This window comes from Actinoallomurus sp. CA-142502 (assembly GCF_050936355.1).
In the GTDB taxonomy this organism is placed as follows: Bacteria; Actinomycetota; Actinomycetes; order Streptosporangiales; family Streptosporangiaceae; genus Actinoallomurus; species Actinoallomurus iriomotensis.
The window spans coordinates 7,506,068-7,618,974 of the sequence record NZ_JBNJMY010000001.1 but is presented as its reverse complement, the minus strand read 5'-3'; the positions used below and the strand labels follow the sequence as shown (position 1 = coordinate 7,618,974).

General features: G+C 71.8%; 105 protein-coding genes, 1 pseudogene and 2 riboswitches (2 of these 108 running past the window's edge). Of the genes and pseudogenes, 57 read left to right on the top strand and 49 right to left on the bottom strand.

The window, feature by feature from the left end:
• Both ACQEV1_RS35710 and ACQEV1_RS35705 read left to right on the top strand, forming a co-directional pair.
• On the top strand, window positions 1-113 hold the end of the coding sequence (locus ACQEV1_RS35710) for a COG4315 family predicted lipoprotein (protein WP_285576702.1). 472 nt of this gene lie to the left of the window's left edge; 113 of the gene's 585 nt are visible here — the last part of the coding sequence; its start codon lies off the left edge, out of view; the stop codon is at window positions 111-113.
• Window positions 114-228: 115 nt separating this feature from the next.
• Window positions 229-843: a hypothetical protein gene (locus ACQEV1_RS35705; protein ID WP_433400016.1), complete on the top strand. Its 615-nt coding sequence runs from the start codon at window positions 229-231 to the stop codon at window positions 841-843.
• 4 nt (window positions 844-847) lie between these two features.
• Here ACQEV1_RS35705 and ACQEV1_RS35700 read toward each other — a convergent pair whose 3' ends face one another.
• Entirely contained in the window at window positions 848-1,585 is a 738-nt protein-coding gene (locus tag ACQEV1_RS35700) for a M50 family metallopeptidase (RefSeq protein ID WP_285632714.1), read from the bottom strand.
• Between the two features lie 100 nt (window positions 1,586-1,685).
• On the opposite strand from ACQEV1_RS35700, the gene ACQEV1_RS35695 reads away from it, so the two are divergent.
• On the top strand, window positions 1,686-2,810 hold the full coding sequence (locus ACQEV1_RS35695) for a DegT/DnrJ/EryC1/StrS family aminotransferase (RefSeq protein ID WP_285576706.1): 1,125 nt from the start codon (window positions 1,686-1,688) through the stop codon (window positions 2,808-2,810).
• 15 nt (window positions 2,811-2,825) lie between these two features.
• Here ACQEV1_RS35695 and ACQEV1_RS35690 read toward each other — a convergent pair whose 3' ends face one another.
• The 4 genes and pseudogenes from ACQEV1_RS35690 to ACQEV1_RS35675 all read right to left on the bottom strand — a co-directional run.
• Window positions 2,826-3,785 carry a hypothetical protein gene (locus ACQEV1_RS35690; RefSeq protein ID WP_433400012.1) on the bottom strand — a complete coding sequence of 320 codons (960 nt, stop codon included), beginning with the start codon at window positions 3,783-3,785 and terminating at the stop codon, window positions 2,826-2,828.
• A gap of 223 nt (window positions 3,786-4,008) precedes the next feature.
• The gene (locus ACQEV1_RS35685; RefSeq protein WP_285576709.1) at window positions 4,009-5,337 is read right to left on the bottom strand and encodes a tetratricopeptide repeat protein; all 1,329 of its coding nucleotides are present in this window, start codon (window positions 5,335-5,337) and stop codon (window positions 4,009-4,011) included.
• Between the two features lie 125 nt (window positions 5,338-5,462).
• A complete protein-coding gene (locus ACQEV1_RS35680) occupies window positions 5,463-5,774 on the bottom strand; it encodes a pyridoxine 5'-phosphate oxidase C-terminal domain-containing protein (protein ID WP_433406031.1) in 312 nt (103 codons plus the stop codon).
• Window positions 5,766-5,930: pseudogene (locus ACQEV1_RS35675) on the bottom strand (pyridoxamine 5'-phosphate oxidase family protein); the annotation flags it as partial. The gene ACQEV1_RS35680 and the pseudogene ACQEV1_RS35675, both read right to left, overlap by 9 nt.
• 211 nt (window positions 5,931-6,141) lie before the next feature.
• On the opposite strand from ACQEV1_RS35675, the gene ACQEV1_RS35670 reads away from it, so the two are divergent.
• Window positions 6,142-7,473, top strand: a complete 1,332-nt coding sequence (locus tag ACQEV1_RS35670) for a class II 3-deoxy-7-phosphoheptulonate synthase (protein ID WP_432705653.1) — start codon at window positions 6,142-6,144, stop codon at window positions 7,471-7,473.
• A 31-nt stretch (window positions 7,474-7,504) separates the two neighbouring features.
• Here the strand turns inward: ACQEV1_RS35670 and ACQEV1_RS35665 are convergent, their stop codons facing one another.
• The 14 genes from ACQEV1_RS35665 to ACQEV1_RS35600 all read right to left on the bottom strand — a co-directional run bounded on the left by ACQEV1_RS35665 (window position 7,505) and on the right by ACQEV1_RS35600 (window position 27,120).
• A complete protein-coding gene (locus tag ACQEV1_RS35665) occupies window positions 7,505-8,506 on the bottom strand; it encodes a C40 family peptidase (protein WP_285632720.1) in 1,002 nt (333 codons plus the stop codon).
• An 11-nt stretch (window positions 8,507-8,517) separates the two neighbouring features.
• Window positions 8,518-8,679: riboswitch (cyclic di-AMP (ydaO/yuaA leader) on the bottom strand.
• Window positions 8,680-9,138: 459 nt separating this feature from the next.
• Window positions 9,139-9,273 carry a hypothetical protein gene (locus ACQEV1_RS35660; RefSeq protein WP_285632723.1) on the bottom strand — a complete coding sequence of 45 codons (135 nt, stop codon included), beginning with the start codon at window positions 9,271-9,273 and terminating at the stop codon, window positions 9,139-9,141.
• A gap of 181 nt (window positions 9,274-9,454) precedes the next feature.
• Window positions 9,455-10,417, bottom strand: coding sequence for a CHAP domain-containing protein (locus ACQEV1_RS35655; protein ID WP_285632726.1), 963 nt, complete (start codon window positions 10,415-10,417; stop codon window positions 9,455-9,457).
• Window positions 10,416-10,564: riboswitch (cyclic di-AMP (ydaO/yuaA leader) on the bottom strand. Its footprint overlaps the gene before it by 2 nt.
• A gap of 587 nt (window positions 10,565-11,151) precedes the next feature.
• Window positions 11,152-12,081, bottom strand: a complete 930-nt coding sequence (locus ACQEV1_RS35650) for an NADP-dependent oxidoreductase (protein ID WP_285632728.1) — start codon at window positions 12,079-12,081, stop codon at window positions 11,152-11,154.
• Window positions 12,082-12,125: 44 nt separating this feature from the next.
• On the bottom strand, window positions 12,126-13,829 hold the full coding sequence (locus ACQEV1_RS35645) for a TRAFAC clade GTPase domain-containing protein (RefSeq protein ID WP_433400006.1): 1,704 nt from the start codon (window positions 13,827-13,829) through the stop codon (window positions 12,126-12,128).
• A 4-nt stretch (window positions 13,830-13,833) separates the two neighbouring features.
• Window positions 13,834-16,110, bottom strand: coding sequence for a hypothetical protein (locus ACQEV1_RS35640; protein ID WP_433400003.1), 2,277 nt, complete (start codon window positions 16,108-16,110; stop codon window positions 13,834-13,836).
• A complete protein-coding gene (locus ACQEV1_RS35635; protein WP_433400000.1) occupies window positions 16,110-17,258 on the bottom strand; it encodes a TRAFAC clade GTPase domain-containing protein in 1,149 nt (382 codons plus the stop codon). The genes ACQEV1_RS35640 and ACQEV1_RS35635 overlap by 1 nt, the downstream gene beginning before the upstream one ends.
• Before the next feature lie 67 nt (window positions 17,259-17,325).
• Window positions 17,326-19,992 carry a hypothetical protein gene (locus tag ACQEV1_RS35630; protein WP_433399997.1) on the bottom strand — a complete coding sequence of 889 codons (2,667 nt, stop codon included), beginning with the start codon at window positions 19,990-19,992 and terminating at the stop codon, window positions 17,326-17,328.
• Between the two features lie 264 nt (window positions 19,993-20,256).
• Complete coding sequence (locus ACQEV1_RS35625; protein ID WP_285576732.1) at window positions 20,257-21,840, bottom strand: Hsp70 family protein; 1,584 nt, start codon at window positions 21,838-21,840, stop codon at window positions 20,257-20,259.
• Window position 21,841: 1 nt separating this feature from the next.
• Window positions 21,842-22,408 (bottom strand): nucleotide exchange factor GrpE, encoded by a 567-nt coding sequence (locus ACQEV1_RS35620; protein ID WP_433399994.1) that lies wholly within the window; start codon window positions 22,406-22,408, stop codon window positions 21,842-21,844.
• A 380-nt stretch (window positions 22,409-22,788) separates the two neighbouring features.
• Entirely contained in the window at window positions 22,789-23,403 is a 615-nt protein-coding gene (locus ACQEV1_RS35615; RefSeq protein WP_285632744.1) for a GTP-binding protein, read from the bottom strand.
• Window positions 23,384-23,746 (bottom strand): DUF742 domain-containing protein, encoded by a 363-nt coding sequence (locus tag ACQEV1_RS35610; protein ID WP_285632747.1) that lies wholly within the window; start codon window positions 23,744-23,746, stop codon window positions 23,384-23,386. Before ACQEV1_RS35610 ends, ACQEV1_RS35615 begins: the two co-directional genes overlap by 20 nt.
• A 147-nt stretch (window positions 23,747-23,893) precedes the next feature.
• Entirely contained in the window at window positions 23,894-24,298 is a 405-nt protein-coding gene (locus tag ACQEV1_RS35605) for a roadblock/LC7 domain-containing protein (RefSeq protein WP_285632749.1), read from the bottom strand.
• Window positions 24,298-27,120, bottom strand: a complete 2,823-nt coding sequence (locus ACQEV1_RS35600; protein ID WP_433399989.1) for a nitrate- and nitrite sensing domain-containing protein — start codon at window positions 27,118-27,120, stop codon at window positions 24,298-24,300. The genes ACQEV1_RS35605 and ACQEV1_RS35600 overlap by 1 nt, the downstream gene beginning before the upstream one ends.
• 412 nt (window positions 27,121-27,532) lie before the next feature.
• Here ACQEV1_RS35600 and ACQEV1_RS35595 point away from each other — a divergent pair, with 412 nt between their 5' ends.
• From ACQEV1_RS35595 to ACQEV1_RS35565, 7 genes are all read left to right on the top strand, one after another.
• Window positions 27,533-28,363 carry a sirohydrochlorin chelatase gene (locus tag ACQEV1_RS35595; protein WP_285632754.1) on the top strand — a complete coding sequence of 277 codons (831 nt, stop codon included), beginning with the start codon at window positions 27,533-27,535 and terminating at the stop codon, window positions 28,361-28,363.
• Window positions 28,360-29,532, top strand: a complete 1,173-nt coding sequence (locus ACQEV1_RS35590) for an ABC transporter substrate-binding protein (RefSeq protein WP_285632757.1) — start codon at window positions 28,360-28,362, stop codon at window positions 29,530-29,532. Before ACQEV1_RS35595 ends, ACQEV1_RS35590 begins: the two co-directional genes overlap by 4 nt.
• 8 nt (window positions 29,533-29,540) lie before the next feature.
• Entirely contained in the window at window positions 29,541-30,599 is a 1,059-nt protein-coding gene (locus ACQEV1_RS35585) for an ABC transporter ATP-binding protein (protein ID WP_433399984.1), read from the top strand.
• Window positions 30,600-30,700: 101 nt separating this feature from the next.
• Window positions 30,701-31,903, top strand: a complete 1,203-nt coding sequence (locus ACQEV1_RS35580) for an ABC transporter substrate-binding protein (protein WP_285632760.1) — start codon at window positions 30,701-30,703, stop codon at window positions 31,901-31,903.
• Window positions 31,904-31,912: 9 nt separating this feature from the next.
• Window positions 31,913-32,803: an ABC transporter permease gene (locus ACQEV1_RS35575; protein WP_433399982.1), complete on the top strand. Its 891-nt coding sequence runs from the start codon at window positions 31,913-31,915 to the stop codon at window positions 32,801-32,803.
• A gap of 55 nt (window positions 32,804-32,858) precedes the next feature.
• Window positions 32,859-33,665, top strand: a complete 807-nt coding sequence (locus ACQEV1_RS35570) for an ABC transporter permease (RefSeq protein WP_285632766.1) — start codon at window positions 32,859-32,861, stop codon at window positions 33,663-33,665.
• A gap of 51 nt (window positions 33,666-33,716) precedes the next feature.
• Window positions 33,717-35,147 (top strand): gamma-aminobutyraldehyde dehydrogenase, encoded by a 1,431-nt coding sequence (locus ACQEV1_RS35565; protein WP_433399978.1) that lies wholly within the window; start codon window positions 33,717-33,719, stop codon window positions 35,145-35,147.
• 9 nt (window positions 35,148-35,156) lie between these two features.
• Here the strand turns inward: ACQEV1_RS35565 and ACQEV1_RS35560 are convergent, their stop codons facing one another.
• Window positions 35,157-35,741, bottom strand: a complete 585-nt coding sequence (locus tag ACQEV1_RS35560; RefSeq protein WP_433399975.1) for a GNAT family N-acetyltransferase — start codon at window positions 35,739-35,741, stop codon at window positions 35,157-35,159.
• Window positions 35,742-35,821: 80 nt separating this feature from the next.
• Window positions 35,822-36,220 (bottom strand): pyridoxamine 5'-phosphate oxidase family protein, encoded by a 399-nt coding sequence (locus ACQEV1_RS35555; RefSeq protein WP_285632772.1) that lies wholly within the window; start codon window positions 36,218-36,220, stop codon window positions 35,822-35,824.
• Between the two features lie 130 nt (window positions 36,221-36,350).
• On the opposite strand from ACQEV1_RS35555, the gene ACQEV1_RS35550 reads away from it, so the two are divergent.
• The 3 genes from ACQEV1_RS35550 (at window position 36,351) to ACQEV1_RS35540 (ending at window position 39,612) form a co-directional block, all read left to right on the top strand.
• Window positions 36,351-37,070 carry a hypothetical protein gene (locus ACQEV1_RS35550; protein WP_285576765.1) on the top strand — a complete coding sequence of 240 codons (720 nt, stop codon included), beginning with the start codon at window positions 36,351-36,353 and terminating at the stop codon, window positions 37,068-37,070.
• Between the two features lie 44 nt (window positions 37,071-37,114).
• Window positions 37,115-38,251 carry a helix-turn-helix domain-containing protein gene (locus ACQEV1_RS35545; protein WP_433399971.1) on the top strand — a complete coding sequence of 379 codons (1,137 nt, stop codon included), beginning with the start codon at window positions 37,115-37,117 and terminating at the stop codon, window positions 38,249-38,251.
• Between the two features lie 347 nt (window positions 38,252-38,598).
• Complete coding sequence (locus ACQEV1_RS35540) at window positions 38,599-39,612, top strand: bacteriocin fulvocin C-related protein (RefSeq protein ID WP_433399969.1); 1,014 nt, start codon at window positions 38,599-38,601, stop codon at window positions 39,610-39,612.
• 102 nt (window positions 39,613-39,714) lie between these two features.
• Here the strand turns inward: ACQEV1_RS35540 and ACQEV1_RS35535 are convergent, their stop codons facing one another.
• The 6 genes from ACQEV1_RS35535 to ACQEV1_RS35510 form a co-directional block, all read right to left on the bottom strand.
• Complete coding sequence (locus ACQEV1_RS35535) at window positions 39,715-40,062, bottom strand: hypothetical protein (protein WP_433399966.1); 348 nt, start codon at window positions 40,060-40,062, stop codon at window positions 39,715-39,717.
• 46 nt (window positions 40,063-40,108) lie between these two features.
• Window positions 40,109-40,996, bottom strand: coding sequence for an IS5 family transposase (locus tag ACQEV1_RS35530; RefSeq protein WP_433399963.1), 888 nt, complete (start codon window positions 40,994-40,996; stop codon window positions 40,109-40,111).
• A 227-nt stretch (window positions 40,997-41,223) separates the two neighbouring features.
• On the bottom strand, window positions 41,224-42,801 hold the full coding sequence (locus ACQEV1_RS35525; RefSeq protein ID WP_433399960.1) for a serine/threonine-protein kinase: 1,578 nt from the start codon (window positions 42,799-42,801) through the stop codon (window positions 41,224-41,226).
• A 29-nt stretch (window positions 42,802-42,830) separates the two neighbouring features.
• Complete coding sequence (locus ACQEV1_RS35520) at window positions 42,831-44,348, bottom strand: hypothetical protein (RefSeq protein WP_433399957.1); 1,518 nt, start codon at window positions 44,346-44,348, stop codon at window positions 42,831-42,833.
• 114 nt (window positions 44,349-44,462) lie between these two features.
• Window positions 44,463-45,584 (bottom strand): 5-methyltetrahydropteroyltriglutamate--homocysteine S-methyltransferase, encoded by a 1,122-nt coding sequence (locus ACQEV1_RS35515; protein WP_285632793.1) that lies wholly within the window; start codon window positions 45,582-45,584, stop codon window positions 44,463-44,465.
• Between the two features lie 60 nt (window positions 45,585-45,644).
• On the bottom strand, window positions 45,645-46,364 hold the full coding sequence (locus tag ACQEV1_RS35510; RefSeq protein WP_285632796.1) for a Clp protease N-terminal domain-containing protein: 720 nt from the start codon (window positions 46,362-46,364) through the stop codon (window positions 45,645-45,647).
• A gap of 72 nt (window positions 46,365-46,436) precedes the next feature.
• Between ACQEV1_RS35510 and ACQEV1_RS35505 the strand changes: the two genes are divergently transcribed.
• From ACQEV1_RS35505 to ACQEV1_RS35485, 5 genes are all read left to right on the top strand, one after another.
• On the top strand, window positions 46,437-48,254 hold the full coding sequence (locus tag ACQEV1_RS35505) for a serine/threonine-protein kinase (protein WP_433399953.1): 1,818 nt from the start codon (window positions 46,437-46,439) through the stop codon (window positions 48,252-48,254).
• Between the two features lie 96 nt (window positions 48,255-48,350).
• Entirely contained in the window at window positions 48,351-49,211 is an 861-nt protein-coding gene (locus ACQEV1_RS35500) for an AAA family ATPase (protein WP_433399950.1), read from the top strand.
• The gene (locus ACQEV1_RS35495; RefSeq protein WP_433399947.1) at window positions 49,195-50,541 is read left to right on the top strand and encodes a vWA domain-containing protein; all 1,347 of its coding nucleotides are present in this window, start codon (window positions 49,195-49,197) and stop codon (window positions 50,539-50,541) included. Before ACQEV1_RS35500 ends, ACQEV1_RS35495 begins: the two co-directional genes overlap by 17 nt.
• Before the next feature lie 33 nt (window positions 50,542-50,574).
• Window positions 50,575-51,672 carry a hypothetical protein gene (locus ACQEV1_RS35490; RefSeq protein WP_285632808.1) on the top strand — a complete coding sequence of 366 codons (1,098 nt, stop codon included), beginning with the start codon at window positions 50,575-50,577 and terminating at the stop codon, window positions 51,670-51,672.
• Window positions 51,669-51,845 (top strand): DUF3099 domain-containing protein, encoded by a 177-nt coding sequence (locus tag ACQEV1_RS35485; protein ID WP_433399943.1) that lies wholly within the window; start codon window positions 51,669-51,671, stop codon window positions 51,843-51,845. The genes ACQEV1_RS35490 and ACQEV1_RS35485 overlap by 4 nt, the downstream gene beginning before the upstream one ends.
• Window positions 51,846-51,892: 47 nt before the next feature.
• Here the strand turns inward: ACQEV1_RS35485 and ACQEV1_RS35480 are convergent, their stop codons facing one another.
• Window positions 51,893-52,981, bottom strand: coding sequence for a Vms1/Ankzf1 family peptidyl-tRNA hydrolase (locus ACQEV1_RS35480; RefSeq protein ID WP_433399940.1), 1,089 nt, complete (start codon window positions 52,979-52,981; stop codon window positions 51,893-51,895).
• A 109-nt stretch (window positions 52,982-53,090) separates the two neighbouring features.
• On the opposite strand from ACQEV1_RS35480, the gene ACQEV1_RS35475 reads away from it, so the two are divergent.
• The 6 genes from ACQEV1_RS35475 (at window position 53,091) to ACQEV1_RS35450 (ending at window position 57,879) form a co-directional block, all read left to right on the top strand.
• Window positions 53,091-53,753, top strand: coding sequence for an HAD family hydrolase (locus ACQEV1_RS35475; RefSeq protein WP_433399937.1), 663 nt, complete (start codon window positions 53,091-53,093; stop codon window positions 53,751-53,753).
• A gap of 112 nt (window positions 53,754-53,865) precedes the next feature.
• The gene (locus tag ACQEV1_RS35470) at window positions 53,866-54,081 is read left to right on the top strand and encodes a hypothetical protein (protein ID WP_433399934.1); all 216 of its coding nucleotides are present in this window, start codon (window positions 53,866-53,868) and stop codon (window positions 54,079-54,081) included.
• Window positions 54,074-54,703 (top strand): sigma-70 family RNA polymerase sigma factor, encoded by a 630-nt coding sequence (locus ACQEV1_RS35465; protein WP_285632817.1) that lies wholly within the window; start codon window positions 54,074-54,076, stop codon window positions 54,701-54,703. The genes ACQEV1_RS35470 and ACQEV1_RS35465 overlap by 8 nt, the downstream gene beginning before the upstream one ends.
• Complete coding sequence (locus ACQEV1_RS35460; protein ID WP_433399931.1) at window positions 54,700-55,596, top strand: hypothetical protein; 897 nt, start codon at window positions 54,700-54,702, stop codon at window positions 55,594-55,596. Before ACQEV1_RS35465 ends, ACQEV1_RS35460 begins: the two co-directional genes overlap by 4 nt.
• A gap of 122 nt (window positions 55,597-55,718) precedes the next feature.
• The gene (locus ACQEV1_RS35455) at window positions 55,719-56,999 is read left to right on the top strand and encodes an alkaline phosphatase family protein (protein ID WP_433399928.1); all 1,281 of its coding nucleotides are present in this window, start codon (window positions 55,719-55,721) and stop codon (window positions 56,997-56,999) included.
• Window positions 57,000-57,072: 73 nt separating this feature from the next.
• A complete protein-coding gene (locus ACQEV1_RS35450) occupies window positions 57,073-57,879 on the top strand; it encodes a DeoR/GlpR family DNA-binding transcription regulator (protein ID WP_285576812.1) in 807 nt (268 codons plus the stop codon).
• A 43-nt stretch (window positions 57,880-57,922) separates the two neighbouring features.
• Here the strand turns inward: ACQEV1_RS35450 and ACQEV1_RS35445 are convergent, their stop codons facing one another.
• Complete coding sequence (locus ACQEV1_RS35445) at window positions 57,923-58,420, bottom strand: MarR family winged helix-turn-helix transcriptional regulator (protein WP_285576813.1); 498 nt, start codon at window positions 58,418-58,420, stop codon at window positions 57,923-57,925.
• Between the two features lie 119 nt (window positions 58,421-58,539).
• Here ACQEV1_RS35445 and ACQEV1_RS35440 point away from each other — a divergent pair, with 119 nt between their 5' ends.
• Entirely contained in the window at window positions 58,540-59,484 is a 945-nt protein-coding gene (locus tag ACQEV1_RS35440; RefSeq protein WP_433399924.1) for an NADP-dependent oxidoreductase, read from the top strand.
• On the opposite strand, the gene ACQEV1_RS35435 is transcribed toward ACQEV1_RS35440, so the two are convergent.
• On the bottom strand, window positions 59,459-60,421 hold the full coding sequence (locus ACQEV1_RS35435) for a hypothetical protein (protein WP_433399921.1): 963 nt from the start codon (window positions 60,419-60,421) through the stop codon (window positions 59,459-59,461). The two genes, ACQEV1_RS35440 and ACQEV1_RS35435, sit on opposite strands and share 26 nt — an antisense overlap.
• Window positions 60,422-60,631: 210 nt before the next feature.
• On the opposite strand from ACQEV1_RS35435, the gene ACQEV1_RS35430 reads away from it, so the two are divergent.
• Window positions 60,632-62,152, top strand: a complete 1,521-nt coding sequence (locus ACQEV1_RS35430) for a sugar ABC transporter ATP-binding protein (RefSeq protein ID WP_433399918.1) — start codon at window positions 60,632-60,634, stop codon at window positions 62,150-62,152.
• Between the two features lie 40 nt (window positions 62,153-62,192).
• On the opposite strand, the gene ACQEV1_RS35425 is transcribed toward ACQEV1_RS35430, so the two are convergent.
• Window positions 62,193-62,765, bottom strand: a complete 573-nt coding sequence (locus ACQEV1_RS35425) for a TetR family transcriptional regulator (protein ID WP_433399916.1) — start codon at window positions 62,763-62,765, stop codon at window positions 62,193-62,195.
• A 94-nt stretch (window positions 62,766-62,859) separates the two neighbouring features.
• On the opposite strand from ACQEV1_RS35425, the gene ACQEV1_RS35420 reads away from it, so the two are divergent.
• Window positions 62,860-63,873 carry an NAD(P)-dependent alcohol dehydrogenase gene (locus ACQEV1_RS35420; protein ID WP_433399913.1) on the top strand — a complete coding sequence of 338 codons (1,014 nt, stop codon included), beginning with the start codon at window positions 62,860-62,862 and terminating at the stop codon, window positions 63,871-63,873.
• A gap of 12 nt (window positions 63,874-63,885) precedes the next feature.
• Here the strand turns inward: ACQEV1_RS35420 and ACQEV1_RS35415 are convergent, their stop codons facing one another.
• On the bottom strand, window positions 63,886-64,803 hold the full coding sequence (locus ACQEV1_RS35415) for an RNA polymerase sigma-70 factor (protein ID WP_433399910.1): 918 nt from the start codon (window positions 64,801-64,803) through the stop codon (window positions 63,886-63,888).
• Between the two features lie 167 nt (window positions 64,804-64,970).
• On the opposite strand from ACQEV1_RS35415, the gene ACQEV1_RS35410 reads away from it, so the two are divergent.
• Window positions 64,971-65,453, top strand: coding sequence for a carboxymuconolactone decarboxylase family protein (locus ACQEV1_RS35410; protein ID WP_433399907.1), 483 nt, complete (start codon window positions 64,971-64,973; stop codon window positions 65,451-65,453).
• 48 nt (window positions 65,454-65,501) lie between these two features.
• Window positions 65,502-65,987: a carboxymuconolactone decarboxylase family protein gene (locus ACQEV1_RS35405; protein ID WP_433399904.1), complete on the top strand. Its 486-nt coding sequence runs from the start codon at window positions 65,502-65,504 to the stop codon at window positions 65,985-65,987.
• Window positions 65,988-66,004: 17 nt separating this feature from the next.
• On the opposite strand, the gene ACQEV1_RS35400 is transcribed toward ACQEV1_RS35405, so the two are convergent.
• From ACQEV1_RS35400 to ACQEV1_RS35385, 4 genes are all read right to left on the bottom strand, one after another.
• Entirely contained in the window at window positions 66,005-66,598 is a 594-nt protein-coding gene (locus ACQEV1_RS35400) for a TetR/AcrR family transcriptional regulator (RefSeq protein WP_433399901.1), read from the bottom strand.
• Window positions 66,599-66,641: 43 nt separating this feature from the next.
• Entirely contained in the window at window positions 66,642-67,589 is a 948-nt protein-coding gene (locus tag ACQEV1_RS35395; protein ID WP_433399898.1) for a quinone oxidoreductase family protein, read from the bottom strand.
• 58 nt (window positions 67,590-67,647) lie between these two features.
• Window positions 67,648-70,095, bottom strand: a complete 2,448-nt coding sequence (locus tag ACQEV1_RS35390; protein ID WP_433399896.1) for a beta-L-arabinofuranosidase domain-containing protein — start codon at window positions 70,093-70,095, stop codon at window positions 67,648-67,650.
• 61 nt (window positions 70,096-70,156) lie between these two features.
• Entirely contained in the window at window positions 70,157-72,667 is a 2,511-nt protein-coding gene (locus ACQEV1_RS35385; RefSeq protein WP_433399893.1) for a LamG-like jellyroll fold domain-containing protein, read from the bottom strand.
• Between the two features lie 189 nt (window positions 72,668-72,856).
• On the opposite strand from ACQEV1_RS35385, the gene ACQEV1_RS35380 reads away from it, so the two are divergent.
• From ACQEV1_RS35380 to ACQEV1_RS35360, 5 genes are read left to right on the top strand one after another with little or no spacing between them, the layout of a single operon-like run.
• Window positions 72,857-73,921 (top strand): ABC transporter substrate-binding protein, encoded by a 1,065-nt coding sequence (locus tag ACQEV1_RS35380; protein WP_433399890.1) that lies wholly within the window; start codon window positions 72,857-72,859, stop codon window positions 73,919-73,921.
• Window positions 73,922-73,924: 3 nt separating this feature from the next.
• Window positions 73,925-75,466, top strand: a complete 1,542-nt coding sequence (locus ACQEV1_RS35375; RefSeq protein WP_433399887.1) for a sugar ABC transporter ATP-binding protein — start codon at window positions 73,925-73,927, stop codon at window positions 75,464-75,466.
• Window positions 75,463-76,434 carry an ABC transporter permease gene (locus tag ACQEV1_RS35370; RefSeq protein WP_433399884.1) on the top strand — a complete coding sequence of 324 codons (972 nt, stop codon included), beginning with the start codon at window positions 75,463-75,465 and terminating at the stop codon, window positions 76,432-76,434. Before ACQEV1_RS35375 ends, ACQEV1_RS35370 begins: the two co-directional genes overlap by 4 nt.
• The gene (locus tag ACQEV1_RS35365) at window positions 76,431-77,441 is read left to right on the top strand and encodes an ABC transporter permease (protein ID WP_433399881.1); all 1,011 of its coding nucleotides are present in this window, start codon (window positions 76,431-76,433) and stop codon (window positions 77,439-77,441) included. The genes ACQEV1_RS35370 and ACQEV1_RS35365 overlap by 4 nt, the downstream gene beginning before the upstream one ends.
• 35 nt (window positions 77,442-77,476) lie before the next feature.
• Window positions 77,477-77,983 (top strand): N-acetyltransferase family protein, encoded by a 507-nt coding sequence (locus ACQEV1_RS35360; protein WP_433399878.1) that lies wholly within the window; start codon window positions 77,477-77,479, stop codon window positions 77,981-77,983.
• Window positions 77,984-77,995: 12 nt separating this feature from the next.
• On the opposite strand, the gene ACQEV1_RS35355 is transcribed toward ACQEV1_RS35360, so the two are convergent.
• A complete protein-coding gene (locus tag ACQEV1_RS35355) occupies window positions 77,996-78,859 on the bottom strand; it encodes a helix-turn-helix transcriptional regulator (RefSeq protein ID WP_433399875.1) in 864 nt (287 codons plus the stop codon).
• A 149-nt stretch (window positions 78,860-79,008) separates the two neighbouring features.
• On the opposite strand from ACQEV1_RS35355, the gene ACQEV1_RS35350 reads away from it, so the two are divergent.
• Complete coding sequence (locus ACQEV1_RS35350) at window positions 79,009-79,932, top strand: NADP-dependent oxidoreductase (RefSeq protein WP_433399872.1); 924 nt, start codon at window positions 79,009-79,011, stop codon at window positions 79,930-79,932.
• 7 nt (window positions 79,933-79,939) lie between these two features.
• Here the strand turns inward: ACQEV1_RS35350 and ACQEV1_RS35345 are convergent, their stop codons facing one another.
• Complete coding sequence (locus ACQEV1_RS35345; RefSeq protein WP_433399869.1) at window positions 79,940-80,926, bottom strand: phosphotransferase; 987 nt, start codon at window positions 80,924-80,926, stop codon at window positions 79,940-79,942.
• A 90-nt stretch (window positions 80,927-81,016) separates the two neighbouring features.
• Between ACQEV1_RS35345 and ACQEV1_RS35340 the strand changes: the two genes are divergently transcribed.
• Window positions 81,017-82,474, top strand: coding sequence for an MFS transporter (locus tag ACQEV1_RS35340; protein WP_433399866.1), 1,458 nt, complete (start codon window positions 81,017-81,019; stop codon window positions 82,472-82,474).
• Here ACQEV1_RS35340 and ACQEV1_RS35335 read toward each other — a convergent pair.
• From ACQEV1_RS35335 to ACQEV1_RS35315, 5 genes are all read right to left on the bottom strand, one after another.
• A complete protein-coding gene (locus tag ACQEV1_RS35335) occupies window positions 82,437-83,567 on the bottom strand; it encodes a helix-turn-helix domain-containing protein (protein ID WP_433399863.1) in 1,131 nt (376 codons plus the stop codon). The two genes, ACQEV1_RS35340 and ACQEV1_RS35335, sit on opposite strands and share 38 nt — an antisense overlap.
• A 69-nt stretch (window positions 83,568-83,636) precedes the next feature.
• Complete coding sequence (locus tag ACQEV1_RS35330) at window positions 83,637-85,925, bottom strand: hypothetical protein (RefSeq protein ID WP_433399859.1); 2,289 nt, start codon at window positions 85,923-85,925, stop codon at window positions 83,637-83,639.
• A 50-nt stretch (window positions 85,926-85,975) separates the two neighbouring features.
• Window positions 85,976-86,359: a hypothetical protein gene (locus tag ACQEV1_RS35325; RefSeq protein WP_285632889.1), complete on the bottom strand. Its 384-nt coding sequence runs from the start codon at window positions 86,357-86,359 to the stop codon at window positions 85,976-85,978.
• A gap of 3 nt (window positions 86,360-86,362) precedes the next feature.
• A complete protein-coding gene (locus ACQEV1_RS35320) occupies window positions 86,363-86,602 on the bottom strand; it encodes a hypothetical protein (RefSeq protein WP_285632892.1) in 240 nt (79 codons plus the stop codon).
• Window positions 86,603-86,649: 47 nt separating this feature from the next.
• Window positions 86,650-87,819, bottom strand: a complete 1,170-nt coding sequence (locus ACQEV1_RS35315) for a winged helix DNA-binding domain-containing protein (protein WP_433399855.1) — start codon at window positions 87,817-87,819, stop codon at window positions 86,650-86,652.
• Between the two features lie 65 nt (window positions 87,820-87,884).
• On the opposite strand from ACQEV1_RS35315, the gene ACQEV1_RS35310 reads away from it, so the two are divergent.
• The 4 genes from ACQEV1_RS35310 (at window position 87,885) to ACQEV1_RS35295 (ending at window position 91,516) form a co-directional block, all read left to right on the top strand.
• Window positions 87,885-89,234, top strand: a complete 1,350-nt coding sequence (locus ACQEV1_RS35310; RefSeq protein ID WP_433399852.1) for a cytochrome ubiquinol oxidase subunit I — start codon at window positions 87,885-87,887, stop codon at window positions 89,232-89,234.
• Window positions 89,231-90,229, top strand: a complete 999-nt coding sequence (locus tag ACQEV1_RS35305; RefSeq protein ID WP_433399849.1) for a cytochrome d ubiquinol oxidase subunit II — start codon at window positions 89,231-89,233, stop codon at window positions 90,227-90,229. Before ACQEV1_RS35310 ends, ACQEV1_RS35305 begins: the two co-directional genes overlap by 4 nt.
• 106 nt (window positions 90,230-90,335) lie before the next feature.
• Complete coding sequence (locus ACQEV1_RS35300; protein WP_433399846.1) at window positions 90,336-90,842, top strand: DinB family protein; 507 nt, start codon at window positions 90,336-90,338, stop codon at window positions 90,840-90,842.
• Window positions 90,843-90,904: 62 nt separating this feature from the next.
• Window positions 90,905-91,516 carry a TrmH family RNA methyltransferase gene (locus ACQEV1_RS35295; RefSeq protein ID WP_285576872.1) on the top strand — a complete coding sequence of 204 codons (612 nt, stop codon included), beginning with the start codon at window positions 90,905-90,907 and terminating at the stop codon, window positions 91,514-91,516.
• Between the two features lie 25 nt (window positions 91,517-91,541).
• On the opposite strand, the gene ACQEV1_RS35290 is transcribed toward ACQEV1_RS35295, so the two are convergent.
• Window positions 91,542-92,186 carry a TetR family transcriptional regulator gene (locus tag ACQEV1_RS35290; protein WP_433399842.1) on the bottom strand — a complete coding sequence of 215 codons (645 nt, stop codon included), beginning with the start codon at window positions 92,184-92,186 and terminating at the stop codon, window positions 91,542-91,544.
• 85 nt (window positions 92,187-92,271) lie between these two features.
• On the opposite strand from ACQEV1_RS35290, the gene ACQEV1_RS35285 reads away from it, so the two are divergent.
• The 3 genes from ACQEV1_RS35285 to ACQEV1_RS35275 are packed head-to-tail and all read left to right on the top strand — an operon-like array spanning window position 92,272 to window position 94,736.
• Window positions 92,272-93,807 (top strand): FAD-dependent monooxygenase, encoded by a 1,536-nt coding sequence (locus ACQEV1_RS35285; protein WP_433399839.1) that lies wholly within the window; start codon window positions 92,272-92,274, stop codon window positions 93,805-93,807.
• Entirely contained in the window at window positions 93,770-94,345 is a 576-nt protein-coding gene (locus ACQEV1_RS35280; protein ID WP_285629639.1) for a TetR/AcrR family transcriptional regulator, read from the top strand. Before ACQEV1_RS35285 ends, ACQEV1_RS35280 begins: the two co-directional genes overlap by 38 nt.
• Window position 94,346: 1 nt before the next feature.
• The gene (locus ACQEV1_RS35275; protein ID WP_433399836.1) at window positions 94,347-94,736 is read left to right on the top strand and encodes a tautomerase family protein; all 390 of its coding nucleotides are present in this window, start codon (window positions 94,347-94,349) and stop codon (window positions 94,734-94,736) included.
• 114 nt (window positions 94,737-94,850) lie between these two features.
• Here ACQEV1_RS35275 and ACQEV1_RS35270 read toward each other — a convergent pair whose 3' ends face one another.
• From ACQEV1_RS35270 to ACQEV1_RS35260, 3 genes are all read right to left on the bottom strand, one after another.
• Entirely contained in the window at window positions 94,851-95,114 is a 264-nt protein-coding gene (locus ACQEV1_RS35270) for a hypothetical protein (RefSeq protein ID WP_433399833.1), read from the bottom strand.
• A 316-nt stretch (window positions 95,115-95,430) separates the two neighbouring features.
• Window positions 95,431-97,350, bottom strand: coding sequence for an ABC transporter ATP-binding protein (locus ACQEV1_RS35265; protein ID WP_349498016.1), 1,920 nt, complete (start codon window positions 97,348-97,350; stop codon window positions 95,431-95,433).
• A gap of 208 nt (window positions 97,351-97,558) precedes the next feature.
• Window positions 97,559-98,152 carry a TetR/AcrR family transcriptional regulator gene (locus ACQEV1_RS35260; RefSeq protein WP_285629642.1) on the bottom strand — a complete coding sequence of 198 codons (594 nt, stop codon included), beginning with the start codon at window positions 98,150-98,152 and terminating at the stop codon, window positions 97,559-97,561.
• Between the two features lie 82 nt (window positions 98,153-98,234).
• Between ACQEV1_RS35260 and ACQEV1_RS35255 the strand changes: the two genes are divergently transcribed.
• Together ACQEV1_RS35255 and ACQEV1_RS35250 are read left to right on the top strand one after the other, a co-directional pair.
• Window positions 98,235-99,683: a flavin-containing monooxygenase gene (locus tag ACQEV1_RS35255; protein WP_433399829.1), complete on the top strand. Its 1,449-nt coding sequence runs from the start codon at window positions 98,235-98,237 to the stop codon at window positions 99,681-99,683.
• Between the two features lie 68 nt (window positions 99,684-99,751).
• Window positions 99,752-100,327, top strand: coding sequence for a hypothetical protein (locus ACQEV1_RS35250; protein ID WP_433399826.1), 576 nt, complete (start codon window positions 99,752-99,754; stop codon window positions 100,325-100,327).
• A gap of 9 nt (window positions 100,328-100,336) precedes the next feature.
• On the opposite strand, the gene hrpA is transcribed toward ACQEV1_RS35250, so the two are convergent.
• Window positions 100,337-104,209, bottom strand: a complete 3,873-nt coding sequence (gene hrpA / locus ACQEV1_RS35245; RefSeq protein WP_433399823.1) for an ATP-dependent RNA helicase HrpA — start codon at window positions 104,207-104,209, stop codon at window positions 100,337-100,339.
• Between the two features lie 82 nt (window positions 104,210-104,291).
• Entirely contained in the window at window positions 104,292-105,254 is a 963-nt protein-coding gene (locus ACQEV1_RS35240) for a cation diffusion facilitator family transporter (protein ID WP_433399820.1), read from the bottom strand.
• Window positions 105,255-105,497: 243 nt separating this feature from the next.
• On the opposite strand from ACQEV1_RS35240, the gene ACQEV1_RS35235 reads away from it, so the two are divergent.
• From ACQEV1_RS35235 to ACQEV1_RS35185, 11 genes are all read left to right on the top strand, one after another.
• Window positions 105,498-106,247, top strand: a complete 750-nt coding sequence (locus tag ACQEV1_RS35235; RefSeq protein ID WP_433399817.1) for a CoA transferase subunit A — start codon at window positions 105,498-105,500, stop codon at window positions 106,245-106,247.
• Window positions 106,244-106,879 (top strand): CoA transferase subunit B, encoded by a 636-nt coding sequence (locus ACQEV1_RS35230; protein WP_285629647.1) that lies wholly within the window; start codon window positions 106,244-106,246, stop codon window positions 106,877-106,879. Before ACQEV1_RS35235 ends, ACQEV1_RS35230 begins: the two co-directional genes overlap by 4 nt.
• A gap of 10 nt (window positions 106,880-106,889) precedes the next feature.
• Window positions 106,890-107,564: a protocatechuate 3,4-dioxygenase subunit beta gene (pcaH, locus tag ACQEV1_RS35225; protein ID WP_433399814.1), complete on the top strand. Its 675-nt coding sequence runs from the start codon at window positions 106,890-106,892 to the stop codon at window positions 107,562-107,564.
• 134 nt (window positions 107,565-107,698) lie between these two features.
• Window positions 107,699-108,229 (top strand): protocatechuate 3,4-dioxygenase subunit alpha, encoded by a 531-nt coding sequence (gene pcaG, locus ACQEV1_RS35220; protein ID WP_433399811.1) that lies wholly within the window; start codon window positions 107,699-107,701, stop codon window positions 108,227-108,229.
• The gene (gene pcaB / locus ACQEV1_RS35215) at window positions 108,219-109,460 is read left to right on the top strand and encodes a 3-carboxy-cis,cis-muconate cycloisomerase (protein WP_433399808.1); all 1,242 of its coding nucleotides are present in this window, start codon (window positions 108,219-108,221) and stop codon (window positions 109,458-109,460) included. The genes pcaG and pcaB overlap by 11 nt, the downstream gene beginning before the upstream one ends.
• Window positions 109,457-110,203, top strand: coding sequence for a 3-oxoadipate enol-lactonase (gene pcaD / locus ACQEV1_RS35210; RefSeq protein WP_433399806.1), 747 nt, complete (start codon window positions 109,457-109,459; stop codon window positions 110,201-110,203). The genes pcaB and pcaD overlap by 4 nt, the downstream gene beginning before the upstream one ends.
• A complete protein-coding gene (gene pcaC / locus ACQEV1_RS35205; RefSeq protein WP_433399803.1) occupies window positions 110,200-110,583 on the top strand; it encodes a 4-carboxymuconolactone decarboxylase in 384 nt (127 codons plus the stop codon). Before pcaD ends, pcaC begins: the two co-directional genes overlap by 4 nt.
• The gene (locus tag ACQEV1_RS35200) at window positions 110,570-110,725 is read left to right on the top strand and encodes a hypothetical protein (protein WP_433399800.1); all 156 of its coding nucleotides are present in this window, start codon (window positions 110,570-110,572) and stop codon (window positions 110,723-110,725) included. Before pcaC ends, ACQEV1_RS35200 begins: the two co-directional genes overlap by 14 nt.
• Window positions 110,726-110,790: 65 nt before the next feature.
• Window positions 110,791-111,531, top strand: a complete 741-nt coding sequence (locus ACQEV1_RS35195; RefSeq protein WP_433399798.1) for an IclR family transcriptional regulator — start codon at window positions 110,791-110,793, stop codon at window positions 111,529-111,531.
• A gap of 55 nt (window positions 111,532-111,586) precedes the next feature.
• Entirely contained in the window at window positions 111,587-112,222 is a 636-nt protein-coding gene (locus tag ACQEV1_RS35190; protein ID WP_285629655.1) for a LysE family translocator, read from the top strand.
• 64 nt (window positions 112,223-112,286) lie between these two features.
• Window positions 112,287-112,907: the 5' portion of a hypothetical protein gene (locus ACQEV1_RS35185; RefSeq protein ID WP_285629656.1), read on the top strand. The gene runs 114 nt beyond the window's last position; 621 of the gene's 735 nt are visible here — the first part of the coding sequence; its start codon is at window positions 112,287-112,289; its stop codon lies beyond the right edge, outside the window.

Here is a 112,907-nt window from a genome sequence, read left to right as displayed (position 1 = left end):
GCTTCTACAAGGACACCAAGCCCGGTGACATGAACGGTCAGGGTCTCCAGGCCTTCGGTGCCAAGTGGTACGTCGTGGACGCGACCAAGGGCGACAAGATCGAGAAGAAGTAGCCGCGACGCGGGCCGGCGCGTCTCGCCGGTGGCGGCCACGCCCTTCGTGGGCGGTGCCGCCACGGCGACCGCGCCCGTGCCCACCGCCCACGTTCACGTCGAGGAACGGACTTTCATGCGCAAGGCAGTCAGGGCCGTCTGGGCGCTGGCCGTCGGTCTGGGCCTGCTCGCCTCGGGCTGCGGCGGGGGACACCGGGCCGTACCCGTCTCCGGCGGGTACGGCGGGCGGCCGTCGGCCGTTCCGGAGTCACCGGCCGTTCCGGAATCGCCGACGGCTCCGGAGTCGTCGCCGCCCCCGGCGGAGTCACCCGGGTCACCGGAGCCCCGGCACGTGCCGTCCGGCGAGGCCCCGCAGCCCAGTGCCGGCCCGCTGGAGATCAGGTCGAGGGAGACGCGGTACGGCCGGATCCTCGAGGACGGCCGGGGCAAGACGATCTACGTGGCCGCCAGGGACAACGCCGACTTCGAGTCGACGTGCACCGGCACCTGCACGAAGGACTGGCCGCCGCTGTTCACCAACGGCCAGGTCAACGCCGGCCCCGGGGTGAACTCCGCCTGGCTCGGCACGATCGGCCGGACCGACGGCCCGACCCAGGTGGAGTACAACGGCTGGCCGCTCTACTACTCGGCGCGCGACAGCGGACCCGGCGAGATCAACGGTCAGGGCCTCAGTGCGTACGGCACGACCTGGTACGTCGTCGACGCCGACCGCGGCCGGCCCGTGAAGTGACCGGTTAGAAGCTCGGCAGGTGCGGCAGCGAGTCGGGCAGCAGCCACACGCCGCCCGCCACCAGCGCGATGACGGCGACGATCCCGAAGCCGAACACCCACATCAGGCCCGGCATGCCGGTGAGCCGGGCCAGCTGGTCGGCGTCGGAGTCGGGCGCGCGGCCCCGTGCGCGCTTGCTCTGCAGCTCCACCACCGGGCGCGCGCCCGCGAGCAGCAGGAACCACGTGAACGCGTACGCGAACGCCGCCTGCACCGTCGGTGACCCGAACCAGGACACCGCGAAGATCACCGCGCCGGTCGTGACGACGGACAGCACCCCGTACACGTTGCGGATCAGCACGAGGATCGCGGCCAGCAGCACGATGCCGGCCCAGAGCATGGCCGTGATGTGCCCGGTCGCGAGCAGCCCGGCCGCGCCGAGGCCGAGCAGCGGCGGCGTGACGTACCCGGCGAACGCCGTGACGATCATGCCCGCGCCGTACGGCTTGCCGCTGGAGACGGTCACGCCCGACGTGTCGGAGTGGAGCCGGATGCTGTGCAGCTGCCGGCCGGTGACCAGCGCGGCGAGCGCGTGCCCGCCCTCGTGCGCGATGGTCACGACGTTGCGCAGCAGGTGCCACACCGAACGGACCGACACCGCTCCGAGCGCGGCCACGCCCGTCAGCGTGACCAGCCACCACGGCGGATGTGGTTGCGTGCCGAGGACGTCGTGCCAGACGTCGCCGAGTGTGGACAGATCCATGCATCACCTCTGCCGGGTACGACGCGCCGGGGCGCCGCGAAGTTTCTCGCACGGGCGAACCCATATCTTGGCTCAAGTCGGCCAGTAAGGTGTTCCCACTATGAGCGACCCGTTGATGAGCGTTTATCCGCCACTCGAGCCGGCCTCCCTGGTGACGCGGCGGTCTCGGCTCTTCCCGTTCGACAGGGACGGGCTCACCCTCACTCACCTGGGGCGCGGTGCCATCTGGCTGGCGCTGAAGGCACTCGGCCTCGGCGCCGGCACCCGCATCGCGATGCCCGCCTACCACTGCGGTTCGGAGGTCGAGGCGGCCCGGCTCGCCGGCTGCGAAGTCCTCTTCTACCGGGTGTTCCCGACGTTGCAGGCCGACGAAGAGGACCTGATGCGCGTGGCCCGGCAGTGCCACGCCACCTATCTCATCTCCTACTACGGCTTCCCGATGCCGTCCCTCCCGCCCGGCACCCGCGTCATCGAGGACGCCGCGCACGCGCTGTTCTCCTACGACGGCGGCGGGGCGATCGGCTCGCGCGGCGACGCGGCCATCTTCTGCCCGCGCAAGTCGCTGGGCGTGCCCGACGGCGGCGCGGTGCTGATCCGGGGCGGCTCCATCGAGGCGACCGGCCGGCCGCCGTGGAAGGGCATGGCGCGCTCGATCGCCTCCCAGGGCATGGGCTGGGCCGCCCAGTCGCGGGCCGGCGTGCTGCGCGCCCCCGCCACCAAGGTCTTCCGCAAGGTCAGCAAGACCGAACAGGCGGTCCAGCAGGGCACGCTCACCGAGGTCGTCATCGGCGAGTGGGATCTCGAGGTCGCCGACATGGAGAGCGCGGCGTCCAAGCCCTCCCGCATGACCGAGTGGGCCGTGCACGGCGCCGACGGCGAGCGCATCCGCGAAATCCGCCGCCGCAACTTCCAGATCCTGCTGAACTCCGTGCCCGAGGTCTGCCCCGACCGGTTCCGCGGCCTGCCCGACGGCGTCGCGCCGCTGTACTTCCCCGTACGGGTGCCCGAGCGTGACCGCACCATCGCCGAGCTGCAAAAGCGCGGCGTACGCTCGATCGAGATCTGGCCGGTGCCGCATCCGCTGCTCGACCGTGCGCGCTTCGCCGAGCTGGAGCCGCTGCGGCACCAGATGCTCGCGCTCCCGGTCCACCAGGGCCTGAGCGAGTGGCACGTCGAACAGGTCGCCCACGCGGCGCGCGAGGCCATCACCGCCGCGCACCGCTGAGGACGATGCCCGGGGTCAGCTTCCGCTGGCCCCGACCGGCAGGCGCCCCGACGCCAGCACGGCGGTGGCCCCGCCGTCCTTCGGCAGGTGCGCGGCGAACCTCCACAGCCACGTGCCGTGGTAGTCGTGGCGGTACTTCTTCGGCCCGAAGGCGAAGAAGGGCTTGTCGGGCCGGTACCAGGCGGTCGGGTTGACGGTGCTGTAGTCGAGCGACTGCGTCGCGGTGTACCAGACGAACGCGCCGCCGTCGGCGGTCGCGAGCGCGTACACCGGGTAGTCGGCCGCCTTCCAGGTCGTGCCGCCGCGCCACGCACCGTCCTGCGTGATCTTGTTGACGTAGCCGTGCCACTGCGCGCCGAGCTTGGAGGTCAGGGCGCCGGCCGCGAAGCCCGATCCGCGCAGGCCCGCCGCGACGTTGGACAGGTACTCCGAGTGCGCGGCGGCGAGCTTCGCGGTGGCCGGGGTCGTCACCGCCGTGGCCGAGCCGTCCGCGCCCCGCGCGATGGTGGGGAACGACGCCTTGTTCTTCCAGGCGGAGGTGGCGAGCTTGTACGTTCCGCCGGTCTTGGCGAAGACGAGGAACTCCTCACCGTCGCCGTTGCTGGGCTTCGCGTCGACCGCGAACCAGTCGGCGTCGCGCGGGAGGTAGAACCGGGCCGAGTGGTAGGTGAACGGTTTGATCTTCGAGTCCAGCCCGGCGCGGGTGACCTTGTAGTCGGCCAGGTCGCCCTTGAGCATGGCCCCGGTCTCGATCGTGGACAACGTCGCGGCCGACAGGTGGGCGTTGGCCTGGTTGTTGACCTTCTGGTACTTGGCGAAGATCGCCCGTGCCTGCGTCTCGGTCAGCGCGCTCGCGGCCGGTGTCGTCCCCGACGCGGAGGGGCTCGGTGACGTCCCGCCGCCACCGCCGCCGTTGCCGCATCCCGCGGCGAGCATCCCAAGGGCCATGAGTCCGGCGACCGTCCGTGAGCGCACTTGATCTTCTCCGAGCTTCGGGGGACGAGAGCGCCCCGGCGCCGGACGTACCGGGCCGGGGCGTCACTCCGAGGCGAGGCGTGGAGCACCTCAGCTGTTGTGGATCATCAGCCTAGAGGGCTGCTCCTCCCGGTCGCCGCCTGGGTTGTCGGAAAGGCCCCTTTCGCGGAGACGCGAGCGCGCGGCGACGGAGTCTCCCGCGCCGCGCGCTCGCCGTGCGGCCTCAGATCTTGCGGATCACCACGATGGGCGTCTGCTCGTCCTCGTTGCCGGCCGGGTTGTCCGACAGGACCTTCTCCACCCACTTGCGGTCGACGCCCGCCGAGGCGCCGACGACCCACGCGCCCGTCAGGTTGTTGGCGTCGACGACGCAGACGTGGCAGCCGAGGGCCGCGGCGAGCTCCTCCGACAGCTTGTCGGGACGGCCGGGGCCGAAGAGCAGGTGGTGGTCGTGCGGTGGCAGGGCGGCGGCCACATCGTCAATCATCGCGGCGCCCGGCCCGGCGACGCGGTAGAACCAGCCGCGCTTGCCGACGAGCTTGCCGGCCGCGCCCGCGGCGGCGCCGAGCAGCACCTTCGCGCGCCCGGCCTCCATGATCGCGCCCTGCATGCCGGCCGGGCTGTGCAGCGGCCCGATCTTGCCGACGAACTTGCTGAGCTGCTTGGCCATGCCCTCCGGCGTGATCATCTCCAGCGGGATCATCCGGCCCTGACCGGCCGAGGCGGGGCTCTCGGACAGCGCGAGGATGTCGTCGGGACGCAGCTGGCCGGCGGTGGCCTCCTGGATCACCGGGAGGATGCCGGAGCGCAGCGTGATCATCCTGGTCTTGATGGGGATGCGGCGGGCGCCGACGGTCCGCTCGTCGACCGGCGCCACCGTCGGCGGCTTGGCCGGGGCCGTCTCGCCGAAGTGCTGGTGCAGCATCTCCCTGATCTGCATGTTGCCCGCGTAGATGGACGCGCCGCGCTGGAGGACATCGCGGGCGCCCGCGGGGTCGCCCGCCTCGAGCCGCAGGTGGGCCAGCAGGGTGTAGTCCGACGCGTAGACCAGGTAGTCGGGCGCCAGGGCGATCAGGTCGGTCTGGTACTTCAGGGCGCGGGGCTTGTCGCCCCGGTCCACCGCCCACTTCGACAGGCGCTTGAGCGCGTGCCGGCGCAGCTGGGAGTCGTTCACGACCGACTCCAGGAGCGCCTCGGCCTCGTCGAGGCGGCCGCCGTCCTTGAGGATGTCGGCCAGCGTCAGGGCGTACCAGGGGATGGTCGGGTACTTCTCGCGCGCCGAGCGGACGATGTCCGCGGCGCGGTTGTAGTCGCCCCGCCACTTGTAGACCTCGGCGAGCGCGGCCGTGGCGAACCGGGTGTCGCCGCCCGCCGCGATGGCCGCGTTGGCGATCTGCTCGCTCTTCCGGTCGTCGCGCTCGTTGGTGAGGACGAGCCACGACAGCAGCGACAGCCCGTCACCTTCGAGATCGGCCCGCTTCGACTCCAGGAGCTGCTGGGCCTCTTCCGGCTTACGGAGCCAGATGTCGTAGGCGCGGCTGGTGGTGCTCATTTGTCAGAACCTCATGCGTCGTCGGCTGTCTGCGGGAAGTCGGCCCATCATCGCAGACGCGGGCCGCGCCCGTGATGAAGGCGATCAACTGTGGTCCGGCCCCGAACCGGACCGGCCGGCGGAAACTACGGCCACAACATGTGGGTTTCCCACGGGCCGCGGCGGCCGGAGCGTTCGTACCGCAGCCGGGTGTGCACGCGGTCCTTGTCGGCCTGCCAGAACTCGATCTGGACGGGAACGAGGGTGTAGAGCGTCCACTCCGGGCTGACCAGAGCGGGGTCCGCCTCGATCCGGGCCAGCGCCGTGCGGAAGGCCTGGTCGCGGTCGTCAAGGCTCTCCAGGTGGCCGCTCTGGCGGCCCAGCAGCGCCTCGGCGCGGGCGGAGGGCGCACGGGCCAGCAGGTCGGCGGCGCTCTGCTCGGGAGAGGCGGGCTCCACGGCGCCCCGTACGCGTACCTGGCGGCCTTGCAGAGGCCAGTAGAAGGTGAGCGCCGCCCGGGGCACGTCCGCCAGGTGACGGCCCTTGGGACTGTCGGCGTGCACCGCGAACCGCCAGCCGCCGGCGTCCACGTTCTTGAGGATGAGGACCCGGGCGTCCGGGCCGCCCCGTCACTGCCGCCCATCGTGCCCCCTGCGCCGTCGGTGTCCCCGGCCGTCCATCCGCCTCGACCCTACTGAGGGGCCGCGACCGCGGCCTGGAGAACGTCCGCGTCTCCCCATGCGTCTCCCAAGGTCGGGCAAGGGCGTCGCGTCGGGGGTGGTCGGCTGCCCGGGCATGGCGTAATGGTCGATACCCTAGGTGCCCGTGGACCTCCTTGACTCCTGGCGCGATCTTCCTGCGGCCCAGCAGCCCGATTGGCCCGACCCCGCACAGGTGGGCGCCGTCGCCGACCAGCTCGCCAAGCTTCCGCCGCTCGTGTTCGCGGGCGAGTGCGACCAGCTCCGCGCACAGCTCGCCGCCGTGGCGCGCGGCGAGGCGTTCGTGCTGCAGGGCGGCGACTGCGCCGAGACGTTCTCCGGCGCCACCGCCGACGACGTGCGCAACAAGCTCAAGACCCTGCTCCAGATGTCGGTCGTCCTGACGTACGCCGCGAGCGTGCCGGTCGTCAAGATCGGCCGGATGGCGGGCCAGTTCGCCAAGCCGCGGTCGAAGCCGGTCGAGGTCCGCGAGGGCGTCGAGCTTCCCGCGTACCGCGGCGACATGGTCAACGGCTTCGGCTTCACCGCCGACGAGCGGACGCCGGACCCGGGCCGCCTGCTGCGGGCGTACCACGCCGCCGCGGTCACGCTGAACCTCTGCCGCGCCTTCACCCAGGGCGGGTACGCCGACCTGCGCCAGGTCCACGCGTGGAACCAGGACTTCGTGGCGGCCAGCCCGGCCGGGCGTCGCTACGAGCGGCTGGCGGGGGAGATCGACCGGGCGCTGGCGTTCATGCACGCCGCCGGCGCCGACCCGGAGGAGTTCCACCGCGTCCAGCTCTACTCCAGCCACGAGGCGCTGATCCTCGACTACGAGCGGGCGCTGACCCGCATCGACTCGCGCTCAGGCCTGCCGTACGACGTGTCCGGGCACTTCCTGTGGATCGGCGAGCGCACCCGGCAGCTCGACGGCGCGCACGTGGAGTTCATGCGGCACATCCGCAACCCGATCGGGGTCAAACTCGGCCCGACGACGTCCGCCGAGGACGCCCTGGCGCTCATCGACAAGCTCGACCCCGAACGCGAGCCGGGCCGCCTGACGTTCGTGATCCGCATGGGCGCCGGCCGCGTACGCGACGCGCTGCCGCCGCTGGTGGAGAAGGTCACCGCGAGCGGCGCGCAGGTCGCGTGGATCTGCGACCCGATGCACGGCAACACCTTCGAGGCCGAGAGCGGCTACAAGACCCGACGGCTCGACGACGTCATGGACGAGGTGGCGGGCTTCTTCGACGTCCACCGCGCGCTGGGCACCCACCCGGGCGGCGTCCACCTGGAGTTCACCGGCGACGACGTCACCGAGTGCGTGGGCGGCGGCCACGAGATCGTCGAGGACGACCTTCACCAGCGGTACGAGACCGCCTGCGACCCGCGGCTCAACCGCAGCCAGGCACTCGACCTGGCGTTCATGGTCGCGGAGATGTACCGCACGACGAAGTGAGGTCGGGGCCCCGAGCCCGGGGCCCCGTCACTCAGACGATGCGTACGGCCCCGGCGAACGGGCGGGTGGCCAGGTCGGCGACCCGCACGTGGTCGCCGGTGTGCGGCGCGTGGATGAACTTCCCGTCTCCGAGGTACATCCCCATGTGGTGGATGTCGGAGTAGAAGAACACCAGGTCACCGGGCTGCAGGTCGCTCCGTGAGACGTGGACGCCGGCGTTCCACTGGTCGCCGCCGTAGTGCGGCAGGTTGACCCCGACCTGCTTGTACGCCCACATGGTCAGCCCGGAGCAGTCGAACCCCTTTCCGGGCGTCGCGCCGCCCCAGACGTACGGGACGCCGAGCTGCGTCAGCGCCGCGCGTACGGCGCCGATCGCCTTGGTGGACCCGCCCGGGATCTCCGGCACGCTCTCGCCGTGCTCGGCGCGCTCGACGGCGTCCTTCAGCAGCGGACGGCGCAGCTTGTCGAGCGTCCGGCCGATGGTCGCCTTCTTCTGCGCGAGCTGCGCCTTGAGCAGCGTGGACCGCGAGGCCTGGTCACGGGCGTTCTGCCAGGCGCGCTCGGCGTTCTGGATCGCCTGGGTGAGCTGGCGGACCTGCGTGTCGTCCTGCTGGGTGAAGAAGTGCAGGGTCGCGGCCTGGTCCAGCAGTGCCTGCGGGTCCTTGGCGGAGAACAGCGCGGGTGCCTCGTCCGGCGCGCTGTTCATGTAGCGCAGCGCGGCCAGGCGGCCGACACGTTGCTGGATGCCCTTGAGGGCCTTGGTCTCACGTCGCGAGGTCGCCTTGGCGATCGCGCTGGCGCGCTGGGCCTGCCGCAGCCGGACCCGCAGCCCGTCGTACTGCTCGGTGAGCTGTTCGAGCTGGGTGTTGAGCTGGTCGGCCTGCTGCCGGAGCGCGTCGATGGCGGGTGCCGGCTTCGCCTCGGCCGCGGGTGACGGCAGGAGCAGTCCGGCGGTGAGAAGGATGCCGGCGACCACGGTGTGCTGGGTGCGGTGCGGCCTATGATGCGCTTTCGCGGTTCGCGAAGGCTCCATTCGGGTGCTCCTCTTTCTCCTGGGCCGCCTACCGGGTTAGCTGACGGGTTCGGGCAAGGAGAAGCCCTACCGGTTACGGATTCACCCCGGGACCGAGCGCGGTGGGAGAGCCCCCTGAAAGCGCTCCGCGAGTTGGGTCCCCGGCTCACCGGACGCGCTGGCTTGCGCGTGCGGCGACTCGGCGGTCCGGCCGGGAACCGGCCGGTGACACCGTGGGACACTAACGGACCGTGACGGGCCGGCCAACCGGAACATGCGGAGATGGTCCACCGTCTTCCAGGATGGTCACTGTGGGTGATGCCGCTCTGGCCCTTTCCGCCTAGGCGAGAGCGAAGTCCGGCTGCGGACGGTGCTGTATACGCCGACATCGCGGGAAACGCGTCGGCGGTCCGTGGCGGTGGCGTACGCCGTCAGGGGCCGTTCCGGCCGGTGCGGTGAACGCCTCTTTCCGGCCCGGAACCGATCGGATCCGCGTCGCGACCGCCGTTCACGCCGTCGGGGAACCCGCTCAGACGGTCCCGTACGTCGGTCATCGCGGTGATCTGTGGCGGACCCGCAGGACGGACCGTGCGTCTGGGTGCGCGCTCCTCGTGCGACGTCGATCCCGCCGTCGACGTGGATCACCGAGCCGGTCAGGCAGCCGGTCTCGGGGCGGGCGACGGCCGGATGATGGCGGCGTCGTTCACCAGGACGTCGATCCGCCCGAACACCTCGATGTCGGCGGCCACGATCCGGGCGGGCGCCTCGGCCGCGGCGACGCTGGACATTGACCTTGGGGGTCCCGGTCAAGCGGCGAGGTGAGGGGATGCCGGCGGCGGGTCCACCGCCCGGCCGGTCGTTCGGATCGACCGTCCGGCTCGCGCGGGACCGGATGAAAGCGGCACCGCCGGGCTGACCCGGAGAAACACCGAGGGCCCTCCCCACGGGCGGGGGAGGGCCGGCTCGGACTCAGACGTTGAGGGACTCGGCGGAGTCGGACTGGGAGACCGCGGAGTGGAGGGTGTTCCAGAACGCCAGCTCGACGTCCTCCTCCAGCTCGGTGATCTTGCCCCAGAACTCCTTGTCCTCGGCCAGTGCCGCGGCCTCCGCGGTCAGGGCCGGCATGACGGCCGTGCCGGCGTCGGCGGCGTCCAGGTCGGCCACGTTCATGTCGGCGGGCATCTCGACCGGCGTGCGGTGGTGCTTGCCGCGCTTGCGGACGCGGACGTTCGGGGCCGGCATCGGCATGCGGACCTTCGCCTTGCTCAGCGCCAACGCCACCGTGCCGAACACCACGACGCCCAGCAGCCCGGTGAGGGCGGCCTGCTGGTCGGCCAGCGGCGGCGCGGAGTCGTGCTGGGCCGTCGTCTGGGTCTCGTGCATGGGGGTGGCGGGCTGCTGGCCGATCTCCTTGGCGGCCGGCGGAGGCGCGGAGTGCTTCGGGACGTACTTCTGCTCAGCCGGGGCCGCCTTGACCTTCACCTTCGACGGGTAGCCGAAGCCGACGACCTGGCTGACGTCGCGGGTGGCGCGGCCCAGCTGGTCGTTGTGGTTGGCCTCGATCGTGTGCAGCGTGTGGCCGTGCACCGACTCGACGATGCCTACGTGCTCGATGTCGCCGATGCTCTTCCCGCCGTTCCACGAGAAGAAGACGATGGCACCCGGCTCGGGGTGGTGGCCCCACGCGTCGTGCTTCTTGAACCACTTCGCGTGATCCGGAGTGGAGGCGAACTCACCCGCGAAGTCTTCGACTCCGGCCTTGTCCGCCGCCCAGGCGAGGAACATGTCGCACCAGGCCGCGTCCTTGAAGACGGGGTCCTTGCCGACGTGCTTGCCGTACCAGTCGCCGAACTTGGTGTACCCGCTCGCCTTCTCGTGATAGCCGAGCTGGCCCTTGGCGACCTGCAGCAGTTTGTGACCTATCGGATCCATGTCTCCCCTTAAGCCGCCTACCGGGTTAGCTGACGGGTTCGGGCCAGGAGGAGCCCTACCGTGCGAGACGGATTCACCCCAAGGGACTTCGTGGGTCCCCGGTTCCCGCTGCACTGGGGGTGCAGCCGGATTCGGCGGTCGGTCTGTCACCTCCCGGGTGGAGGTAAGTCACAGCCCGATTACGGCGCAATGTATCTGAAGTGTCGCGAGAACGGCAACGCGTTCGCAGCGGAAAGTATGGAGCGAAGTACTTACCCACTGTAACCAAGTTGTGGGGCCGCCTCCCGCGCAACGGGGAAATTGCGCCTCTCATCTGCGGAAATGGCAGAGTGGTCAAGGGTGCCGCCAATGACGCGCCAATGGCGGCCGGCGCGCAGCGTAGTGATCGAACTTACGTCGGGCCGACCCTCGCTCGACCGGGTCGACCGGCTATGTCGGGAGATGCGGCGGTTCGTCCGACGGGCCAAACCCGCCCCGGCTAAAGCCGACAGAATGCCACAAAAGGCAACGACGCGAATGCGCAACGTAACCGTCAGAAACCTTCGACCGAAGGCGAAAAAAAGTCAAGGAGCGCCATGAGAGGAACGCCGGGAAGCACCCCCGTCGACCCGCGCGACGCGAAAAGCGCGTAATGCCCATGGGTGCCTGCCGCAGCGGGAAAGGAGGCCGGCCGGAGTTCGGCCGGCCTCCCCGGCAACGCGACGATGCGCCGCCCGCCAGGACGGCGTCGGGCCTCAGTCCACGGTCAGCACGATCTTGCCGCGCGTGTGTCCCTCCTCGCTCAGGCGCTGCGCCTCCGCCGCCTCCGAGAGCGGGAACGTCTTCGCGACCGGGACCGTCAGGCGGCCGTCGTCGACGAGCTGCGCCAGCGCCGCCAGGTCCGTGGGGTCCGGGCGGACGAACACGTACCGCCCGCCGCGTTCGGTCACCGACGGGTCGACGATCGACGCCCACCGGCCCTTGCCGGTCAGCAGGTCCGGCGTCACGTCGAGGGCCTCGCCGCCCACCAGGTCCAGCGCCGCCGAGACGCCGCCCGGCGCGAGCCGTCGCACCTCGTCCGCGAGCCCCGGCCCGTACGCCACCGGCTCGGCGCCGAGTGACCGCAGATGGTCGTGGTTGCGTGGGCCGGCCGTGCCGATGACCCGGGCGCCCCGCGCCAGCGCGATCTGCACGGCGAACGACCCGACGCCGCCGCTGGCGGCGTGGATGAGCACCGTGTCGTCCTCGTTCACCCCCAGCGCCTTCACCAGCGCCTGGTACGCGGTCAGGCCCGCGAGCGGCAGGCCGCCCGCCTCCGCCCACGACAGCCGCGCCGGCTTGCGGCCGAGCGTGCGCACCGGCGCGGCCACCAGCTCGGCGTACGTGCCGCGGCCCACGTGGTCCTCGCGCACGTACCCGATGACCTCGTCGCCCGGTGAGAACTCGCTGACGGCCGGTCCGGCGCGTTCGACCACGCCCGCCAGGTCCCAGCCGGGGACGACCGGGAAGTCGGTCTGGAAGAGCCCGTCGAGCCCGCCCTCGCGGATCTTCCAGTCCACCGGGTTCACCCCGGCCGCCTTGACGCGTACGAGGACGAAGTCGGGCCCGACCTTGGGCTCAGGCACGTCCGTGGCGAGTTTCAGCACGTCAGGACCGCCATATTGGTTCATCACGATGGCTTTCACACTGTGACCGTTACCCCCGGGACGCGAGGGTTCACACCGGCGGTTCAGCGAAAGCGCGCGTACACGGACAGGCCGAGCAGGATCATGATCAGCGGACCCAGCACGGTCAGCGCGGCGAACAGCGCGCTGCGGCCCGCCTGGTGCCCGTACGGGACCAGCGAGGGCGCGCGGCCCGCCACCGGCCAGGGCTCGCTGAGCTCGTCCGCCGCCGGCCGGTCGTCGAACGCCGGGTCGACCTGACCGCTCAGCGGCAACCCGGCCGCCCAGCCGAACAGGTCGGCCAGCGCCGCGGGCGGGCTGTCGAGGCCGGACGCGAAGTAGCGGACCTCGGCGGCGGTGCGCTCGAGCGTACGGATCGTGTTGCCGAGGCCGAGCCCCTCCAGCCAGCCGCGCGCGTCGCCGTCGAGGCTCGTGCCCACCGCGGTGCGGCGCAGCACGTCGGCCTTGGTGACCACCACCGCGATGCGCCGCTGCCGGCCCTGGTCGGCCCGCGAGCGCAGCTCGGCCAGCAGGCGCTGCAGGGTGTCGGAGGGGTCCTCGTCGGAGGTCGCGGTCGTCTGCTCCACGAGGCGGCGTTCGTCCGTGGTGAGCGCGGACCGCAGCTCCGGCAGGGCGAACGGGTCGATGACGAACAGCAGCGCCTCGCCGTGGTCGAGGTAGCGCAGCCGCTCGACCCGCGTGGCGCCCGTGTGCAGCTCGCCGGCCGGGTCGAACAGGTACAGGATCCGGTGCGCGGCCGGCAGCGTCAGGTCGAGCATGGTGGCCACGGGCAGCTCGGGGCCGGTCTTGGCGAGCCGCCCGCCGCGGTCGAGTTCGGCCACCGCCCCGGCGTACGCCCGCGCGTCGCGCGCCTCGACGAAGTCCGCGCGGCCCCGCGCGCCGGCGGCGCTCGCGCGCAGCGCCCGTACGGCGAGGAACATCAGCGTCGTCTTGCCCGCCGCCGGACCGCCGACGAACGGCAGCGGCTCCACCCGCGCCCGCCCGATCCGGCCGGGCAGCCGCCGGTGACAGTGCGGGCAGTACGCGCCGAGGCGGAACCGCCCGAGCAGGATCGTCGTGGGCAGCCGCGCGCCGCAGCGGCACACGTGACGGAACGCGCCCAGGCGGTTCGGCACGAGCCGGGAGTGGTGTTCGTCGCACCGGGGGCAGGAGTACTCCGGCAGCGCGAACCGCTGGTAGCAGCCCGCGTGCGGGCACGCCAGCAGGATCCGGCGGTAGGCCATCCAGACGCGCTCGACCGCGCCGAGCACCACCACGCACACCGACCACACGGCCAGCCCGGCCGCCGCCATCGCCGCCGCGGCCAGGACGAACGCCAGCACCGCGACGGCGAGCGGCAGCACGGACAGCGCCATGCCGGCGCACAGCCCGAACCACAGGGGGAACAGCGCGAGCCCCTGCGGCGGCTTCAGCAGCGTCTCGGTCAGCGTGGCGGCGGCCCACCGGGCCTGCGTCACGCACCAGGGCACCGTACGGCGTTCGAGGGCCACCATGTCGTGCCACACCTGGACCAGCAGGTAGTGCGGGTAGGCGGGGTCCGGCGGCCCGGGCGCGGGACGCCGGACCGGGGACGGCCCGTCCACGGCGGTGGCGGTGAGCGTACGCCAGGCGACGGTGAAGAACCGGCCGAGGCCCAGGCCGAACCCGGCGAGCAGGGCGAGCACGAGGGCGACCGGCAGCACGAACACGCACTCGGCCGCGACCAGACCGACCCACACGATGACGACCAGCGCGTACACGACCGGCACGGCGTCACGCTCCCCGTCGCCGCAGCGCCCGCCACGCCGACGCCAGCGCCGGGTCGCGGTCGGTGAGCGCCGACTCGACGTGCCGCCGGGCGAACCGCCCGAGCCCGTCGCCCCACGCCGTGAGCCGGGGGACCGGCGTCCGCGCCCGGTGCAGGCGCACCTCGATCTCGGCGAGGTCCACCCGGTCGTCCCGGCCGGGACCGGCGTCGAGCCAGTGGCCGGTGAGCTCCCGGCGTACGGTGTCGGTGGTCGCGGCCAGTACCTCGGCGCGTGACCGCGCCGGCCGTTCGGTGAGCGCCGCGGCGACGCTCGCGCACACCCGCCCGGTCAGCGGGTCGCCGGCGTCCATCCGGCCGAGGACGCGGGCCATCTCCGACTCGGCGCCGGCTCGCAACGCCTCGCGGTGTGCGAGCACGGTCCGCGCCGGACCGGCCAACTCGGGCAGCCGGTCGCGGATCAGCTCGGCGAGACGTACGGTCTCCGGCGCGTCGAGCGGCGCGGACGCGAAGACCCGCCGCGTCAGGCTCCGGAGCGCGGCGAACCGTGCCATCGCCGGGCCGAGCCGTTCGACGAGGCGTTCGCAGTCGTCCGGCGTCGGCGGAGCGTCCCATAGCGCGTCGAGCAGCTCCTCGATCTCCGGCAGCCCGTACGGCTCCAGCTCGATCAGGCGGGCCGTGGCCTCGTGCCGGTCGGCGCGCGCGGACAGGACCAGCCCGCCGGTACGGGGAGTGCGGGTCCAGTCGCGATCGCCGAGCGCCGCGCGGGCGTCCGGCGTGAGCATCGCCCGTCGGACGCCGGACTCGGCGCGTTCGAGACCGGCCAGGATGCCGCCGACCAGGGCGGCACGCCGGGCGCGGGGCGTCGCGCGCACGGCGGCGGCGATGTCGCCCGCGCCGCGCCGCGCGCACGCCGCGGCGGCCGCGGTCACGTCGTCGTCCGCGATCCGGCCGCCGACCTCGTCGGCGAGCCGGACGACGTCCGCCAGCGCGTCCAACCCGGACGCCTGCGCGAGCGCGGCGCGGAAGCGCGCGGGCAGGCCGTCGCGGAGCCGGAGCACGGGCAGGCGCTCGCGCAGTGACGGGTCGGCCAGGGCCAGCTCCACGCAACGCTCGGCGATCTCCGGTGCCACGTGCGCGAGCGCGGCGGCCAGCTCGAACCCGAGACCGGGCAGGGCCGGCGCCAGCGCCGGCCACAGCCAGGAGGGCGCCCCGCCGCACCGGACGAGCGCGGCGGCGGCCGACTCCTCCGCGGCGGACACAGACGTCTCCCCGCGGCACAGGGCGAGCAGCGCCGCCGCCCCGTCGGCCGAGGCGAGCGCGTGATGGCCGCCGGCCGGGACGCGGTGAAGCGGCTCCGCCACGCGCACCGACGCGGTGGCGGTCCGCCCGCCGGCCGACGACGCCGCGGCGTGGAACCGTCCGGTCCGGCCCTCGTCCGCGTCCGAGCCGAGCGTGGTGTCCTCGGCCGGACCGGACGTCAGCAGCTCGCCGACGGCGTCGATGCCGTCCAGGTCGCCCGTACGCCAGCAGTCCGCGATCACGCGGGAGAAACGGCCCGGGCGTTCGCCGTCGCCGGGGACCGGCTCGCTCAGCCGAAAGCCCCCGCGCGGCCACGCCTCCGGCACGGTGCCCACGACCAGCTGCGACGCCGACTCCGGGTCGGCGGTGTAGGTGATGAACGACAGGTGGGCGGCCAGCGGCGCCGGCAGGGAATAGGACACCAGCGCGATCCAGCGCGCGACGAGCGCCGCGTCGTCGGCGACCAGCACGACCCGCCCGTGCCCGTCCGCGAGGGCGGCCGTCACCGCGTCGAGCAGGACGGCCAGCCGGTCGTGGGCGCCCTCACTCCGGAGCCAGGCGACGAGCGAGTCGGGGTCGAACGCCGTGCCGGGGACCAGGTCCGGCGCCGCGCCGGGCGGCCCGTCCCACACCGGCGACTCCCACAGCTCGATCGGCCGCAGTCCCTCCAGCTCCTGCGGCGCCGCGACCACGGCGTGCCCGGAGAAGTTCCCGTACCGGCCCGAGTAGTCGCGGCCGGTGTAGCGGCAGCGCACCAGCACCGCGTGGTCGCCCTCCCGCCCGTACGCGAAGGCGACCGGGAAGGCGGCGAGCTCGTCCGGCGCGGGCGCGGACGGCGCGGACGGCGGCGGCCGGTAGCTCATGTACGGCGTGACGGCGCCGACGACGTGCGGCGGAGTGCCCGGAGTCGTGGCGACGAACTGGAAACCGGATCTGCCGGTCGGGCCGGACTCCACCGAGGTGTACCGCAGGTCCCAGGCCATCAGCGGGCCCCGTCGAGCATCCCGAACTGGTGCAGCAGCCACAGCAGCGGATCCTCGACGCGGTACGGCCGGATCCCGCCCGTGCCCACCGCGCCCTCGCGGGGCACGCCGCCGAGCGCCGAGACGCCGAACAGGCCGTACTCGGCGTACTCGTGACTCAGGTAACGGTCCAGCTCACCGGCCTGCCAGTCGTACAGCAGCGCGCGTACCTGCTCGTGCACCGCCTCGCGGTCGTTCAGGTCGAGCGCGGCCGTCGCGGTGCGGTTCCGCTGGAGCGCTCCGTCGAGCGGCAACGCGTCGATCTTGGTGAGGGCGACCGCGGCCGGTACGGGGAGCCGCCGGCCGTGGGGGAGGTCCCGGCCGACGTGGAGCAGCTCGGTGACCCGGGCGATGACGTTGATCGGCTCGCCGTCGGGATCGCCGCCGCCCGACTTCAGCTCCAGCGGGTCGACCAGGAAGATGATCGCGTCCGCCGCCGCGAGATAGCGCAGGTGCAGATCGGTCACGTCCCGGCTGCGCAGGTCCTCGCCGGCCGTGTCGAACAGGACCAGCGTCAGCGACATGTCCTGCTGCCGCAGGCGCCGCCGGCGGGTGCGGGTGAGCAGGTAGACGAGCGGGTCGCGCGGCGTGGTCACCGCGCTCGCCGTGGCGGGCAGCAGCCGCCGGTCGCCGAACAGCGGGCGGTGGAAGTCGCGCTTGTAGCGCTCGATGGTGCGGTCGTCGCAGGCCACGAGCGCGGTGCCCAGCTCGGCCCCGATGCGGTGCGACAGCTCGTGCAACAGCACGGCGATGTAGGTGCTCTTGCCGGAGTTCTTCGCTCCGACGAGCGCGACGATCTTCCCTGGCGTCTCGCAGTACGCACCGGGCAGCGGGTTGTGGCACTCGGGACAGACCCGGCGGGCGGTGTCCTGGCCGCACTCCGGGCAGGTCGCCCGGCGCGGCGTCCCGCGCCCGAGCCGCCGAGCCGCCGGCGGCGGGTCGAAGTACGGCGGCAGCGAGGCGGACGCGGCCGACCCGGTGTACGCGGCGAGCCTCTCATCCAGCCGCGGCGCGCAGCCGGGACCCCGCCCGGAACTGCCGGCGCAGCGGAACCCGATCCGCTCACGCGCCAGCCGGGCGAAGCAGTAGGGACACGTGATCGACGACATCAACGCACCCCCACCCGGGGCCGGCGAGCGGGCGAGGACGGAGGAGCGGAGCGGACATGAGACGGCATCAACGCACCTTCAGGTCGCGGACCGGAGGATCGCGGAGCTCGACCGCGGGGTCTTCGGCGAAGCAGCGGAGCCAGTACGGGCGTCGCAGCCGCGGCAGCCCGGCCGACAGGCGCGCCGGAACCTCGACGTCGTCCCAGCTCATCACCGTCTCTCCGTCCGCCGGCCGCTGGGGCATCGGACCGGAGCGGGCGACGAGCACCAGCCGCCGCACCCGGGTCGGCGCCGCCCCGGTGAGCGTCACGACCAGCGGGCCGCGCAGGTGGGAGCGGCGCAGTTCGTACCCGACGATCGTGCGGCCGGGCACCACGGTGCGGACCGGCATGCCGGTGACGCGGCGGCCGTACGCGGTCGCGGCCGCGGCGACCTCGATGGTCACCGCCTCACCGCCCGGCGAGGGGAGGCGGACGCCGCCGTGGGCGTCGTACCCGGCGCGGCCGATCGGCAGGCGGCTCTCCTCGCCGTCGCCGCAGCGCCAGCGGACCTCGGCCTCGGTGACGTCCGTCGGCCAGTCGAAGCCCAACGTGATCATCTCGCCGCGGCGTTCGGCGATGAGCTCGCGCGGCGGCGTGAGGTTCACGTGCTCGCGGTGGGCGCCGATCGTCGCGACGTCGCCGCTCACCGACACGGCGAGCAGGACGCCGGGGCCGGCGTGCAGCGCCACGCCGCCCGGGACGGGCGCGGTGCGCAGGACGCGCCCGGCGCGGTGCACCTCCTCGACGGCGAGCGTGGTGCCGGCCGGCCACGGCGGCGGACCGGGCATCGCCACCATCTCCACCTGCCCGTGCGGCGGCTCGTCGTAGGTGACCACGAGGTGCCCGGCGGGGTCCTGCTCGACGCTGAGGTCGCGGACCGGATCGGGCCGGGCGGCCGGTGTCGCCGCGACGTGCACGCCGGAGGTGATGGTCTCGTGGCCGTCGGCGCTGAGATAGGCGGCGGCGACCCGGTAGTGGTACGTGGTGCCGTTCGTCACCGTCTCGTCGCGGAAGCCGCCGCGCTCGGTCGGGACGGGCGTGCCGTCGCGGGTGACCAGCACCCGCACCGCCTCGGGCGGCGCGGTGAACCGCCCGGCGACCACGCCGTCGGCGGCCCGGACGAACACGTCGGCCGGCTCCGGGCGCACGTGCAGCGGGCCGGCCACGGCGGGCGCCGACGCCGCCGTGCCGCGCACCGCGAACACGGCATAGAAGAGAGGTGCGTTGAGCGGCGGCGCCGGGTCACGGGCGAAGCCGCCGCCGGAGGGCAGCGTCTCGCCGTCGCCGGGGTGCCGGGGAACGCGGCCGAGACAGCGGGCGACGACGTAGCCGATCTCGCCGACCCGCGACGGGGTCGGCGCCCACGACAGCGCGACCTCGTCGCCCTCGACCACCGCCTCCATCCGGCCGGGAGCGCGCGGCGGCAGCCCGGCCTGCAGGTCGGCGGCGCCCGGCAGGTCGCCGACGAGCCGCAGCGCGTCGGCGAGCCGCAGCCACGCCTCGTCCGGATCGGTCAGGACCAGGGCGGCGGCCTCCTGGCGCAGCGCGGTCGCGGAGGAGATGCGCCGTCGTGCCTCGGCGGCCAGCAGCTCCGCGTCGCCGGTCAGCTCGGCCGGCCCTGCCACCGACGCCAGCTCGGCCGCGGCGTGGATCTCACCGGCGTCGATGAGGTCGCGAAGCCGCGCGGCCAGCCCGCCGGCCACGCCGCTCTCCCGGATCACCGAGAACACCAGCCGCCGCGCGTCGTCCTCGTCCACGCCCAGGTCGTCGATGGCGAACCGGAGCAGCGCGCCCTCGGAGGCCCGCTGCTGGTGCCGCTCGCGCAGCCGGGCCACCACGTCGTACAGGACCAGCTCGGCGACGTCGTCGTATTCGACGGCCGCGCTCGCCGCGTGTTCGGTGGTCGCGCTCGCCGCGTGTTCGGTGGTCGCGCTCGCCTCCTCACTCGCTCCGCGGGCGGCTCGTTCCTCACCACCCACTCCGCTCGCTCGTCGGCTCGCCGCTTCGGCACGCTTGAGCGCGACGAGCACGGTGTCGGCGTTGGTGCGGTTGCCGTCGTGCGGGCGGCGGCTCCACTGCTCGGCCACCCGCCGGATGGCCGGCCGCAGGTCCGGCACCGGTCCGAGGACCCGGCCGGCCCGCGGCTCCCCGGTGACGAACTCGCGCAGGTGGCGCGCGCCGAGGGCGTCGAGCGCGTCACGGGCGCGCGGATAGCCGGCGTACGGGGGCGCGGCGGGCAGGACGTCGGGCTCGCGGATCTCGATGCCGGCCTCGCGGGCCAGCTCGGCCGCCTCGCCGCCGATCTCGCGCAGGTCGCCGGGGGCGAGCGTCCTCATCTCCCCGGCGGCGTCGAGCAGCCGGGTGCGCAACTCGGCGCGGCGCCGGCCGGCCCGGTCGGCGGTCGTGGTCAGTTCGGCGCGCAGCGGCGCCAGGTCGCCGAGCGCGGCCCGCTCGAACAGCGGCGCGAGCTTGAGATGGTCGCCCTCGAGACGATCGATGAGCCGGCGGAAGCGCAGCTGCCCGCGCGACTTGCGCCAGCACATCCGGACGCGTTTGACGCTCTCGGCCACCTCACGGCAGTTGAGCGGCTCGACCAGGGCGTACCGCACCCGCAGATCGTCGGGCGGCTGGTTGCCGGCCGCCCTGGCGGGCTCCAGCACCTCTCGGACATAGCGCTGCTCGTCAAAGACCATGTGATCCGGTGCGGTCGCTACGACTGTTGGAGAACCCCCGCCCGTCGCGAGCGGCGTCCGGGAGGTGCGCCGCAAGGCGGGGAAGGGAGCCGGCCCGGTGCCGGTCGGGGACCGACGGCGGCGTCTCGGTCGTGCCGGGTGCGGGTGTCGGGGGCGCGTGGAGGCAGTCGGTCGGGACCGGCGCATCCGGCCCGCCGCGCGGCGACGCGGCGGGGCGCCTCCCGGGCGTCGCGCAGTAGGGCATGGGGGTCTCCACCGGTCTTTTCAGTCCACGCGGACGTGAGCGAGGTCCGTGCGGGACTCCTGGACGTCGTCCTCGGACATGCCGCCGACGCGTACGTCGAGCGTGAGCTCCTCGGCCGTCTCCTTCTCCACCGCGGTGACGTGCAGGAGCCCGGAGGTGTCGAGGGCGAACGTCACCTCGATCGGATAGCCCGCCGGTTTGCCCGGCGGGATCTTCAGCTCGCCGTCCGCGATCGGGTTGTTGTGCGCGACCTCGGTCGACTCGGCGCTGCCCGCCTGCTCCACCACGATGATCTTGACGATCGTCTGGTCCTCGTCGACGGTGCCGAACTCGCGGGACTTGCCACGGGGCAGCGCGTCGTTGGCGTGGACGAGGTGGACGACGTGCTCCTGCTCGGTCACCGGGTCCAGCGCGATCACCCCGAAGGCGCGGGAGGCGACCGTGGTGATCTGCCGGGACGCCATGCGCTCCTGCTCGGCCTCGGACAGGCCGGCGCGCGAGGCCAGGTCGAGCGCCTTGTCGGTCTCTCCCTTGGCCAGCAGCTGGCGGTAGGTCTCCTCGAAGGCGTACAGCGCCGCGCCCTTGGCCACCGCGAGGTCGGGGTCCTGCAGCTTCGGCTTGAGCGACAGCTCGTTGGCCAGCCGCTGCGGCACCGCGGGCATCTTGGTGGAGCCGCCGACGAGGACCAGGTCGTCGTAGTCCTTGACGCCCTTCTCGGCGGCGGTCGCCAGCGTGCGCCCAGTGATCTCGATGGTGCGGTCGAGCAGGTCCTTGGTGATCTCCTCGAACTTGTCCCGCGTGAGCTCGACCGTGGCGACCCGGCCCTCGTGCATGACGCGCACGACGTGGCGGGTGCGCAGCGACAGGGCCTTCTTCGCCTCTTCGGCGTCGTGGCGGAGCTGCTGTTCGGTGTGCGGGTCCTCGAGCGGGTCGCCGACGTCGGGGTGCTCCTCGGCGAAGCGCTCGGCGAGGTGCTCGACCACGCGGGCGTCCCAGTCGGCGCCGCCCAGCTCGTGGTCGCCGTCGGTGCACACGACCCCGATGTCGCCGTCACGAAGTGTGATCACCGTCGTGTCGAACGTGCCGCCGCCGAGGTCGTAGACCAGGATCGTGCGGTCCTGGTCGGGGTTGAGCACGCCGTAGGTGATCGCGGCCGCGACCGGCTCGGAGATGATGTCGATGACGTTGAGCCCGGCGATGTGACCGGCCTTGCGGGTCGCGTCGCGCTCGGCCGCGCCGAAGTAGGCGGGCACGGTGATGACGACGTCGTCGGCGTCCTCGCCGGTGGTGGCCTTCGCGTCTGCGACCAGCTTGCGCAGCACGAACGCGGAGATCTCCTCGGGGGAGTAGTCGCGTCCGTGCAGCTCGCGCGTGACCTCGTGGCCCATGTCCCGCTTGATGAGGCTCACCACCAGGTCGGGGGAGAGCACGGCGGTGTCCTTCGCCGGGGCGCCGACCACGACATTGTCGGCGGACTCGAAGTAGACGACCGACGGTGTCGTGTCGGTGCCCTCCATGTTGCGCAGAACGGTGGGACGGCCGACGTCGCCGATGCGTGCGATGCAGGAATGGGTCGTGCCCAGATCGATTCCGTAGACAGCCATGTCAATCCCCTCCGACCGGGTCGGCCGCCGTTCGGGCGACGATCACCTCGGCCCGTCGTACGACCTTTTCGCCGCGGACGAAGCCGGTGCGCCGGACCGTCGTGACGGTGCCGTCCAGTGCGGCGTCGTCCACATCGTGCGTGCCGGCAGGGCGGTGCCGTGCCGGATCGAACGGGTCGCCCTCGTGCACGGGCATGCGCTCGACCCCCGTCCGCGCGATGATCTCGGCCAGCTCTTCGGCGATCGCCGCCAGGAGCGTGGGTGTGTGTGCTGGGTCCGCGCTCTCCCGCTCCGACTCGCGCCGGACCAGGTCATAGAGGCGGTAGAGCGATGTGCGCACCGGCTCGAAGGCGGCCTGCAGCTCGTTGTGCCGCAGCCGGCCGTTCTCCTCGTGCAGCCGGTCGATGACGCGCTCACGGTGTGCGGCCCGGTCGTGCTCACGGCCCGCCGTCTTCGCGAGGTCGGCCAGCACAGTGTGTATCTGCGTGAGAGATGCCGCGATCGCCCCGTCGGCGGAGGCCGACGGGGGCGTGGTCCCGTCCTTGGGGGAAGAGGGGTCATCGGGCATTGGATCTCGCACCATAACTCTGAGTGAGCGAACTCGCCAGTCCCATTGTGTCCATGCCCGGATGCGGACACCAGCCTTATCGCCACTTCAGTTGGCTCTGGCGGAAACCCCTGTCGGCGAGCCTTGACCCCGCGTTGACTTCCAAACCGCGCCTGAATATGACAGAAGGGTATTCATCGGGCGCGCGTCACCGTTCCCGCGGCCGACCGGTGCGAACGGCCGGCCGAACGGCCGAAGCGCCATTCCGTAATCGCGGTGAAACGGCTCCCCCAGGGAGAGCGCGGCCGTTCTCCGCCCGTCTTCCCGGGCGGCGCCCGGCGGCCGGGCGTCCCGCGCCGCCGGGCCGTGTTTCACAGGCCCGGGGGCCTGTGAAACACGACTCAGCGGAGGGCGGCGCCCGGCTGCCGCTGGCGCTCGGCCATGACCTCCAGCACGTGCTCGACCAGAGTGATCAGCACCTGCTTGCCGGACTCCCGCTTGCGCACGTCGCACAGGATGACCGGGATCTTCGGGTCCAGGTCCAGCGCGGCCCGGATCTCCTCGGTGTCGTACCGGACGGCGCCGTCGAAGCAGTTGACCCCGATGATGAACGGGAGCCGGCGGCGCTCGAAGTAGTCGATCGAGGGGAAGCTGTCGGCGAGACGCCGGGTGTCGGCCAGCACGACCGCGCCCAGCGCGCCCAGCGCGAGCTCGTCCCACATGAACCAGAACCGGTCCTGACCGGGCGTGCCGAACAGGTAGAGGACCAGGCCGTCGCGGATCGTGATACGGCCGAAGTCCATCGCCACGGTCGTCGTGGTCTTGCGCTCGACGCCGGAGACGTCGTCGACGCCGACGCTGCGGTCGGTCAGCTGTTCTTCGGTGCGCAGCGGCCGGATCTCGCTGACCGCGCCGACCATGCTGGTCTTGCCCACACCGAATCCGCCCGCCACGAGGATCTTCACGGCGAGCGGCATGGCAGCGCCCCGCGAGGGGTCAGAGCGCTTGGAGTCCATTCAGCACTTCCTTCAAAAGCCGTTCATTGGGGAGACGATTGTCCGGCTCGGGCCGTCTGACGGCGATCAGCCCGTGGTCCAGTAGGTCACCGAGCAACACCCGGACAACGCCGAGGGGAAGTCTCATCTTCGCCGAAACCTCGGCCACGGAGAGCGGGCGTACGCACATCTCGAGGATCGCGATGTGCTCCGGCCCGGCTCCGGCGGGTGCGAATTGGGAGGTCGCGGCCGTCGCGATGATGGCGATCAGCTCGAAGCCCTCTCGGGACGCGCGTGTACGGCCCCTCGTCAGTGCGTACGGCCGGACGACCGGCCCGGCCTCGTCGTCGAGCCATTCGCTCATTCAACCGCCCCGCCCGCAGGCCGCACGCGGGGGAACCGGGCCGATCGCGTCCCGGGACCCGCGTCTGCCTCTCGGATCGATGGTGCGGCGCCGCTGCCGGATGAGCCGCCGCGACACCGCCGTTCTCATGTGCTCGCTCATCCGACGTCACGATTCCACGGCCGAGCGGGGGAGCGTGGACATGTGCTGGCCCACCCGCTTGACGAGCATCGCCATCTCGTACGCGATCATGCCCACGTCCGCGTCGGAACCGGCGAGCACGGCGAGACACGCGCCCGACCCGGCGGCGGTGACGAACAGGAAGGCGTGGTCCATCTCGACGATGGTCTGGCGTACGGCGCCGCCGCCGAACTGCCGTCCGGCGCTGCGCGCCAGACTCTGGAAGCTGGCCGCGACCGCCGACAGATGCTCGGCGTTCTCACGAGTCAGACCCGTCGACGCTCCGACGAGCAGACCGTCACTGGACAACACGACCGCCTGGTGCACCTGGGCGACCTGGTTGACGAGATTGTCCAGCAGCCAGTTGAGTTCCCCCGCAGAACCCGCTGACATCAGATGTCCTCCTCTTCGTGGCCGGTGGCGGTGTCTTCGGCGTCCGAGCGACCGCGCAGCCAGCCCTTCTGGATGGAGCTCAGCATCGTGCGGAGCTCCTCGGGCGAACGTTCATCGCTCGCGGTTTCACTGATCGGTTCGGCTTCTTCCCGCAGCTGCGGTGCCAGACTCGCCTGGCGCACGCGCCGCGGCAGCGAGGGCTTGCCGGAGCCGCTCGGCGCGTCGCCCGGTGAGGCGGGCGCGGGCGGCTGCTCCGTGGCCGGACCGGACGGGTCGGCCGGGTCGGCCTGCGGTTCGCCCGCGGGCTCGAACAGCGAACGGCGCTGCCCGGCGGCCGGGCCCGGCGCGGACGGCGCGGACGGCGCGGACGGCTCGGAGTGGCGCCGCGGTAGCGCCGGCCGTCCGCCCGTGTCCTCCGTCGTCGACGGGAGGTTCCACTGGCCCGTGTCGGAGCCGTACCCGCTGTCGCCGGGCGCGTAGCCGCCGCCGCCGAACGACGACGATTCCGGGTGACCGGAGTCGAAGGCGTTCGTCTCGTACGGCGCCGGGTCGTGGCCGGTTCCGCGCCGGTCCGTCTCGTACGGGTCCGCCGGTCCGGTGTCGAAGTGGTTCGCGGCCGAGCCGAACGAGGGGGTGCCGAACGAGCCGGTGTCCTGCGGCGCCGGGCGCGACCCGTTGCTCGACCCGCCGGCGTCGTACGAAGGCGTGCTCAGCGAGGACGGGTTGAAGCCGGGGGGCGTGCCGTTGTGGCGCTGCGGCAGCGGAGGCCGCTCACCTCCGCCGTTCAGCGGCATCGGACCGGTCTCGGGGCCGCTGCCGCGGTCGCCGAACGACGGCGGGCCGATCGCGCCGATGGGCACCAGCGCGTCCTCGCCGCGGCGGGTCATCGCGAGCCGTCCGCCGGGCTCCAGCTCGCCCTGCTCGCCGCTGCGCACCACGATGCCGTCGGGCAGCAGGACGATCGCGGTCGTCCCGCCGTACGGAGACGTGCGGAGCGTGACCTGGATCGAGTGCCGCTGGGCGAGCCGGCTGACGACGAACAGGCCGAGCTGCGCGCTGTTGGACAGGTCGAAGTCCGGCGGCCGGGCCAGCTTCTCGTTGGCCTCGGCCAGCGCCGCCGGGTCCATGCTCAGGCCGCGGTCCTCCACCTCGAGGGCGAAGCCGTGCGCGACGATCTGCCCGGTGACCTGCACGGTCGTGTCGGGCGGGGAGTAGAGGGTGGCGTTCTCGATCAGCTCCGCGAGCAGGTGGATGAGGTCGGCGACGGCCGTTCCGGCGATGGCCACCTGCGGCATCGCGGCGACGGTGACGCGTGCGTAGTCCTCCACCTCGGCGGCGGCGGCGCGGGCGACGTCGACCGCCGGCACCGGGTTGCGCCAGCCTCGGCCGGGCGCCTGGCCGGAGAGGATGATCAGGCCTTCCGCGTGACGGCGCATGCGGGTGGCGAGATGGTCGAGGCGGAACAGGTCGTCCAGCTCGTCCGGCTCGGAGATCCGGCGCTCCATCGTGTCGAGCAGGCTGAGCTGACGGTGCAGGAGCGCTTGATTGCGGCGCGCCAGGTTCAGGAAGACGTCGCTGATGCTGCGGCGCAGCGCGGCCTCCTCGACCGCGCCCTGGATGGCGGTGCGCCGCGCGGCGTTGAAGGCCTGGCCGACCTGGTCGATCTCACGGGTGCTGAACGACAGCGGCGGCGCCTCCGCGGCCACGTCGACCTCTTCACCGCGGCGCAGCCGGCGGATGACACCGGGCAGCCGCTCGTTGGCGAGGTCGAGGGCGGCGCGCCGCAGCCCGGTCAGCTCGCGGATGACCGAGCGGCCGACCCACAGCGACAGGACGAGCGAGGCGATGACCGCGACGAGACCGAGCGCACCGGCGAGGGCGACGCGCAGGATGATGCCGTTCGCGATCGGCTTGGCGCGGTCGCTCGCGGCCGCGGTCGCGCCCAGCTCCAGGCCGCGGAACCGGGTGATGACCGAGGAGACGGTGGTCTTCCACTGCACCGGCGTGTCCGCGGTGATCTGCGCGCCGGAGGTCGTGGTGTTCGCGCCTCCCATGCCGTTCATGCCGCCCATGGTCGTCTTCGGCGGGGACATGGGCATGTGGTCGGTGAAGCGGTTCTCCAGCGACTCGAGCCGGGCGTACTCGGGGGTGGAGATGATCCGCTGGTAGAGGGCGCGGTCGTCGGAGCGCAGGTCGGGCAGCACGTCGTTGTACAGGTTGTGCTGGGTGCCCACGAGCTTGGTGAACTGCACGTGCTCGGCGAAGGTGAGCCGGCCGGCCGCGAGCGCGCCGGACAGCAGCGCGTCCTCCTGCGACAGCACCTCACGGGCGCGGGCCAGGGCGACCTCCGTGCCGGCGTCCTTGGTCACCCCGGGGTCGCTCAGGGTCGCCAGCGAGGCCTGCAGCTGGTTGATGGTGGAGATGGCGCTGCTGTAGCGGGTGAAGATCTGCGAGCGGTTGGTGGCCCGGGTGTCGATCTGCCGGCGACGTGCGGGCAGGTTGTCCAGGTACTGCAGGATCTCCTTGGTCCACTCGCGCGCCTGCGGGCTGATCACGTTCTGGGTGCCCTTGTCGACGGCCAGGCGGCGGAACTGCTCGGCCTGCCGGTCCGTGACGAGCCGCCCGGACTCCATCGACGCCCGGTCGCTGTCCGACTTGCTGCCGAGGAACACCATGGACAGCCGTCGTTCCTGTTCCAGGGCGCTGCCCAGCGCTCCGGAGGGATATCCGAGATGGTCCTGAATGGTGTTCACATGGCGCAGGTTGAGTCCGTCGCCCAGCGTGATGCTCGCCGCGAACGCCCACAACGTGCTCAAAGACACGAGAGGTACGATCAGCAGCAAGATGATCTTGAAGCGGACTGAACGGAAAACGCGGCCGGCCTGGAACCGGGGCGGCCGCTGACTGGCATCTGATCCCACTCGACGGTCCTTTGATTGCACCGCGACAGGCTCGACTTTCAGTTAGACGGAGGGGACACCGATGACGGAGGGGCACCCGAGCGAACGCGCAGGACTCTACTACGCACGGGTCTGAAGCCCGACCATGTCCGTAAATATGTCCCTAACGAGCGCTTGCCACATGTACCGAAACGGCGGGTCAGCAGCTCAGGTATTGCCTGGTGACACGGCATTTGACCGGCCCATGTGCTGCGGCCCGGCCGAGACATAAATATCGGACGTTCGGTCACAAGGGCCCCACGAGCCGCTAGGACAACCTCTAGACTCCGCCATCGTGATCTATGACGACCAGCCCCCGGAGACGCTCCCTGTACGCGGGCGCTCAACGTTGCCCAGCGGGCGACACCGCCGGCCGGCGTCCGCAGACCTTCCGCCGGACGCCCCCGTCCTCGTGCTGGCGGTTCCCGGCGAGGACCCGGACACCGCCGAGGAGATCGCCTCGCTCACTCGTACCGCGCGGTCCGAACTGGACGTCCGGGTCGGACTCCTCGGCTCCACGTTCACCGACGTGATGCGCGGACTGCCCGAGGACCGCGCCGCCGTGGTGGTGCCCCTGATCACCGGCCCGCACGCCCGCACGTACGCCCGGATTCAGGCCGGCATCGACGAGGCGGGGGTGAAGCCGGACAGTGTGGTCGTCACCGACCCGCTCGGCCCGCACCCCCTTCTCGCCGAGGCGCTGCACGTACGGCTCGCGGACGCCGGGCTGGCCCGGGCGGACCGCATCCGGCAGTTCAGCATCGGCGCGGCGACCGACGGCGTGATCGTGGCCGCGGTCGGCGGCGCCGAGGCCGCGCGTGAGGCCGACATGACGGCCGTCCTTCTCGCCGCCCGGCTCGCCGTTCCGGTGGTCGCCGCCGCGGTCGACGGCCCGCCGACGGTCGCGGACGCGGTGACCCGCTTCCGCGAGGCGGGCGCCCAGCGGATCGCCGTGGCGCCGTACGTCATCGGCCCCGAGCTCGACCACGAGCAGCTCGCCAAACTCGCCGCCGAGGCCGGCCTGGGCTGCGGCGCGCCCCTCGGCGCGCACGGGTCGGTGGTCCGGCTCGTGAACCTCCGTTACGAAGTGGCCATGGAACCGTTCATTGGTGAGGTGCAGGAATGAAGCTCATCAGGCTCGCCTGCGCGGTGGCGCTCGTTCTGGCGGTCGGGGCCTGCGGGTCCGACTCCGGCTCCGGGCAGCAGGCGGCGGTGCCGAAGGTCGCCATGCAGCAGGAGATCGGCGCGTCCGAGGGCGCTCTGAACCTGGTCATCTGGGCCGGTTACGCCGAGAACGGCTCGACGGACAAGAAGGTCGACTGGGTCACCCCCTTCGAGCGCAAGACCGGTTGCAAGGTCAACGCCAAGGTGGCCGACACCTCCGACTCGATGGTCGCGCTGATGAACACCGGGCAGTACGACGGCGTCTCGGCCTCCGGTGACGCCTCGCTGCGGCTCATCTACGGCGGCACCGTCGCCCCGGTGAACACCAACCTGCTGCGCAACTACGGCGAGATCGCCTCGTACCTGCGCAACCAGCCGTACAACTCGGTCAAGGGCCAGATGTACGGCGTCCCGCACGGCTACGGCGCGAACTACCTCACGTACCGGACCGACAAGATCAGCCAGAAGCCCACCTCGTGGAGCATCGTCTGGGATCCGAAGTCGCCGGCCGCCGACCACGTCGTCGACTACGACTCGCCGACCTACATCGCGGACGCCGCGCTCTACCTCAAGGCGCACCGGCCGGACCTGAAGATCACCGACGTGTACGAGCTGACGCAGGAGCAGTTCGACGCCGCGGTCGCCCTCCTGAAGCAGCAGCGCCCCAACGTGAACCAGTACTGGTCGAACTACCTGGATGAGATCCAGTCGTTCAAGGCGGGCGACAACTGGGCGGGGACCGCCTGGCAGGTGACCGCGCAGCTCGCCAAGTCCGAGGGCGCGCCGATCGGCACGACGATCCCCCAGGAGGGCGCCACCGGGTGGTCGGACACCTGGATGATCGCCTCCCGGGCGGAGCACCCGAACTGCATGTACAAGTGGATGAACTGGATCAGCGCGCCCAAGATCCAGGCCGCCGTCGCCCAGTGGTTCGGTGAGGCGCCGGCGAATCCTAAGGCATGTCAGTTCGCCGCGAAAGGTTTCTGCGCCGAATTCCACGCCAACGACGTCGATTTTTACCGTCGCTTGGCTTTCTGGAAGACTCCGGTCGCGGACTGTGGCGACTCGCGCGGCGCGGTCTGTGTCGACTACTCCAAATGGACCGACATCTGGTCGCAGATCAAGGGTTGACGAGTGACATGACGACAGACGTGAGCGGTGACGTGTCGGCCGCGGTGAGCCTGCGCGGAGTCCGGAAGGTCTTCGGTGAGGTGGCCGCGGTCGACGGCGTCGACCTGGACGTGCGCGACGGCGAGTTCTTCGCGATGCTCGGCCCGTCCGGCTCCGGCAAGACGACCGTGCTGCGGATGATCGCCGGCTTCGAGACGCCGACCGAGGGCAGCGTGAGGCTCGGCGGGCGTGACGTCACCGGGCTGGCGCCCTTCGACCGCGACGTCAACACGGTCTTCCAGGACTACGCCCTCTTCCCGCACATGAACGTCCTGGCCAACGTGGAGTACGGCCTCAAGGTCAAGAAGGTGCCCGCCAGGGAGCGCCGCGAGCGCGCGCTGCAGGCCCTGCGGACCGTACGCCTCGAGGGCTACGACAAGCGCAAGCCCGGCCAGCTGTCCGGCGGCCAGCGCCAGCGCGTCGCCCTCGCCCGCGCGCTCGTCAACCGGCCCAAGGTCCTCCTGCTCGACGAGCCGCTCGGCGCGCTCGACCTCAAGCTCCGCGAGGAGATGCAGGTCGAGCTGAAGGCCATCCAGCGCCAGATCGGCATCACCTTCCTGTTCGTCACGCACGACCAGGAGGAGGCCCTGACGATGAGCGACCGCATCGCGGTGTTCAACGCGGGCCGGATCGAGCAGGTCGGCACGCCCGCGGAGGTGTACGAACGGCCGGCGTCGCCGTTCGTCGCGGGCTTCGTCGGCACCTCCAACCTCATCGAGGGCCAGGCGGCCCTGGACATCCTCGGCCGGGAGGGCGTGTACAGCGTCCGCCCGGAGAAGCTTCGCGTCGACACACGGCTCGACGCGGAACTGCCCCGAGACGAGAACTCCGCGACCGGCACGGTCGCGGAGGTCGTCTACGCGGGGGCGGCCACCCGGTTCGTCGTGGACCTCGACGCGGGTGGCCGGCTGGTGGCCGTGCAGCAGAATCTGCAGGCCTCATCGATGGATGTGCTCAAGCTGCGCGATGCCCGGGTCAGGCTCGCATGGCGGCGGGAGCACGAGTTCTCCATCACCGGTCCGATGTGACACCCGGTCGGCGGGTCCGGCCGACCGTTGCGCCGCGGTCCCCTCATCGCGGCGTCTACCGGAATTCCCTCCCCGAAACCCCCATTCTGATCGGAGTTCCCATGCGGTTCACGCGCCTCGCGGTCGTCGCGATGGCTGCCGTTTCGCTGCTGGCGGCCGGTTGCGGCAACAGCGATAGCTCCAAGGGCGGTGGCGACAGCGTCGCCGGTTTCACGCCTCCGAAGATTCCCGCCCTGCAGTCCCTCGGCCAGGGCGAGGGGCAAGTCAACCTCGTCGCCTGGGCGGGCTACGCCGAGGACGGCTCGAACGACAAGTCGGTCGACTGGGTCCACCCGTTCGAGAAGGCCACCGGCTGCAAGGTCAACACCAAGATCGCCGGTACGTCCGACGAGATGGTCAACCTGATGAAGACCGGCCAGTACGACGCCGTGTCGGCCTCGGGTGACGCGTCGCTGCGCCTCATCGCCGCCGGTTCGGTCGCGCCCGTCAACACGAACCTGGTGCCGAACTACAAGGACATCTTCGCGGGTCTGAAGATGAAGCCGTGGAACTCCGTCAACGGCGTCGCGTACGGCATCCCGCACGGCCGGGGCGCGAACCTCCTCATGTGGCGCACGGACAAGGTCAAGCCCGCCCCGGACTCGTGGAGCGTGGTCTTCGACGCGAACTCCCCGTACAAGGGCCACATCACCGCCTACGACTCGCCGATCTACATCGCCGACGCCGCGCTGTACCTGTCCGCCACCCAGCCGAGCCTGGGCATCAAGGACCCGTACGCGCTGGACCAGAAGCAGTTCGACGCCTCGGTCAACCTGCTCAAGCAGCAGAAGAACAACGTCGGCGAGTACTGGTCGGACTACCTGAAGTCCCAGCAGTCCTTCAAGAGCGGTGACACGGTCCTCGGCACCACGTGGCAGGTCATCGCCAACGGTCTGTCCGCCGACAAGGTCCCGGTCGAGACGGTCCTGCCGAAGGAGGGCTCGACCGGCTGGTCGGACACCTGGATGGTCGCCGCCAAGGCCCAGCACCCGAACTGCGCCTACAAGTGGATGGACTGGATCGTCTCCCCGAAGCCGAACGCCCAGGTCGCCGAGTGGTTCGGCGAGGCGCCGTCCAACAGCAAGGCGTGCGCCGAGACCAGCGACAAGAAGTTCTGCGACACCTTCCACGCGGCCGACGAGCCGTACTGGAAGAACGTGCACTACTGGAACACCCCGATCTCCCAGTGCCTTGACGGACGCAAGAACGTCAAGTGCGTCGACTACGCCAAGTGGACGCAGGCCTGGACCCAGATCAAGGGCTGACGTCTCCCCATGACGAGTGTCACCTCGCCCGGCGGGCCGGTTCGCCGGTTCGCCGGGCTGCTCCACCGGCGGCCCTCGATCCGGCTCGCCGGGCTGCTGTCTATACCGCTGCTGTGGCTCGTGGTCGCCTACCTCGGCTCGCTCGCGGCGCTGTTCGTCACGGCGTTCTGGACCACGAACGAGTTCACCGGCGACGTGGTCAAGGTCTTCGACCTGGGCAACTTCCAGGACCTGGTGAACGAGAGCGTCTACCGGACCATCACGCTGCGCAGCGTCGGCGTGGCGATCGCGGTCACCGTCATCGACAGCCTGGTGGCCTTCCCGATGGCGTTCTACATGGCCAAGATCGCCTCGCCGCGCGCGCAGCGCTGGCTGGTCATCGCCGTGCTGACGCCGCTCTGGGCGGGTTACCTGGTCAAGGCGTACGCCTGGCGGGTCATGTTCTCCGGCTCTGGCGTGCTCGACTGGTTCCTGCGTCCGGTCGGCGGCCACGCCCCGGGGTACGGGCTGCTGGCCACCACCGTCACGCTGGCCTACCTGTGGCTGCCGTACATGATCCTGCCCATCTACGCGGGGCTGGAGCGGCTGCCGAACTCCCTGATCGACGCGGCCGGAGACCTGGGCGCGCGCTCCTTCCGTACGTTCCGTACGGTCGTGTGGCCGACGGTCTTCCCCGCCGCCGTGGCGGGCTCCATCTTCACGTTCTCGCTGTCGCTCGGGGACTACATCGCGGTCCGCATCGTCGGCGGGCGCAGCCAGCTGATCGGCAACGTGGTCTACGACAACGTCGGCACGGCGAACAACCTGCCGTTCGCCGCCGCGGTCGCGACCATCCCGGTGGCCATCATGGTCATCTACCTCCTCGCCGTCCGCCGCACCGGAGCCCTGGAGAATCTGTGAGCGAGCGAACCGGCCAGCACGGGATCCAGGTCACTCGGCCGACGAAGGAGGTCTCGTGAATTTGTCTCGGGGCACGCGGATCGCGCTGCGCGTGGCGATGATCGTGGGGCTCGCGATCATCTACGTGCCGCTGTTCGTGGTGCTGATCAACTCCTTCAACGCCGACCGGACGTTCGGCTGGCCACCGGCCGGTTTCACCGGCGAGTGGTGGTCGCGCGCCTGGCAGAACGGCGGTGTCCGGTCGGCGCTGTGGACCTCGGTCAAGGCCGGGCTCGGCGCCACCGCGATCGCCTGCGTGCTCGGCACGATGGCGGCGTTCGCCGTGCAGCGCTACCGGTTCTTCGGCCGGGAGACCGTGTCGCTGCTGGTCATCCTGCCGATCGCGCTGCCCGGCATCGTCACCGGCATCGCGCTCAACAACGCGTTCCGCACGGTGCTGTCACCGCTCGGGATCCAGCTGGGACTGTTCACGGTGATCGTCGGGCACGCGACGTTCTGCATCGTGACCATCTACAACAACGTCCTGGCGCGGCTGCGGCGGCTGGGGACGAACGTCGAGGAGGCCTCGGCCGACCTTGGCGCGGACACCTTCCAGACGTTCCGGTACGTTACGTTCCCTCTGCTGCGGTCCGCGCTGCTGGCCGGTGGCCTGTTGTCGTTCGCGCTGTCGTTCGACGAGATCATCGTGACCACGTTCACGGCGGGCGCCGGCGTGCAGACGCTGCCCATCTGGATCTTCGACAACCTCTTCCGGCCCAACCAGGCACCGATCGTCAACGTGGTGGCCGCCGCGCTCATCGTGCTGTCGGTCGTGCCGGTCTACATCGCCCAGCGCATCTCCGGGGACACCCGCGCCATCTAGTCACGCCGGCTAGTCCTATCGGCGCCGTCCACGTTCACATGGGAGGACGCAATGAAGCGCACCGTCCGCAACTTCGTCAACGGCTCGTACTCCGACGCCGCCGACGGACGTACCGCCGACCTGATCAGCCCGGTCACGGGTGAGGCGTTCGGCACGGCTCCGGTCTCCGGCCAGGCCGACGTCGACGCCGCCTTCACGGCCGCGGCGAACGCCTTCGAGGGCTGGCGCGACACGACGCCCGCCGAACGGCAGCTCGCGCTGCTGCGCATCGCCGACGCCATCGAGTCCCGCGCCGACGAGCTCGTGGCGCTGGAGTCGGAGAACACCGGAAAGCCGCTCGGCCTGACGGCCTCGGAGGAGATCCCCCCGATGGTCGACCAGATCCGGTTCTTCGCCGGCGCGGCGCGCGTCCTGGAAGGCCGGTCGGCGGGGGAGTACATGGCCGGCCACACGTCGTTCGTCCGGCGTGAGCCGATCGGGGTGTGCGCCCAGGTGACGCCGTGGAACTACCCGATGATGATGGCGGTGTGGAAGTTCGCGCCGGCCATCGCGGCGGGCAACACGGTCGTGCTCAAGCCCTCCGATACGACACCGGCGACGACCGCGCTCATGGCGGAGATCGCGGCGGAGTTCCTGCCGCCGGGCGTGTTCAACGTCGTCTGCGGCGACCGTGACACCGGACGTCTCCTGGTGGACCACCCGACGCCGCAGATGGTCTCGATCACCGGGTCGGTCCGCGCCGGCATGGAGGTGGCGCGCTCGGCCGCGAACGACCTGAAGAACGTCCACCTCGAACTCGGCGGCAAGGCGCCGGTCGTCGTGTTCGACGACGCCGACGTCGAGGCCGCCGCCGCGGCGATCGCCGAGGCGGGATACTTCAACGCCGGCCAGGACTGCACCGCCGCGACGCGCGTGCTCGCCGGCCCCGGCGTGCACGACGACTTCGCCGACGCGCTCGCCGCCGTCGCCGCCGAGACCAGGACCGGCCTGCCGGACGACGAGGACGTGCTGTACGGCCCGCTGAACAACGCGAACCAGCTCGACCGCGTCACGGGCATCGTCGACCGGCTGCCGTCGCACGCGACCGTCCGCGCCGGCGGTTCGCGCACCCGCGAGCAGGGCTTCTTCTACGAGCCCACGGTCGTCTCCGGGCTGCGCCAGGACGACGAGGCGATCCAGGACGAGATCTTCGGTCCGGTCATCACCGTGCAGCGGTTCTCCGACGAGGACGAGGCGGTCCGCTGGGCCAACGGCGTGCGCTACGGCCTCGCCTCCTCGGTGTGGACCCGCGACCACGGCCGCGCGATGCGCATGGCCAAGCGGCTCGACTTCGGCTGCGTCTGGATCAACACGCACATCCCGCTGGTCGCCGAGATGCCGCACGGCGGCTTCAAGCACTCCGGCCAGGGCAAGGACCTGTCGATGTACGGGTTCGAGGACTACACGCGCATCAAGCACGTGATGTCCAACATCGAGGACTGAGTCCCGCGACTACCCGTCGCGCCGCGGACCGTTCTGGTCGCGGCGCGACGGGCGCAGGACCGTCATGTCGCCGCGTTCCTTGCCGAGGTCCTCGCGCACGACGCTGTACATCACCGCGTCACGCCACCCGCCGTCGCGGAACCCGTAGCCGCGCAGCACGCCCTCACGGGTGAAGCCCGCCTTGCTGAGCGCCCACTGCTCGGCGGTGTTGGTGATCTCGGTCACCGCCTGGATCCGGTTGACCTGCGTGTGCGCGAACAGGTAGTCGACGAGCAGCCGCTGCGCCTCCGTGCCGTACCCCAGGCCGCGCACCTTGGGCAGCATCCCGATGCCGATGTTCCAGCAGTACGAGACGCGGTTCGTCGGATGCCGGCGCCACTGCACGAAGCCGAGCGGCTCGGCCGGCCCGGCGACCATCAGCGTGCCCCCGTCGTCGGTGAGCAGCCCCGTCTCCTCCCAGCGTCGCCGGTACGTCCGCGGGTCGAACCATCCGTGCCAGCTCTGTTCCCCCACGGCCTCCGGATCACCGGTGAGCCGCTCGATCACCGCGAGATCCTCCTCGGCCACCGGCCGCAGCCGCAGTTGATCGCTCATGCCCGCAGAGCTTATTCAGCGATCCGCGGTGGATGGCCCGTCCTTGATCGCCGCATCCGGCCAGTATCTTCGGGCAGCGGTCAGGCGGAGAACAGCCCGGATGAGCCGAGCACGCGGTCCACGGAGATCTCGATGACGACGCGTGTCGGGTTCTCCCGCGGCGTGCGGTAGCGCTCGGCGTACCGGGCCACCGCCTCGGCCACGCGCGCCGGGTCGGCGCTGACCGTGCTCGTGCCCTCCAGCGTGAGCCAGCGCCGTCCCTCGACCTGGCACAGGGCCACCCGCCCGCCGCCCGCGGCGAGCCGCGCCTTTACGCTGCCGCCGTCGGTGATCACGCGGGCCAGCCGCCGCTCGGCGTCCCACGTGAACCCGACCGGCACCACGTGCGGCGACCCGTCCGGACGCAGGGAGCTGAGCGTCGCCAGGTGACGCTCGCGCAGGAACTCCGTCGCCTCCGCGTTCAACGCGTCGTGGGTCATCCGTCCACGCTATCGCCGGAGCGGCCGCGTACGTGTTGTGGCGAAACGCCGGGGGCGCTGGTGGCCCAGTCGGTGATCAAGTGGAAGTCTGGGATCCGCCAAGAGAAGATCAAGTGAAGGAGGCCGGTGCGTGACCATCCCTGCGACCTCCGAGGCCGCTCCGGGCGACTGGCTCGGCACCCTCCTCGGCCCGCGTACGGCGCGGGTGCTCACGACGTACGCCGTGCCGTGCCTGCACTACGCGCACTGGCAGGCGTTGTGGCGGTTCCGCCTGGCCGACTGGACCAACGACACCACGTACGGCACCGACCGCTACCACTGCCTCTGCGAGACCTTCGGCCGGATCGTCAAGGATCGGCTGCCGCGTGCCAAGGTCCACCTGCCCACCGACCGGCTCGGCACGCCGTTCACCGTCGTGAGCGGCAACTGGCTGATCTATCCGTGGCGGTACGGCCGGACGCGCGACGACCGGCACCAGGGGCTCGCGGTCACCGACGAGACCGGCATCCGCTCGCGGATCGTCGGCGGCGGGCCGCCCGGCCAGCAGATGCTCGACTACGAGGGCCTGCCGCCCGTACCCCTGTCGAACGTCGTCGTGCTGGGCTGGGCCGGCAACCGGCACGAGGGCCTGGTCCGGGCCTTCCTCGCCACGCCGCACCTGCACGGCGACCTGGTCTACTGGCACGAGGACCGCTTCGTCGAACTCGACGTGGAGGCGGGCCGCCACCCGTACGGACTGCCGTCCGGCCCGTCCCCGGTGGAGCCGGACGTTCCGCCGCCGCCGGAGTTCGACATCAGCCTCATCGACGGAGGCGTGGATTTCCCCGAGTCGACCGGCACGGATGGCTAGGGTGAGGGACCGCTGGTGAAGAAAGGGGACGGAGGAGGCCGTACGTGGACACCCGACGCGGTGGTGGCGTGCCGCACCTGTCCGCGGTCCCGGCCCCCGGCGTCACCGCCTCGTTCGACCCGGCCCGGCTCATCCTGGCGCGCGAGCGGAGCGGCCTGACCAAGCGCGACCTGGCGGCCAGAGTGGGAGTGACGGCCGCCGCGATCACCCGGTTCGAGCGCGGGCAGGCACGGCTCGCCGACGAGACGCTGACGCGGCTGGCCGCCGAGCTCGGTCTTCCGGTGGGATACTTCGCGGCGGGCCGCCCCGTGCTCCCGGTCGCCGAGGACGCCGCCCACTTCCGCAGTCTCCGCACGACCCGGGTGTACGAACGCCGCCAGGCGCGGGCGACCATGAGCCACCTGGCCGAGGCGGTGCGCGAGATCCAGACGGTCGTACGCCTCCCGGAACCGCGGCTCCCGCGCCTGTCCCGCGACCCGGAGAGCGCCGCCCGCGAGCTGCGCGCCGCCTGGCGACTGCCCGCCGGCCCGGTCCACCACCTCGTACGCCTGCTGGAGGCCAACGGAGCGGTGGTGAGCATGGCGAGGTTCGGGGCGGGCGACCGCATCGACGCGTTCTCCTGCCGCCCTTCGGGCCTGGACCGGCCGTTGATCTGCCTGTCCCGCGACCGGGGCAACCCGCTGCGCCGCCGGTTCAGCGCCGCCCACGAACTGGGCCACCTGCTGCTCCACGACGAGGCCCAGCCGGGCGACCGGCAGCATGAGCATGAGGCGAACCGCTTCGCGGCCGAGTTCCTCACCCCGGCCCCGCAGATCGCCGACCTGCTGCCGACGCGCCTGGACTTCGCGCGCCTGCTGGAGATCCAGCGGGCATGGGGAGTGTCGGTGCAGGCGTTGCTGCGCCGCAGCCGGGAGCTGGACCGCATCGGCGACGACCTGTACCGCCGGGCCCAGGTGACGCTGACCCGGCTGGGCTGGCGCCGCGACGAGCCGAGGGGCGACTACCCGACGGAATGGCCGGCGGTCCTCGCCGAGGCGGTCGCGCTGGGCGCCGAACGCGGCCTGACCGAACACTCCCTCGCCGCCCGCCTGAGCCTCCCGTACGCCGAGGTGCGGGAGCTGCTGAGCCATGTCACCGACGACCGCCCTCGCCTGACGCTGGTCCCGGACCTGCCGGACTGACACTCGCCCTGGAACCGGCCTCGTACGAGGACCGCCGGCGGTCCGGCAGCCGTTGTCCGATTCGCGCGCTTTATTCCACTGGAAAGCTTCCGTTTCGTGATCTGGCTCGGCCGTCAAAGCCCCGCGAATCGGGCAAACCAATATGAAAACCTTTCCGAAATGTGCTCGCTGCAGTTGCCGAGATGGCGTGGCCCCTCGTGACCAGGCATGGAGGGTGGTGACTTCGGGCTTACGACGACATTTCTAAATTGGTGAAAATTCTTTCGTTGGTCACGTGTCTCTAGTAGCATTCCGTACACCCATTATCCGGATATACCGCTTCAAACACCGGAGCACTGAGGAGACCCGTGATCCGTACACCGCACCGTTGGGTTCTGGCCTTCGACGCGACATGTGGTACCTGCAAGGACATCGCCCACGCCGTGGAGCACGCGTGCCGGGGGAAACTCGAGGTGCGGCCGTTGGCCGACGACGAGGTCCGGCGCCTGCGCGAACGCGCGATGGGCGCGGACCCGGTATGGGCGCCCACCCTGCTGCGCGTCGACGGCGACCGGGTGCGCGCGTGGACCGGCGCCGCCATGAGCATGACCCTCGCCCGCCGGCTGGGACCCGCGGACAGCGTGCGCGTCATCCACGCCCTCGGCACGTTGCGGCGCCGCTCGCGGGGACACGCCAGCGAACTGCCGGGCGCGCCCACCGGCCGCGCCGCCATCGGCCGGGCCCAGTTCCTGAGGTTCGGCGCGGGCGCCGGCGTGGCCGCCGGCCTGGTGCTGGCCGGCAAGGTCCCCGCCTTCGCCGACGATGAGAACCAGGCCGCCCTCGCCTGGGTGCGGAAGCACAGCAAGAACCTGCCGCACACGTACGAGAACGTGATCAAGTACCCGCTGCGGTACCGCCGGGCGATCTTCAACGCCTCCACGGTGAACGTCCGCCGCGACCTGTGGATGGAACACCTCGTCGCCTACCGCAAGGCGCATCCGAACCTGACCAAGCAGCAGAGCGCCGTCATCGACCGCGCCTGGTTCATGCTGGAGGACTCGGCGTCGACGTTCGCGGCGAAACCCTCGCGGAGCACGGAGCAGAAGCTGGCCGCGCTGCACAAGGACGCCGTCGCCGCGTTCGGGAACAACAACGAGGTGCACACGCTGCTGGGCGCGCTCGGCACCGCGGCCGCACCGTCGGCGAAGCCCGCCGCCCGGACCGAGGCGGCGGCGGCCCCCGACTGCCCGTGCTTCGACTCCGAGGACGGCAGCCAGGACTTCTGCAACAGCGGAAACTGCACCGTCATCGGCGCCTGCGTGTACCAGCCGACCGGCTGCGGCGTCTTCTGGACGCACCCCTGCAACGGCAGCTGCGTGTAAGCACGCCACCGACCGTCTGCCGCGGTACGTCGCGTATCGCGGCAGACGGTCAAGCCGAAGCCTTCTTGACGGTTACGGCAACCGAAAGCATTAGAGCCTGTTTCAGAAGTCCCGGGTTGAGCGTGTCGCTGGTCTGCCGGGGTAGTGGCGGCGGGCCAGCCAGATGGTGAGGTCACGGGCGATCTGATTGAGGTCGGCCTGAACGCTGAGTTCGTGTTCGCGTCGCCGAGCGTCGCGGTATTCGACCTCATAGGTCCCGTCGTCGAGGAGGGACACCGAGGCGTACCAGGTGGCTTCCTCGTCGGCGGGGTTGATGGTCACGAACGTGTTGTCGGCGATGTTCAGGTCGGTGAGCAGCATGAACAAGGAGTCTTCGGATGGGTCGTCGATGTGGTCGCCGTTCTCGGTGTCGGCGATGTAGTAGTCGGCGCCCATCGATTTCTCCGTCACGCTCGGCCGGGTGCAGGCTGAGGATCCCATGGGGAGCCAGGCCAGATCACAGCCACTCACCGATCACAGCGATGTGCACGGTGGCCTCGTAGCGGAGGGCGAGCTTGTCGAAGCGCGTGGCCACCGCCCGATGCCGTTTGAGCCGGTTGATGCCGCACTCGACGGCGTGCCGGGCTTTGTAGTCCTGACGGTCAAAGGCCGGTGGCCGGCCACCGGCGCTGCCGCGGTCGGCGCGGTGGCGGGCCTGATCGGCCGGTTCGGCGATGGTGCATTTGATGCCGCGCCGCCGCAGGTACGCACGGTTGGCCCGGGAGGAGTACGCCTTGTCGCCGCGGACCCGGTCCGGCCTTCGGCGTGGACGGCCTGGACCGCCTCGCGGCACCCTGATCGCCTCCAGCAGCCCGATGAATTGTGGGCTGTCACCCCGCTGACCGGCGGTGATGACGACCGCCAGTGGCCGTTGCCGCTGCTCACACACCAGATGGACTTTGGTCGTCCATCCGCCGCGCGACCGGCCGAGTCCATGATCGGCAGGCTCGGCCGACCCGCCGTGGGCATCACCACCCGGTGGTTCTTTCTGTCCTGCGCCATCACGGCGTGCTCCGGCCGCGTGCTGATGCGCCCGGCAGATGGTGGAATCGACGTTCACCTGCCAGTCGATCAGCCCGGCCGCATCCGCTCTGGTCTGCAACGCCGTGATGAGCATGGCCCACACCCCGGCCCGCTGCCAACGGCGAAACAATCCATAAACCGTTTGCCATGGCCCGTACCGAGACGGCAGATCCCGCCACGGCGCACCCGTGCGGACCCGCCAGCGGATCCCATCGATCAACTGCCGACGCGGCCACACCACAGGACGACCACGCCCGGACACCTCCGGCAACAACGGCTCCAGCACAGCCCACTGCTCATCGGTCAAATCTCCACGACCCACACCAAGATGATCACCAGCTCAAGTCACATGAGATCAACTTCTAAAACACGCCCTAGGGGCGGAGCCCTTTCGATGCCGGTGGAGTGGTGCCCGGTTGCGGTCTTGTTTCAATAGAGTCCGTAGCGGAAGAACTCGGGGTCGGCTACGGGAAGATGAGCCGGGCTCTCCTGGTGCGCACCTCATTAAGGGGCCGCTGATCGCGTACGTTCACCAGCAGAACCTTGAGCTCACTCGGCGGTGGCCTCTGTCTGCTGAACCAGTTGCCGAGCCAGGGTGAGGAGCCTCTCCTCGTCGGATTTCTTGATGGTTTTGTCTGAGTCGTATTCGTAGGATACGGCGATGAACACGTTGGAGATCCGGACGCCCACCTCCACCTCAGGAAGTCCGCGTTCCTTGTGCGCGAAGAACGCTTCATCGCCGATGCCGGTCAATGATCTGATGACGTCATCGTCGGCATGGAGAGAGTGGTCTGTCGAGTAATCCCATATCGCTTTGTCGACATCGGCGTACCGCTTCGCGGAGATCTGCAATTCCGGCCAGGAGAAGTTACTATCTCCCTTCTTCAGGTTTTCCCATTTGCAGGTGATATTGTCCGACAGCTCGGTCCACTTCTCATAATTCGGGGCGGCCTGCGGGACCAACTGCTTGATCGGCGTCGACTTCTTGGACCGGCCCTTGCACACGTTCGGCGCCAGTCTGAAGCGGGCGGCCGGGGGAGTGGGCGAGGGGCTGGCCTGGGACGCCGAGGGCTGTGTCGCCGGCGGGGGAGTGGAGTCACCGTCCTGCGCGGTCGCGGAGCCGCCGTTCGACGTCGCGAGCCAGGTCGCCAAGGCCACGGCGACGACCAGGACGACCACTCCGGTCGTCACCAGCGCCATCCGGTCGCGGAGCCGTGCCCGCAGGCTCGGCGGCAGGAGCGCGGTCTCCACCTTGGTCGGCGGGTTCGAGGCCGACCCGGGAAGCCGAACGGTTGGAGTGTCCGAGCGCCCGGAGGCCACGGCTCGCAGTCGCCTCCGGGACTCCTCGGGGTCGAGGCGCCGGCCTGGGTCGCGATCGAGGAGGCCCTGGATGACGGGCCACAACGCTCCGGCCCGCCGTGGCGCGTCGGGTTCGCGGGTCAGGACCGCGGCGACGACCGCGGCGGGATCGTCCGCCCCATAGGCGGGCCGCCCCTCGACCGCGTAGTAGAGCGTCGCTCCGAGCGACCACAGGTCGGACGCGGGTACGGCCTTCCCGCCGCTCAACCGCTCCGGCGCGACGTACCCGAGGGTGCCGACCAGCGAGCCGTCCTGGGTCAGGCCCCGGGTGGCGCCGGTGACCGCGGCGATGCCGAAGTCGGTGAGCACGGCGTTCCCATCGGCGTCGAGCAGGACGTTCTGCGGCTTGACGTCGCGGTGCAGGACGCCCTTCGCGTGCGCGGCGGTCAGCGCGTCCAGGAGCCGGAGGCCGATCTCGGCCGTGCGGCGCGGGTCCAACGGCCCGGAGGCCGTCACCTCCTCGTCCAGCGCCCGCCCCTCCACCAGGTGCATCACGATCCACGGCCGGTCGTCCTCGTCGAGCACGTCATGGACCGGCACGATCGCCGGGTGGTGCAGACCGGCGGCGGCGCGCGCCTCCGTCATCGCCCGCTCCCGTAGCGCCTCGCGCTCCGCCGCGCTCAGGCTCTCGGGCAGCCGCAGCTCCTTGATCGCGACCTCGCGGTGGAGCAACTCGTCGTACGCCCGCCAGACCGTCCCCATCCCACCGGCGCCGATCGGGGGTTCGCGTAGCACGTACCGGTCCGCAAGGCGCCTCCGATCACTCATGCCCGAACGATAACGGCGCGGGCCGGGGATTAGCCCGCAGTGTCCGCGACGACGTGGATGAGGTTGCCCGCCTGGGCGACGATGGCCCGGCGCCAGGCGTCGAAGGTCGGGTCGCTCACGTTGAACGAACTCTCGAAGTGCTGCATGTCCGGCGTGTGGATGTGGCCGGCCGGGATGTGCAGGCCCATCCGGTCGCGCAGCAGCGTGTTGCGGTAGGCGCTCTCGTTGGACAGGTAGTTGCCCCCTCCGCCGCTGTACGAGCAGGAACCCGGGTCCGGCGGCGTCGGCGCGGTCGGCGGCGGGTAGTCCGTCGGCGGCGGATTGTTGCGGGTCACCTGCCGGGTCGAGGCGCAGTCCGGGAACTCGGTGTAGTTCGTGTGCCAGACGACGCCGAACGCCACGGACGGGTCCGGCCACTCGTCGCCGGGCGGCCGGGGAATCGAGGCGCCGGTGTTCGCGCGGATCAGCTGGGCGATCGGCAGCGTGGTGGTGGTCCACTGCGGCGGGTCGGTCAGGCTGAAGGTCTTCGGACCGCCCCAGCGGTCCACGACCGCCGAGTCGCAACCATGCTCGTTGACGGCGAGCTGCGGCACGCCGCCCACCGTCGGGCACGGCCGGCTGTGGTCGTTGCCCGGTGAGACGCCGTGGTAGCGGCCGTTCCACTGTTCGAGGTCGAACACCGAGTCGCCGGCCTGGCTCACCGTGATCGATGCGTCGACCCGCCGGGGGCCGGGGCGCATGTACGGCCCGACGGTGTCCTCCAGATAGCCCTGCTGGAACTCGGTGTAGTTGACCGGAAGCGTGTACGCCTGGATCTCGGCGGTCCGGCCGCCCTTCGTCCTGTACGTGGTGCCGTCGAGGGCGAGGGCGGTGGCTCCGGACGGGTTGCCGTGCCGGATGTTGTCGCCCACCGTTCCCGGAGCGCTGCCGGTGGTGCCGCCGTCCAGCGTGTACGGGTCGAAGCCGCTCACGATGACCCGCCGGACGCGCCTGCCGGCGGGGAACCGGATGTCGAACATGCCGCGGGACGCCCGGTCGTACGCCGTGATCAGCGCGGACCGCTGCGTGCCGGACAGCGCGAAGCCGGGGGTCCAGCGGCGCAGGGTGGCGGTCGACTGGAGACGCGTCCAGTAGAGCGGGCGGTCGTCGCTGTACGGAAGGGCGCCCGTGACGCGGCCCTTCCGCTGGGCGCGGGCCACGGCCGCCCGCCAGAGCGCCTCGCCCTCGCTCCGCACCAGCGCCGTCGCGGCCTCCAGACCGCGGGTACGGCACAGCCGCCGCGTGAACTCCGGCCCGTAGCCCTGGAAGCCGCCGCCCTCGATCATCTGGTCGGCGAACGAGGCGGACTGGGGAGTCGACGGGTCGTCGTTGTCGGGCAGGACCCAGGACAGCCGGCTCTCCTCGACCGACAGCGGCGCGGTGGAGCCGACGCATCCTCCGGCGCCGGTCCGCGCCGAAGCCGGGGTCGTGCCGAGAGAGACGCCCGTCGCCGAGAGAACGGCGAGAACGCCGACGGCGGCTCCGTACCGGATGCCGGGGAGTTTCATCCTGTTCCTCTTCGACGATCGTCACCGTTGACAGCGACTGTAAGAAGTAGTTCAACAACCAGTCAAGGTGGACCCTGCCTGAACCTTACTGTGTAAAGGCGCCGGCCCGGGGCCTCAGCCCCAGACCTCGGCGGCCGTCTCCACGATGAGGCGGAGCTTGGCGACCTCCTGGTCGTACGTCAGCACGTTGCCCTCCACCGTCGAGGAGAAGCCGCACTGCGGGGACAGGCACAGCTGGTCCACGTCGATGTACTTCGACGCCTCCTCGATGCGCCGCTTCAGCGTGTCCTTGGACTCCAGGTCCCCGCGCTTCGTCGTCACCAGGCCCAGCACGACCCTCTTGCCCCGCGGCACGTACCGCAGCGGCTCGAAGCCGCCCGACCGCGCGTCGTCGTACTCCAGGAAGAAGCCGTCCACGTTCAGCTCCCCGAACAGTGCCTCGGCGACGAAGTCGTAGCCGCCCGAGGCCACCCACGAGGAGCGGAAGTTGCCCCGGCACATGTGCGTGGTGATCGTCATGCCGTCGGGGCGATCGGCCAGCGCCGCGTTGATCTGCTTGATGTACCGCAGGTGCATGTGCTCGGCGTCGTCGCCCCGCGCCGCGAGCTCGGCGCGCTGGGACGGGTCGTTCAGGTACGCGAGGCTGGTGTCGTCGAACTGCAGGTACGTGCAGCCGAGCTCGCCGATGCGGCGGACCTGGTCGGCGTACGCCGCGCTCAGGTCGGACCAGAACTCCTCCACGTCCGGGTACACGGCCGGGTCGATCGACGCGGGGCCGCCGCGGTAGTGGACCATGCTGGGGGAGGGGATGGTCAGCTTCGGCGTGTTCTTCGTGACGTAGCCCTGGAGCGCGCGGAAGTCGTCGGCGAAGATCGTGTGGTCGAGCCGCACCCGGTCGTGCACGCTGAGCGCGGCCGAGGTGAAGTTCAGGTCGCCGGCCTCGTTGCGGAAGTGGATCTCCATCTGCCCGCCGGCGGCGGGGTCGATCCCGCCGAGCTGGTAGATGAAGTCCATGTGCCACGTCGTACGGCGGAACTCGCCGTCGGTGGCCGTCCGTAGCCCGACCTCCTCCTGCATCGCCACGACGGCGCGGATGGCCTCGTCCTCTGCGGCCCGGAGCTCCTCGGCGGTGATCCGCCCGGCGGCGGCATCCTCGCGGGCGCGCAGGAGCTCCGGTGGCCGTAGCAGGCTTCCGACATGGTCGGCGCGGAACGGGGGCTTCGCGTGTGCCGGCATCGTCGCCTCCAACTGGTTGACGGTTTGATCAGTCTGCTCCGCCCGCGCCGAACCGTCGAGTCACTGCGCCGCGCTCTCCAGGCGTTCGATGCGGCGGATCAGCGGCTCGATCTCCCTGCGCACGGCCGCGGCCAGCGCCGCCTGCGGATCGACGGCCGATTTCTGCGCGCGCAGGTGGGCGTAGCCGGCGACCGCCGCGCTGACCGTACGGCGCACCGCACGCGCGTCGGCGCCCAGCGAGCGCAGGACCTTGCCGGCCGTGCCGTCGGGCTCCAGCGCCAGAGCCACCAGCAGGTGCTCGCAGCCGATGTAGTTGTGCTGCATCCCGATCGCCTCGGTGGCGGTGAGCTCCAGCGCGTTCGCGGCCGGACCGCTGAAGCGCCGTCCCGCCTCCTCCTCGGCGGCGGCCGGGGTCGCGCGCGCCAGCTCGCGGGTCAGCTGGTCCGGCTGGATCTCCAGCACCTGCAGGACCTGCAGGCCCAGGTTGCCGCCCTCGTCCAGCAGTCCGCCGAGAAGGTGCTCGGTGCCCACCTCGGGCACGCCCTGCTCGCGGGCCCGCCGCACCGCGAGCCGGAGCGTGGTGCGCGCCCGTTCGGTGAAGTTCGGCAGGCGCGAGGCCAAATCCTCCGGGCCCGTGTCGCTGAGGACCGCCGCGCGGATGGAGTTGACCCGGCGGACCGCCTGGTCCAGCGCGCGCTGGCAGATCGCGGACACGGGCACCCCCGAGTCCTTGACGGCCTCGGCCAGGTCGTCGGGCAGGTAGACGTTGATCTTCGGCATCTCGACATCCCTCCGGATCTGTAGGTGCGGTTACCATAACCCCTATGGGGGTACTTTCATATAACCCCATCAATGACTTTCGGCGACATGAACGACGGCGGCGCCGATGTTCTGGTGGAATGTTGGATCGTGCGCAAAAGGTCGAATATCGAACCCGGAATGGAACTCGGCGGACGCTACCGCGTGGAGGAACCGATCGGGGCGGGCGGCATGGGGGACGTCTGGCGCGGCGTCGACCTGCGGCTGCGGCGACCGGTGGCGATCAAGATCCTGCCCGCCGACCTGGCGGCGGAGGAGTCGGCGGTCGAACGGTTCAGCCGGGAGGCGGAGACCACGGCGGCGCTCCAGCATCCGGGCATCACGGTGACGTTCGACATCGACGAGCACCGGGACGGCCAGGAACGGCTGATCTTCCTGGTGATGGAGCTCCTCACCGGCCGTGACCTCGGCAGCTTCCTCGCGCGAGAACCCGGTGGAGTGTCGATCGAGATGGCGGTCTCGGTGACGGCGCAGGCGGCGGACGCGTTGGCGGCGGCGCACTCGCGCGGGATCGTCCACCGCGACATCAAACCCGCGAACCTCTTCCTGCTCGACGACGGGCGGGTGAAGCTCTGCGACTTCGGCATCGCCCGGCTCAGCGACGCGACACAGCTCACCGCGGCTGGCAGCTTCATCGGCACGCCCCTGTACATGGCCCCCGAGCAGTTCCGCGGCGAGCGGCTCGACGCGCGCTCCGACCTTTACTCGCTCGGCTGTGTGCTGTACGAACTGCTCGTCGGCGCGCCGCCGTTCGACGTGGCGGACAATCCCGCCGCGATCATGTACCGGCATCTCAACGAGACGCCGGCCCCTCCCCGGTCGCGCCGGCCCGACGTGCCGGACCATCTCGACCGGCTGACTCTCGACCTGCTCGCCAAGGACCCCGCCGCGCGGCCGCAGAGCGCCCCGGCGGTCGTCGCCGCCCTGCGCGGCCAGGCCGACCGGCGGCCCCCGGCCGCGCCGACGACCCCCGACTGGGCTCCGAATCATCATTTCCCGAGTAACGCGGCGACCCGCCAGGACGAGCCGCCGGAGACCATCGGACACTCCCGGCCGAAGCGGGGGCGCCGCGCGGGCGTCATCGCCGGTCTCGGCGCCGCGGTCGTGGCGCTCGCCGCGGGCACGGCCGTCGCGCTGACGTGGGACGGCAAGCCGCCGCCCAGGCCCGGCCCCACCCCGACGAAGAGCGCCGCTGTTCAGACGCCGCGCGCGGAGAAGACGGGACCGTTGATCGCCGGCTGGAAGACGACGCTCGCCCCGCAGTACGGGATCGCCTACGACGTGCCACCGACCTGGAAGGTGCAGAGTCCCGACTGGGTGACCTGGTTTCCGGACGCGAAGAAGAACATCCTCGCCGCGGAGAAGGCCGTCGCCGAGGTCGACCAGGGCAAGTGCACACGGGCCGATGCCGGTATCCGAGGTGGCGTGCTGTCCGCCCAGACGCCGTCAAAGGACCAGCTGGGCACTCTGCAGTACGCGGCCGCCGATGAGGCCCGCAAGTGGGCGAGTGCCGCCTACGGGGGAGCGGGCGCTCATCCCCGGCCGCCGACGGTCAGCACCGGCCAGGGCGGAAGCATCACGCTCAACGGCATCGACGCCGCGTACACCATCGTTTCGGTGACGACCGCCCCCGGCGGCGACGCCTGCACCCCACCGCACGCGATGGTGGAGACGATCGCCATGGCGTCGGTGCCGGGATCGTCGACCGGACCGACCTTCTTCACCGTCTTCGCGGACCGGAACGTCTCCGGGGAGGTCTCCAGCGAGGAGATCAAGAAGGTCATCGGCACCATTCGCCCGTACACCTGCCCGCCCGGTAAGAAGGCGCAGGATGACAACCAGTGCCATTGACGACCGTGCGGTGAGGCGGAAGAGGCGGCTCGCCGTGGCCGGGCGCGCCGTGGGGTAGTTTCGAACGCGGTTCGGAACAGTGCCACGGGAGGGCCGATGACCTTCACATCCCCCGGTGACGTACGTGAGCGGCTCTCGTCCGTGGGCTATCTGCCCGACGACGCCATCGCGACGACGGTCTACCTGGCCGCGGCGTTGGGCAAGCCGCTGCTGGTCGAGGGGCCGGCCGGGGTGGGGAAGACGGAGCTGGCCAAGGCCGTCGCCGAGATCACGCGGGCCGGGCTCGTACGGCTCCAGTGCTACGAGGGCCTGGACGAGCCGCGCGCCCTGTACGAGTGGAACTACAAGAAGCAGCTCCTGCGCATCCAGGCCGCCGGTGACCAGGACTGGAACGCCACTCACGACGACATCTTCACCGAGGAGTTCCTGCTCGAGCGGCCGCTGCTGACCGCGATCCGGCGCGCCGACCCGACCGTGCTGCTGATCGACGAGACCGACAAGGCCGACGTCGAGGTCGAGGGCCTGCTCCTGGAGGTGCTGTCGGACTTCCAGGTGACCATCCCCGAGCTGGGCACGATCACCGCCGTGCGCCGGCCGTTCGTCGTGTTGACCTCCAACGCCACCCGTGAGCTGTCCGAGGCGCTCAAGCGGCGCTGCCTGTACCTCCACCTCGACTATCCGAGCCCCGAACGCGAGCGCGAGATCGTCAGGGCCCGCGTGCCCGGCATCGAGGACGCCCTCGCCGAACGCCTCGCGCAGGTCGTCGCCACGCTGCGCGCGCTGGAGCTGAAGAAGGCGCCCTCGATCGCCGAGACCATCGACTGGGCCCGTACGCTCCTCGCACTCGGCCTGGACCACCTCGACGCGGACGCGATCAACGCCACCCTGGGAGTCGTCCTCAAGCACCACTCCGACCAAGAGCGCGCCCGCAAGGAACTCGATGGCTCTTCTCGATAGGCACATCGGTTTCGTCGCGGCGCTGCGCGAGGCGGGGCTGCCGGTCTCGCTCGCCGAGGGGCTCGACGCCGTCCACGCGCTGGAGGCGGTCGACCTGGGCGACCGGGCGTCGCTGCGTGCGGCGTACGCGGCCACGCTCGTCAAGCGTCCCGCGCACCGTGAGGCGTTCGACCTGCTCTTCGACCTGTGGTTCCCGGCGGTCATGGGCAGCACCGAGGAGGCGCGCGACCGGCCCGCGTACGGCGACCCGGAGCTGGCGCGGCTCCGCGACGAGCTCAGCGGCATCCTGCTGAGCGGCGACGATGAGGCCCTGCGCGCCTTCGCCCGCGGGGCCGTGGGCGCGTACGGGCGCGGCAACGGCGGGTCGGGGACATGGTTCTCCTACCAGGTGCTGCGGATCCTGTCGGCGGACACGCTCATGGCCGGGTTGCTGAACGCCGTGCTCGCCGAGCGCGGCGGCCTGGACGAGAAGATCGCGCGGCGGACCTTCGCCCGGCGGATCGCCCGGTTCGAGGAGCTCGTCGGGCAGGACGTACGCCGCCGGATCGCCGAGGAGGGCGGCCTGGAGCGCGTCGCGCGGGCCAACGTGCGGCCGCCGCTCGAACAGGTCGACTTCCTGCGCGCCACCCGTGCCGACCTGGCCGCCCTGCGCCGGGAGATCCACCCGCTCGCGCGCCGTCTCGCCACGCGCCTCACCGTGCGCAAACGTCACGGGCGGCGCGGGCGCCTCGACTTCCGCCGTACGGTGCGGACCTCGCTGTCCACCGGCGGCGTGCCGCTGACCACGCACCACCGCCCGCGCCGTCCGCACAAGCCGGAGCTGGTCGTGCTCTGCGACGCGAGCGACTCCGTCTCCTCCTTCGCCCACTTCACGCTGTTGCTGACGTACGCGCTGCGCGAGCAGTTCGCCAAGGTGCGCGCGTTCGCGTTCATCGACGGGCTGGACGAGGTCACCCGGTTCTTCGCCCCCGGCGCCGACGTGGTCGAGGCGATCACCCGGATGACGAACGAGGCCGACATCGTCTGGGTGAGCGGGCACAGCGACTACGGGCGCGCGTTCGCGGTCTTCGAGGAGCGGTACGGCGACGCGATCACGCCCAAGACGTCGTTGCTGATCCTCGGCGATGCCCGGACGAACTACCAGGATCCGGGCCTGGACACGGTCCGCCGGCTCATCGGGCGGGCCCGGCACGCGTACTGGCTCAACCCCGAGCCGGCCAGGGACTGGGACTCCGGTGACTCCGCTGCCTCGGTGTACGCCGAGGTGTTGCCGATGCACGAGTGCCGGAACCTGACGCAGCTCGCGGAGTTCGTCGAGACGCTGGCCTGATCCCGCCGCCGAGGACGGGGTATGGCATGCGATATGGACCTTTCGTTCCTCAGGGCGCTGTATGACCGCCCGGGGCCGTTCGCGTCGGTCTATCTCGACATGCGGCGTACGGAGGATCCGCGGGCCGTGGAGGTGCGCCGGCACGTCCAGTGCAAGGAACTGGCCGATCAGGGGGCCCCGCCGGAGACGATCGCGGCGGTCGAACGCGTCGTTCGCGATGAGAAGGAGCGGCGGGAATCCGGTTGCCTGGCGGTGTTCGCGTGCGGCGGTGAGGTCGCGTACGCGGTGCTGCTGGACGGCCCGCCGCGTGAGGAAGTGGCCCGGTACGCGCCGCTGCCGCACGTCGTACCGCTGCTCGAACAGCGGGGGGAGCCGGTCTCCCGGCTCGTCGCCGTGGTCAACCGGCTGGGCGCGAACCTCACCTGCGTCGCGGCGGACGGCACCCGGTGGGGCGCCGTGGTGCCGCCGTCGGTGGAGGCCCCGGTGCACAAGCCGAAGGGCGGAGACATGTTCCGCCAGCCGCACGTGCAGCAGGCCGCGGAAGAGGCATGGCGCGCCAACGCGAAGAAGACCGCGCGCGTGATCGACCAGACCGTCGGCTCCTGCGGGTTCGAGCTCGTGGTGATCGCGGGCGACGTACGGGAGCGCGCCGCCGTACTGGAACAGCTGTCCGAACCCGTGCTCGCCCGCACCGTCGAGTCGCGCGCCGGCGGACCGGGCCTGGACGCCGACGTCGCCGAGACGGTACGGCGGACCCGGGCCGCGCGGATGACCTCCGCCGTGGAGCGCTTCAACGAGCAGCTGAGGAAGGGCCGCCGTGCCGTGGATGGCCTGCGGCCCGTCGTCGGCGCGCTCCGCAACGCCCAGGTCGCGAGCCTGCTGATCGACGGCCGCGCGGACGCCGGTACGCCGGTGTGGACGGGGCCGCGCTGCACCGACCTGGCGACCTCACCGGACGAACTGCGCGACCGCGGCGTGGCCGACCCGGTGCCGGACCGCGCGGACGCCGCCCTGGTGCGGGCGCTCGCCGGCACGGACGGCGAACTGCTGCTGATCACGCTGGACGACTGGCGCGCCTACCAGGGGCTGGGCGCGCTGCTGCGGTACGGGGACCGCGCCGCCGTCCCGTGAGACGCCGCAGGCGGATCTACCTGACGCTGATGGGGATCTGCGGCCTGCTCTACCTGATCTCCTGGACGGTCGTCGCGCCGTTCTCGCGGGTGTGGGCGGTGGCGCTGTCGGCGGTGGCGTCGATCCTCCCTCTCGTCGCGGTGATCATCGCCAACCGCGACGGGACGAACTGACCGCCGGCCGGCGCCCGCGGCACCTGCGGGCACCGGCCGGCGGCGGCTCAGGCGGCGAAGCGCAGGACGGCGCCGATGCCGTGTTCCAGCGGCGGCCCCTCCTCGGACAGGACGACGATCTCCGCGCCGGTCTGCGCCAGCGCGCGGGCCAGGACGGCGTCGGCCCGGTCCTGCTCCGGCTCGGCGATGTTCACCGCGCGCAGGTCCGCGGCGGAGGCGGCCACGTCGGTCGGCGCCGGGCCGAACCACAGGCGGTCGGTGGACTCCGGATGATCTTCGATGACGAGCGTGTCGACCTGGGCGCGGCGCAGCGCCTCGGTCACGGCGGTCAGGCCGGTGACCGCGCGGCCGCCCTCGCCGCGCTCCCGCTCGAAGCGTTCGACCCGGCCGGTCAGGTTCTCCGTCTCGGCCAGCTCGACGGCGCGCTCCACCTCTTCGGCCAGCGGCGCGCCCTCCGCGTGGCGGGACTCCACCGTGCGGGCCAGCACGGGCTTGGACAGCTCGTCCAGCACCGCGCTGCGCGCCTGCGGGTCGCCGGCCAGGACGATCACCGCCGCCTTCTCGCGGGTGGCCTGCTCATCGACCGTACGGGCGACGGCCTTGGCGTTGGCGCGCCAGGTGTCCTCGGCCGCGCGCTGCATCCGTGACTGGTTGAGGTCGCCGCCGTGGGGCTTGCGGATCGGGAACTCGTTCTCGGGCCGGACCTCGGTGGTCCGGCGCGTCCGGTCGCGGCCCACCCGGGTGATCTCGGCACCCTGCCGGTCGGCCACGACGACCAGGTACGGAAGCGGCTCGGGCCCGCCGGCGAGCAGCGGCATGACGTGGGGGAGCGGCCCGTAGTGCACCTGCTCGGCGACGGGCGGCGCGTCCCGTACGTCGGACAGGACCACGCCCGCGTCCGTGGCGAACGCCGTGAGCCCGCCGGAGGTCCGGCGCTCGTCGTGCTCGCGCACCAGGTCGTCGAGGGCGGCCAGGGCCTCCCGTGGAGCGCCATCGGCGGCCGCCTTCTCCCGCAGCGCGCGCCAGCGCAGCTCGATGAGCTTGGACGAGTCCTCGGCCGTCCGCATCATGTCCAGGTAGATCGACACGTAGGGGCCAGGCCGTTCGTACAGCGGTCGGAGAAAGGAAAGGTCCATGGGGCTCGCCGTTACCCGCTCCTGCCGGGCCAAACATGGGTGCCGCGACGGAGGCGCGCGACATCGGCCGGGGGAGGTTACCGGGTCCGCGCCCGGGTAGGCGACCGACATGGCAGACGCGGTGATCTTCGATGTGGACGGCACGCTGGTCGACACCAACTACCTGCACGCGGTGTGCTGGTGGGAGGCGTTCCGGCAGCACGGGCACGGCGTGGACATGGCCGACGTCCACGGCGCGATCGGCATGGGGTCGGACAAGCTCCTCGACCACCTGCTGCCGGACGATCGCGACCGTGACGCCGACGACGACATGAGAGCCGCCCACCGGTCGCTGTACGCCACGTTCTGGCCCCGCCTGCGCGCCTTCGACGGCGCGGCGGACCTCCTGCGCGCCTGCGCCGGGCGCGGCATGAAGGTGGTTCTGGCCAGCTCCGCGGCCTCGAGCGAGCTCGCGGCGCTGCGTGCCGCGCTCGACGCCGACGACGCGATCAGCGCCGCCACGTCGTCCAGCGAGGCGGACGAGAGCAAGCCGGCGCCCGACATCGTGTCCATCGCCCTCGAACGCGCCGGCGTGGAGCCCTCGCGCGCGGTGTTCGTCGGCGACACGATCTGGGACGTGCACGCCTGCCGCAAGGCCGGCGTCGCCTGCGTCGCCGTCCGCACCGGCGGCATCTGCACCGAGGACCTCCGCGAGGCGGGCGCGGTGGAGGTCTACGAGAGCACCGCCGACCTCCTGCGGAACCTCGACCACAGCCCCCTCGCCGCCTCCTGAGCGGGCGGCCCGGAAAGATCTCCGTCTCACCCTTCCCGCGAGCCACGCTTTCCACCCTCTTACCCATGTGAGCCACGGCCACCGGGCCGGGCCAGAGGAGAAGAGGACCCGAATGGAACCGGTGGCGGTGGTGACGGCGATGGCGCCGTTGCTCGGCGGCCTGCTCTCCGCGGCAGGCGCCTGCCTACGCGGACGATCCCGGCGGCTGTCGCGGCGGGACCTGGGAGCGCTTCCGCCGGGCAGCCGCGTGATCGACCTCGGCGGTCGCGGCCTGGTGGTCGAGATCGGCGACCCGGCGCGCCCCTCGTCTCCCGCGGGCGATGAGTGATGGCGAAGGCGGGGCGGCCGGTGTCCACGACGGGCCGGATCCGGCCACCGGTGACGCCCGCGCCGCGCCTGCCGTCAGCATGGACCCGATGCGGCAGGGCTTCATGGACTTCTTCGACGCCGAGTACCACCAGGTGGTGCGGTTCCTGATGCTGAACGGCGCCGGCCGGTGGGAGGCCGAGGACGCGGCGCAGCAGGCGTTCACCCGCGGTTGGATCAAGGTGAGGCGCGCGCAGTGGCCGCTGATCGACAGTCCACGCGCCTGGATCCGCGCGGTCGCGCTCAACGAGTTCCGGACCCAGCGGAGGAACCCCGCACCCACCGACCGGCGGCCCGAGAAGGCCGGGTCCGGTCCGGGGCACGCCGAGCTGACCGGTCAGGCCCTGGACGTGGTGTCCGCGCTCAACCGAGTGGAGGACGAGAACGCCCGTGCGGTGGTGGCCCTCGACCTGGACGACATCCCCGGGCCGGAGATCGCGGCCATGCTGGGAGTCACCGAGCAGAAGGTACGCGACCTGCGGAAGAAGGCCCGCCGTACGCTCAAGCGGCACCTGTCTCCGCCGGGCCGGCCCTCGGCGGAGACGGCCCGGCCGGGCGGCGTCGAGGGGAGGGACGGGCGATGACCGACGACCCGCGAGAGCCGCAGGACGAACTCACCGACGAGGAACTCGACGAAGCCCTCGCCGCCGGCCACGCCGACCTGCTGGAGCAGGTACGGATGGGCGACATCCCGATCTCCGCCCTGACGGCGTTGATGGGCGCCACGGACGATGATGAGCCCGCCCGGAACCGGCGCGAGCGTCCGCCGGCCCGACCGGCCGCCCCCGGCGACCCCGATCCGGTGACACTCATCACTCGGCGCGCCCGGTATCTCTCTCACATACGCGCGGTGGACCAGGCCCGCTCATCGCTCGACGCCCTGCGGAATGCCCAGGACCTGATCGAGATGATCCGTGGCGATCGTCCTGCCGCGCGTGAGGTCGTCCTGGGCGTGGTCGATGATCTGGCTCTCGTACCCCATCTCGATCCGAGCTACCTGCGGGAGCTCACCGAGATCCTCCGAGCCGGCGACATCGGCGACGTCGACCGCGCCCGCGCCTGGGTCTACGCCCGCGACTTCGCCAAGGTGCTCCGCACCATCGTTTTCCGCGATCTGGACACCGTCCGATCCTCTGCCCGTCTTTTCGGCAGGTACTTCTCCCTCGACCTGGGAGTGGACGTCCGCGACCCTCGCGACCGCCCCCGCCGGGCCGAGATCGCCCGTGAGCTCGAAAGCGTCCGCGAGCGCGCGCTCTATCTCTGCCCCCGGGAGGTGAACGCCGCCGGTGCGGATCTGTCCGGCCTCCAGGTCACCGACCTGGACGACCTGGTCGGCGTGGTCTGGGATCGGGAGACCCGCTGGCCGCCGGGCCTGCGCGAGCGGGTCGCCGCCTACTCCGAGGAGATCGCCTCGGGCGTCTACCGGGTGGTGCCGTACGGCCCCGAACGCGATCCGGTTCGCGGCCCGGTGGTGTGAGCGGCGGTGCGGCCCGGTCCGGCCTTGTCCGGAAGTGGACCGCCCGGCTCAACCGGCGGGTAACCGCCTCCGTCGTACTCTGCTCGGGCGCGAGGAGCCCCCTGGGACGTGAGGAGACGACCGTGAACGATGTGAGCCGGCGCGGATTCATCGCGGGGACGGCGGGAGCGGTCGCGGCGGGCGTGGCCGCGCCCCGGCGGGCGCGGGCCGCCACCACGGCGACGGCGCTCCCGGATCCCGGCGAGTCCGGCATCGACCACATCGTCGTCGTGATGATGGAGAACCGCTCCTTCGACCACTACCTCGGCTGGCTCCCGGGCGCGGACGGCCGGCAGGCGGGGCTGACCTACACGGACGCGAGCGGCGTCGCGCACGACACCCATCACCTGACCACTCCGTCCGGGTGCGGGTTCAACGACCCCGACCACTCCTACGGAGGCGGTCGGACCGAGTTCAACGACGGCGCGTGCGACGGCTGGCTGCGGGCCGGGTCCAACGACGCGCTGTCCATCGGCTACTTCGAGGCCGCCGACCTGGCCTTCTACGGGCGCGCGGCGCGGGAGTGGACGGTCTGCGACCGGTACTTCGCCGCCATGATGGCCCCGACGTTCCCGAACCGGTTCTTCCTGCACTCCGCCCAGACCGACCGTACGACGACCTCGGTCGACAAGATCGCGACCATGCCGGCGATCTGGGACCGGCTCGCCGACAAGGGCGTCACCGGCCGCTACTACTACAGCGACGTGCCGATCACCGCCCTGTGGGGCACGAAGTACCTGGGCATCAGCCGTCAGATCACCGAGTTCTACCTGGCCGCGGCGACCGGCACGCTGCCGCCGGTGTCGTACGTGGATCCGGGCTTCCTCGGCGAGGCGGTGCCCGGCATGTCCGAGGACGAGCACCCGCTCGCCGACATCCGTCTCGGCCAGCACTTCCTCGGCAAGGTCCACGACGCGATCGTGACCAGCCCGAACTGGGAGCGCACCGTCCTGGTGATCACCTACGACGAGTGGGGCGGCTTCTTCGACCACGTCCCGCCGCCGGTCGGCCCCGACCCGAATCCCGACCTGGGTGCCGGGCTGCGCGGGTTCCGCGTGCCGTGCGTCGTCATCTCCCCGCGAGCGCGGCGCGGCCACGTGGCGCACGGGCTGTACGACCACACGTCGGTGCTGAAGATGATCGAGTGGAGGTTCGGCCTGGAGCCGCTGACCGTACGCGACGCCGCCGCCAACAACCTCGCCGAGGTCCTGGACTTCACCGATGCGCCGAACCTCACGGCGTCGCGCTACAAGATCCCGCTGCCGGTCACGCTCGGCTGCCTGGTGCCCGACCACGCCCACTCCGGCGAGGACTGGCCGGAGCTCGCCGCGCTCGCGCGCAGCCGGGGCTTCACGACACCGTAGGCCGTAGGGAAACTCTCCGGCTCCCGAACTACGATCGGAACCGTTCACATCCGGTCAGGGCGTGGGGAGAACCGTGAGCGACCTCCAGGGAGCGGCGGACGGGCGCAAGCCGGTCTTCGGCGCCGAGCGGCGCGTGCGGATCCTCGAACTCCTCCGCGCGAACGGCACCCTGTCGCTGCGTCAGCTCGCCGAGGCCGTGCAGTCCTCGGAGGTCACCGTGCGCCGCGACGTGCGGGCGCTGGAGGCCGACGGCCTGATCGACCGCCACCACGGCGGCGCGTCCCTGCCCGGCGAGCTGTCCCGCGAGCCGACACACCTGCAGAAGGCGCAGGTGGCCAAGGCGGAGAAGGCGGCCATCGCCGACCTGGCCGTGGCGCTCGTCGAGGACGGCGACGCCGTGGTGATCGGACCGGGCACGACGACGCAGGCGCTCGCCCAGCGGCTGACCGGCCACACCGACCTGACGGTGGTCACCAACTCCCTGCTCGTGGCGCAGGCCCTGTCGGCGTCGCCGCGCATCGAGGTGGTGATGACCGGCGGCATGCTGCGGGGCCCCGTCCAGGCCCTGGTCGGCAGCGCCGCGGAGCGCTCACTCGCGGGCCTGCGCACGCGCCGCGCGTTCATCTCCGGCAACGGCCTCACCGCCGAACGCGGCCTGTCCACGCCGAACATGCAGGTCGCCAGCACGGACAAGGCCCTCGCCGCGTCGGCGGAGGAGGTCGTCGTGCTGGCGGACCACACCAAGATCGGCGTGAACACCATGGTCCAGACGGTCCCCGCCGACGAGATCGCCCACCTGGTCACCGGCGACGCGGCCCCGCAGGAGGAGCTCTACGAACTGAGCGCCCGCGGCGTCCGCCTCCACGTCGCCCGCCTCTGACCGCCGGGGCGGCCCGGGTCCGCCCGGGAGGCGGGGCGGCGTGTCACCGCCGGCGGCGAGGCGCCGCCGAACGGGGCGGCGCCGAACGCATGTGGTCGCGCACCGGCGACAACAGTTCGGCGAGAGCCTCGGTGTCCCGGCGCGACAGCGGCGCGAAGAGCTGGTGCCTGAGGACCTCGGTATGGCCGGGAAGCACCTTGGCGAGCAGCGCCCGCCCGGCGTCGGTGATCGCGACCGTGACGCCCCGCTCGTCGTCCGCTGAGGGCGTACGCGTGACCAGGCCCGCCTTTTCGAGCAGCCCTGCCTGGTAGGTCAACCCGCTGCGGCTGTAGACGACGCCGTCGGCCAGGTCGGTCATGCGTTCTCTGCCGGTCGGCGAGTCGAGGCCGAGACGCGCCAGGAGCTGGAACTGCACGTAGCTCAGATCGCCGGCCTCGCGCAGCTGCTGCTCGACCGCGTGTCGAAGCAGACCCGCCACTTCCATGAGGGCGAAGTACGCGCCCAGCTGGACGGCGTCCAGCGGCTCCGGTGTGTCAGGCATGACACGACCTTACCAGTTGCTTCATTTTCGAAGCACTTGCTTCAACTTCGAAGCACTGCTACGTTGACCGAAGTGCTTCGAGTTCGAAGCACATACCGATCGAGAGTGAGGCACTCACGATGAAGGCGGTTCGCTTCCACGAGTACGGCGACCCTGACGTCCTCCGCTACGAGGACGTCGACGAGCCCGTCCCCGGCACCGGGCAGGTGCGGGTGCGCGTCGCCGCGACGACGTTCAACGGCGTCGATGGCAACATCCGCGCGGGTTTCATGCAGGACCCGATGCCCCTGACCCTGCCGCACATCCCCGGCCTGGACGTCGCGGGAACGGTCGACGCACTCGGCGAGGGCGTCCGCGGCCTTGAGGTCGGTGACCGGGTGGTCGGCTTCCTGCCGTTCGTCGACGACGGCGCCTCGGCGGAGTACGTCCTCGCGCCGGCCGAGATCCTGGCGCCGGCTCCGACGAGCATCCCGCTCGCCGACGCGGCCGCGCTGCCCCTGGTCGGTCTCACCGCGTGGCAGGCTCTGTTCGACCACGCCGAGCTGAAGGCCGGGCAGCGGATCCTGATCAGCGGCGCCGGCGGCGCCGTGGGCGGCTACGCGGTACAGCTGGCCAAGGCGGCCGGCGCCCACGTGATCGCCACCGGCAGCCCCCGCAGCGGCGACCGCCTCAAGGTGGCGGGTGCCGACGAGGTCATCGACCACACCGCCACCGAGGTGACCACCGCCGTGACCGAGCCGGTTGACGTCCTGCTCAACCTCGCGCCGATCACTCCCGCCGAGTTCGCGGCGCTGGCCACCCTGGTCCGCGACGGCGGCGTCGTGGTCAGCGCCACCGTGTGGATGCCCGCCCCGGCCGACGAGGAGCGGGGCGTGCGAGCGATCGACCTCTTCGTCCGCAGCGACGCCGGGCAACTGTCGGAACTCGTGGCGCGCGTGGACCGCGGCGAGCTGACCGTCGACGTCGCCGAGCGCGTCTCGCTGACCGACCTGGCGTCGATCCACGCCCGGGCCGCCGCGGGGACGCTCTCGGGCAAGGTCATCGTCCTCCCGGCCGGCGCCTGACGTCTCGGGTGCGGAGCCAGTACGAGCGGGCGGTGAGGGCCAGGGCCACGCCGTACAGGCCGAAGGCGCCGAGGCCGATCCAGCTCACCAGCAGGGCGTCCGCCGAGCTGGGGAAGTCGCCGCGCGGCACGGTCACGACGCCCGCCGTGCCGAGGGCGGCGTAGCCGACGCCGGCGATCCCGTACGGGGCCAGCGTCGCGGCGCCGAGCAGCGCGGGCGTCAGCGGCAGCCAGCGGGGCACCCGCCGCCCGCGCAGCCCGAGAGCCCAGCGCGGGAACCGCAGTCCCCACGGATACACCAGCCCGAAGATCAGGAAGATGCCGAGCGCGGCGAGCAGCGCGGTGGCGTCCACGCCCCACGACTCCAGCGTGAGCCACATGCCGGAGGCGCCGTTGCGCCGGGACACGGCGAGCACCCGCGCCCGGTCCATGCCCGCGAACGTGCCACCCGCCGCCCAGACCATCTTCATCGCCGCGTACGGGACGAACGCCAGCGCCCCGGCCCAGGCGGCCGCCCGTACGCGCCGGGAGGCCGGTGCGGGCGGACCGGCCGCCGCCGTGGATCCGGCCGGCCGGGGACGGTGGGCGGACACGGCGAGCAGGACCGCGCCGGCCGCGGCCAGCGCGTGGCCGGCGGCCGCCGCCGCGCCGTCCACGCCCTCGCCGAAGACCAGCGTGATCACGTCCATCAACAGCCCGAACGCGCACGCGGCGGAGAGCCCACAGGCTCCCCACAGCGGTACACGCGCACGGCAGAGGATCGCCACGGCCGCCACCCCGGCCACCGCGACCACGGCCCAGTCGGCTCCGGCCGGTCCGGGACGCGGGCCCCGATGGAACAGCGGCGTCCCGGTCAACGCGCAGACCAGCCCGAACCCGCCGTACACCGCCGCCCACGCGAGCCCGACCGGCCTCACCCACGCTCGTTCGTTCGTCACGCCCCCAACGCTGGCGGCCCGCGGCCGGGAGCGTCTCCCCTCTCCAGGGGATCCGCATCCCCTGGACGGACGATCCGCGCGCCGGGGTGGCGCCGCCCGGTCCGCGGCCGGAGGAACACCTGACCGGAGCCGGTTGACCGGAGGCGATCGGAGGGGCAACTATTCCTCTGTCAGGGGGCGACCGGTCCGGGCGAGCGCGGGAGGACTCTCGTGGTACGACCAGCCCTCGAGGCCGCGGCGATCGTCAAGGGCTTCTCCGGCGTGCTCGCCCTCGATCACGTCTCGCTGACCCTCGCCCCCGGTGAGGTGCACGCGCTCGCCGGGGAGAACGGCGCCGGCAAGTCGACCCTCGTGAAGATCCTCACCGGCGTGCAGCGGCCCGACGGCGGGCGGCTGCGCCGCGACGGCGAGCCACTCGTCCTCGACGGTCCGCTCGGCGCGCGGCGCGCCGGCATCCGGGGCGTTCATCAGGACGACAGCCTCATCCCCTCGATGAGCATCGCCCGCAACCTGTTCCTCGGCGAGGAGCCGCGCGGGCGGTTCGGCCTCATCGACACCGCGCGGATGCACCACCGGGCCGCCGAGATCCTCGCCGCGTACGGCCTGCGCGCCGACCCGCGGCGTCCCCTGGCCTCGCTCGGCGCGGGCGCGCAGAAGCTCGTCGCCCTCGCCCGCGCCGTCGCGGCGGGCGCCCGCGTCATCGTGCTGGACGAGCCCACCGCCGTGATGGAGCCGCCCGAGATCGAGATCCTCTTCCGGGTGATCGAGGAGCAGCGCGCACGGAACCGGTCGGTGCTCTACGTGAGCCACCGGCTCGAGGAGCTGTACGAGATCTGCGACCGGGTCACGCTGCTGCGCGAGGGCAGGGTCGTGCACACCGGCCCGCTGACCGCGCTCGCCCGCGCCGGCCTGGTCTCGCTCATGCTCGGCCGGCCGCCCGTACGGCTCCCGGCGGCGCACCCCGGGGAGGCGCACGAGCGGTCGGACGATCCGCCGTACCTGCGCGCCACCGGGCTGACCCGGCGGCACGCGCTGGCCGACGTCTCGATCGAGCTGCGCCAGGGCGAGGTGCTCGGGCTCGGCGGGCTGCTCGGCGCCGGGCGCACGGAGACCGCCAAGGCCATCGCGGGCGCGCTGACGCTCGACGCCGGGCAGGTCACGGTCGCGGGCGCGCCGCTGCGCAACCGGTCCATCACCGGCGCCATCCGCGCCGGCGTCAGCCTGCTCCCGGAGAACCGCAAGGCCGAGGGCATCATCGGCAGCCTGTCGATCCGCGACAACATCAGCCTGGCCGCGCTGCCCCGGCTGTCGCGGTTCGGGGTCGTGTCGACGGCGCGCATCGACCGGATCGTCGAGACGTTCATGCGGCGGCTGCAGATCAAGGCGGCCTCGCCACAGCAGCGGGTGGACGAGCTGTCCAGCGGCAACCAGCAGAAGGTGCTGCTGGCCCGCTGGCTCGCGATGCAGCCGAAGGTGCTGCTGCTCGACGAGCCGACCCGCGGCATCGACGTCGGCGCCAAGGCCCAGCTCCAGGACCTGCTGGACGAGCTGGCCGTGGGCGGCCTCGCCATCCTGCTGATCTCCTCCGACCTGGAGGAGCTGGTCGGCGGCTGCGACCGCGTCGTCGTGCTGCGCGACGGAGCGGTCGCGGCCGAGCTGACCGGGCCGGAGGTCACCGAGGAGGGCATCATCGCCGCGATGGCCTCGGCGCGGGCGCCGGGCGGGGCGTGATCCCGCCGCCTCCGCACGCTCTGAAACGGTCTTCGAGGCGTCAGGCGCCGAGCGCGCCCGCCACCGTGGCGCGCAGGGCACGCCGGCGGCGTTCGTGGTCGGCGTCGGAATCGCCGGGGCCGGCCACCACGGACCAGCCGGCCGCGGACCAGGCCAGTGCCATCGCGGTCACCAGCGCCAGCACGTCCGCCGGATCGAGGCCGGCGGCGACGGTGCCGGCGCGCTGCGCCTCCTCGACCGCCCGCAGCTTCCACCCGCCCGCGCCGCCCCCGGCCGCGATCTCGTCGGCCGCCACGCCTTCGAGCCGCGCCCAGGTGACCAGGCGGAACAGCTCAGGTCGCGCGACGGCCGCGTCGTACAGGCCGGCCGCGTAGCCGGGCAGGTCGTCGGGGGTGAAGGGGGTGGCGTCCACGACGGCGTCGGCGTGCATGCGGTACACGGCGTGGAAGAGCCCGAGCTTGTCGCCGAAGTAGGAGTAGATCTGCGCCTTGTTCACGCCGGCGGCGTTGGCGATGCGGTCGACTCTGGCGCCGGCGATGCCATGGGCGGCGAAGTCGGCGGTCGCCGCGTCGAGCAGCCGCCGGCGGGTGGCCTCGGCATCGCGGACGCGCATGGGAGGAGCTTACCAACCGGTTATTCACTTCGCGGTCCGTGCGGGTAGTCTTCCAACTATCTGTTTAGTTGCTTCATGGGAGAGGGCGACAGTGATGACACAGGCGTACGCGGTCGAGCGGCCGGGCGGGCCCGTTCAGGTGCTCGAGTACGAACCGGCGCCGCTGGGGCCGCTGGAGGTCGAGGTCGCGGTGACGCACTGCGGTGTCTGTCACACCGACGTCGGCATGATCGACGATGAGTGGGGCGTCTCGGCGTTCCCGGTGGTCGCGGGGCACGAGGCGATCGGCGTGGTCACGGCGCTCGGCGACGCGGTGGACCGTACGCGCCTGTCCGTCGGGCAGCGGGTGGGGGTCGGGGCGACGGCGGGCGCGTGCTTCGCGTGCGAGTGGTGCCTCGACGGCCGGCAGCACCTGTGCCCGCACAAGGACAACACGGCGGTCCGCGGCACCGGCGGCGGGTTCGCCAGCCACGTCCGCGCGAGCGACTGGCGATACGCGCACCCCATTCCCGACGTCATCCCCTCCGCGCAGGCGGGGCCGCTGCTGTGCGCCGGGACGACGGTGTTCACGCCGCTGCTGCGGCACGGCGTCCGGCCGACCGACCACGTCGCCGTCGTGGGCGTCGGCGGCCTCGGCCACCTGGCGATCCAGTTCCTCGCCAAGTGGGGCTGCCACGTCACCGCCGTGTCCTCCTCACCGGGCAAGGAGAGCGACGCCCGGCGGTTCGGCGCGCACGACTTCGTCGTGCCGGGGGAGGGGGAGGGGCTGCGGCGGGTCGCGAACGCGTTCGACTTCGTCCTGTCGACCGTCTCGGCGGACCTGCCGTGGGACGCCTACCTGGAGACGCTGCGCCCGCACGGGACGCTCTGCGTCGTCGGGATGTCCGGCGAGTCGCTGACGTTCGACCCGCGGCGCCTGCTGACCGGCGAGCGGTCCGTCGCCGGCGGCGTCACGGGCCCGCCGGCGCAGATCCGGCTCATGCTCGACTTCGTGGCCCGGCACGGCATCCGGCCGGCCGTGGAGACCTTCCCCGTCGCGCGCATGGACGAGGCGCTCGACCACGTACGGCACGGACGCGCCCGCTACCGCGCCGTACTGGAGTTCTGACCGGCCGCCGGGTCAGCGGCGCAGAGTGGTCTCCCGCTCCACACGTGAGAGCTTCTCCGGGTTGCGCACGGCGTACAGGCCCGTGATGAGGCCGTCGTCGACGCGTACCGCCAGGACGGTGTCGATCTCGCCGTCCAGGCGGATCGTCAACGCGGGGTGGCCGTTGACCCGGGCCGGCCGCAGCGACGCCGCGGCGGCGATCCTGCCCAGTACGGCGGCCACGCGCTCGGCGCCCACGACGGGATCCAGCGCGGCCCGCACGACGCCGCCGCCGTCGGTCAGCAAGACGACGTCCGGCGCGAGGATGTCGAGCAGGTTCCGCAGGTCGCCGGTTTCGACCGACCGCTGGAACGCCTGGAGCGCGGCTTCGGTCTCGGCCGGTGAGACGGCGTCACGCGGGCGGCGCGCGGCGACGTGCGCCCGTGCCCGGTGGGCGATCTGGCGAACGGCGGCCGGGCGCTTGCCGACGGCTTCGGCGATCTCGTCGTAGTCCAGGTCGAACACCTCGCGCAGCACGAACACCGCCCGTTCGACCGGCGCGAGCGTCTCCAGCACCAGCAGCATCGCCATCGACACGCTGTCGGCCAACTCGACGTCATCGGCCACGTCGGGCGCGGTCAGCAGCGGCTCGGGCAACCAGGGCCCGACATAGGACTCCTTGCGACGGCGGAGCGTACGCAGCCGGATCAGCGCCTGCCGGGTGACGATCCGCACCAGGTAGGCCCGCTGATCGCGCACTCCGTCCAAATCGACGCTCGCCCACCGCAACCACGTCTCCTGCAGAGCGTCCTCGGCGTCCGCGGCTGAACCGAGCATCTCGTAGGCGACGGTGAACAGCAGGTTGCGGTGAGCGACGAACGCCTCAGTGGCGGTGTCCACGCGGTCCCCGTGCGCAAGCGGGTCGGTGTCGTCCGCTGCGTGCTCGCTCATATCCGGCTCCTGCCTGTCGTTTCTCCACGTTGCCACACGCATCAGATGCCGCCGCCCCTCGTTCTGTGACAGCCACGTCTGTGGCGTGCGTCACGCGAGTGCGGTGTCACAGGGCCCGGGTCGCCGGCATCTCCTGTTCGACCGGCTACGACAACAAGGAGCACACGATGACGGTTCGTCTCAACCTCTTCGGCAGTCCGACCGCGACCGCCGCCAAGGCCGCCGGGCACTTCGGCCTGGCGAGCAAGACGATCCTGGCGGAGTCGACGTTGCCCGCCGCGACCCAGAAGCTCGTGCTGCTGCGCGCGAGCCAGATCAACGGCGACGGTTACGCCACCGACGTGTGGAGCAAGAACGCCGCGCATGCCGGGGAGACCGCCACCCGCGTCAACCTGGTCGCGGCGTGGCGCGAGTCCGCGGTGTTCACCGACGCCGAGCGCGCCGCCCTGGAGCTGACCGAGCAGGGCACCCGCATCGCCGATGCGGCCGGTGGCGTCACCGACGAGACCTGGGCGAACGCCGCCGGGCACTACGACGAGGACCAGCTGTCCGATCTGGTGATGCTCATCGCCCTCATCAACGCCACCAATCGCATGAGCGTCGTCGTCCGGCAGCGCGGTGGCGACTACCAGCCCGGCCACCTCGGATGACTCATCAACAACCGACCTCCCCGTTCATCCGATGCTGAGGAGCACGTCATGGAATCCCGTTTCGACCTGATGGCCAACCCGCTCGGCGCGAAGATCGCCAAGCGGATCTACAACGTCGCCCTGGCCATCGTCCAGTCGCCGCTGCCCGAGGCCACCCAGAACCTGGTGATGCTGCGCGCCAGCCAGATCAACGGCTGCGGTTTCTGCGTCGACTACCACACCAAGGACGCCACGGCTGTCGGCGAGACCGCGGTCCGCCTCAACCTCGTCGCCGCCTGGCGCGAGTCCACGGTGTTCACCGAGGCCGAGCGCGCGGCGCTGGCGCTCACCGAGGAGGGCACCCGGATCGCCGACGCCCACCCCGGCGTGTCGGACGAGACCTGGGCCGGGGTGCGCGAGCACTACGACGACGACCAGATCGCCGCGCTGGTCTCGCTGATCGCCATGATCAACGCCAACAACCGGCTCAACGTGATCGTCCGCAACCCCGGCGGCTCCTACGAGCCCGGAAAGTTCGCCGACCTGGCCAACTGACCGGCCGGCGGGACCTGTCAGCCGCTCTTCCGGCGGCGGCAGGTCTCGCCGGTCCCCACGCCGGACAGTACGGCGCGCGCCACGTCTTCAGGAAACCGTGCCTCAAGACCTCGATGTCCGAAGAGTGCCCGAAAGACGATCGGTGCCGCGAACAGGTCCATGACGAGGTCGACATCGAGACCGGGACGCAGATCGCCGCGCTCTCTTCCCTTCGACAGCGAGGCGATGCACGCTTCCCGCCGCGGTCTCCACACGGCGTCGAGGAAGGCTCCGCGCAGCTCCGGGTCGTCCGCGAGGTCGGCCACGAGCGCCGGAAGCACGTGGCCCAGGGCCGGGTCGGCCATGGCGGCCTGGAGCGCTTCGAGATGTCCGACGATGTCGCAGTGGGTGCAGCCGGTGTCGACCTCGACGACGCCGATCCGGTCGTCGGCCATGGCCTCGACGACCAGGTGCCGTTGGCTCTTCCACCGGCGGCGGATGGCCGGCTTCGTGGTGCCCGCCCGCTGGGCGATGGCCTCCATGGTGAGGGCCGAGTAGCCCACCTCCCGCAGGAGCGCGCTCGTGGCGGCCAGCACGGCGTGGTCGATGCGTTCGTCCCGCGGGCGTGCCATGGTCTTCTCCCCGACTGAATCCTCCTGATGGGGCGCGGACAGCCTATCGAGGAACCAGCACGACTTTGCCGAAGGCGGTTCCGTCCGCGACCCGCCGCAGCGCGGCGTCGGCCTCGGCGAGCGGGAGACACCGGTCGATCACGGGTGAGAGCCGGCCTTCGGCCATCAGCGCCAGGACCCTCGTCCAGGATTGCCGGCGGTCCCGGGGAGCGACCGAGTTCAGGCTGAAGAAGAGCACCGTCGGTGACTTGTGGAAATCGTGTAGCGGCGACGCGAAGGCCGCCGGATCGGGAACGCCCGCGGCGGCACCGCACAGGACATGACGCCCGTTGGGCCGGAGCAGCCGCAGATGCCTCCCGAGCGCCGGTCCGGCGACCGTGTCCACGATGACGTCGTAGGTGTCGTCGTCGGGAAGGGCGGAGCGGGTCCGGTCGACGACCCGCGTCGCGCCCAGCGTGCGCAGGCGCTCGCCGCGGGCCGCGGACGAGGTGACGGCGGTCACCTCGGCGCCGTGGGCGCGGGCGATCTGGGTGGCGAGCACGCCGATCCCGCCACCGGCGCCGAGGACGAGCACGCGCTCTCCCTCGGTCACCCCCGCGCGGCGCAGGGCGATCTCGGCGACCAGCGCGTTCACTCCCGTCGCGACCAGGTCGGGCGCGCCGACATCGTCCGGGGCCGGGACGATCCCCTCCATGTCGGCGACGGCCTTCTCGGCGAACCCCCCGAAGGCCGTCAGCACGGCCAGGACCCGGTCTCCGACCAGCTCCGCAGGCGTGTCCGGCCCGACCGCCGTGACGCGGCCGACGACTTCCACGCCCGGTGTCGCTCCCGTGCCGAGGGGAGTGGGGTACTCACCCCGCAGGGCCATGACGTCCACGTAACCGGCCCCGGCGGCCTCGACCTCGATGAGTACCTGGTGAGCCGCCGGGACCGGTACCGGGGCATCCACCACGGCCAGTTCCCCGGGTGTCCTGACGATCGCTGCCAGCATGCCGGCCTCTTCCCTATATCGTTCCGATTCGGATCGGAACGATATCACCGGCCGACGGTCAGGAGGTCATCCGCCACTCCAGGATTCCGCCGGACACCCCGGAGCCGAGCCGTGCCTCGATCCGGAACCCGGTCGAACGCACGGGGGTGAAGGTCGTCCGGTTGTAGGTGTCGCGCGCGGTCCCGTACGCCGAGGCGCCCTCGACGGGCCGCCACGTGTCGCCGTCGCGGTACAGCAGGCGCCAGGACACCGGCACCCGGCACTGGCCCTGCCCGGTGTCGTCGAACCAGTACACCTCGGTGGCCGAGGCCGGGACCGGCTCGTCGTAGTCGTACTGGACCCACTCCAGGCTCCCGGTGTGGTCCCACCAGGTGAACCGCGGGATCGACTGGTCGCCGGAGCTCGACGGCGAGACGCCGTCGTACAGCGCCTCGGTCGTGTCGCCGGACCACAGGTGCGAGGCCGTGGCGACCGGCGGCACCACCCACGTGTGGGCGTCCGGCCCGTGGCCGATCACCGGGAACGTCGTGATCCGCAGCCGCGCCGCGCCCATCGGCACCAGGGTGATCGTCTCCAGCGGCTCGTCCGACCGCGCCGGGCCGTCCTGCAGCGGGCGCACGACGTTCTCGTCGTCGGCCCGCCACTGCGGGATGCGGCGCCCCTTGGCGCGCAGCTCGATCGGTACGCCGCGGCGCGTGAAGGGGTTCCCGGTCGCGGCGCGGCGCCGCACGTCGAACGACGAGCCGTCCAGGCCGTAGTTCCACGGCGATCCGGCGCCGACCTCGTACTCGGGCCACGACGAGGTGCCGCCGGACCGCCGCCACCGCTCCTCGATCGCCAGGGAGAACGTCAGCGGCCCGTACGAGACCGAGGCCGCCCCGCGGTTCCAGGTACGGGTGACGGCGCGCATCGGCAGGCGCAGCTCGACGCGGTCGCCGGCCCGCCAGAGCCGCGAGACGACGGCGTAGCAGGGCGGCGTCGCCTTCAGCGGCATCGCCTCGCCGTTCACGCGCAGGGCCGGGCGGTCGCACCAGCCCGGGATCCGCAGGTAGAGGGGGAACTCCACCGGCCGCGGCGTGGACAGGCGCAGCGTGACGGTCTCCTCGAACGGGTAGGCCGTCTCCTCGGTGACGGTCACGGCCGTGCCGTCGGCGCCGACCTTCGCCGTCACCTCCGACGCCGCGTACATCGAGGCGGCCAGGCCCGCGTCGTAGGTCGCGAGCCACAGCTCCTCGGCGTAGTAGGGCCAGCCCATGCCGTAGTTGTGCGGACAGCAGCGGTACTGGTGGACGCCGGGTTTGTACGCCTGCATGGCGAAGTCGTTGTCGAACTGGCCGTGGGTCTTGGCGACGTCGTTCAGATCGATGGAGTTGGCGCTGGTGATGTAGTGCGTCCCCTTCTGGGCGGGGTCGAAGGCCGCGGGCAGCGAGTTGACCGCGATCTCCTCGCAGCGGTCGGCCCACACCGGGTCGCCGGTGATCCGCGTCAGCAGTTCGAAGCTGTGCATGAACTCCACGAATCCGCACGTCTCAAAGCCCTGCCGGGGATCGGTGAAGTACGGGCGGGAGTTCTCATCACCCGCGAACCCGCCGCCGGGGAACCGCCCGTAGGTGTTCATCACCGTGTCGTAGTCGCGGTACGTGGCCGCGCGCAGCGCCGGGTCGCCGGCCAGCACGCCGTACTGCAGCGGCTCGCGGAACCCCTGCGCGAGGTTGACGTTGTGCCAGGTCGGAATGCCGCTCACGTAGTCGGCCGACCCGGCGTGGATCGTGCGGACGAGGTCGAGCAGCCACGCCTCGCCGGTGCGGTTGTAGGTCCAGTAGACGCTGTCGATCGTGTCGCCCCACCGGTACGCGCCCCAGCCGCGCCCGAACACCGCGGCCGGCTGGGCGTGCTGGAACGCGAAGTACCGGGTCAGGAAGGGAACGATCCGGTCGTCGCCGGTCGCGTCGGCGTAGGAGCGCAGCGCGTCCAGCACCGGCATGTGCGGCCAGAAGTCCGGGCCGCCCTCCAGCGACGTGCGCAGCGAGGCGGGGCCGAAGAAGCCGTCCGGCCGCTGCGCGGCGAGGATGCCGTCGATCCAGCGCCGGGCCTCGTCGCGCACGCGCCGGTCGCCGGTGACCAGGGCGAGGTCGGAGAAGCCGCGCAGCCAGTACGGCAGCTCCTCCCAGCCGTCCTTGGCCGGGTCCACCCAGCCGTTCGTCTCGTACACCAGATAGTCCGACACCTCGGGCATGCGGCCGTTCAGGCCCTCGACCTGGAGGTCGAGCTGGCGTCGCAGCCAGCCGCCCGGCCGTACGCTGCCGGGCGGCAGCCGCAGGAACGGTTCGGGGCGCAGCGGCTCCCGGTTCGGCGTGTAGTGCCCGCCGGCCGAGGCCGCCTCCACCGTGCGCACCACGCGTACGGTGTCGCGGCGCTCCGCGGCGGCGGGACGGGTCACGGCCGGTCCGATGAGGGCGCCGCCACCGGCCGCGAGGCCGCGCCGCAGGAAGGTTCGTCGTTCCACGTCGACTCCCGTCGCATCGCGGGGACGGGAGGGACCGCGCGGGCGCGGCCCCTCCCGTGGCTCACTTGCCGGACTGGTAGAGCTGTCCGACCTCGTCGGCCGACAGGGCACGGTCGAACACGTGCACCTGGTCGATGGCGCCCGGCCAGAAGTCGACCGGGTTGCCGCCGTACCGGCCGCGGCCGATCACGGTGTGGCCCGTGGAGGCGTCACCGAGGCAGGCCGCCGCGGTGCCGGCCTTCTGGCCGTTGACATAGAGGGTGAGTGCGCCGCTCGCCGCGTCGCGGACGCCGACCAGGTGGTACCACTGCCCGGTCTGCGGCGCGGACGGCGCGAGGGCGCGGACGCCGGCGAAGCTGAACGCGAACCGGTTGTCCTGCCCGGAGTACTGCAGGTAGAAGGCGCTGTTGGTGTCGCCGTCCTGGCTCACCGCCGTGGCGAAGGAGCCGAGCCGGTCCAGCTTCACCCAGGCCGAGACGCTGTAGTTCCCGGTGGTGTCCAGGAGCGCCGCGCCCGTGTCGGCGTACTGGTTCGAGCCGTTGAACTGCAGCGCCGACCCCGAGTGCCCGGTCGTCCACGCGGGCCCGTTCACCAGGGAGGCGTCGTGCGTCCCCGCGGCGTCCTTGGCGACCGTGCCGGTGCCCTCGTCGAACGGGTAGAAGCTCACCCCGTCGAGTCCGGGCTTGCCGGGCGGGTAGGTCGTGCCGTCGCCGGCGCCGACCGAGCCGGACGCCTTAATCAGCGCGAGGTTCGCGGCCCGTACCTGGTCGGCGCCGGGCTTGAGCACCCGGCGGTCGTAGGTGTAGATGCCGTTCAGCTCGTCCTCGACGTCGGTGATCTGCGTGTAGACCGACGCGGACACCCCGCACCGCTGCTCGACCTTCAGCAACTGGCCCTGCAGCTCGGTGTAGCGGCGGGTGAGCGTGGCCTGGTCCGGCTCCATCTCGTACGCGAAGCCGTTCACCGGGTCGAACATGTGGCCGTCGACCTTCAGCCCGAGCCCGCCGTACTCGCCGTCCACGGCCGCGCGGACGCCCTGCTGGACGGGGGTGCCCGGCCCGACGTAGGTGTGGTTGTCGTAGATGTCGCCCTCGCCGTTGTCGGGCAGGGAGTCGCAGCAGTTGACGCCGCTGTCCGCGTTCACGAGGCGGCTGGGGTCCCAGGACTTGATCTCACTCACGACGCGGCCGGGCTCGTACTCGCCCCAGCCCTCGTTGAACGGCACCCAGGTGACGATCGACGGGTGGCTGCGGTGCTGGTCGACGACCGCGTGCAGCTGGCTCTCGAACTGCGCCTTCACCGTGTCCGGCGGCGTGTGCGAGGCGAACGTCGAGGGCATGTCCTGCCAGACGAGCATGCCGAGGCGGTCCGCCCAGTAGTACCAGCGGTCGGGTTCGACCTTGACGTGCTTGCGGACCATGTTGAAGCCGAGCTTCTTGTGCGTCTCCAGGTCGAAGCGCAGCGCGGCGTCGGTCGGCGCGGTGTAGATGCCGTCCGGCCAGAAGCCCTGGTCCAGGGTGCCGACCTGCATGACGAACTTGCCGTTGAGCAGCATGCGGACCTTGCCGTCCGGGCCCTTGCCGAGCCCGATCGAGCGCATGCCGAAGTAGGAGCCCGCCTCGTCGACGGCGCGATGCCCGGCCAGGATCCGTACCTTCAGCGTGTACAGGTACGGGTCGTCGGGGGTCCACAGACGCGGGTGGGGGACCGGCAGCCTCAGCTCGGTCCCGGCCCGACCGGTGACCCGGCCGACCTTCTTCTTGCCGGCGTACGCGGTGACCTCGACGGTCTGCGTGGTGATCCCGGCGGCCTGGACGGTCACCCGCAGCGCCTTCGCCGCCAGGTCGGGCGTCGAGTCGACCCGGTCGACGTGCGCGGCGGCGACCGGCTCCATCCACACGGTCTGCCAGATGCCCGAGGAGGGCGTGTAGAAGATGCCGTCGCCGGCCTGGCGCTGCTTGCCGACCGGCTGGCCGTCGATGTCGGTGGTGTCGTCGACGCCGACGAGGAGCTCCTGCGGGCCGGTGCCCCGCAGCGCACCGGTGACGTCGGCGGTGAAGGCGTCGTAACCGCCGGTGTGCGTGGCGACCTTCACGCCGTTGACGTAGACGGCCGCCTGGTAGTCCACCGCCTGGAAGTGCAGCAGCAGCCGGTCGCCGTGCCAGGAGCGCGGCACCGTGAACGTCCGGCGGTACCACATGTGGTCGACGTGCCGCTGGATCCCCGACAGCATCGACTCGACCGGGTACGGCACGAGGATCTTGTCCGGGAGGGCCTGGCCGGTGGGCGGCGCCTGGCCGGCGGTGGAGGCCTCGGCGAACTGCCAGCTGCCGTTGAGGTTCTGCCAGCGGGCGCGGGTCAGCTGCGGGCGGGGATAGTCCGGCAGCGCGTTGGTCGGCGAGACCTCGTGGGTCCAGGGCGTGGTGAGCTGGGTCTGTGCCTTCGGCGTGTCCGCCGCGGCCCCGGCCGGTACCCCGGGGGCGACGAGGGCGGTGACCAGCGCGAGAGCGAGGACGATGACGGAGGCCGGACCCCGGGGACGGGTCCGCCGGGAGGATCTGCGCGCGTACAAGAGGAGGCTCCAATCTGCCGGTGATGAGCGCCGGCGAGTGGCACGCGGGGCCAGATGCAGCATGAACGCCTCCGATCACAAATGCAATATTCGGATCGGTTCCTGGTCAGGTTGCGATCGGTATTGACAGAAGACGATCGGCGATGGCTCAATACCGGCATCTCGTCCTCACTCTGGAAGGACAGCCCCATGACCCATCGCGTACGCGCGGCAGCGTTCGTCGCCCTCCTCACGCTCGCCGCGGCCGGCTGCGCCAAGTCCGAGGACGACAAGCAGGCCGGCGCCCAGGACACCGCTGGCCAGCAGCAGGTGGCCCAGACCCCGGCCGGCAACGTGCCGACGTGCACGATCGACAAGTTCGGCGCTCACAAGTTCGACCTCAAGAGCGGGGTGGTGGGGTTCTCCCAGTCCGAGAAGGAGGCCAACCCGTTCCGCATCGCCGAGACCGCCTCGATCAAGTCCGAGGCCAAGAAGCTCGGCATCGCGAACCTCAAGACGACGAACGGCCAGTCGCAGTTCAACAAGCAGATCAGCGACGTGCAGCAGCTCATCGCCCAGGGCGCGCAGGCGCTGGTCATCGCCCCGCTCAACTCCGACGGCTGGGAGCCGGTGCTCCAGCAGGCCGCCGCCAAGCACATCCCGATCATCACCGTGGACCGGCAGATCAACGCCACCGCCTGCAAGGACTACGTGACCTTCATCGGGTCGGACTTCTACACGCAGGGCAAGCGCGCCGCCGACCAGATGATCAAGGCGCTCGACGGCAAGGGCAAGGTCGCGATCCTGCTCGGCGCGTCGGGCAACAACGTCACGACCGACCGCACCAACGGCTTCAAGGACGAGCTGAAGCAGAAGGCCCCCGGCATCCAGATCACCTTTCAGCAGACCGGCGACTTCGCCCGCGAGAAGGGCCAGCAGGTCACCGAGCAGCTCATCCAGAGCAACCCGGACGTGGGCGGCCTGTACGCCGAGAACGACGAGATGGCCCTCGGCGCGGTGACCGCGCTCAAGGGCGCCGGCAAGAAGGCCGGCCAGATCAAGATCGTGTCGGTGGACGGCACGCGCAACGCCGTGTCGCAGATCCCCGGCGGCTGGATCTCCGCGGTCATCGAGTCCAACCCGAGGTTCGGGCCGCTCGCCTTCCAGACCCTGACCAATTTCCTGAACGGCGAGGCCATCCCGCAGAAGGTGATCATCTCCGACCGCGAGTACGACGCCTCCAACGCGAAGCAGTCCGTCTCGTCGGCGTACTAGGGGATGTCCGTGCCGGATGAGGAGGGTCCGCTGCTCGAGGTGAGCGGCGTCGTCAAACGCTTCACCGGAGTCCTCGCCCTCGACCGGGTCTCGCTGGAGCTGGCCCCCGGAGAGGTGCACGCGCTCGTCGGCGAGAACGGCGCGGGCAAGTCCACACTGATCAAAGTGATCACGGGCGTGTACCGCCCCGACGAGGGCACGATGCGCCTCGCGGGGCGGCCCGCCGAGTTCGCCGGGCCCCTGGAGGCCCAGCGTGCCGGCATCCAGGCCGTCCACCAGGAGATCGGCCTGGTCCCGGCGCTGAGCGTGGCCCGCAACCTGCTCCTGGGCCGCGAGCCGCGCCGCCGGTTCGGCACCCTGGACGTCGGGCGCATGCACCGGGAGGCCGGCGAGATCCTGGCGTCGTACGGCATCGACGTCGACGTCCGCCGCCCGCTGCGGTCCCTGGGCGTCGGCGTGCAGCAGATGGTCGCGCTGGCCCGCGCCGTCTCCGTCGACGCCCGCGTGGTCGTCATGGACGAGCCGACGTCGTCCCTGGAACCCCGCGAGGTGGAGACGCTGTTCGGCGTCGTCCGCCGGCTCCGCGAGCGGGCCGTCTCGGTGATCTACGTCAGCCACCGTCTGGACGAGCTGTACCGGATCTGCGACGGTGTCACCGTGCTGCGTGACGGCCGCGTCGTCCATCAGGGCCCGCTCGCCGAGCTGGACCGGCTGCGGCTCGTCTCGCTGATGCTCGGGCGTCCGGTCGCCGACGTGCGGCAGGGCGGGGTCACCCGGTTCTCCGGCGGCCATGACGCGGCGCGCGAGACCCCCGTCGTCGAGGCGTCCGGCCTCACCCGCCGGCACGTCCTGGACGACGTGTCGGTCGCGATCCGGCCCGGCGAGGTGGTCGGCCTGGGCGGCCTGCTCGGCGCGGGCCGTACCGAGACCGCCAAGGCGATCGCCGGCGCGCTGCCGCTCGACGGCGGGCGGGTGACCGTCGCCGGCACGCCGCTGCGCCGGGGCTCGGCCGCCGCGGCGATCCGCGCGGGCGTGGCCCTGCTGCCCGAGGACCGCAAGGCCGAGGGCGTCATCGGCACCCTGTCGGTACGGGAGAACATCGCGCTCGCGGCGCTGCCCCGGCTGTCCCGCGCCGGTCTCGTCTCCGAGGCGCGCATCGACCGCATCGTCGACACCTTCATGCGGCGGCTGCGCATCAAGGCCGCCGGGCCGCACCAGCGCGTCGCCGAGCTGTCCGGCGGCAACCAGCAGAAGGTCCTGCTCGCGCGCTGGCTCGCCACCGAGCCGAAGATCCTGCTCCTGGACGAGCCGACGCGCGGCATCGACGTGGGGGCCAAGGCCGAGGTCCAGGCGCTGATCGACGAACTCGCCGAAGACGGCCTGGGCGTCCTGCTGATCTCCGCCGACCTGGAGGAACTGGTCGAGGGCTCGGACCGCGTCGTGGTGCTGAAGGACGGCGCGGTCGTCGGCGAGCTGTCCGGCGGTGACCTCACCGAGGAACGCGTGATGACGACGATCGCCGACGCCGGGGTAGGCACGCCTTGACCACCGAGACCACCGCCGTACCCGCCTCACGCCTCGACCGCGCCCGCCTGCTCGCCTGGCTGCAGGACTACGGCGTGTACGCCGCGATCGCCGCGCTGATCCTCGTCAACATCGCGATCACCCCGCGGTTCCTGACGCTGGAGAACCTGCGCACCCAGCTCGTCCAGGTGGCGCCGGTCGTCATCGTCTCGCTCGGCATGGCGCTGGTGATCGGCACCGAGGGCGTCGACCTGTCGGTGGGCTCGGTGATGGCGCTCACGACCGCCCTGATCCCGCTCTACCTCGGGTACGGCGTGGTGCCCGCCGTCGTGGCCGGGCTGCTCGGCGGCGTCGCGGTCGGGCTGGTCAACGGCTCCCTCGTCGCGTTCGTCGGCGTGCAGCCGATCGTCGCGACGCTCGCGCTGTTCGTCGGCGGCCGGGGCATCGCGCTCGTCGTCGCGGGCGGGCAGCTCAAGGACGTCCACGACCAGACGCTGCTGGACCTGGGCTCCTCGAGCCTCGCCGGGATTCCCCTGCCGGTCGTGGTCGCCGCCGTCCTCACCGTCGTGGTGATGGCGGTGGTGCGCCGTACGACGTTCGGGCGGCGACTGGTGGCCATCGGCGGCAACCGTACGGCGAGTGAGCTGTCGGGCCTGCCCGTACGGCGCGTCCTGCTGCTCGTGTACGTGGTGTCGGGGCTGCTCGCGGCCGTGGCCGGCACGCTCGCCACGGCCCGGTTGCAGGCCAGCGACCCGTCGTCGCTGGGCCTCTTGATGGAACTGTCCGCGATCACCGCGGTCGTGGTCGGCGGCACCCCACTGAACGGCGGCCGCGTCCGCGTGCTGGGCACGGTCGCCGGGGCGCTGCTGATCCAGCTCGTCCGCGCGACGCTCATCAAGCACGACCTCGCGGACTCGGTCGCGCAGATGGTGCAGGCAGTGATCATTCTTGCGGCCGTGTACGCCGCGCGAGGGGCGGGCCGGCGATGACCGAATCCATGACCGCGACCGCGGCCGTCACCGAGGCCGCCGCCGGGCCCACCGGCCGCGAGCGCGCCTTCGGCCTGATCCAGCGGCACGGCGCCGCCGCCGTTCTGGTCCTGCTGGTGGCGATCGGCTCCTTCGCGTTCGACCGCTTCCCGACCGGGGCCAACCTCGGCAACATCGCGATCACCTCCTCGTTCCTGGCGATGGTCGCCCTGGGCATGACCTTCGTGATCATCACGGGCGGCATCGACCTGTCGGTCGGCTCGGTGTTCGCGCTCGGCGGCGTGCTGGCGGCGTACGCGGTGCGGTGGGGATCGCTGGCCGCGCTGCTGCTGCCGCTCGCGGTGTGCGGGGCGTTCGGTCTCGTGCAGGGCCTGCTGATCGCCCGTGTACGGCTGGCCCCGTTCATCGTCACGCTGGCGGGCCTGCTCGGCGCGCGTGGCCTGCTGCTGTCGATCTCCAACGAGGGCGCGACGACGTACCTGATCCCGCGCGGCGCGGTGATCGCCCGGGTCGGCCAGGGCAGCGTCTTCGGTGTCGGATACCCGGTCTACCTGACGCTGGCCCTGTTCGTCGTCGGCGCGGTGCTGCTCCAGCGGACGAGGTTCGGCCAGAGCGTGTACGCGATCGGCGGCAGCGAGGACGCGGCCGAGCTGATGGGCGTCCCGCTGACGCGGACGAAGGTGGCGGTGTACGTCATGTCAGGCCTGCTCGCGGGCCTGGCGGGCGCCCTGAACGCGGCCCGCCTGTCCTCCGGCGTGACGATCCTGGGCACCGGCATGGAGCTGGACGTGATCGCCGCGGTCGTCATCGGCGGCACCCTGCTGACCGGCGGCGCGGGCTCGGTGAGCGGCACGGTCGCCGGCGTCCTGCTGCTGGGCGTGATCCAGAACCTCATCAACCAGATCGGCGACCTGTCCTCGTCGTACCAGCAGGTGGTCAGCGGCGCCTTCCTGGCCGCCGTGGTCGTGGTGCAGACATACCTGAGCAGGGTCCAGCGCCTGCGCTGACGCGCGACCCGAGCAGAGGATCATGAGATTGACAAATGGGCAAGAAACCTTGGAAGCCTCTGGTCCGTCCGGCCGCCCTCGACGACGACGCCGACCTGCTGGCCCTCGACACGGCGTCCTGGACGCCCGGATCAGGCTTTCCCTCGGCCCAGCAGGCGGAACGCACCACCTACTTCACCGAACGCCGGACGCCGCAGGCCCATCTGGTGGCCGAACTCGGTGACCAGATCGTCGGCACCATCGGCGTCCACCCCAAGACCAGATTCCCAGAGACCGCGCACGTCATGGCCGTCACGGGGCTGGTGGTGTCCGCCGACGCACGCCGGCTCGGCGTCGCGTCCGCGCTCCTGGCATCCGCCGAGCAGAGAGCCGCCTCCCTGGGTGCGCGCAAGCTGAGCCTGCAGGTCCTCGGCAGCAACACCGGCGCGCTGAGTCTGTACGAGGACCACGGCTACACCGTCGAAGGCCGCTTCAGGGACGAAGTGCTGATCGGAGACCACTACATCGACGACATCAGCATGAGCAAGAACCTTCGTGGCTGAGCTCGCCCGTGGTCAGCGGTGGGCCGGGGCCGCGCGGGCGTACTCGTCGTGGTTCAGGGCACGGAGCACGTTCAGCCGCTCGGAGGCGGGTGTGCCCGGCGGTGGGGTGAAGATGACGAGCTTCTGGTCCTCGACCGGGCTGAGGAGCGTCTCGCATTCGAGCTCGACCGGCCCGACGGCGGGGTGGTCGACGCGGATGCGGCTGCTGCGCCGTACCGCGACCTCGTGCAGTTCCCACAGGTCGGCGAACTCGGGACTGGCCGCCCGGAGACCGGCGACCAGCCGGGTGGAGGCGGCGTCGCCGCCGCGGCGGGTGATGGAGGCGCGCAGGTCCGCGACGTAGGCGCGGCTGTGCTGCCGGCGTTCGTCGGGGGAGTAGATCCGGCGGACCGTCGGGTCGGTGAACCAGCGCCACACGAAGTTGCGGTCCTGTTCGCGGACCGAGCAGATGCAGCCGAGGAGCGCTTCGGCCATGGTGTTGTGCGCGAGCAGGTCGCCGATGTCATTGGTGATGTGCGCCGGGGTCTCCTTGAGCTCGTCGAGCAGGTACAGCAGACCGGGCCGTACGTGGTCGCCCGCCAGCCGGTCCGCCGGAGGCCGGTGCCCCGCCAGCAGGTAGAGGTGGTCGCGCTCGTCCTCGGTGAGGCGCAGCGCGTGGGCCAGCGAGGCGAGTATCTGGGTCGAGGGCTGGGGACTCCTGGCCTGTTCGAGGCGCATGTAGTAGTCGGCGGACATCCCGGCGAGCTGGGACACCTCCTCGCGTCGCAGTCCGGGCGTACGGCGCCGTGCGCCGGCCGGCAGACCCACCTCCTCCGGACGCAGCCGCTCCCTGCGACGGCGCAGGAAATCGGAGAGTTCAGCGCGGTCCATGTCCATGCCACCATCATCGCGGAGGCGCCGCCCCGCACGGGCAGCCGGGGACCGCCGATCCTAGGGAAGACCGTCCGCTGGTACCCGCCCCGGCCCCCCGGCAGCATCGTCGACGTACGCCGGAAGAACCGGCACGGAGAGTCAGGGAGTGCGGGATGCCCAGGGCAGTGAGGTTCCAGCAGTACGGCGGCATCGAGGTGCTGCGGGTCGTCGAGGTCGACCGGCCGGTCCCCGGTCCGGGCCAGGTCCTCGTACGGGTCGTCGCGGCGGCCATCAACCCGGGGGAGGCGAAGATCCGTACCGGCGCGCTCCACGACCGCTGGCCCGCGACGTTCCCCTCCGGCCAGGGCAGCGACCTGGCCGGGGTCGTGGTGGAGACCGGCGCGGGCGTCGAGGGGTTCGCGAGCGGCGACGAGGTGATCGGGTTCACGGACGACCGCGCGAGTCACGCCGAGTTCGTCGTCGTGGCGACCGCCGATCTCGTCCACCGGCCGGCGGACGTCTCGTGGGAACAGGCCGGATCGCTGTACGTGGCGGGAACCACGGCGTACGCGGCGGTGCGGGCCGTCGCGGCGGGACCGGGCGACACGATCGTGATCTCCGGCGCCGCCGGTGGAGTGGGCTCGATCGCGGTCCAGCTCGCCCGCGACACCGGGGTGAACGTGATCGGCCTGGCGAGCGAGGCCAACCACCGGTGGCTCGCCGCGCATGGTGCGCTGCCGGTCGCGTACGGCGAGGGCGTCCTCGACCGGATCAGAACGGCCGCGGGCGACCGGAGCGTCGACGCCTTCATCGACACCGTCGGCGCCGGCTATGTCGAGCTCGCCCTCGACCTCGGAGTGGCTCCGGAACGGATCGACACCATCATCGACTTCGAGGCCGCCGAGAAGCACGGAGTCAAGACCGAGGGGAACACCGCCGCGGGGAACGCCGAGGTGATCGCCGAACTGGCCACGCTGATCAGCGCCGGACGGCTGGAGATCCCGATCGCCGCCACGTACCCGCTGGACGAGGTACGGGACGCCTTCCGCGAACTGGAGCGCGGCCACACCCGTGGCAAGATCGTCCTCCGGCCGTGAGCCCGGCTTACGGAAGCAGGGCGAGCGCCTCCCGCAGGTTGTGCTCGGCGATCCCGCGCATGAACGCCCGGTCGGGGAAGTCGCCGTCGAGGAGGCGGAGCGGCCCGGCGACCAGCGAAAGACGCATGGCCAGCAGGTACAGGTCGAGGCGCCGCTGATCGAGCCCGGGCCGGGAGAGGGCCGCGTAGCGCTCGCCGAAGCGGATGCGGAGGAACACGTGCTCCCACTCGACGTCGAAGTACATCAGGCCCTCGATGTCGATGAGGACGGCCCGCCCTTCGGCGCTCACCAGCACGTGGTCGGGGCCGAGTTCTCCGTGGATCAGCCCGCACTCGGCGCGGGGGAGCACCGGCTCCCGCAGCTCCCGCAGGCGCTCGTCGAGGCGGTCGCGCACGGTTCCGATCCTGGTGTCGCGCCCGGCCGCCTCATCGAGGTCACGCCGGGCCCGGTCGAGAACCAGTTGCTCGCAGGAGCTCCCGAGGGCGACGCCGCCCCGGTCCAGCAGGTCCACTCTGCCGTGGCGGGGAGCGTGGTGCCGGTGCATCAGGTCGAGAGTCCGGGCCAGGTCGGCCAAGGCGGCGTCCGCGCGAGCGGGACCGGTCTCGAAGAGCGCCTCCAGCGTGCCGCCCGGGACGTCCTCGACGACGGCGACGTCGGCCGCGTACCGCTGCCTGGTGTCATCGGCCCACAGCACGCGGGGAACGCGGGCCCCGACCTCGTCCAGCCTGCGCCGCGCGGCCAGGAACGGCGCGATGCCCGAGGCGGGCGCGAACGGGTCTGTCGCGTCGTCCTCCCGGGTGCCGGGCCAGAAGTCCTCCTCGTCCGACCAGCGGTAGACGATCACGCTCGCCGCTTCGCCCTCGTCGAGCCGGACCCGGTAGACGCCCTTCTTGCTTCCTCCGCGCAGGCGGTCCACCCCGACGATCCGGGGTCTTCCCCCCAACGCGTCCGACACCATTCCCGACAGGTCGCCGGCCTCCGCGAATCCACGCACCCCCGGGAACCTACCGGGAGCCTGCACCTGACAGGTGTACCTCCACCGGAGGGCTGGTCGCCCGGTCCGGCGGGCCGCAGTCTGGCCGGCATGGCGACAGAGACTCCTCAAGGCTCCGCGCGGCTCGGGCCGCGCGGCCGGGTCGTGCTCCTCACCCTGTGCGGCGCGACGTTCATGACCGGGCTGGACTACTCGATCATCACGGTGGCGCTGCCGGAGATCGGGCGGGACCTGGGCTTCGCCGGCGCGTCGGCGCTCCAGTGGGTGGCCACCGCGTGCCTGCTGCCGACGGCCGCGCTGATGCCGCTGTTCGGGCGGGTGTCGGACCTGGTCGGCAGGCGCCGGCTGTTCATCGCCGGGGTGGCGACCTTCACCGTGTTCTCGCTGCTGGCCGGGCTGGCGCCGAGCCCGGGCCTGCTCGTGGCGGCGCGCGCCGGGCAGGGTGTCGCGGCGGCCATGATCGGCCCGACCGCGCTCGCGCTGATGACCGCCGCGTTCCCCGAGGGGCCGCGGCGCACCAGGGCGCTGGGCGTCAACGGCGCCCTGCTGTCGCTGGGGTTCGTCATCGGCACGATCGGCGGCGGGATGATCACCAGCGGGCTGAACTGGCGGTGGACGATGCTCCTCCTGTCCGGCATCGGCTCGCTGGTCCTGCTCGGCGCGATCACGGTGGTCCGCGAGTCGGCGGGACGGAGCCGTGCCGGGCTGGACGTCCCCGGCGCCCTCCTGGCGAGCGGTGGGCTGTTCGCCCTGGTGTACGGCATCTCCACCGGCGACCGGGCAGGCTGGGGGAGCGCGCCGACCCTCGCGACGCTGGCGGCCGCCGTGCTCCTCCTCGGCGCCTTCCTGGTCGTCGAGGGACGGCAGGCGGCCCCGCTCGTTCCGCCGCGCCTCCTGCGCCGCGGGACCGTGAAATGGGGCATGACCATGGCGCTGGTCACCTTCGGCATGTGCGGCGGGGCGACCCTGCTGCTCAGCATCCACATGCAGGACGTCTTGGGCTACTCGCCGTTGCGGACCGGGTTCGGCTTCCTCGGTGAGGGCGTCGCGGCCCTGCTCGCGGGGTCCCTCGCGGCCCGGCTGATCGGCGCTCGAGGCACCGTGACGGTCATCGTGGTCGGCCTGACCGTGCAGGCGGCGGGCACCGCCGCGATGGTGTTCCTGCCCGCCGAGGGCGGCCTGGTGCTCCTGCTGGCCACCTCGGCCGCGATGGGGTTCGGGCACGTCCTGACCGTGGTGGCCGCCATCACGACGATCACCTCCGGTCTGGACCAGGCCGACCAGGGCGTCGCCGGCAGCCTGGCCCAGATGCCCACCTACGTCGGCGCCGTCGGCGTGGCCGGGCTCACCGCCGTCGCCGCCGCCCGTACCGAGGCGCTCGCTCCGGCCGCGTCGGCCACCCTGGGCGGGCTGCACGCCGCGTTCCTGACGGCCGGTGCGGTCGCGGTGCTCGGCGCCGTCGCCGGCGGTGTCCTGCTCCGCCGGACGAACGCCGGCCGGGTCGGGCGCTCTACCGATCGGCCGGCCGAGCGAGTCCCGGCCGCGTGACCGACTCGGTGAGCCGCCGCAGCCGTTCCCGCGACGGCGAACCCGCCTCGGCCTGGAACACGGTCACCCCCTGCCCCTCGTCGTCGGGCGTCCGCAGGAGCTCGGCGGTGAGGGTCATGACACCGACGCCGGGATGCCGGTAGTCACGCGAGATGGACGCGCAGTTGCTCACCGGGTGCTCGGTCCACAGGGCGTGGAACTGCGGGCTGAGCGCCAGCAGTTCCTCGACCAGAGCGGTCAGCCCCTCATCCCCGGGAAACCTGCTCAGCGACCCCTCCAGGTAGGCGATGTCGTCGCGGGCCTTCTGCTCCCAGTCGGCGTACAGCCCGCGTGAGAAGTCCAGTTCGAGGAAGTCGAGGCGGACGAAGTTCGGCTTCTCCTCAGCGTCGAAGGCCCAGTGCGGAGCCAGCAGGGCGTGCGCCGGACGGTTCCACGCGAGGATGTCGCCCCGCCGGCCCACCGCGATGGCGGGCACCTCGGTGAACGATTCCACCATCAGCCTGATGCCGGCCCGCAGCCGTTCGGGACGCGCCTTCCGCCTGGCCCGCGCGACCCGGGCCAGGCGGTGCAGATGCGCCACCTCGTCGTCGTCCAGCCGCAGCACGCGGGCGACGGCGTCGAGGACCTCATCGGAGACGTTCGGGCTCTGCCCCTGCTCCAGGCGCGTGTAATAGCCGACGCTGACCCCGGCCAGCGGCGCCAGCTCCTCCCGGCGCAGCCCGGCCACCCGGCGATGCCTGATCCCGGAGCTCAGCCCGACGTCCTCGGGCCGCACCCGGGCCCGCCGCGACCGAAGGAACTCACCAAGCACAGAACCGGGATACATGACACGAAAGCCTGCCAGATCGCGATCCAGCTCCACCACGCCGAGAACCTCACCGCCCTCCCGCACCCTGACACAGCGGCGGTTTCCCACGTCGGCGTACCAGACGGCGCCCTCGGCGTCGACGCAGATCCCGTCGGGATCGTCGGCTCCGGCCTCCGCCCACACTCGCCGGTCGCCCAGGGAACCGTCCGGACCGATGTCGAAGGCGGTGAGCCGGTTGCCGTAGCCGATGTTGTTGGCGTAGGCGTTGCCGCGCGCGTCGACCACGATGTCGTTCCACGGCTTGTCGGAGAAGGAGACTCCTCCCGTGATCAGAACTCATCGGCCGGCCCGGCGTCACCAGGAGGCCGGCAGCGGGTAGTCGACGGTGAAGTCCGGCGATCGCCTGAGCTGCTCGCGGAGGTCGCCGGTGGCGGGATGGTCCGGTCCCAGATGGTGGATCATGTCCGTGAGCAGCCCGGCGAAGAGCGACTCGGCCCGGCCGGGGTCACCGGTCCGGGCGATCCACAGCGCGACCTGGTAGCGGGCGTACAGGGTGATCTCGTGGTCGTCGCCGAGGACCCACGTTCCCTCCCGTACGAGGTGCTCGGCCTCGGTCAGGGCCTCGGCGGGGCGGCCGGCCACGCCCGTCTCGCCGGCGAGCTGCAGCCGTCCGGCCAGGGTCTGCGGATGCTCCGACCCGTAGATCACCTTCCGTCCGGCGACCACGCTCTCGAGCAGCCGGATGCCGGCCTCGGCGTCGCCGCTGCGGATGGTCGCGCCGGCGAGGTTCCACCGGACGTCGTTGGTCAGAGGGTCGTACTCGCCGAGCAGGCCGGTGACGTCGGAGTCCAGTTCGCGCCAGAGCCGGAGGCGCCGATCGGCGTCACCGTCGTGGCCGGCCCACACGGCCTGCTCGAACCGGCCGTTCAGCGTGGTGGTGTGCGCGGGGCCGAGACGCCGGACGGCCTGGTCGAGGATGCGGGAGGCGATCGCGAACGCCTCCGCGCCGTCGCCGGTGTGGCCGGTCCAGCGGGCGACGCTCAGGCCGGCCTCCAGGCTCGCCTCGTGGTCGTCTCCGTAGGCCCGGCGGGCCTCGTGCCAGATCTCCCGTGCCGTGCCCAGGGCCTCCTCGGCGTCGCCGGAGGCTCCGGTCCACCACGACAGGGCGCTCTTGAGTTCCAGGAGTTCGGCCGGATCGACGTCGTCCGGAGCGACGGCGATCGTCGCACGGAGGAGGTCGGCGGCCTGCCGCGTCTCCCGGCGGACGCCGGTGCGCGCCACGACGTAGGCCAGCGCCACGGCCGCGACGAGGACCCCGCCGTCGAGCGCCGTGCGGAAGGCCTGGTACGCGATGTCCTCACGTTGGCGCAGGCCGGCCTCCCAGCCGATGTCGAGGCTCGTCGCCGCGTCGGCCTCGTCGAGCAGGAGCGTCCACACGGTGTCCGGCAGGGGGTCGGCTCCCGCCTCCGCGGCATCGACCAGGTAGTCGAACACACGGTGGGAGCGGGGGTCCGCCTCGTCGGGGACGAGCAGGCTGCTCACCGCGTACACCGGGGTGGTCGCCCAGGTCAGGGCCGCCTCCCACGGCTCCGGGCGAAGGAGGGCTCCGCCGCGTGCGGCGAGGTGGTGCTCGTGCAGGCGTTCGAGCAACGCCTCGGGGAGTGGACCGTGCCAGCCCGCCCGCCGGGCGTCGATCGCCGCCGCGACCAGGGCCGCACCACGCGTGTGCCCGCCCTCGGGGTCCCAGGCGTTCGTGGCCCGGGCCAGCAGCCGGGGACCGGCGGCGAGGTGTTCCGCGATGCCGAACCGGTCCGCCTGCGCGAGTGCCACGACGATCCGCGGGTCGGCCGACGAGCGTGCCCGCTCGATCTCCGCGGGGCTCCACCGGCGGTCGATCCGGATCTCCTCGGCCAGGTCGAACACGCCCCGATCGGGACGCCGGTCCTCGGGGCCGGTCGCGTCGTCGGGCCCCGCGTACCGCTCCCGTGCCTTCGTACGGATCGTCGCGACGACGACGGCCTCGGGATTGTCCACCCCGATCTGCCGCAGGACGTGCGAGGTCAGCCCACCGGCGCCGAGGTAGCGTTCGAGGTCGTCGAGCCAGACGACGCACGGCCCGAGGCCGGCGGCCGCCCGCCGCGCCGCGAGGATCGACGTGTGGTCGTCCGGGTCGGGCAGGAGGAACCGGTGCTCGGGCAGTCGCGCCCGTACCGCCTCCAGAGCCAGCCGCGACTTGCCCGCCGTCGACTCGCCGACGATGACCACGAAGGGATGCGTGCCCAGCGCCGCCTCCACCTCCGCGCTCCGGTCCCGTGGAACGAAGGCGGGCAGGGCCGGTCCGTGGGGCGTGGCGGCGGCCCGGTGCACGCCGAGGGCGACCAGGTCGGTGACGTCCTTCACCCGGGGCGGCCGGCCGTGTCGGTCGCGCAGCAGCTTGTCGCGCGCGTCGAGGACCCGGCGGTGCCCCTCGTCCAGCGCCTCGGTCCCTCGTCGCGACATCACGCCGGTGACCGCCGTGACGGCCGCGACCACGGCCACGCCGATCGTGGTCGGCAGCGATCGGGTCAGCCCGGCGACCGCGGCCCCGCCGGCCGTCGCGACGACGAGCAACCACCAAGCGCGTAACCGGCTCCACCGCCGCATGCGCACATCAGAGCACCACCGTGCCGCCCACGTCCAGCGATCCGCCGATGTCAGGGACCGAGGTCGAGCACGACCGCGGGCGAGCCGACCACGGCCTCGCCCCACTCGCCCTCAACCCGCCAGCCGGACGAATCGCCGGCGAGGGGAGCGAAAACGTCGATGTTGCCCCGATCGGGTTCCCCGTCCGGGTCGCGGTTCGGCGGACGCTCGGAGCCCCGGAACAGGACCGGCCGCCCGCTCACCGTCAACCGGCCGCGGCGGTAGCAGTACATCTCGCCCGGCCGCGGCGGCCGGTAGCGAGGGTGCCGCTCCGTCAGGACCGCCTCGAGGTCGAAGACCAGCGCCCCGTCCCGTACGCCGACCTCCAGCACCCAGGAGTCCTCGAGGTAGATCTCGGCCAGGTCCGCGAACGCCTGGTCGTACGTCGGTGGCATGTCTCAGGCCTGCTCCATCGCCTCGCCGACCTCCTGGCCGTCGCGCCAGTGTCGTTGGTCGGCCAGCATGTGGCCGACGCCGACGATCACCGCGACCGGCCACTCCACCACCTCGAAGGCGGCGAGCACCCCGAGCCCGGCGTAGAAGATCAGCCGGTCGCGCGGGGGCAGCGTCACCGCGCCCAGGACGGGCACCTCCACGACCGTGCCCTTACGCGTCTTCCTGACCGCCGGCTCCGCCATGGCTCCTCACCTCCAGCTCAGCGTCGCCACCCTCACTCCCTACCCCCTCAGGCGGACAGCTCGCGCTCCAACGGGGTACGGAACCGCGGGATCACCCGTACCGGGCCGATCCACTCGCTCAGGCGGGCCGCCTCGGCCTTCACGGCGGTCTCGGCCTCCGCGCCGACGTCCTCCAGCAGCCGGTACACCACCGAGCCGTCGGCGCGCTGGGACCAGCCGCCCACGATCCGGCCGTCGCACCAGACCGTCGGGCCCGCGTTGCCCGACCGGTCGAACAGGGCCGGGCCGTGCTCGCCCAGGTACCAGTCCCGGCCGGTCCAGCCCATCACGGTCGGGTCCAGGCCCGGCAGCAGCGCCACCCACGGCTCCGGCGGCGCCACCGGCTCCGCGTCACCGGCGAGGACCAGGCCGGGCGTGCCGTCCAGGTCGACCTCCTCGGTCTCCACCTGTGCCAGGGCCTGCCTGACCTGGGTCATGGTCAGGCCGGTCCACCACTTGAGGTCGGCGGCGGTGCCCGGCCCGTACGCGGCGAGCCAGCGGCGGACCAGTTCCGCTCGTGCGGTCTCGGCGGGCACCTGCGGGATCCCGTCCGGCAGCCACGACTCGATCGGCGACCACTGGAACTGGTTGCTGATCCACGTACCGCGCGGGCGGCCACGGACGATCCGGCCCTCGACGGCCAGGCCGAGCAGCACCCGGCTCGCGATCGCCGGACTGGCCTCGTTCCGGCTGCCGCGGCCCAGCACGATCCGTTCCTTCAGGCGCGGCACGTCGGCGGACAGTTCGGCCCCGTACGCCGCGCCGCGCGCCCGCAACGCGGCGAGCGTCTCCTCCTCGACCTCCCGCAGCCACGCGTCGTCTCCGAGCCCGGCCTCCTGGAGGAACTTCAGCGTACGGCGGCGTTCGAGGCGCGCGACGTCGTCGGCGCAGGCCGCCTTCACGCTCGGCACCAGCTCGGCCGGGACGGCGAAGACGGTCCGCCGCATGCAGAGCATCCGCACCAGGCGGCGCTCCTCGTACAGCTCCCGCTCGATGTCGGCGACGCCGGGGGAGCGCATGCGGGCCGCCGCCGCGAGGTACACCGCCGCCGGATCGGTGCCGTGCAGCGCCACCAGCGCGCGGGCCGCCTCCACGGCACTCCCGAACGGCGCCGCCAGGCCGTGCCGTGCACCGATCCGCGCCCGCCGCTCCGCCACCGTCATCCGCCTGATCGTCATCCGCTGATTATCGCCGGAGCGGGGTACCACGCTCACAGGGGCGTGGATGGCCGATCGGGGGAGACGTGCACGTGTTCGCGGCGGCGACACCGGCCGACCTGACGGCCGCCCGGGCGCAGATGGCGCTGTCCCTGGGCTGGCACATCATCCTCGCCTGCTTCGGCGTGGGCATGCCCGCGCTCACCGTCTTCGCCGAGTGGCGCGGCCTGCGGACCGGCAACGAGGACTACGTACGGCTGGCGCGCCAGTGGGCCCGGGCGATGGGCGTGCTGTTCGCCGTCGGCGCGGTCTCCGGCACGATCCTCTCGTTCGAGATGGGGCTGCTCTGGCCCGGCCTGATGGCGACGTACGGCCAGGTCATCGGCCTGCCGTTCGCGCTGGAGGGGTTCGCGTTCTTCATCGAGGCGATCTTCCTGGGCATCTACCTGTACGCCTGGGACCGGCTGTCGCCGCACCGGCACGTGCTGACCGGCCTGCCGGTCTGCGTCGCCGGGGTCGCCTCCGCCTTCTTCGTCGTCGCCGCGAACGCCTGGATGAACCAGCCGCGCGGCTTCGACCTGGTGAACGGCGCCGTCACGCGGGTACGGCCGTGGCGGGCGCTGTTCAACCCGGCCATGCCCTGGCAGGTCGTGCACATGGTCCTGGCCGCCTTCATGGTCACCGGGTTCGGCATCGCGAGCGTGTACGCCGCCGGGATGCTGCGGGGCCGCCGTGACCGGTACCACCGGATCGGCCTCCTGCTCCCATTCATCGTCGCGGCGGTCGTGACGCCGGTCCAGATCGTCGTCGGCGACACCCTGGCGCGGCTCCTGGCGACCCGCCAGCCCGCCAAGCTCGCCGCGATCGAGGGACTGAACCACACCGGCTCCCACCGGCCCATCTCGGTCGGCGGCCTGTACCTGGGCGGGCGGATCCGGTACGCCCTGCGCATCCCCGACGGCCTGTCGCTCCTCGTCGGCTACCGGCCCGGCGCGGTGGTGCAGGGCCTGGACAGAGTGCCGCCCGCCGACCGGCCTCCGATCAACCCGGTGCACCTGAGCTTCCAGGCGATGGTGGCGATCGGGTTCGGGTTGCTGGCCCTGTCCGCCTGGCTCGCCCTGTCCTGGTGGCGGCGGCGTGACCTGCCGCGGTCGCGGTGGTTCCTCTGGTTCTGCGCGGTCGCCGGGGTCGCCTCCGTGGTCGCGCTGGAGGCCGGCTGGGTCACCACCGAGGTCGGCCGGCAGCCGTGGATCGTGTGGCACCACCAGCGCACGGCCGACGCGGTCAACCCGGCGCCCGGCCTGTGGGCAGGCCTCGTCGCGGTGCTGGTCGTCTACACCGTGCTCACCGTGGCGATCGCGTACGTCCTGAACCGGCTCCGGAGCCGCCCGGTCGGCGCGCCACAGGAAGGCTGGGCCGAGGAGTACGAACCATGACCTCTGCACAGTGGTTGCTGGTGCTGACCTGGGTCGGGGTGACCCTGTACGCCCTGCTGGGCGGGGCCGACTTCGGCGGCGGCTTCTGGGACATGCTGGCGGGAGGGGCCCGGCGCGGGTTCGCGCAGCGACGGCTCATCGAGCACTCGATCGGACCGGTCTGGGAGGCGAACCACGTCTGGCTCATCTTCGTCCTCGTCATGTTCTGGACGTGCTTCCCACAGGTGTTCGCCTCCGTGGCCTCGACCCTGTACATCCCGCTGACCCTCATCGCGTTCGGCATCATCGCCCGCGGCGCGGCGTTCGCGTTCCGCAAGGCCAGCACCGAGCTGTGGCAGCTGCGACTGTTCGGCGGAGCGTTCGCGCTGTCGTCGATCCTCACGCCGTTCTTCCTGGGCACGGTCGCGGGCGGTGTCGCGTCCGGGCGCGTGCCCCCGGGCCTGGCCCGGGGCGACCTGCTGACGAGCTGGTGGAACCCCACGTCGGTGCTGGCGGGCCTGGTCGCCGTCGGCAGCACGGCGTACCTGGCGGCCGTCTACCTCACCGGCGACGCCCGCCGCGGCGGTGACACCGGGCTGGCGGAGGCGTTCCGGCACCGCGCCCTGGTCACCGCCGTGGTGACCGGCGCGATCGTCCTGGGCGGCATCGTCGTCCTTCGCGACGACGCTCCACGGCTGTACGCCGGGCTGACGGGGCGCGCGCTGCCCCTCGTCGCCGTGTCGGGGTTCGCGGGGATCGTGTCACTGGTCCTGCTCCTGCTGCGTCACTACACGACGGCCCGGCTGGCGGCCGGACTCGCCGTCGCGGCGGTGCTCTGGGGGTGGGCGGCCGCGCAGTACCCGCTGCTGCTCCCACCGGACGTCACCGTCACCCGCGCCGCCGCCGACCCGCCGGTCCTGCACGCGACCCTGGCCTCGGTCGTCGTGGGAATGGTCCTGCTGGTGCCGTCCCTGCTGTGGCTGTTCGCGCTCTTCCAGCGAACACCGAAACGGTGATGAGCTCCTCGCTCATATTGCCGATTCCGCAAATTCTCGTGCGATTCACGGAGGTTCCGGTGAGGGTGGTCGCCATCTTCGCCTGCCCCGATCCGAGAGGACGACCATGCCACCAACGCGCCGCTCCGCCGAGCAACGTCGCGACGCCGGCCCCCCGAAGACCGGGCCCGGGGAGAAGGACGTGCTGGTGGGCTTCCTCGACTACCTGCGCGCCGCAGTGATCGCCAAGACGCACGGCGTCCCGGAACCGCAGATCCGCACGCCCGGCGTCACGTCGGGAACGAACCTGCTCGGCCTGGTCAAGCACCTCACCCACGTCGAACGCCACTGGTTGCTCGGCCATTCGATCACCGACTGGCAAGCCACATTCCATCCGGAACCGGACGAGAGCGCCGACGACCTTCTCCTCGCCTACCGGGAGACCACGGCCCGCGCGAACGAGGTGATCGCCGCCTGCCCCGACCTCGCCGCGGCCGGACCGCGCCCGGGCGGGCGGTCCGGCCCGGCGCCGTCCCTGCGCTGGACCCTCACCCACCTGATCGAGGAGACCGGGCGCCACGCCGGGCACGCCGACATCCTGCGCGAACTCATCGACGGCGCCACCGGACGCTGACCCGGCAGCCCGAACCCCTCGAGCGAAGGCGCCGGCGCGTGCGGGCGCATATCCTTCGGCGCATGACCGCCGAGGAGTTGCCGGGCGTGGGCCCGCACCCGCGTCCGTGGCCGGACGACCCGCGCCTCGATCCGGTGCTGCTGACCGAGGGGGACCGGCGCAACGTCGTCGATCAGTACCGGTACTGGAGCAACGCGGCGATCGTCGCCGACCTCGACACGCGCCGGCACCCGTTCCACGTCGCGATCGAGAACTGGCAGCACGACTTCAACATCGGCGCGGTCGTTCGCAACGCCAACGCGTTTCTCGCCGCCGAGGTGCACATCGTGGGCCGCCGCCGCTGGAACCGCCGCGGCGCCATGGTCACCGACCGCTACCAGCACGTCCGCCACCACCCGGAGACCGGCGACCTGGTCAAGTGGTGCCGCGACCGCGACCTGCCGATCATCGGCATCGACAACCTGCCCGGGTCCCGCCCGATCCAGGCCGCCGAACTCCCGCGCGCCTGCCTGATGCTGTTCGGCCAGGAGGGGCCGGGCCTCTCGGAGGAGGCGCGGGCCGCCGCCGACATCGTGCTGCACATCCCGCAGTACGGCTCCACCCGCTCGATCAACGCGGGCGTGGCCAGCGGCGTCGCCATGTACGAGTGGATCCGCCGGCACGCCGAAGCCTGACGGCCCCGTCCCGTACGGGACGCCTCTATGAGCCGTGCCGGGGCAGCCGGCGCAGTCCGTTCTCCAGCAGCGCGAACGCGTGTTCGGCGTCGTCCACCGCGCCCGCGTACCGCTCGTCGGCGGTCTCGCCGGATGCCAGCCGTGTGGCGTTGTCCAGGGCCAGCGTCCAGTGGACCGCGACGATCTGGGCGGCCGCCAGCCGGGCGGTGAGGTCCGGGGCGTCGGCCGTCTCGCGCAACGCCTCGGCGAGCGTGCGCTCTCCCGTACTCCTGAAGCGCTCCAACCGGACGATCAGGGCCGGCGTCTCGAGGATCATCCGGAAGAGCGCGCGGATGTCCGGGCGGTCGTTGAGGCCGCTGAACGGGTCCCGCCGGCGCAATCCGTCGAGGAAGTGCTCGCGCAGGGCGGCCAGCGGCGTCATGCGCTCCGGCCGGGCGCGTACGACTCGTGCGCTCTCCGTCTCGTGGTCGGCGAAGCGGTGCACGACGAGGTCTTCCTTGGCCGGGAAGTACGCGAACAGCGTGCGTTTGGACACCTCGGCCGCCTCGGCGACCTGGGCCACCGAGACCTGGTCGAAGCCGCGTTCGAGGAACAGGGCGATCGCCGCTTCGGAGATCGCCGCATGGGTCCGCCGCTTCTTGCGCTCCCGCAGTCCGGGCTGCTCGGTCACGGCGTCCACGGTAGCAGTGAGCCGCACTCGGGCGATTTCTGCACCTGGTATACATTTACACCAGGTCTACCGAGGAGGGATCACGTTGACGGACGTCGAGACGGAGGTCGTCATCGCGGGAGCCGGTCCGACCGGCCTCACGCTGGCGTACGAGCTGGCGCTGGCCGGGGTGGAGACCCTGGTGCTGGAGAAGCTGCCGCGGCGCGTCGAACAGGTGAAGGGCGGCGCGATCCAGCCCCGTACCGCCGAACTGCTGGAGATGCGCGGGCTGCTGAAGCCGTTGCTCCGCCGCGCGATGCCGCGCGACCCGGTCGGGGGTCACTTCGCGATGCTGCCGGTGCCGCTGGACTGCACGCCGTGGCAGACCCGGCACCCGTACCCGATCACGATTCCCCAGTGGGAGATCGAGGAGGTGCTGGAGGAGCGGGCGGCCGCCCGCGGCGCGCGGATCCGGCGCGGCGCCGCGGTCGACGGGGTGGAGAACGGCGACGGCGTGACCGTGTCGGCGGACGGGCTGCGCGTACGGGCGCGGCACCTCGTCGCCTGCGACGGCGGCCGGAGCACGGTCCGCAAACTCCTCGGGCTGCCGTTCCCCGGCCGGCCCGGGACCTACCTCGCCGTGCTGGCCGACGTCCGGCTGTCCGCCACGTCGTCGCTGGTGCCACGGCGGGTGGGGCACATCAGCGGCCTGACGCGACAGGCGAACGGCTACTGGGCGATGCTCGTGCCGGTCGGCGGCGACCGGTACCGGCTCACGTTCGGCCGGGAGGACGAGACGGAGGCCACCCGGGACACCCCGGTCACCCGCGAGGAGATCGCCGCCGCGCTGCGCGCCGTGTACGGCGAGGAGACCGTGCTGGGCGAGGTGGACAACGCCTCGCGGTTCACCGACGCGACCCGGCAGGTGGAGCACTACCGCGTGGGCGACGTGCTGTTCGCGGGGGACGCCGCGCACATCCACCCGCCGCTCGGCGGGCAGGGCCTGAACACCGGTGTGCAGGACGCCGTCAACCTCGGCTGGAAGCTGGCCGCGACCGTCCAGGGCCGCGCGCCGGAGGGGCTCCTGGACACCTACCACGCCGAGCGGCATCCGGTCGCGGCCGGAGTCCTGCACCACACGTCGGCGCAGCGGGTGCTGGCCGATCCGCGGGCGAGCGGGGACGTGGCCGCGCTGCGCGACATCGTCATCGACCTCCTGCGGCTGCCGGACGCCAACCGGCACCTCGCGGGCCTGATGTCCGGGCTGTCGCTGCGCTACGACCTGGCGGGCGAGCACCCGCTCACCGGGCACCGGATGCCGGACGCCGACCTGCTCGCCGACGCCGGGCCCACCCGGGTGTCCGCGCTGTTCCGCGCCGGGCACGCCGTGCTGCTCGACCTGGCCGGGATCGTCCCGTCCGGCCTCCGGCTTCCGGCCGACGTCGACCTCGTCCGCGCCGGGTCCACCACCGATCTCGGCGCCGCCGCGCTGCTCGTGCGCCCCGACGGGTACGTCTGCTGGGCCGCCGACGACGCCGCCACCCTGCTGCCGGCGGTCGCCCGCCACCTCGCGACTGTACCTACTGGTATGTACGATGAGGGGAATGGACACCAGGGAACGACTGATCGAGAGCGCCCGTGAGCTGCTGTGGGAACGCGGCTACGTGGGCACGAGCCCGAAGGCGATCCAGGAGCGGTCCGGCGCCGGCCAGGGCAGCATGTACCACCACTTCCACGGCAAGCCCGACCTCGCGCTCGCCGCGATCAGCCGCAGCGCCGGGGAGCTCCGGGAGCGGGCGGAGGTCCAGTTCTCCGGTCCCGGCCCTGTGGTCGACCGGATCACCGCCTACCTGCGCCGCGAACGGGACGTGCTGAAGGGCTGTCCGGTCGGCCGCCTCACCCAGGACCCGGACGTGATGAGCGACCCGGACCTGCGCCGGCCGGTCGCGGAGACCTTCGCCTGGCTCACCGACCGGCTGGCCGCGCTGCTGGCGGAGGGCCGCGCGAACGGCGAGCTGGACGCCCGGCTCGACCCGGCGGCCACCGCCGGCGCGCTGGTCGCGGTGCTGCAGGGCGGTTACGTCCTGGCCCGCGCCGCCGGCTCGCCGGAGGCGTTCGCGCAGGCCGTCGACGGCGCCGTCGGCCTGCTCGCTGGGCACGTCCGCCGGGGCGGTGAGTGACATGCCGTTCGTCCGTGTCGACGCGCTGCGAGCCGACGCCGAACGACTCGACGCGCTCGGCCGCGCCGTGCACGACGCCCTGGTCGAGACGATCGGCTTCCCGCCCGACGACCGCTTCCAGGTGCTCACGAGCCACGACGGCACGAGCGGCACGCTGCGTTACGACGACTACCTGGGAGTCCACCGCGACGAGGGCATCGTGTACGTCGCGATCACCATGCGCTCCGGCCGCCCACCCGAGCAGAAGCGCGCGCTGTACCGCCGGATCGCCGAGCTGGCCGAGGAGTACGCCGGCACCGAGCCGCGGAACGTGTTCATCACCGTGACCGAGAACGAATCGACCGACTGGTCCTTCGGCCACGGCGAGGCCCAGTACGCCCCCGGCTCCTGACCCCGCTGTCGTCGAATCGCCCCCGGCTCGACGCCCCAAAGCCCTGGCCGGTACGGACGGGCGCATCGACGAATGGCGGAGACGGAGAAGCCTAAGATCCTGAGGTTATTCTTATCAGTAGTAAACGTGCACCTTGTGGACGCTGTCGTTCCAGCGCGTGCCGCCAAAACTCCACGGCAAGCTCACACCGCCGGTCTCAAACCCGACAAGGGAGGTCAGCGCGACTTTGTCGCAGTGTTGATCTCCTCGGATCGACGACATGTTCGTCGCCCACCAGTCGTTCGGATAGAACGTGTAGCCCGCGGCGTCGCAGGTGCCGTAGTCGCCGTAGATGGCGGCGGACGTTCCTTTATAACCCGCATCCGCGTACCAGGTCATCAGCACGGTCCGCGCGGCAGGGCCCAGGCTTCGCGATCCCTTCCCCGTCGACAACGTCGCGAAGACGTACCGTTGTGTCTCAGGAGGGGACCATAGGTCATGGAGTTGGCCGTGACTCGCCAAATCGCGCGGCAGCCACTCGCCATTCCACGCACCGCCGAACCAAACCCAGATGATGGGCCGCGCCTCCGCCGCGTGACGCACAGGCGGTGACGCACCACCAGGAATCACTCGTCGACGGCCAGGTCGTGCGCACCACGATCGAGGGCATCGGAGAGCCGTGCGAGGTCTGCGTCCCCGAGGCGACCCCCGGCGCCTAACCGCGCGAGTCGAGGCGGTACGCGCGGGCCTGCAGGCCGTACAGCTCGCCGAACACCCCGCCCGCCGCGAGGAGTTCGGCCGGTGGGCCCTGCTCGACCAGCCGGCCGCCGTCCAGGACGTACACCTGGTCGGCGTGGCGGACGCTGGCGAGCCGGTGCGTGATGAGCAGGACCGTACGGCCGTCGGCATGGGCGCGGATGCGTTCGAACAGGGCGTGCTCGGCGCGGGCGTCGAGGGCCGCGGTGGGTTCATCGCAGATGAGCAGGGGCGCGTCGCGGTAGAAGCCGCGCGCGACCGCGATGCGCTGCCACTGACCGCCGGACAGTTCGTGGCCGTCCTTGAACCGGCGGTCCAGCAGCGTGTCGTACCCGTACGGCAGGCCGGCGATCACCTCGTCGGCACCGGAGGCCGCCGCCGCGTCGGCGATGGGATCCTCGTGCGGCTCCCGGCCCATGGCGATGTTGTGCCGCGCGGTCATCGGCCAGTGCGTGTAGTGCTGGGGGATCATCGCGACGTTCTGCCGGAGCCGGTCGAGGTCGACGTCGCGCAGGAGCGTGCCGTCCCAGCGGACCTCGCCCTCGTCCGGGCTGTACAGGCCGGCGAGGATCTTGGCGAGGGTGGTCTTGCCGGAGCCGTTCTCCCCGACCAGCGCCACGACCTCGCCCGCGCGGATCCGTACCGACACGTCCTGCAGTGCGGGCCGGTCCGCGCCCGGGTAGGTGAACCCGACGTGCTCGGCGGTGATCACCTCGAAGCCGTCCGGCACCGGCCGGTCACGGGCCTGCGGGACCCGGCGCTCGGCGTCGGCGCAGAAGTCCAGATAGTCCGAGAAGTACAGGCCGGACTCGTAACACCGGTTCACCGCGAACAGCAGCGCGGCGAGGGAGGTCTGTCCCGTACGGATGGCGAGCACCGCGGTGCCGGCCACGGCGAGGTGCACGGCGCCGACGGCGAGCAGCACGCCGAGCGCGACGTACACCGCCCCGGTCGCGACGCCGCCGGCCGTGTCGCCCAGGATCCGTACGATGGTCTGGCGCCGGGCCAGTTCGACGTGGATGTCGCGTTCGCGGATGGCGAGCCGGTCGTGTTCGCGGGCGAGGAACGGGCGCATGGTGAACGCACGGATCTCCGCCGCCGAGTCGCGGTCGGCCATCAGGTCGGCCAGGATCCACTTGCGCCGGCGCACCGCCGAGAGCACGAAGATCGCCAGGTAGCGCATGCGGGCGGCCCGCGCCGCCGCCCAGCCGTCGGGCACCGCCGTGATCAAGAGCAGGGGCAGCAGCACCGGGTGCAGCACGCCGAGCGCTCCGGCGGCGGCGACCAGGCCGACGATGCCGTTGAGGACGTCGATCGTGGCCTCGACCACGGGCGCCGCCTCCATCAGCCCGCGGTCGCGGGCCCGGTGCATCGCGTCGTGGAACTCGGTGTCGTCGAAGGAGGGCAGCTCGACCCGCGTGGTCAGGTCGAACAGCCGTTTCTCCACGAGGTGGTCGACCCGGGGTTTCAGCCGCGCCTGGGCCCAGCCCGCGCCCGCCTGCAGTGCCGCCCGCAGCGCGGTCGCGACCGCGACCAGGGCCAGGGAGGGCAGCGCCGCGCGTACGCGGTCCGGGGTCGCGCCGCCGGCGAACAGCGCCCGGAGCACCCCGGTCGTCGCGAGCAGGCCGTACGCGGTGAAGACGCCGGCCAGCAGGTGCAGCGTGACGGTGGCGATCGCGTCGGCCGGGCTGGCCCGCCACGCGAGCCGTGCGGCCGCGGCGATCAGCGCGGGCAGGCGGCGGGTCATTCCGCCGAGCCCGGCGGAGGCCAGGGCGGCGAGGTGCGTGTGCCAGGGCGGCAGGTTCATCTCCGCGCCGTGCTCGGCCGCCTCCGGCAGACCGGTGCGCTTCTGGAAGAGCCGCCGCACCGCCCGTTCCACCGGCGGACGCCCCGGGCCGTCCTGGTCCGGGAACTGCCGCGGGCGTCGCGGACGACCGGGCGGCCGGCTGACCGGCCGCCGACGGCGCATCGTCACGTGACGTCGGCCAGGCCAAACGCGTCGATCACCATGGCGGGATTGTTCCCCGCCCGGCATCCGGACATAACGCGATCTTTGGACAACAAGGAGTAATCAGACTTGGCGTCGTTCAGCCGCCGTACGTGGAAAGACCGCTCCAGGTCACGTCCATCATCTGGCGGGCCGCCTCCTCCGGGGTGACGTCCGGGTTGCGCATGCGCCACAGGGCCAGGCGTTCACAGGCGCCGACGATGATCTCCGCGTACGCCTCCAGGTCGCGCCTCGGCCGGTCCGGGGTGAGCCACTCCATCTGCGCGACGATCAGGTCGGTCTGCTGCCGGCGCGTCGCCTCGATCTCGTCGGCCGCGTCGCCGCTCAGTACCGGCTCCTGGAGCAGCACCAGCCACGCGCGGCGGTGCGCCTCGTTGAAGCGGAAGTAGGCGAGGTAGCCGTTGTAGAGCTTGTCCTCGGCGGTGTCGCCCTCGGCCGCCGCGCGCTCGGTGGTCTCGCGCAGCTCGCGCCGCGCCCGTGCGATGGTGGCGAGCAGCAGGCCCTCCTTGGAGCCGAAGTACTCGTACAGCATCGGCTTGGACAGCCCGACGCGTACCGCGATCTCCTCCATGGACACCGCGCCGTACCCCTGGGTGGCGAAGACCTCCTCGGCGACGTCGAGCATCTGCCGCTCGCGCTCGGCTCGCGTCATCCGGCGACGTCTGGTCTCCACATGTGAACTGTATCTCAGAACCTACCGGCGGTAACCTACCGTTGGTAACCTACTGCGAGTAGGTCCTCGAACGGGAGGTCACGTGAAACTCGCGATCATCGGCTCGGGCTTCGCCGGCCTCGGCATGGCGATCCAGCTGAAGAAGGCCGGATTCGACGACTTCGTCGTACTGGAGAAGGACGACGACCTCGGCGGCACGTGGCGCGACAACCGATACCCGGGCTGCGCCTGCGACGTGCCCTCCCACATGTACTCCTTCTCGTACGAGCTGAACCCCGGCTGGTCGCGGATGTTCGCTCCCCAGGAGGAGATCTGGGCCTACCTGCGGCGCTGTGTCGACAAGTACGGGCTGGCGCCGCACATCCGGTACGGCGCCGCGGTCGACTCCCTGGAGTGGGACGACGAGGCGCGCCACTGGCGCGTCGCCCTCGACGACGGCACCGTGCTCACCCCCAAGGCGGTCGTGTCGGGCATCGGCGCGCTGCACGTCCCGGCGGTGCCGGACATCCCCGGCGCCGAGCGCTTCACCGGCACGGCGTTCCACTCCGCGCAGTGGGACCACTCCTGCGACCTGACGGGCAAGCGGGTCGCGGTGATCGGCACCGGTGCGTCGGCCATCCAGTTCGTGCCGAAGGTCGCCGAGCGCGCGGCGAGCCTGCGCGTGTTCCAGCGCACCCCGCCGTGGATCCAGCCGAAACCCGACTTCGTCTTCCCGGCGTGGGCCCGCGGCATGTTCCGGTACATGCCGGGCGCGACGCGCGCCTTCCGCGACGCGATCTACTGGGTGCTGGAGGCCCGCGCGGTCGGCTTCACGATCAGCCCGAAGCTCATGGCCCCGCAGGAGAAGGTGGCCCGCGCGCACATCGCCCGCCAGGTGCCCGACCCGGAGCTGCGCGCCAAGGTCACCCCGGACTACACGATCGGCTGCAAGCGCATCCTGCTGTCCTCGGACTACTACCCGGCCCTGTCCCAGCCGCACGTCGACGTGGTCACCGGGCAGATCACCGAGATCACCGAGACCGGCCTGGTCACCGCCGACGGCACCGCGCACGACGTGGACGTCATCATCTACGGCACCGGCTTCAAGGTCACCGACGCCCTGGCCGAGCAGCGCATCGTCGGCCGCGGCGGCGTGAAGATCCAGGAGGCCTGGGCCGACGGCATCGAGGCCCACCACGGCATCACCATCGCCGGCTTCCCGAACCTGTTCATGCTCCTGGGCCCCAACACCGGGCTCGGCCACAACTCGGTCGTCTTCATGATCGAGTCCCAGGTCCAGCACGTGCTGAGCTGCCTGCGGATGCTGTCGGAGGAGCAGGCCGACGTCATCGAGGTACGCCCGGAGGCACAGCGACGCTTCAACCGGGGCCTCCAGCGCCGCCTGCGCAAGGCGGTGTGGAACGAGGGCGGCTGCAAGAGCTGGTACCTGGACGACAAGGGCGTCAACCGCACGCTGTGGCCGGGCTTCACCTTCGAGTACTGGGCCCGCACCCGAAAGGCCCGCCACCGCGACTACGACCTGTCCCGCTGACGAGCCGCCCGCTGCGCTCCTCAGGACTGCGGTACGGTGCTGCCCGACCGCGGCGGAGGAGCGAAGAATTGGCTAACGTCAGCACGCTACTCGTAGCCCTGATCGCTGTGGCAGGCTCGGTCGTGACGACTTATCTGGCTCAACGATCAGCGGCCAAGAACAAGCGTGACGACTTCGACCTCGCACGGCGTCAGCGAGAAGAAGAACGGGCGGCGACGCACGAGAAGGAGTGGCGGGAACAGCGGCGCGGTTGCTATCTCTCACTCAACGTCGCGATCAGGCAGCATCGCTTGGCGATCAATGATCTTCTGCACGGAATCCGGTCCGGCAACGTGGACGGCGACCTCCGACTGGCGGTCGAGGACACACGCCGGACCTACATGGAACACCACGCGGAGACGCAGTTGACCGCTCCGCGGGACGTGCTGAAGGCCGCAGGCGTGGTCCGAGGTCGCCTCGTAGACGTGTACGCCATTGCCAAACGCCTTGACGGTGGTCAAGCGGGAGAGGGCGACACGGTCGAGGGCGCGCTTTCCCGCAGTGAAGGCTGTCTGCGCCACATCGAGCACATGCGAACGCTCATGCGCAGGGATCTCGGCGTCGACGACGAGCCCGAAGAAGGGGACGAAAAGGTCACGCAGTGAGGCAGGGCGCTACGCGGAGGCCGCATCGAGCGCCTTCAGGATGCGTTTCTCCGAGATCGGGTACGCGGTGCCGAGTTGCTGGGCGAAGAAGCTCACCCGCAGCTCCTCCAGCATCCAGCGGACCTCGCGGATCTTCGGGGTGCCCGGGTGGGCGTCGCGGGTGCGGACGTACCGTGCCTCCAGCTGCTGGATCTGCCGCATCTTCTCGGCGTCGCGGTGGTAGTCCTCGGCCAGCCGGTCCAGGCGGCGGGCGATCGCGCGCAGGTAGCGCAGCACGTCCGGCAGGCGGCGGAAGCCCGCCGCCGTCAGGAAGCCGGGGAAGATCAGGCGGCCCAGCTGGGCGCGGATGTCGGTCACCGACGGGGCCAGCGTCGGGCTCGTCGTGCTCTTCAGCCGCGCCTCGGCCTCCTGCCAGGCGGCCAGGATCCGCTGGGCGTGGTTGAACACGACGGCCGTCGTGTCGAAGAGCTCCGCGCGCACGTAATCCTTCAGGCGCGTGAAACCCGCCTCGTCCCACACCGGGCCGCCGGCGTCGGTGATCAGCTTGTCGGCGGCGCACATCGCGCAGTCGTCCAGCAGCGCGGCCACGCTGCCGTGCGGCGTCGTGCTCAGCACGAGTTTGGCCTGGTTCGACAGCTTCGACTGCAACACCTTCGCCGGCGATGGGGAGTTCAGCAGCACCAGCCGTCGTGTGCCGCGCCACATTGAGCGCGCCTGCTCCGCCTCGGTCGCGTACGTGCGGATCGCGACGCTGTCGCCCTCGTCGGCCAGCGCCGGGTACGCCCTGACCCGGCCCCGCTCGTGCACCTGGGGGAGCGTGCCGAAGTCCCAGGTGCGCAGGCCCTGGCGTTCGATCGCGTCCGACGCCCGCGCCAGCGTGGCCGACACCTTCGGGGCGAGGCGGCGCTTCAGCTCGTCCAGGTCCTTGCCCTCCGCGAGGGTGTCGCGGCGGTCCACCACCCGGTAGGTGATCTTCAGGTGGTCGGGCACCCGGGACAGGTCCCACGCCGAGACCGGGACGTCCACGCCGGTCATCGCGCGCAGCTCGCGGGACAGCGACTCCAGCAGCGGGCCCGACGACGGGTCCAGGCGGTCCAGCACCTTGCGGGCCACGTCCGGCGCCGGCACGAAGTTGACCCGCAGGCGCTTGGGCAGCGAGCGGATCAGCTCGGTGACCAGGTCCTCGCGTAGGCCGGGGATCTGCCAGTCGAAGCCCGAGGCGTCCACCTGGTTGAGCACCGGCAGCGGGATCCGCACCGTGACGCCGTCGGCCTCCGTGCCCGGCTCGAACTGGTACGAGAGGGCCAGCCGCTGCTCGTCCACCTGCCAGGAGTCGGGATAGTCCTCCCGGGTGACCGTGCCCGCCGTCTCGTTGACCAGCATCGACGTGGAGAACAGCAGCAGGTCCGGCGTCTCGCGCCGCGCCTTCTTCCACCAGGAGTCGAAGTGTCGCGCCGACGCCACCGAGGCGGGGACCCGTTCGTCGTAGAACTCGAACAGCGTCTCGTCGTCCACCACGATGTCGCGGCGCCGGGCGCGGTGTTCGAGCTCCTCGGCCTCCTCCAGCAGCCGCCGGTTGTCGCGGAGGAAGCGATGGTGGGAGTCCCAGTCGCCCTCGACCAGAGCGTGGCGGATGAACAGCTCCCGGCACAGCTCCGGCTCGATCCGCGCGTAGTTCACCTTGCGCTCGGCCACGATCGGCACGCCGTACAGCGTGACCTTCTCGTAGGCCATCACGGCGCCCTGTTTCTTCTCCCAGTGCGGCTCGCTGTAGGTGCGCTTGACCAGGTGCCCGGCCAGCGGCTCGATCCACTCCGGCTCGATCCGGGCGGCGATGCGCGCCCACAGCCGCGAGGTCTCCACCAGCTCGGCCGCCATCACCCAGCGCGGCGGCTTCTTGGCCAGGGCGGAGGCCGGGAAGAGGGCGAACCGGGCGCTCCGCGCGCCGTCGTACTCGCGCGGGCCGCGGCGTCCGTCCTTCCTGGCCTCCTTCTTCGGCTCGTCCAGCAGGCCGATGTGCGACAGCAGCCCGGCGAGCAGCGAGACGTGCACCTGCTGAGGATCGGCGGGCGTGCTGTTCAGCGTCACGCCGAGGTCGCGGCCGACCTGCCGGAGCTGGCCGTAGATGTCCTGCCACTCACGGACGCGCAGGTAGTGGAGGAACTCCTGCTTGCACAGCCGGCGGAACTGGTTCCCCGACAGCTCCTTCTGCTGCTCGCGGAGGTAGTCCCACAGGTTGAGGTAGGCGAGGAAGTCCGACTCCTTGTCGGCGAACCGCGCGTGCTTCTCGTCGGCCGCCTGCCGCTTCTCGGCGGGCCGTTCGCGCGGGTCCTGGATGGACAGCGCGGCGGCGATCACCATGACCTCGCGTACGCAGCCGTTCCGGTCGGCCTCCAGCACCATCCGCGCCAGCCGCGGGTCGACCGGCAGCTGGGCGAGCTTGCGGCCCAGCGACGTCAGCTTCCCCGACGACAGGGCGCCGAGCTCCTCCAGCAGGGCGACGCCGTCCTTGACGTTGCGCCGGTCCGGCGGGTCGATGAACGGGAAGTCGAGGATGTCGCCGATGTCCAGGCTGGTCATCTGCAGGATGACCGAGGCGAGGTTGGTCCGCAGGATCTCCGCGTCGGTGAACTCCGGCCGCGCGAGGAAGTCCTCCTCGGAGTAGAGCCGGATGCACACGCCCTCCGAGACGCGCCCGCAGCGGCCCTTGCGCTGGTTGGCCGACGCCTGCGACACCGGCTCGATCGGCAGCCGCTGCACCTTCGTACGGTGGCTGTAACGGGAGATCCGCGCGGTGCCCGGGTCGATGACGTACTTGATGCCGGGGACGGTCAGCGACGTCTCCGCGACGTTGGTGGCCAGCACGATCCGGCGCCCCTCGTGCGGCTGGAACACCCGGTGCTGCTCGGCCGCCGACAGCCGGGCGTACAGCGGCAGGACCTCCCAGGACACCGCGCTCCTTCGCCTGGCGTGCTTGTCCAGGGCGTCGGCGGTGTCGCGGATCTCGCGTTCGCCGGACAGGAAGACCAGCACGTCGCCCGGGGGCTCGAGGGCGAGCTCGTCGACCGCGTCGAGGATGGCCTGGGTCGGGTCGTCGTCCTCCTCGACCGGCCGATACCGCACCTCCACCGGGTACGTGCGCCCGGACACCTCGACGATCGGCGCGTCGCCGAAGTGACGGGAGAAGCGTTCCGGGTCGATGGTGGCCGAGGTGATGATCACCTTAAGGTCGGGCCGGCGGGGGAGCAGGCGCTTGATGTACCCGAGGATGAAGTCGATGTTGAGGCTGCGCTCGTGCGCCTCGTCGATGATCAGCGTGTCGTAGCGCCGGAGCATCCGGTCGCGCGCCAGCTCGTTCAGCAGGATGCCGTCGGTCATGACCTTGACCAGCGTGGTGTCGCTGGAATGGTCGGTGAAGCGCACCTGGTAGCCGACGGTCTCGCCGATCGTGGTGTGCAGCTCCTCGGCGATCCGCTCGGACACCGTGCGCGCGGCCAGCCGGCGCGGCTGGGTGTGCCCGATCTGCCCCTTGACGCCCCGTCCGAGCTCCAGGCAGATCTTGGGCAGCTGCGTCGTCTTGCCCGATCCGGTCTCCCCGGCGACGATCACGACCTGGTTGTTCTCGATCGCCTCGCGGATCTCGTCCTTGCGGCGGCTGACCGGCAGCGCCTCGGGGTAGGTCACCTCGGGCATGGCGTCGCGGCGCAGCGCGACCCGCAGCTCGGCGGCCTCGAGATCGGCGGTGACCTTCGCGAGGACGTCCTCGCGAGCGGCGTCGTCGCGTACGCCACGGATGCCGTCGAGACGGCGGCGCAGCCGGTGCTGGTCGCGCAGCATCAGCTCGGGCAGCCGCGACCGCACGTCAGAAAGCGAAGATCCCATACATCCGGACAGAATAGGCAAGCATCCGGACTGCCCGGTGCCTGGGACCTCTACGTTGCCCCATGACGGGGTGCTCCGCCACTCAATTTCTCCGGTGGCTGGGGCCGTGCGGGTCGTCGCAGTGCCGTCGCTCGATGGTCAGCAACTGCTCCGAGGCGTGGTCGACCTGAAGCGTCGTATGGGTGATCTGGTAGTCCTTCTCCAGCACGTGCTCCAAGTCGTGCCGTACGGCGTGGCAGTCCTCGCCGAGGGCCACGAGCACGTGGGCCGAGGCCGCCGGCATGCCCGAGGTGATCTGCCAGATGTGCAGGTCGTGCACCTCGACGACGTGCGGGCGGCGGGCCAGGGCCTGCCCGATCCGCTCGGGCGAGAGACCTGCGGGCGCGGCCTCCAGGAAGATCCGCCCCGAGTCGCGTACGAGCCCGGCGCCGGCCTTGACCATCAGGGCCACGACGAGGAGCGAGGCGATCGCGTCCGCCCGCCCGAAGCCGGTCAGGACCACGACGAGCCCGGCGACCGCGGTGGCGACGAAGGCGTACAGATCGGTCACGATGTGCTGGAAGACACCCTCGACGTTGAGGCTGTCGCGGTTGGCCCGGCCGATCAGCCAGGTCGCGCCCAGATTGATCACCACCCCGGCGAGGGCCGTGCCGAGCACCATCCCGCCGGTCACCTCCGGCGGATGGATCAGCCGCCGGACCGCCTCGTAGGTCAGCCACGCCGACAGCACCAGCAGGGTGATCCCGTTGGCCTGCGCGGACAGGATCTCGGCGCGGGTCAGGCCGTAGGTGTAGCCGCCGCGCGGCGGCCGGGCCGCCAGGCGCATGGCCACCAGCGCCAGGGCGATCGACGCGGCGTCGGTGAGCATGTGCGCCGCGTCGGAGATCAGCGCGAGCGAACGGGCGAGAACGCCGACGACGATCTCGCCGGCCATGAACGCCAGGATCAGCGCGAGCGCGGCGGTGAGCAGGCGCTTGTCGGAGTCCGCGCTCACACCGTGGGTGTGCCCGTGACCGCCGCCGTCGTGGTCGTGCGCGCCGGTCACGGCGTCCGGGCTCCCGCCGGTCGTCCCACGTGGCTCGTCGGCCGCTGCATCGGTGCGTCCTCCTCGGTCCCCGCCGCCTGTTCGACGGTACCAAGGGGCCACCGCGATCCCCGGGGCGTCGGCGTCCGGACCTGCGACGTGTTCCGGACGTCCCTCACGAACCGGTCCGGCCGCGATCACACGTTTTCCACTGAGCGGAAGAATGGTCATGAACGCTCTCGACGGCTTGGCAGGGTGGTGGGCATGGACAAGGTGGTCTCCTCGGCGGCGGAGGCCGTCGCGGACCTCGGCGACGGCGCGTCGATCGCCGTCGGCGGGTTCGGGCTGTGCGGTGTGCCGTTCACCCTGATCGACGCCGTGTACGCCACGGGCGCCTCGGAGCTGTCGATCGTCTCGAACAACTGCGGGACCATCGGCCTCGGCCTGGGCCGCCTCCTCGACGCCGGCCGTATCACCCGTGCGCGCGGCTCGTACGTCGGGGAGAACAAGGAGCTCGCCCGCCGCTACCTCGGCGGCGAGATCGAGCTCGAACTGATGCCGCAGGGCACGCTCTCGGAGAAGCTGCGCGCCGGCGGCTGCGGCATCCCCGCCTTCTACACCCCGGCCGGGGTCGGCACGCTGGTCGCCGAGGGCGGGCTGCCCTGGCGGTACGGCCCGGACGGTGAGGTCGCGGTGGCCTCCCCGCCCAAGGAGGTCCGCGAGTTCGGCGGCCGGGAGTACGTCCTGGAGGAGAGCATCACCACCGACTTCGCGCTGGTCCGCGCCGTCCGCGGCGACCGGCACGGCAACCTGGTCTTCCACCGTTCCGCGCGCAACTTCAACCCCCTGTGCGCGATGGCCGCCCGCACCGCGGTCGCCGAGGTCGAGGAGCTCGTCGACGCCCTCGACCCGGATGAGGTCCACCTGCCCGGCATCTTCGTCCAGCGCGTCGTCGCCCTCACCCCCGAGCAGGCCGCCGACAAGCCCATCGAGAAGCGGACGGTCACCGAATGAGCTGGTCGCGGGAGCAGATCGCCGAGCGGGCGGCCAAAGAGCTGGCCGACGGGATGTACGTCAACCTCGGCATCGGGCTGCCGACGCTCATCCCCGGGTACCTGCCGGCCGACGTCGACGTGGTGATCCACTCGGAGAACGGCCTGCTGGGCGTCGGTCCGTACCCGGCCGAGGACGCGGTCGACCCGGACCTGATCAACGCGGGCAAGGAGACCGTGACCGTACGGCCCGGGGCGTCCTACTTCGACTCCTCGCTGTCGTTCGGCATGATCCGCGGCGGCCACGTGGACGTGGCGGTGCTCGGCGCGATGCAGGTCTCGGCCCGCGGCGACCTGGCCAACTGGGCCGTCCCCGGAAAGATGATCAAAGGCATGGGCGGCGCGATGGACCTCGTCCACGGCGCCCGCACGGTGATCGTCGTCATGAGCCACAACGACCGGGACGGCAACTCCAAGATCGTCAAGGACTGCACGCTGCCGCTCACCGGCCGCGCCTGCGTCCAGCGGATCATCACGGACCTCGGCGTCATCGACGTCACCCCGGACGGCCTCGTCCTCGTCGAGACCGCGCCCGGCGTGAGCGAGCAGGAGATCCGCGAACGCACCGACCCGCCTCTCGCCAGCGCGTCATGAAGGAGACTCCGTGAGCGATCCACATCCTCCCTATCTCCACCCGCCGTACCAGAGCACCCCGCTGCGGGCGCCGTCGCGGCCGCTGATCGTGCCCGCGTACGGGCCGGACGCCGTCGAGCTGTCCAGCCCGGTGTTCGGCCACTCCGAACTCGGCACCTTCGACAACGACCTGACCCGGCAGCACCGCGGTGAGCCGCTGGGCGAACGCATCATCGTCACCGGCCGCGTGCTCGACTCCTCCGGCCGTCCGGTGCCGAACACGCTGGTGGAGGTCTGGCAGGCCAACGCCTCCGGCCGCTACATCCACGCGCGCGACCAGCACCCGGCGCCGCTCGACCCGAACTTCACCGGCGCCGGCCGCTGCCTCACGGACGCCGACGGGCGCTACCGGTTCGTCACCATCAAGCCGGGCGCCTACCCCTGGCGGAACCACCACAACGCCTGGCGCCCCGCGCACATCCACTTCTCGGTGTTCGGCACCGCCTTCACCCAGCGGCTCGTCACCCAGATGTACTTCCCGGGCGATCCGCTGTTCGCCTACGACCCGATCTTCGGCTCGATCGCGGACGAGAAGGTCAAGGAACGCCTGATCTCCCGCCTCGACATGGACACGACCGTCCCGGAGTGGGCGCTGGGCTACCAGTGGGACATCGTCCTCGGCGCGACCCCGGCGGAGGGTTCATGACCGAGCGAAGCGAGGGAATCAAAAGGCACGCTCCTGTGGTCACACCCTCCGACGAAGGGGGACTCATGACCGAGCGGAGCGAGGGAATCAAGAGACACGCTCCTGTGGTCACACCCTCCGACGAAGGAGGACTCATGAACGAGACGACGCCTTCGCAGACGGTCGGGCCGTTCTTCGGCTACGCGCTCCCGTACGGCGACGGCCCGCGTGTGGTGCCCGAGTGGCATCCCGACGCCATCCGGATCCACGGCGGCGTCTTCGACGGCGCGGGCGAGCCGCTGCCCGACGCCCTCCTGGAGATCTGGCAGGCCGGACCCGACGGCGAGGTGCCGCGCGCGGTGGGCGCGCTGACCCGCGACGGGCACGACTTCGCCGGGTTCGGCCGCTGCGGCACCGACGCCGCCGGGCACTACTGGTTCTCCACGCTGAAGCCGGGCGGCCCCACCCCGTACCTCGCGCTGCTCGTGTTCGCGCGTGGCCTGCTCAAACCGGTCATCACCCGGATCTACTTCCCGGACGAGCCGGGGAACGCCGGGGACCCAGTCCTGTCCGGCGTCCCGGCGGAGCGGCGCGACACGCTCGTCGCCGTCCGCGAGCACGACCGGTCCTACCGTTTCGACGTCCGTCTGCAGGGCGAACAGGAGACCGTCTTCTTTGCCGTCTGACCTGCTCTCGCCGGTCGCCGCCGGCACCGCCGCCGAGAAGGCGGCCTCCGGCGAGGCTTGGCTGCGCGCGCTGCTGGACGCCGAGGCGGCGCTCGCCCGCGCCCAGGCGCGCCTCGGCGTGATCCCCGAGGGCGTCGCCGAGGCCGTCCTCGCCACGCACGTCGACCTGGACGACCTGGCCGTACGGGCGCGGGCCGCCGGCAACCCGGTCGTCCCGCTGGTCGCCGACCTGCGCGAGTCCGCCGGCGAGCACGTCCACCACGGAGCGACGAGCCAGGACATCATGGACACCGCCGCGATGCTGGTCGCCGACCGCACGCGACGGATCATCCTGGCCGACCTCGCACGCACCGCCGAGGCCCTGGCCGGGCTCGCCCGAGAGCACCGCGAGACGCCGATGGCCGGCCGTACGTTCGGGCAGCAGGCCGTGCCGACGACCTTCGGGCTGCGCGCGGCCGGCTGGCTGACCGCGGTCGCGCGGGCGCGCGAGGCGCTCGCGGGCGTACGCCTGTCCGCGCAGCTCGGCGGCGCGGCCGGGACGATGGCGGCGTACGGCACGACCGAGCTGCTGCCGGTGTTCGCCGAGGAGGCCGGGCTGGCCGAGGCGGTCCTGCCCTGGCACACGCTCCGCGCGCCGGTGGCCGAACTGGGCGCCGCGCTGGCCCTGGTCGCCGGTGCGCTCGGCAAGTTCGCCACCGACGTCGTCACGCTCGCCCAGACCGAGATCGGCGAGGTCGCCGAGCCCGCCGCGCCCGGCCGCGGTGGTTCGTCGGCCATGCCGCACAAGCGCAACCCGGTGCTCGCCACCATGATCCGCTCCGCCGCGCTGCGCGTGCCGGCGTACGCGCAGGTCCTGTTCTCCTCGCAGGCGGCCGGGCTGGAACGGCCGGCGGGGGAGTGGCACGCCGAATGGCTGCCCCTGAACGACGCCCTGCGGCTGACCGGCGGCGCGGCCGAGACCGCGGCCGAACTCGCCGGCGGGCTGGAGGTCTTCCCGGACCGGATGCGGGCGAACCTGCGCGACGAGCTGCTGTCCGAGCACGTCGCCGCCGCCCTCGCACGCGAGACCGGCCGCGCCGAGGCCGACCGTACGGTCGCCGCCGCCCTGCGCGAGGGCCGCCCGCTGCGCGATCTGGTCCCCGGCGGGGTCGACCCGGCCGACGCGGTCGGCCTCGCGCCCGAGCTCGTCGACCGCGCCCTCGCGGCCTACACCGGGCAGGCGGGCCGATGACGCGGCTGCACCACCGTCTCGACGGGCCGGACGGCGCGCCCGTCCTCGTACTCGGCCCGTCGCTCGGCACGACCATGGACCTGTGGGAGCCGCAGCTCGCCGCGCTGACCGCCGGCCGGCGGGTGCTCCGGTACGACCTGCCGGGCCACGGCGGCTCCGGCCTCCTCCACGGCACGGTCGGCGACATCGCCGCGGCGGTGACCGGCCTCCTCGACACGCTCGGCCTGGACAAGGTGGCCTACGGCGGGGTCTCGCTCGGCGGGGCGGTCGGCACCACCCTGGCCATCGAGCACCCCGACCGGATCACGAGCCTGGTCCTGTGCTGCACCTCGGCGCGCTTCGGCGACCCCGCCGCCTGGCACGACCGGGCCGCGAAGGTGCGCGCCGGCGGCCTGGAACCGCTCGCGGACACGTTCCTCGGCCGGTGGTTCACCCCCGCGTACGCCGGGACCGGGTCCGCGCGGGCGATGCTCGCGCGGGTGGACGCGGAGGGCTACGCGGCCTGCTGCGAGGCGCTCGCCGCCTTCGACGTACGCGACCGGCTCGGCGAGGTGCGGGCGCCGACGCTGATCGTCGCCGGGGCCGAGGACGTCGCCACGCCGCTGGACCACGCCGAGACGCTCGCCGAGGGCATCCCCGGCGCGAAGCTCGTCGTCGTACCGGGCGCCGCCCACCTCGCCAACCTCGAACGACCGGAGCCGGTGACGTACGCGATGCTCCGCCATCTGGAAGGGACGCCATGAGTGACGGAATGACGGTCCGCCGTGAGGTGCTCGGCGACGCTCACGTGGACCGGGCCGAGGCGCGCAAGACCGAGTTCACCGCCGACTTCCAGGACTTCATCACCCGGTACGCCTGGGGCGAGATCTGGACCCGGCCGCTGCTGGACCGGCGTACGCGCAGTTGCATCACGCTGACCGCCCTGGTCGCGGGCGGCCACCTGGAGGAGCTGGCCATGCACGTACGCGCGGCGGTGCGCAACGGCCTCAGCGCCGACGAGATCAAGGAGGTGCTGCTGCAGACCGCGGTGTACTGCGGCGTGCCCGCCGCCAACTCCGCCTTCGCCGTCGCCCAGCGCGTCCTCATCGAGGACGGCGTGATCACCAAGCGTGAGTCTGGATGACATCGGTAAGCGGCAGGCCGAGCACGGCAAGCAGCTCACCGATCTCAGCCAGAGCCTTACGACGGTCCGGGCGACCCAGATGCGCCACGGCAACCGCCTCGACGAACTGGACGCCGGCGGCGGGACGCCGCCTTATTGTTGATGCCCGGGTCGGGAAGGCAGGGCATGGTGAGCGCGGGAACACCCCCCAGTGTGGCGGGGAAGGTGATGGCGATTCTGGAGGCGTTCGCGCCCGGAGGCGTCCGGCTGTCCCTCACCGAGATCTGCCGCCGAGCGAGCCTGCCCCTGGCCACCGGCCACCGGCTCGTCGGCGAACTCACCACCGGCGGTTTCCTCGAACGCCTGTCCGACGGCTCGTACCGCGTCGGCATGCGCCTGTGGCGCATCGGTGCCCAGGCCTCGGCCGCGACCGCGCTGCGCGAGCTGGCGCTGCCGCACATGGAGGACCTGTACGAGGTCACCCACGAGAACGTCCAGCTCGCCGTGCTCCACGAGCACAAGGCCCTCTACCTCGAGCGACTGCGCGGCCCCCGGTCGGTGCCGATCGTGACCCGGGTGGCCGCCGAACTCCCGCTGCACGCGACCGGAGTCGGCCGGGTGCTGCTCGCCTTCTCCACCGACGAGTTCGTCGACGGTGTGCTGGCCGAGGGCCTGACCCCGCACACGCCGCGTACGATCACCGACCCGGAGCGGCTGCGGGCGTGCCTGGCCGACGTCCGCCGGGCCGGCTACGCGGTGACCAGCGAGGAGATGACGCTCGGCTCCTGCTCGGTGGCGGCACCCGTACGCGACCCGCACGGCGGAGTGCTGGCCGCGATGTCGCTGGTCACCCGGAGGCAGGGCGCCGACCTGCGCCGGCTCGTGCCGGCCGTGCTCGCGGCCACCCGGGCGCTGTCGCGCGACGTCGTCGCCCATGGCGGTTCCACCGAGTGGCGGGACCTGGCCTGACGACCGCGGAAAAATCGCGTTGTGCGGCGGCTGGGACGCGCCTAGCGTCGGAGCGGTGATCTCCTTCTCTCAGGCGCTGGCCTTCGGCCTCGCCGCCCTGATCATCATCGTGATCCCCGGCCCGAGCGTGCTGTTCGTCGTGGGCCGGGCCCTGGCGTACGGCCGCCGCACCGCGCTGGTCTCGGTCGTCGGCAACGAACTGGGCGCCCTCGTCGTGGCCGGCGCGGTCGCGTTCGGCGTCGGCGCGGTGGTCGAGCGCTCCGTGGCCCTGTTCACCGCGATCAAGCTGTGCGGCGCGGCGTACCTGGTCTTCCTCGGCACCCGCGCACTGCTGAGCGGACGCGGCCACGTCGACGTGCGCACCGACCCGAACGACCGCGGCGGCTGGCGCGCGTGCCTGGACGGTTTCCTCGTCGGCGTCGCCAACCCCAAGACCGTGGTGTTCTTCGCCGCGGTGCTGCCGCAGTTCGTCGACCGCGACCGCGGCGGCGTGCCTCTGCAGATGTTCACGCTCGGACTGATCTTCGCCCTGATCGCGCTGATCTGCGACTCGATCTGGAGTCTGGCGGCCAGCGGAACGCGCGCCTGGTTCGGACGCTCGCCACGGCGCCTCCGGCTGGTCGGGGGAGCGGGCGGCCTCGCCATGATCGGTCTGGGCCTCGGCATCGCCGTCACGGGCCGCAAGGACTGACCTTTAATCGGCTGCGGCGTCACAGTTCCCGCGATAGCGTTCCTTTCGCTTGAAAGGGGGCAAAATGGCGAAGCTCAATCAGATCATCGCGGTGGAAAAGGGCGTCAAGAGCGGTTCCCTCCGCGACCTGACCGATGCGCACCACGGCCTGCAGAAGCCGGCGCTGCTGGCCGGTATCTCGCGGGTCTACCAGCCGAAGGACGAAGAGGGCGAGCAGCTCCCGCCGGAGTCCACGCGGGTGCAGGTCAAGGCGGAGGAGGTCATCCGCCGTACCTCGGAGGTCATGACGCGCCTGTTCGACGTGACCGCCACCAAGGACTGGGCGAACTGCACCGCCAAGGCCGACATCACGGTCGACGGCCGCACCCTGCTGCGCGACGTCCCGGTGTCGTACCTGCTCTTCCTGGAGAAGCAGCTGACCGATCTGCACACCTTCGTCAAGAAGCTGCCGGTGCTGGACGCGGCGGAGTCGTGGTCGTTCGACGAGTCGGCCGACTGCTGGAAGACCGAGCCGGTGCGCACCAACCGTACGAAGAAGGTGCCGCGCAACCACGTCAAGGCCGAGGCCACCGACAAGCACCCGGCGCAGGTCGAGGTGTACTACGAGGACGTCACGGTCGGCTACTGGACCACGACGAAGTTCTCCGGTGCGCTGCCCGCCCGGCGGATCAACGAGCTCATCGAC

What these genes read in the sequence shown, in the direction of transcription:
- ACQEV1_RS35655 (WP_285632726.1), bottom strand. Translation starts at nt 10,417, where the DNA reads ATGGATCCGATAGGTCACAAACTGCTGCAGGTCGCCAAGGGCCAGCTC.
- ACQEV1_RS35560 (WP_433399975.1), bottom strand. Translation starts at nt 35,741, where the DNA reads ATGAGCGATCAACTGCGGCTGCGGCCGGTGGCCGAGGAGGATCTCGCG.
- ACQEV1_RS35270 (WP_433399833.1), bottom strand. Translation starts at nt 95,114, where the DNA reads ATGACCTGGTACGCGGATGCGGGTTATAAAGGAACGTCCGCCGCCATC.
- ACQEV1_RS35630 (WP_433399997.1), bottom strand. Translation starts at nt 19,992, where the DNA reads ATGGTCTTTGACGAGCAGCGCTATGTCCGAGAGGTGCTGGAGCCCGCC.
- ACQEV1_RS35315 (WP_433399855.1), bottom strand. Translation starts at nt 87,819, where the DNA reads ATGACGATCAGGCGGATGACGGTGGCGGAGCGGCGGGCGCGGATCGGT.
- ACQEV1_RS35380 (WP_433399890.1), top strand. Translation starts at nt 72,857, where the DNA reads ATGACCCATCGCGTACGCGCGGCAGCGTTCGTCGCCCTCCTCACGCTC.
- ACQEV1_RS35665 (WP_285632720.1), bottom strand. Translation starts at nt 8,506, where the DNA reads ATGGAGCCTTCGCGAACCGCGAAAGCGCATCATAGGCCGCACCGCACC.
- ACQEV1_RS35525 (WP_433399960.1), bottom strand. Translation starts at nt 42,801, where the DNA reads ATGAGTGATCGGAGGCGCCTTGCGGACCGGTACGTGCTACGCGAACCC.
- ACQEV1_RS35705 (WP_433400016.1), top strand. Translation starts at nt 229, where the DNA reads ATGCGCAAGGCAGTCAGGGCCGTCTGGGCGCTGGCCGTCGGTCTGGGC.
- ACQEV1_RS35585 (WP_433399984.1), top strand. Translation starts at nt 29,541, where the DNA reads ATGACGACAGACGTGAGCGGTGACGTGTCGGCCGCGGTGAGCCTGCGC.
- ACQEV1_RS35640 (WP_433400003.1), bottom strand. Translation starts at nt 16,110, where the DNA reads ATGGCCTGGGACCTGCGGTACACCTCGGTGGAGTCCGGCCCGACCGGC.
- ACQEV1_RS35490 (WP_285632808.1), top strand. Translation starts at nt 50,575, where the DNA reads ATGGACCTTTCGTTCCTCAGGGCGCTGTATGACCGCCCGGGGCCGTTC.
- ACQEV1_RS35195 (WP_433399798.1), top strand. Translation starts at nt 110,791, where the DNA reads ATGGCGATTCTGGAGGCGTTCGCGCCCGGAGGCGTCCGGCTGTCCCTC.
- ACQEV1_RS35470 (WP_433399934.1), top strand. Translation starts at nt 53,866, where the DNA reads ATGGAACCGGTGGCGGTGGTGACGGCGATGGCGCCGTTGCTCGGCGGC.
- ACQEV1_RS35350 (WP_433399872.1), top strand. Translation starts at nt 79,009, where the DNA reads ATGCCCAGGGCAGTGAGGTTCCAGCAGTACGGCGGCATCGAGGTGCTG.
- ACQEV1_RS35685 (WP_285576709.1), bottom strand. Translation starts at nt 5,337, where the DNA reads ATGAGCACCACCAGCCGCGCCTACGACATCTGGCTCCGTAAGCCGGAA.
- ACQEV1_RS35320 (WP_285632892.1), bottom strand. Translation starts at nt 86,602, where the DNA reads ATGGCGGAGCCGGCGGTCAGGAAGACGCGTAAGGGCACGGTCGTGGAG.
- ACQEV1_RS35590 (WP_285632757.1), top strand. Translation starts at nt 28,360, where the DNA reads ATGAAGCTCATCAGGCTCGCCTGCGCGGTGGCGCTCGTTCTGGCGGTC.
- ACQEV1_RS35500 (WP_433399950.1), top strand. Translation starts at nt 48,351, where the DNA reads ATGACCTTCACATCCCCCGGTGACGTACGTGAGCGGCTCTCGTCCGTG.
- ACQEV1_RS35415 (WP_433399910.1), bottom strand. Translation starts at nt 64,803, where the DNA reads ATGAGCGAGCACGCAGCGGACGACACCGACCCGCTTGCGCACGGGGAC.
- ACQEV1_RS35700 (WP_285632714.1), bottom strand. Translation starts at nt 1,585, where the DNA reads ATGGATCTGTCCACACTCGGCGACGTCTGGCACGACGTCCTCGGCACG.
- ACQEV1_RS35510 (WP_285632796.1), bottom strand. Translation starts at nt 46,364, where the DNA reads ATGCCGAAGATCAACGTCTACCTGCCCGACGACCTGGCCGAGGCCGTC.
- ACQEV1_RS35340 (WP_433399866.1), top strand. Translation starts at nt 81,017, where the DNA reads ATGGCGACAGAGACTCCTCAAGGCTCCGCGCGGCTCGGGCCGCGCGGC.
- ACQEV1_RS35575 (WP_433399982.1), top strand. Translation starts at nt 31,913, where the DNA reads ATGACGAGTGTCACCTCGCCCGGCGGGCCGGTTCGCCGGTTCGCCGGG.
- ACQEV1_RS35280 (WP_285629639.1), top strand. Translation starts at nt 93,770, where the DNA reads ATGGACACCAGGGAACGACTGATCGAGAGCGCCCGTGAGCTGCTGTGG.
- ACQEV1_RS35360 (WP_433399878.1), top strand. Translation starts at nt 77,477, where the DNA reads ATGGGCAAGAAACCTTGGAAGCCTCTGGTCCGTCCGGCCGCCCTCGAC.
- ACQEV1_RS35495 (WP_433399947.1), top strand. Translation starts at nt 49,195, where the DNA reads ATGGCTCTTCTCGATAGGCACATCGGTTTCGTCGCGGCGCTGCGCGAG.
- ACQEV1_RS35275 (WP_433399836.1), top strand. Translation starts at nt 94,347, where the DNA reads ATGCCGTTCGTCCGTGTCGACGCGCTGCGAGCCGACGCCGAACGACTC.
- ACQEV1_RS35660 (WP_285632723.1), bottom strand. Translation starts at nt 9,273, where the DNA reads ATGTCCAGCGTCGCCGCGGCCGAGGCGCCCGCCCGGATCGTGGCCGCC.
- ACQEV1_RS35425 (WP_433399916.1), bottom strand. Translation starts at nt 62,765, where the DNA reads ATGCGCGTCCGCGATGCCGAGGCCACCCGCCGGCGGCTGCTCGACGCG.
- ACQEV1_RS35325 (WP_285632889.1), bottom strand. Translation starts at nt 86,359, where the DNA reads ATGCCACCGACGTACGACCAGGCGTTCGCGGACCTGGCCGAGATCTAC.
- ACQEV1_RS35420 (WP_433399913.1), top strand. Translation starts at nt 62,860, where the DNA reads ATGACACAGGCGTACGCGGTCGAGCGGCCGGGCGGGCCCGTTCAGGTG.
- ACQEV1_RS35235 (WP_433399817.1), top strand. Translation starts at nt 105,498, where the DNA reads ATGGACAAGGTGGTCTCCTCGGCGGCGGAGGCCGTCGCGGACCTCGGC.
- ACQEV1_RS35305 (WP_433399849.1), top strand. Translation starts at nt 89,231, where the DNA reads ATGACCTCTGCACAGTGGTTGCTGGTGCTGACCTGGGTCGGGGTGACC.
- ACQEV1_RS35695 (WP_285576706.1), top strand. Translation starts at nt 1,686, where the DNA reads ATGAGCGACCCGTTGATGAGCGTTTATCCGCCACTCGAGCCGGCCTCC.
- ACQEV1_RS35475 (WP_433399937.1), top strand. Translation starts at nt 53,091, where the DNA reads ATGGCAGACGCGGTGATCTTCGATGTGGACGGCACGCTGGTCGACACC.
- ACQEV1_RS35515 (WP_285632793.1), bottom strand. Translation starts at nt 45,584, where the DNA reads ATGCCGGCACACGCGAAGCCCCCGTTCCGCGCCGACCATGTCGGAAGC.
- ACQEV1_RS35620 (WP_433399994.1), bottom strand. Translation starts at nt 22,408, where the DNA reads ATGCCCGATGACCCCTCTTCCCCCAAGGACGGGACCACGCCCCCGTCG.
- ACQEV1_RS35405 (WP_433399904.1), top strand. Translation starts at nt 65,502, where the DNA reads ATGGAATCCCGTTTCGACCTGATGGCCAACCCGCTCGGCGCGAAGATC.
- ACQEV1_RS35365 (WP_433399881.1), top strand. Translation starts at nt 76,431, where the DNA reads ATGACCGAATCCATGACCGCGACCGCGGCCGTCACCGAGGCCGCCGCC.
- ACQEV1_RS35615 (WP_285632744.1), bottom strand. Translation starts at nt 23,403, where the DNA reads ATGGACTCCAAGCGCTCTGACCCCTCGCGGGGCGCTGCCATGCCGCTC.
- pcaC (WP_433399803.1), top strand. Translation starts at nt 110,200, where the DNA reads ATGAGTGACGGAATGACGGTCCGCCGTGAGGTGCTCGGCGACGCTCAC.
- ACQEV1_RS35605 (WP_285632749.1), bottom strand. Translation starts at nt 24,298, where the DNA reads ATGTCAGCGGGTTCTGCGGGGGAACTCAACTGGCTGCTGGACAATCTC.
- pcaG (WP_433399811.1), top strand. Translation starts at nt 107,699, where the DNA reads ATGAACGAGACGACGCCTTCGCAGACGGTCGGGCCGTTCTTCGGCTAC.
- ACQEV1_RS35375 (WP_433399887.1), top strand. Translation starts at nt 73,925, where the DNA reads ATGTCCGTGCCGGATGAGGAGGGTCCGCTGCTCGAGGTGAGCGGCGTC.
- ACQEV1_RS35230 (WP_285629647.1), top strand. Translation starts at nt 106,244, where the DNA reads ATGAGCTGGTCGCGGGAGCAGATCGCCGAGCGGGCGGCCAAAGAGCTG.
- ACQEV1_RS35465 (WP_285632817.1), top strand. Translation starts at nt 54,074, where the DNA reads ATGAGTGATGGCGAAGGCGGGGCGGCCGGTGTCCACGACGGGCCGGAT.
- ACQEV1_RS35635 (WP_433400000.1), bottom strand. Translation starts at nt 17,258, where the DNA reads ATGTCGTCGATCACGTGTCCCTACTGCTTCGCCCGGCTGGCGCGTGAG.
- ACQEV1_RS35565 (WP_433399978.1), top strand. Translation starts at nt 33,717, where the DNA reads ATGAAGCGCACCGTCCGCAACTTCGTCAACGGCTCGTACTCCGACGCC.
- ACQEV1_RS35580 (WP_285632760.1), top strand. Translation starts at nt 30,701, where the DNA reads ATGCGGTTCACGCGCCTCGCGGTCGTCGCGATGGCTGCCGTTTCGCTG.
- ACQEV1_RS35440 (WP_433399924.1), top strand. Translation starts at nt 58,540, where the DNA reads ATGAAGGCGGTTCGCTTCCACGAGTACGGCGACCCTGACGTCCTCCGC.
- ACQEV1_RS35505 (WP_433399953.1), top strand. Translation starts at nt 46,437, where the DNA reads ATGACTTTCGGCGACATGAACGACGGCGGCGCCGATGTTCTGGTGGAA.
- ACQEV1_RS35295 (WP_285576872.1), top strand. Translation starts at nt 90,905, where the DNA reads ATGACCGCCGAGGAGTTGCCGGGCGTGGGCCCGCACCCGCGTCCGTGG.
- ACQEV1_RS35395 (WP_433399898.1), bottom strand. Translation starts at nt 67,589, where the DNA reads ATGCTGGCAGCGATCGTCAGGACACCCGGGGAACTGGCCGTGGTGGAT.
- ACQEV1_RS35355 (WP_433399875.1), bottom strand. Translation starts at nt 78,859, where the DNA reads ATGGACATGGACCGCGCTGAACTCTCCGATTTCCTGCGCCGTCGCAGG.
- ACQEV1_RS35480 (WP_433399940.1), bottom strand. Translation starts at nt 52,981, where the DNA reads ATGGACCTTTCCTTTCTCCGACCGCTGTACGAACGGCCTGGCCCCTAC.
- ACQEV1_RS35520 (WP_433399957.1), bottom strand. Translation starts at nt 44,348, where the DNA reads ATGAAACTCCCCGGCATCCGGTACGGAGCCGCCGTCGGCGTTCTCGCC.
- ACQEV1_RS35460 (WP_433399931.1), top strand. Translation starts at nt 54,700, where the DNA reads ATGACCGACGACCCGCGAGAGCCGCAGGACGAACTCACCGACGAGGAA.
- ACQEV1_RS35610 (WP_285632747.1), bottom strand. Translation starts at nt 23,746, where the DNA reads ATGAGCGAATGGCTCGACGACGAGGCCGGGCCGGTCGTCCGGCCGTAC.
- pcaD (WP_433399806.1), top strand. Translation starts at nt 109,457, where the DNA reads ATGACGCGGCTGCACCACCGTCTCGACGGGCCGGACGGCGCGCCCGTC.
- ACQEV1_RS35330 (WP_433399859.1), bottom strand. Translation starts at nt 85,925, where the DNA reads ATGCGGCGGTGGAGCCGGTTACGCGCTTGGTGGTTGCTCGTCGTCGCG.
- ACQEV1_RS35300 (WP_433399846.1), top strand. Translation starts at nt 90,336, where the DNA reads ATGCCACCAACGCGCCGCTCCGCCGAGCAACGTCGCGACGCCGGCCCC.
- hrpA (WP_433399823.1), bottom strand. Translation starts at nt 104,209, where the DNA reads ATGGGATCTTCGCTTTCTGACGTGCGGTCGCGGCTGCCCGAGCTGATG.
- ACQEV1_RS35555 (WP_285632772.1), bottom strand. Translation starts at nt 36,220, where the DNA reads ATGACCCACGACGCGTTGAACGCGGAGGCGACGGAGTTCCTGCGCGAG.
- ACQEV1_RS35410 (WP_433399907.1), top strand. Translation starts at nt 64,971, where the DNA reads ATGACGGTTCGTCTCAACCTCTTCGGCAGTCCGACCGCGACCGCCGCC.
- ACQEV1_RS35625 (WP_285576732.1), bottom strand. Translation starts at nt 21,840, where the DNA reads ATGGCTGTCTACGGAATCGATCTGGGCACGACCCATTCCTGCATCGCA.
- ACQEV1_RS35400 (WP_433399901.1), bottom strand. Translation starts at nt 66,598, where the DNA reads ATGGCACGCCCGCGGGACGAACGCATCGACCACGCCGTGCTGGCCGCC.
- ACQEV1_RS35445 (WP_285576813.1), bottom strand. Translation starts at nt 58,420, where the DNA reads ATGCCTGACACACCGGAGCCGCTGGACGCCGTCCAGCTGGGCGCGTAC.